Source organism: Dysgonomonas sp. 511 (assembly GCF_010501105.1).
Lineage (GTDB): Bacteria > Bacteroidota > Bacteroidia > Bacteroidales > Dysgonomonadaceae > Dysgonomonas.
This window is the reverse complement of record NZ_QVMQ01000004.1, coordinates 1-115,343: the sequence shown is the minus strand read 5'-3', so window position 1 is coordinate 115,343 and position 115,343 is coordinate 1. Positions and strand designations below refer to the sequence as shown.

The window sequence follows — 115,343 nt, the reverse complement described above, 5'->3', positions numbered from 1 at the left end:
CTGCCATAAAGTATAATCCTGTGGAGACAGTACATCCATTGTTTTTGCTATTTTTTTCCAGCTGTAATAAGCATTGTAGCTTACACTTAGTTTGCCTTCTTTACCCGATTTGGTAGTAACGAGGATAACCCCGTTAGCTCCGCGCGAACCATAGATGGCTGTAGAAGAGGCATCTTTTAATACGTCGATAGACTCGATATCGGTAGGTGCTATATCGCTGATAGACTCGACAGGAAACCCATCGACAATAAGTAGTGGTGCGCTGTTTTGTGTAATAGATCCTCCACCGCGTACGCGTATCATCAGTTCGGCATCGGGCGATCCCTCTGTTGTGGTGATCTGTACCCCGGCCAGTTTACCTGTAATGGCTTCGGCTGCGTTAGATACAGGTACGGCAGATATAGCATCTGCACTTACCGATGAAACCGAGCCGGTGAGGTCTTTTCTCTTAACTGTTCCATAACCGATAACTACTACTTCTTCGAGTTCGGAATGCATATCTTCCAATACAAAGTCGATAGTGTTTCCTGTAATAGCTTTCTCCTGTGATTTCATTCCCACAAAAGAGACAGCTAATGTTTTGTCGTTGTTCGATACAGATAGGGTATATTTCCCGTCTATATCGGTCATTGTTGCTTTTGTCGAACCTTTTACTGATACGGTTACACCGGTAAGCGGTTCGCCTTGTGTGTCGGTTATAGTACCTGTTATGCTGCGTTGTTGTGCATAAGCGTTTTCTGCACATAGCAACAACGAAAAGATACATACCAGAGACAAAATTTGTTTGATTGTCTTTCGCATAGTTTTCAAGATTTATAGTTTAAATTAATAATTTCTTTCGATACAACTGATGTCGTCATTTTTTTCAAAGTATTTGCGAGGTGTTAATAATAAATGTGTTTTTTTTGATGGTTGTTATTGTAATAATTAGTTTCTGCTTCATGGTATCTTAGTGACGACAAATGTATTTTTCATGATAAACTTAGTGTCACTAAATCGAGTGCAATTTATATACGAAACATTTATTATACGGGGGATAAAATATTTTTTAGAGGGGGGTAAATTGACTTTGTGCTATTTTTTAGCCTGTTATTAGAAAACTCACTATCTTTGTATTAAACCAAACTTCTATCATGAAATTGCGTATTTTTTCTTACTTTTCTATCATTATATTATGTAGTGTCTTGTCGTTGCAAGGCCAGCAAAGATATTTCTTCGAGCATTACGGGCCCGAAGACGGGCTGCCCCAACATACTGTGATGAGCATATTGCAAGATAACAAAGGCTTTATCTGGTTTTCTACATGGAACGGGCTTTGCCGCTTCGATGGATACAACTTCTATACCTACCGTATCAGGCAAGGGGATAAATACCATATGCGCAGCAATCGTATCGACTTTATCTGCGAAGACGCATACGGCTATATCTGGACCCTGCCTTACGACCGCGAGCCTCACCGCTTCGACCCGAAAGAGGAGGAGTTTATGGGTATCCGTTCGTTGAAAGGGTACGAAGACCTTACGTTTATTGCAACAAAGATATTGACCACCCCATCGAAAAAAGTCTGGCTGCTTTCCGATAAAATGGGTGCAGTATGTGTTACAGATTCTACATTCAATATAGAGATTTACAACAAAGGGAACAATAAGATAAATAGCAATAAGATAAACCTGGTACACGAAGACACTGCGCAACAATCGTGGATATTGACCGACGACGGGTTATATTGTGTCCGTCCCGACGGGCAGAAGATCGAAAGCTTCTTTATTGAAAAATCGTATGTCAGTTCCGAGCCGGCGCAGGCATTCTATTCGGCAATGGAGTCGGGTAATACAATCTGGTTTGGATCGAATAATGGGCGGATACGCATATACGACAAACAAAGCGGGCGCGTAGATTTGCTGCAACTGGATACAAAGGCAGACATCGGGCATATTCAGGAAATAGATAATGACGAAGTATTGATTGCAACCACTACCAACGGCTTCTTTGTGTACAACAGGCCGACAAAGACCTTAAAGAAATATACAGCATCTACTCTGGAGGATATGGTGTCCGACAGGATATTCTCCACATATATAGATAAGGCTCATAATGTGTGGTTCGAACTTGGCGAAGTGGGGGTGGCAAAGTTCAATCCGCAAACAAAAACAATGAAACATTTTAAGATGAAGATCGAAAGCACCAATATAAACGCTTTCCCTGCCAACTTCTTCATCTTCGAAGACAAAGAAAACCGCCTGTGGGTGCATCCCCGCGGAGGAGGATTTGCCTGTTATGATGCTGTTCAAGACCGGTTGAAACCATTTTTCAATGAACCGTCTTCTCCCGATTGGCGATTTTCTAACCTTATGCACGCCGCGTTTTCCGACAGGCAGGGTAACCTGTGGCTCAGCACACGTTCGCACGGGCTGGATAAAGTAACCTTTAGTAGCGAGGTGTTTAAGACGATGGTAATAGATTCGGATGTGCATTCCACAGTGAACAACGACATCAGAAGCGTGTTTGAAGACAGCCGCAAGAATCTCTGGGTATCGACCAAAGGCGGGAAGATATTTGTCTACGACAGCCAGCTTAACCAGAAGGGCTATATAGACAATAATGGTAATGTCGGCTATGGGAAACCCCTGGAAGGGATAACTTACAATATAACCGAAGACAGCCGCAACAATATATGGATAGCAACCAAAGGCGAGGGTATTTACAAACTGATACCAAAAGGAGACAGCTATCAGGTGGAACATTATTCCCACTCTCAGGAGGATATATATAGCCTGAGCCACAACAGTGTATATTATATACACGAAGACCGCAAGAGGAGGATATGGGTAGGTACTTACGGCGGCGGGCTGAACCTGTTTGACGAGAAGACGAAAAGGTTTATCAATCACAGGAACGAATTGAAAAGCTATCCGATCCAGTTCGGTTCGCAAATCAGGACGATGAATTCCGACAAATTCGGGAATATATGCGTAGGCACCACATTAGGGCTTATTATGTTCAATCCCGACTTTGCATCGGCAAGCGATATCGACTACAAATTCTATACCCGCGAACCCGAAAACAGCAACAGTCTTAGCGATAACGATGTGTACGATATATGTACCACTAAAACAGGAGATACCTATTTCGCAACGTTCGGTGGCGGGCTCAATAAAGTGGCAGAGGTAGACAAAAAAGGTTTCCCCATCAGTTTTGTATCTTATACAGCAAAAGATGGTTTGCCATCCGATGTGATACTTATGTTGGTAGAAGACGATACCGACCTTCGCGGGTTTATTGTCACCATTCTCGATCCATACTATAAGGTGTTGCAGGCTACTAATGGCAAAGAGGGCTACGAAGTAGCGTTAAAGGATATGCCCGACTTTATCCTCAGCGATATTATGATGCCTGAGGTAGATGGGGTGGAGCTGCTGAAAAAGATAAGAAGTACCGATGCTACAAGCCATATACCGTTTATATTGCTTACCGCAAAAACCGATTTGGAAACTAAAGTTGGGGGGCTGGATTATGGTGCCGATGACTATATGACCAAGCCGTTTAGCGTGAAGTACCTGCGGGCACGCATCGAAAACATTATAAGGCAACGCAAAAACCTGTATGAGAAATATACATCGGGCAAGACTAAAATAAATGCTACCCCTTCTTCCGCAAAAGAAGAAAGTGCGGAGTTGCAGATAACGCCTCAGGATGAATTGTTTATCAGGAAAATAAAAGAAGAGATAGAACGCAATATCGACAACAGCGATTATGTGGTCGACGACCTGGCATCGGCAATGGCTATGAGCCGAACAGTATTCTTCAAGAAACTGAAAAGCCTAACGGGGCTTGCTCCTATCGAATTTATACGCGATATAAAGATGAAATATGCTGCAACCCTGATTGCCAGCCAGCAATATACCATCAAAGAAGTATCGTTTATGATCGGTATTTCCGATACCAAGTATTTTACCCAGTGCTTCAAGAATGTATATGGGATGACACCAAGTGAGTATAAGAATCAGACAAAGACGGATTGAATAAAAATATGAGTAGCAAAATCACCTTCGCAGACATAAAAGAATCGAAAGAAGTACAAACATACATACGGCAGGCCGATGCTTCGCTCAAGGCTCTTGGCTTTACCGAACATAGTTTTGCCCACTGTACAAAATGTGCAGAGGTGGCAGGTACATTGTTGAAAGACCTCGGATATGGCGGGCATGATGTAGAACTGGCGAAAATTGCAGCCTACATGCACGATATAGGCAATGTGATAAACCGTGCCGACCATGCCCAAAGCGGAGCTGTAATGGCTTTCCGCATTTTGGATAAGATGGGGATGCCGCCCGAAGATACAGCTACGGTTATCACAGCTATAGGAAATCACGATGAGGCAACCGCTTTTCCGGTGAATGCCATTGCCGCCGCCCTTATCATAGCCGATAAAACGGATGTGCGCCGCAGCAGGGTGCGCGACCGCGAGACGATCTATTCCGATATTCACGACAGGGTGAACTATGCTGTGGAAAAAAGCGGGCTCCACCTTGATGTAGATGCTAAAACAATAACCCTTATACTCACCATCGACACCAATATTTGCGCTGTGATGGATTATTTCGAGATTTTCATCGACCGCATGAAGCTATGCCGTAAGGCTGCCGCCTTTTTTGGGCTGAAATTCGGATTGAATATAAATAATAGCGCTTTGCTGTGATTGTGGGTGCTCCTCCCATTTTTTCTTGTTTCAGATAGAGCTTATTAACCATTCCCTCTTTGTCATCTTGAGTGAAGGGAAGGATCTCTTGTGTACTCTGTTATCTTCATTATTTCTCAACCACAGGCCTCCATTTCCATATAAAAAATATACGGGGTGAAATTGTTTTAGTCAAATTCTCCCCTTTATAAATTAAATAATGCATTTACATTTGCTTGTAGATGGTGGATTTTCTTTTAATCCCCACAAGTATTGTTAATGTTTTATAGCCTTAAAGAACCAATGAATATTTTCACAAGACATAGCTTGCTTACCCTGTCACTGATTCTTGTTTTTCAGATACATTCTTCTGTTATTTTCTCCCAAAAGATAACAGTAGAGAATAAAGCTGCACAGGAAGTAAAAGACTATACATTGGAAATCCCCGTTGCCGGATTGAATTTATCCTTTGGCCATTATACGGCTACTGTAAATGGACAAATAGTTCCGGTGGAAATTATCAAAAAAACAGACGGCAATGACTATGCTGTAATACCGGTCGATAAGATCGGGGCAAAGGGTAAAATAGACGTTTCCTTACAGAAAGGCTTTGCCTCCGCTTATCCCAAACGTACTTATGCCGAATTATCGCATAAGATAGGCGGGCATTTCGAAGGACATAAATATGTAGGAGGTTACTCGTGGGTAAAACCTAACTATATCACCCTTCCGGGTTCGTTTCGCGACCATTCGTACTACATAAAATACGAAGGGCCGGGCTGGGAAAGCGACAAAGTTGCATTCCGCTTCTATCTCGACAACCGCAATGCAATAGATGTATTCGCAAAGAAAACGGCAGGCATAGTGCTTCCGGCTGTAGGCGTCGATGGATTCGACAACTATCACAACATGGCCGACTGGGGTATGGACAACCTGAAAGTAGGCAAAGCCCTTGGTTTGGGTTCTATTGCTGTATGGGATGGCGAAAAAGCTGTTAGGGTGGAAAAGAAAGACAGTGTTACCTGCCTCATCGCTGCCGATGGCAAAGTACGTTCGCAAGTGAAGACTATCTATTACGGATGGGATGCCAATGGCAAAAAAAGTGACCTTACATCACTTATATCTATAGATGCAGGAAGCAGGGCCTCTCATATGGCGCTATCTATCGACGGCGAAATAGACAATATAGCTACAGGCATCATAAAAAGTAAAAATGCAGAACTGATAGTTGGCAAACAGGCAAAGGGTAAATGGTCTTATATTGCCACATTCGGCAAGCAAAGCCTCAATAATGATATGCAGGGATTGGTGGTTTTCTTTCCTGTCGACAAGGTGAAGGAGATAACAGAAGATGCCCTCAACCATGTAGTGGTACTCGATGCCAAAGATGGTTTTGCCGAATATTACTTTATGCCTACCTGGGAACTCGACAACGACCCTGTAGCAACAAAAGAAAAGCTGCTGGAGTGTATAGATGAAGTATTGCTCCGCCTGAATAATCCGTTGGCATACACAATAAAGAAAAAATAATATAAACACCGATAACAATAAAATTCCATGAAACCACTTAATAAGACTACAGTAGAAAAGAAAGATTTACCGGTAAAAATATTGCAATTTGGCGAAGGCAATTTCCTTCGTGCTTTTGTAGACTGGATGATAGATAAAGCCAACGATGCAGGCGTTATGAATCATGGCATAACAGCAGTACAGCCTATCGCCCAAGGCAGGGAAATTGCCGATATATTTAAATCGCAGGATTGCATGTACCATGTTTATCTGGAAGGAATCAAGGATAAACAACCCGTAAAGGAGGTTGCCTTGGTAAAAAGCATCATGGACATACTGAATCCTTATTGCCAATATGCGGAATACGAGAAACTGTTTCTGAGCGAAGAACTGGAAATGATAATTTCCAATACCACCGAAGCAGGAATCCGTTACGAAGAAGGCGACGACCTGACGGCCGAACCACCGAAGTCTTTCCCTGCTAAAATGACTGCATTACTTCATAAAAGGTATAAAAAATACAATGGCGACCCCAACAAAGGCCTTCTCATTATTTGTTGTGAACTCATCGAAGACAATGGCTCTACACTTCACGATTATATACTTAAACATGCCAGGTACAACAATCTTGAAGAAGGCTTTATAGAATGGGTAAATACAGCCTGTCATTTTTACGATACGTTGGTAGACCGTATCGTACCCGGATTCCCGCGCGAAAACATCAACGAAATCAAAGCCGAACTGGGATTCGACGACAATCTGGTAGTCAAAGGCGAATATTTCCACGTATGGGCTATCGGCGGCGACAGCATCATCAAAGAAAAATTCCCGCTCGACAAAGCCGGGTTGAACGTATTGTTTATGGACGATATCCGCCCTTTCCGTGCGAAGAAAGTACGCATACTGAACGGTTCGCATACCGCAATGGTTCCCGTAGCACTGCAATTGGGTTGCGAAACGGTGATGGATGCTTTCAATACGCCTGAAGTAGAACAGTATATCAACCGTATGGTAGCCGAAGAGGTGCTTCCTGTGATAGACGAAGACCCGAAAGAACTCGAAGTCTTTGCCGCCAAGATACTCGAACGCTTCTACAATCCGTATCTTAAACATTATCTGAAAGATATTTCACTCAACTCTATATCCAAATGGGAAACCCGCGATTATCCTACAGTGTACGATAATTATAAGAAGTTGGGCAAAGACGCCCGTTTGTCAATTTTCTCATTTGCCGCCACGATTGTCCTTTACTCAGGACAATCGGAGGCAAAAGGTTTTACACCGAACGACACCCCTGAATTTATAGATTTTATCCAAAACTCTTTCGATAAGAACAATATCAAAGGCTGGGTGTCGGCTATCGTGTCAAACAAAGACATGTGGAAAGAAAACTTTGCCGAAGTGCCTCATTTTGCCGACGAAGTATCGGCAGACGTGGAATTGATACTTGGCAAAGGTATGTTAGGAGCATTAAGAACTGTGCTATCATAGGAATTTTAGGTTAGTTAAGCAGGCCTGTTTACTACGTGGTGCAACCCGTCAGGAAGTTCGCCACGTAGCGGCGGCCGAAGCCTGGAAATCCGATACTCCCTTCTATACCCCGGGGAGAAAGCAGTCTACTAAAAAATACTTGTAACTCGTAACTGCCCGCAGGGCGTAGTAACTTGTAACTAAAAAAGATTCCGTCATGAATAAATATCTAAAAATAGCCCCCGGCGATAACGTAAGTGTTGCTATACAAGACCTTACAAAAGGAGACACGCTAAATGTAGACGGGGCTGATATAACATTGCAAGGCGATATCCCTACCGGGCATAAATTCGCCACCAAGGAAATCAAGGAGAATGAAGATGTCGTAAAGTATGGATATCCGATCGGCCATGCCACCGTAGATATCCATATTGGCGACCATGTGCATACGCACAATGTAAAGACCAACCTGCACGACGATCTGAAATATACCTATGTTCCGGTTCGTCCGAAACTCGATATCGAGAAAAGCGATCTCAAGATAAACGGCTACCTGCGCTACAACGGCGAAATGGGTATCCGCAACGAGCTGTGGATTGTGCCCACTGTTGGCTGTGTAAACGGGCAGGCGCAAGCCATTATCAACCGGGTAAAATCGGAACTCGATGTATCTCATATCGACGATATCCGCGTATATACTCACAACTATGGCTGTTCGCAACTGGGCGACGACCACGTGAATACCCAGAAAGCCCTTGCCGCCCTTGCCAAGCATCCGAATGCCGGCGGGGTATTGGTATTAAGTCTCGGCTGCGAAAACAACCAGCAAAAAGACTTTAAGAAAGTAATGGGCGAATGGGACGACAAACGTGTCCGTTTCCTTATCAGCCAAGAGGTACAGGATGAAATAGAAACCGGTTTCCGGATGATGAAGGAACTGGTAGACAATATGCGCAACGACAGGCGCGAACCGCTTCCGCTGTCGAAACTCAAAGTGGGCTTGAAATGCGGAGGTAGCGATGGCTTTTCGGGTATCACTGCCAATCCATTGGTAGGACAGTTTTCCGACTGGCTGATTGCGCAAGGCGGAACGAGCATACTCACCGAAGTTCCCGAAATGTTCGGAGCCGAAACCATATTGATGAACCGTGCCGAAACCGAAAAGGTGTTCAACGATACCGTATCGCTTATCAACGACTTCAAACACTATTTCCGCAAATTCGACCAGCCGATATACGAAAACCCTTCGCCGGGAAATAAAGCCGGAGGCATCACCACCCTCGAAGACAAATCGCTGGGCTGTACCCAAAAGGGAGGCAATTCGGAAGTAGTAGATGTGCTGGACTACGGGCAGCCTGTAACCAGACATGGGCTGAACCTGCTCAACGCTCCCGGCAACGACCTTGTAGCTGCATCAGCGTTGGCTATGTCGGGTTGCCAGATCGTACTGTTCACCACCGGGCGAGGCACTCCGTTTGGTGCTTTCGTACCAACAATGAAGATATCGACCAATACTAAATTGTACAACTTCAAACAGAACTGGATCGACTTCAATGCCGGCACATTGCTCGAAGGGAAAAGTATGGAGTCAGTATTGCAAGACTTTATAAACTTCACAATAGAGATATGCAACGGCAAACACCTGAAGCACGAAGAAACTGGATTTAAGGAAATCGCTATCTTCAAGACCGGGGTTACTCTGTAAGTATTTGAATAATAGCGCAATGTTGGTTATTTGATAGAGCTGCAAAAACTCAGCTTTTAGCCATTGCTATGCAAAACTAATACCATTAAATATATATTAAATCTAACAACATGAAGAAATTACTATGTGAGAGGAGTATCAATTGGTACTCGTTATTTGCAATCCTTTGCATTGTTTTTCTGGTATCGTGTTCCGACGAAGACGATCCAAAGGGAAATTCCTCTTATACGGAAATTCCGATTGCGGAAATTATCGGTACTTATCAGGTTTCCGAATGCCTGACCTATCCTAATAGTGGACGCCAGGCTGTTGCCGACGAGAGCCAGATAGGCAATATCTGGATGATATTCGAGAAAGCTATTTCTATTGATTGTGGCGAAAAGGTAGCACATTCTTACGCCTACAATACAATGACTACAACCGAAAAAAACATGTATGCTGTAAGCAAAGAAGGAGACAGGCTGGTAGTCACCTATACTTCGGCATCCAAAATACTTACAAAAGTTTATCTGGAACCTACAACGAATGAATGTGAGGATATTGACGACATTGTAAATGAAATACTGATTGAAGAAATAACAGGTACTTACGAAGTTATAGCTTACGAGGTACTTACAGGTGCTAACCAGCCAAAGAGCGAGGGCGAAATAGGCAACCTTTGGGTTATAGGGCAGGAAAGTGTCTCTATCAACTGTGGAGAAGAACAGACACATACTTATGCCAACAATACTTTTACTATAGGAGGAAGCGGCTACGAAGTATCGTTCAACGAAGACAAAAACCTTGTTGTAATATTCCCTTCGGGCAACGACAAGATAAAAGTTACCCTGAAGGAAACTACAGAAAAGACTTGCGATAACGGTGATGATGGGGGCGGAGAAGAAGAAATTACACCTCCAACTGTAGGCAAGGTAGAACTGGATAAACTATATGGTTATGCCGAAGGTACAACCGGAGGAGAAGGTGCAACAACCGCTAATATCCATCACTTCAACGATGGTAAGAAATTCCAGACTTGGCTTCTTGCCCGTGAGAAAGCAAAATCGGCAGTGCCGGCTATTGTTTGGCTGAGTGGTACATTCAAGAAAGATGATGGTAGAGCTGCTAATAGTCCGTGGTTCGATATCAAGCGTACCAAAAATATATCTATCTATGGGACGAATGATTTCGTAATGGAAAATATTGGATTCTTCTTGAATGAGGCTGAAAATATTATTATCCGCAATGTATATATCAAAATGCCTAAAGCAGACAATGGTGCAGATGGTATTTCTATGCAGGAATCGAGCAAAGTATGGGTAGACCATTGTACTTTCGAGTCCATTAATCAAACAAAGGACTACGAAGATGGGTCTTGTGATATAACCCATGCAACCAAGCAGGTTACAGTATCGTGGAACCGCTTCATCAAAACCCAGAAAAGCTGCCTTGTAGGCCATTCTAATGGTGCTACAGCAGATGTGGATATAACAGCAACGTTCCACCACAACTATTTCGAAAAGTCAAGTTCGAGACATCCAAGGGTGCGCTTTGGTAAAGCTCACGTTTACAACAACTTCTTCGATGGAGTTACCACCTATGGGGTAGGTAGTGCATATGGAGCTAAGGTATTGGTAGAATACAACAACTTCGATAATGTACACTTGCCAACCGATATCTGTACATTCCCAGCCAAGAAATCGGGAAGTTCTTGGGTTTCGAACCTGACAGGTAGTGTTGCCGGATATCTGTATGAATATAATAATACATATACCAACAAACCGTCTAATGCTTCCGACCCGTATCCGTTCACAAATGTGGAATACAAGGCATATAATGGAGAGAAACTTGCTACTCCGCTTACATATGATGATTTTAAGCCTACTTATAATTACGTAGTGGATACTGCTGAAGATATCGCAACAATAGTACCTTCTGCTACAGGAGTCGGCAAATTGCCGGGATATGCAAGCGCACCTATTGCAGTGGATAATGGTGGAATTGCCGGCGGTGGCGATGACGGCGGCGACGGTGGCGATGATGGTGGTGGCGACGATGGTGGCGAAACCGGAGTTGCTATCGGTGGCGGCTGGCTAGCCATGAATGTGGGAGATGCTGCCGGAGTGAATACTGCATCATCGGATGGTACCGGAATCACAATGGTTGGAAAAGGTAAATTTGAGAGTAGTGCTCAAACATTCAGCTATGTATATCGGGAAGTTACAGGAAATTTCGAAATGACTGTTCGCCTTGATGATTATACTTCACCGACTGCTAAAAATCAGGGACAAGCAGGAATATTATTTACGCCTGATATTTCCCAATCTGCAAGCAATCTATTGTTCGCGATGAGTAGTAAAGGTGGAGATGGTACTTATGTGCATATGTACCGGTTAACAGCAGGAACTAATGGTAAAGCGACCCAGACAGCGCCAACAGGTTCGGGCAATGTATATCTGAAGATCAGAAGGGAAGGCAATAAGAGTTATGCTTCCTATTCGTTGGACGGAGGAGTTACTTTTGGCACGGAAAAGAATAAAGAGTTTTCGGCAGCCCTGCCAGAGAAGTTGTATATAGGTTTTGCCGTAAATAGTTCTGATAATTCTAAAACCGCTACAGCCAAATTCTCTGATGTAAAACTAAACGGAACAAGCTTGTCTTTTGTCGATTAATTAAGGGTTAGATAGATAGCAGAAAGCAGTAGCGATAAGATTTCGCTGCTGCTTTTTGATGTTAATATTAATTTATAGTATATATTTTTACTGTTTTTTAAAAGTGCCCATTGTTAATATATCTAAGATTATCCTATTGTTGTAACGTTTTTTTACTACATTTGCTTATCGAGTTGGTGAAAAACATATTTAATGTTGTTATGACAGAACATATAAGTTTGCAAATATTCAACCAGTTATATACAGATTATCATCCTCGGTTTGTACGCTTTGCAAATTCATATGTGAGAAACACCTCGGTTGCCGAAGATATTGTTACCGAGGCTTTTATTGTTTTTTGGGAAAATAGGGAAAACTTATATGAGAACTCAAACCTCCCGGCCTATATATTGACAATAGTTCGCAACAGGTGTTTAAATCATTTAAAGGAGACAAAAATTCATCACCAGGCTTTGAGTAATATACAAGAACATGCGGCATGGGAGCTAGATATGCGTATCTCTACCCTCGAGGCTTGTGATCCACAAGCATTATTTTCGGAAGAAGTTCAGAAGATAATAAATGACACGCTCGCTTTACTGCCACAAAAGACATTAGATGTATTTGTTATGAGTAGATACAAGAATATGTCTCATAAAGAAATTGCTCAAGCATTGGATATTTCTACCAAAGGAGTTGAATTTCACATTACAAAAGCATTATCTCTACTTCGTAAGAGCCTGAAAGACTACGTATTTGTCTTTTTGTTATTATTTTTCTTCGAAAACCACTAGGGATACCCCTCCTTTATCTGTTATAACAGTAGATGACAGATAAAATGGATAACAATTTATTATATAAGTTTTTTGAAGGCCTTACTTCTATAGAAGAGGAGAAAGCTATACGAAGTTGGTTGGATAGTTCGCCCGAAAACGAAAAATCTTTCTTTAAAGAGCGTCAGATATATGATGCATTCATATTGAATAGTAAATATACAGATGTGCAATATGAAGAATTTGAAGGAGACGAAAATAAGACACGGAAAAATGTCAGGTTCTACCTGAAAGAATTTGTAAAGATTGCGGCCGTAGTTTTGGTTACCGCCTTGGGGATGACTTACTATCTTTCCCAATCGGACGATACCGATACTCTTCTAGCTATGCAAACCATATCAGTACCTGCCGGTCAACGGATGAATGTAATATTGCCCGATGGTACAGATATCTGGCTGAATGCCAAAACGACTATAAAATACCCGGTGTCGTTCAACTCCAAAGAGCGGCGTGTTTATCTCGACGGGCAAGCATATTTTGATGTAGCAAAGAATGAAGAACTCCCTTTTACAGTGGAAACAAAGCAAGGAGAAGTAACCGCCTTGGGGACAAAATTTGATGTTTTGGCTTATTCCGACAGCGAAGTATTCGAAACTACCCTGATGGACGGAAAAGTACGCGTTGGCCTGGTTGGCAAACCGGAGCAATCATTGATTCTGGAGCCAAATCATAAGTCATATATTGATGCGCATCATCTTGCAAGCGTACAAGTTACAGACTTTAGTTCTTATGAGTGGCGCAATGGACTTATCGGTTTCAAAAACGAAACTTTCGAAAATATTATGAAATCATTCGAGAAAACATATGATATAAAGATTGTGATTCAAAATCCTAAAATCGGAAGATCTTCATTTACGGGCAAATTCAGGGTTGCCGATGGGGTAGATTACGCCCTGCGTGTATTACAGCGCGAACTCAGATTTAAATATAAACGCGATACCGAAAAACATATAATATACATAAAATGAAATAACCTTAGTAAATAACCTTAAAAATCGGAACAGCCTATGAAGTAACAGAAGTCGCAAGAAAACAAAAGCCAACAAGTGCTGCAACACTTGTTGGCTAGGAAAATCAATACAATTTGGATCGTATTAATCAATAACATCGTAAATCTATGGAAAATAATGTTTTTCAAGACCACTTATCCCTGAAAAATAAAAAAATTAAACATTTTTTTAGAATTATGAAAATCACAACTTTCTTCCTATTTATAGGGATACTCTCCGTATTCGCTGGAAATTCGTATTCCCAGAATGCGCGGGTAACTATTAATCAAAAGAATATGCAGCTGGAAAAACTTCTGGCTGAGATAGAAAAACAAACTGACTATCTGTTTATCTACAGCAATCAACTGGAGACAAAACAAATGGTATCAGTGTCTGCTAGTAATAAGTCAGTCAGTCAAGTATTGAGTGATGCACTAAAGAATACCGACATCAACTTTGTTTTAGAAGGTACACACATTATCCTTACAAACAAGAAGGCTGCTTCGGAAAATATGTCTCCACAACAAAACAAAACTATAACCGGAACCGTACACGACAGATCGGGCGAACCCCTGATAGGAGTAAGCGTTGCTGTCAAAGGAACAACAGTAGGTACGATGACCGATATAGATGGAAAATTCTCAATAAACGCATCGCCTCAGAATGTGCTTGTATTCACATACGTGGGATATAATCCACAAGAAAAAGTTGTAGGAACAAACAATTCATTCAGCATCATTCTCGAAGAAAATGAAGTAATACTCGACGATGTTGTTGTTACAGCATTAGGTATCAAACGTTCAGAAAAGGCGTTGAGTTATAACGTGCAAAAAATAACCAGCGAAGACCTGACTACAGTAAAAAGCGCCAACTTTATGAACTCTCTGGCAGGTAAAGTTGCCGGAGCACAAATCAACTCCAGTGCTGCTGGCCCGGGTGCTGCAGTAAAAGTTGTTTTGCGTGGTTCAAAGTCAATAACTCTAAGCAACAATGCCCTCTATGTAATCGACGGTGTGCCTATGAACAACAGAGTAAGCGGTGGCGGCACTAATGACTATTCTCAGCCTGACACCGAAAGTGCAGCCGATATCAACCCGGACGATATAGAAAGTATGTCTGTCCTCACAGGTCCTTCGGCAGCAGCTCTTTATGGTTACGAAGGAGCAAATGGGGTTATATTGATTACTACCAAAAAAGGACGTGCCGATAAAACAACTGTTACTTATAGCAACAATACGACTTTCTCGAGTGCGTTGATGATGCCGGACTTCCAAAATAAATATGGTAGTGCTGGCGATGCTGTAACAAGTTGGGGAGCCGAAACCGAAAAAAGGTTCGATCCTAAAAAGTTCTTTAACACCGGTACCAATGTCGCCAATACAGTTGCATTATCTACGGGTAGCGAAAAGAGCCAAAGTTATCTTTCTTTTTCGGCAAACAATGCCTCAGGTATTCTTCCGAACAATGATTACGACCGTTACAATTTTACTTACCGTAATACGACTTCTTTCCTGAATGATAAATTCTTGTTGGATGCCAGCATAAACTATATTATACAGAAAAGTAAGAATATGGTTTCTCAGGGACATGCTTACAATCCTCTACCTGCACTTTACCTTTTTCCTCGTGGAGAAGATTTCGGCGAAGTGCAGTTGTATGAACGTTACGATGCATCGAGAGAAACCAATGTACAATATTGGCCTTATGGCGACCAGGCGAAATCTATACAAAATCCATATTGGACAATGAACAATATGAATAGAAAAATAAATAGAAAACGCTATATGTTGTCGGCCAGCTTAAAATATAATATTACCGAATGGCTCAACGTGATAGGCCGTGTAAATGTGGACAACTCCAACTATCGTAACACGAACGAATTCGAAGCGGGTACTTTGCCGGCACTGGCTGGTGATAAAGGACGCTATAGATTGAATCTACGCGAGGAAAGACAGGTTTATGGCGACCTTATGGGTACATTGAATAAGTCAGTTGACGATTTTTCTTTCAATGTCAATCTTGGTACATCTCTTAAAGATCGTAGGATGAATAACCATTGGGTGGAAGGTGACCTTGATAAGTTAGCAAACTGGTTTACTACAGAAAATATGGGGCGTAGCTACTTCAAATTGGAGGATGGTGGACTCGATCGCCGTACAACCTCTATATTTGCTAATGCGGAAATTGGTTATAAAAATTTCCTTTACCTGACACTTACAGGACGTAACGACTGGGATTCGGCATTGCAAGGTTCAGAAGATAAGGCACGATCATTTTTCTATCCTTCTGTCGGTCTATCCGGATTGCTTAGCGAGGTTGTTACTCTTCCTAAATGGTTTACCTACCTGAAAGGACGCGTTGCCTTTACATCGGTTGGTAACTCTTATGAACCGTACTTGACTCGGGAGTTTTACACTTACGATTCCCAATCTAATACGTATAAAATGGTAACTACGCGGGCAAATTATAATTTGAAGCCGGAGATTACCGACTCGTATGAGCTTGGTCTTAATCTACGTTTCTTCGGGGGTGCGCTTACTCTTGATGCTACTTATTATGATTCGAATACAAAACACCAAACCTTCACCAGGGAGGACAATTATGTAGAGTATAAGACAGAATATATTCAAGCGGGTAAAGTGCAGAATCGAGGTATAGAATTAGCGCTTGGTTACAATAATAAGTGGGGCGACTTTTCTTGGTCAACCAACTATACCCTCTCTCATAATAAAAATAGGGTAAAGGAATTGTTGGCTGATGAAACCGGAAAACAGACACCGTGGGTTGATATGGCAACCTTGGGTAGACCAGGCTCTCCTCAGGTAAGATTGACAAAAGGTGGTACTATGGGTGATATCTATATGACTTCCGATTTCAAACGCGACAACAATGGTTATATCTATCTCGATAATGCTACCCTTCTTCCGACAATGGTTAACCTAAAGGGAAATGAATATAAGAAAATAGGGTCACTACTGCCTAAAATGAATATGGGATGGCGCAATTCATTTGCTTACAAAGGGGTAAGATTGAATGTAATGCTTAGCGCCCGTTTAGGCGGATTGGTGGTTTCCAACACGCAAGCAGTACTCGACTCTTATGGGGTATCTAAGTACAGCGCCGAGCTTCGCGAAGCAGGAGGTGTAACTATCAACGGACGTAATATCTCGGCTCAAGACTTTTTGGGTATCATAGGCGAAGGTACAGGTAAGGGCGACTATTATGTGTACGATGCCGACAATGTACGCTTGCAAGAAGTAAGCCTTGAGTACACTATCCCTAGACGATGGGTGAGCAATATTGCCGATATAACGTTAGGCCTTATAGGAAGCAATCTGGCGATATTATATTGTAAAGCACCATTCGATCCCGAATTGGTACCGTCAGCATCAAGTACCTTCTATACAGGAGTAGATAATTTTATGACGCCTAGTTTGAGGAATATGGGCTTTAGTGTCAAGTTACAATTCTAAAAAGAAAACAACAATGAAACAATATAGCTTTAAAACGGTATTTGCTGCAATAAGCATATCCATTGCAGTTTTATTTTCATCGTGTATCGACAGCGATATGAACTATCATCCGACTCTTCCGGAAGATAAGGACTTTTCTCCTTCCGAAAGATTAGGAGCACTTATGCCCGCATTTGCATATGCAATGCATTCTCCACAGGAAAATAACAACCAGCACTTCGAACAAATGGTTGCAGGCCAGTATGGAGGATATTTTGCAACTACCAATCCGTGGGAAAATACCAATTTCGGTACTTTCAACCCCACATCCAATTGGGTCGATCTGCCATTTTCTAACATTATGGTTGGCTTTAACTCCAACTTCAATAAAGTAATTAGAGTAACCGAACGTCGTGGTTATATTTACGCATGGGTGAATATAATGCGTGTAGCTTCGATGCTCCGCATGACTGATACTTATGGTCCTATCCCTTATTCGGCGATAGGTAGCGGTGAAGAGTTCTTGCCTTTCGACAATGTGCAGGATGTTTACCACAATATGATAGCAGACTTGGACAATAGTATTGCAGTTATTTCCAGTTATCTGCTTGATAGTTCGGACGAAAGCCCATTGGCTAAGTACGATGAGGTTTACAATGGCGATTTTAGCAAGTGGCTCAAATTTGCCAATTCGCTGAAGCTGCGTATGGCTGTTCGTATAGCAGCAGTGGATACAGAATATGCAAAAAAAGTAATGGCAGAAGCCATAGCTGATGGCCCGATAGAAACCAATGGAGATAATGCATTTATCCCTACTACCGACAATCCATATTACAAGGCCGCCGTTACATGGGGCGACCTGGCAGTAAGTGCAGTATTGACTGCCTATATGAATGGTTACGAAGATCCTCGCCTTCCGGCTTATATGCTTGAAGCTACTTCTACGAATGTCAATTATGGCGGATACAGAGGGGTGCGCATGGGTATTAAGAATGTACTCAAATCAAGGTATGGAAGTCCTGTCTATTTTTCAAAACCAGCTTTTACTGTAAACTCTCCATTATTAGTCTATTGTGCTGCCGAAACAGCCTTCCTGAAGGCCGAAGCTGCACTTAGGGGTTGGATTGCCGGAGGCGATGCTCAGGCAAAAGCATATTATGAAGAAGGTATAAAATTGTCGATGGAACAACATCAGGTAGCCATTGGTTCATATCTGACAAGTACAACCTCTCCGGCACAGTATACTAATGCATTCGTTTCAACACATAAAATTTCCGTAGCCAATCCGATAACTGTATCGTGGGACGATGCAGGAACAAGCCAAAATACCAAATTGGAAAAAATCATTACTCAAAAATGGCTTGCAAACTTCCCGCAAGGAATGGAAGCATGGTGCGACTATCGCCGTACCGGATTCCCTCAGTTTTTCCCACCTGCAGACAATCTTAGTTCGGCAGGGTTTATCGGAACTGTATCAAACGAGCGTATGGTAAGGCGTTTACCGTTCCCTAACAGACAATATACAGGAAACAGTGAAAATGTACTGAAAGCTGTACAAATGCTGGGCGGAGACGACGTAGCCACTACCGACCTTTGGTGGGCAAAAAAACAATAAGTAACACAGTAAAAATAAGAGATTATGAAAATAAGAAATTTAATTATATCGTCTTTATTCTTCTGTGCGGGTATCTTTTTTATAGGATGCGACGACTGGAAAGAAGTAGAATCGTTGAATAATACAGACCTGAATAATACCATCAAGACTGACGAGTATTATGCAGCGCTACGCGAGTGGAAAAACACTCCAAATCTTCCTCAGATTTTCGTTTGGTTCGACAACTGGACAGGAACTTCTCCTACAGGAGAAAACAGTTTGAGAGGATTGCCTGACTCCGTGACCATTGCCTCCAACTGGGGTGGACACCCTAAGTTCGCCCTGAGCCCCGACCGTAAGGCAGATATGGAATATGTACAAAGAGTGAAAGGTACGAAAGTGGTAGTAACTCTTTTCTGTACAAAGATAGGAGAAGATGTTCCGGACGATCCAATTTATGAAGGCATTGGCAACAGTTCGGATGAGGCTGTACTTAGACCGGCAATACGTAAATATGCCGAAGCTATTTACGACCAGGTAGTAGAATCGGGATACGATGGTTTCGACTGGGACTACGAGCCAAATGGCGGTGGTGGAACCGGCAACTACCTGTGGAAAAATAAAGTGCAAAGAACTATGTTTGTCGAAGAGCTGAGCTATTGGTTTGGAGCCGGTGCTACAGAAGAAGGTCGCGACCGTGATGGAAGAAAGCCTGCAAAACCAGGACTGCTTTACATCGTTGATGGTGAAATTGGAGTTGGTGGCCGCATGGATAAAAATTGGGTATCTTATTATATCGATTATTTTGTTCTTCAGGCTTATGGAGGTATGTCTGATTATCGTATGACAGGTGTGCTTACTGATATGAGCGAACATATTGCCGCAGGAAGAATAACCGGAGAAGAAGTTATTCGCAGAACAATTGCAACCGAGAACTTCGAGAGCTATGCCAATACAGGTGGTAGATTCCTGGATATGTCTAAGTATGTATATACACTGAATGGTTATAACCAACAAATCGGTGGATGTGGACTATATCGTTCCGGATTTGACTATATGCCTAAGGGCAAGGGAGACTATGACGGTTCGCCGGAGTATTATTTCTTGCGTCAAGGTATCACTAACCTGTACCGTATCTTCTACGAAAGACAAAATCCTGTGGAGGAACCGGATGAACAACTTTAAAAAATTGTATCGGTAACTTGTAAAAAATATTAATATGAAAAAGATTTATATATTAAGTTTTACCATAGCATTATTGGGTATGTTGTTTACCGGGTGCGATAATGCTGAATATGAGGTAAAGGAAAACAGTGTTTATTTGAGCGATGCCGCTTCATCGGTCAAGTCTGTAACTCTTACTATGGAGTATGGAGTAGATGTAAATGTAAATGTACGTTTGGCCAAAGCCGTTGACCACGATGTAACTGTGGAACTTAAGTTGAATTCGGCTCTGTTAGACGAATATAATAAGGTTAATGACAGTGAATACTATATGGTTCCCGATTTCGACCTGCCAGCAGGAGCATCGGTAACTATTCCTGCCGGAGAGATTAGTAGTGTTTATAAATTCCGTGTCGAAGATTTCGAAACAGAAGGAAAACAATATGCCTTACCTATACAATTGGGCAATGTGAAAGGAAGTGATATTCCGACATCAACTTCCCAAGGACGCTTCATTTATCTGCTGGCAAAACCGCTTATCGTATCAGTGCCGGTAATGAAAGGTGTGAATGGAGGCATAAGAGTTAACGCTGCTCCAACAGAGAATTGGGGATTGAATGTTGACCAATGGTCTATCGAGTGCTGGGCACGTATGTCGGCATATAGTAAAAACAATCAGGCATTGTTCAATACCGGTAGTGGCGATCATGAGATTTATATCCGTTTTGGTGACGCAAATAGACCATACAACTACCTGCAGATAAAAACGCTGGGAGGACAGGTTCAGACTGCCAGTGATCTTGTCGCTGGGCAATGGTATCACTGGGCATTTGTTTACGATGGTACAACGCTGACTGTATTTGTGAATGGTGAAGAAAAAACCAAATTCGATCCACCTGCACCAAAAGGCGGACAAGTACGTTTCGATAAATTGCAAATGATTTCCAGTGGTGCTACCTATTTCCCTGATAAGTGTGCCGTAAGCCAGGTGCGTTTGTGGAAAACAGCAATAACTCAAACGCAGATCAAAAACAATATGTTCTATTCGGTGAATCCGAAAAATCCGAACCTAATTTTGTATCTGCCAATGGATGAAGGTAGCGGAAATACATTTGCCGATATCACCGGAAACGGACACGATGCTGAAGCCGGAGCGGGAATAATTCAAAGCTGGGAGCATAACATTCGCTTCGATAAATAATAGCTTATAATATCTTTATAAGTGAATTTCACAGAAAAAGAGCGGCTATTCCGCCGCTCTTTTTTTACTTTTACTAAAGCTTCTTATCTTTTAATCAAACAACCATGAGACACATTATTGTTTCATCCTTCTTTCTGTTGCTTTTATCCATCCCTGTAAAAGCGCAAATGCCCATAACTGATAAGGGGAAACCTGTCAGCCGGATTATCCTTTCTTCTGATAACCCGGATGCTGAGAAAGCAGCACGGCTGCTTCAGGATTTTGTAAAACGAATAAGTGGAGCAGAACTATCTGTCCTGCAAAACGCAAATGCCCGCAAAAATGATATTGTAATAGGTAATGGAAATCAGAACAAACAAATAAAACTAAACGACTTAACGGAAGATGGCTTCCGGATAACAAATACCGATGGAATACTGCGCATAGCGAGTGGAGGCGGCAAAGGTTCGGTATATGGTGTTGTCACTTTACTCGAAAGATATATGGGAGTTGGCTACTGGGGCGAAAACGAATATTCCCTTACTCCCGCTCACTCAATCGTTTTGCCGGTTATTGATATCTCCGAGAATCCGGCTTTCCGCTACCGCCAAAGCCAGAATTATGCATTAGCTACAGACTCTATATATAAATTGTGGAATAGGTTGGAATCGCCAAACGAAGTTTTTGCAGCCGGTTATTGGGTGCATACTTTCGACAAACTGTTGCCATCAGCCATATATGGCGAAAAACATCCCGAATATTATTCCTATTTCAACGGGCAGCGCCATCCGGGCAAAGCCAGTCAATGGTGTCTCACCAATCCCGATGTGCTGGAGATAGTTTCTGCAAGGATAGATTCTATTTTCCGGGCAAACCCCGGTAAGCATATTATATCCGTCAGCCAAAACGATGGAAACTATACCAATTGCCAATGCGACAACTGCAAGGCAATAGACGAACACGAAGGTGCATTATCCGGCAGCCTTATTCATTTTGTAAACAAACTGGCAGACCGTTTCCCTGATAAGGAAATATCTACATTGGCCTATCTGTACACAATGAAGCCGCCAAAACACGTAAAACCCCGAAAGAACGTAAATATAATGTTGTGCAGCATCGACTGCGACAGGGAAGTATCGCTGACCGAAAATGCTTCGGGGCGCGAATTTGTGGCGGCAATGGAAGGATGGAGCCGTATATCCGACAATATCTTTGTATGGGACTATGGTATCAATTTCGATAACTATCTCGTTCCTTTCCCCAACTTCCATATCTTAGGCGACAATATCCGCCTGTTCAAGAAGAATCATGCGACAATGCATTTTTCTCAAATAGCGAGCAGCCGTGGCGGCGACTTTGCCGAGATGCGGACATGGCTCGCAGCCAAGCTTATGTGGAATCCGCAGGCTGATACCGATTCGCTGACACATGTATTTCTGAATGGTTACTATGGCGATGCCGCACCATACATCTACCAATATACAAAGATGATGGAAGGCGCGCTGATTGGTAGCGGGCAGCGTCTTTGGATTTACGATTCGCCTGTCTCTCACAAAAACGGCATGCTCAAACCCGAACTGATGAGGCGTTATAATACCCTGTTCGACAAGGCCGAAGCTGCTGTTGCCGGCGATAGTACCCGCCTTGCCCGCGTAAGGCGTTCGCGCTTGCCATTGCAATATTCCGAACTTGATATTGCCCGTACCGAAAGCAATATGGATGTGGAAGATGTATTGAAAAAGTTGGAACTGTTCGAACAACGCGTAAAGTTCTTTAATGTACCCACCCTCAACGAAAGGAATAATTCTCCAACCGACTATTGCGAACTTTACCGCAAACGGTATCTGCCATCGAAGGAGAATGACCTGTCCAGAGGTGCAAAGATAACCTACCTGGTGCCGCCTACAGGCAAATATGCGCTGATGGGCGAAACTGCGCTTACCGATGGGCTATATGGTGGCATGACCTTTGCCGAAGGCTGGATCGGCTGGGAGGGCACCGACGGTTCGTTTATCGTAGACCTGGGCGAAAAGAAAGAGTTTACAACGATACGCACAGATTTTCTTCATCAACTGGGGGCATGGATACTTCAGCCGCTCAATGTCACCTATTCTGTTTCCGATGACGGAGAAGCTTTCGAAAAGGTTAAATCTATAGATAATCCCGAAGACCGTGATGTAAAAGTCAAATTTGTAGATTTGTCATATACTAGCGACAGTCCGATGAATGCGCGTTATGTGAAAATAGACATTACGGGCACTAAGATATGCCCGCACTGGCACTATGGGGTAGGGCATCCTTGTTGGTTTTTTATCGACGAGGTAATAATAAAATAGCAGATATTTGTTAATTATAATTAACAAATATAGTAGTAGGGGGTACTTTAAGTGTCTTTATTAAACGACGTATAGTTATAATACTCAAAAAATATTGGTTCCATGAAAAACAAGTCAGTAAAAAGAGTTTTCGGTTGTTTAGCCTTAGGTCTGGGTTTGAGTACTGCCACCATTGCGGCAGACAATCTGCCGGCCTCTCATATTGCATTGGTACAAGACAATACTACGGTAAGGAATGATGATTATATCAGCCGCCGTCCGGAATTGTCGAAGCGGTTGTTTAAATCCCAAGTAGTAGAAAGCGAAATTGTACGTATCAAGAAATTGTTGAAGAATGCCAAACTGGCATGGATGTTCGAAAACTGTTTCCCAAATACGCTCGATACCACTATCTACCATCGCATTACCAACGGAAAAGACGATACAGTAGTCTACACCGGCGATATCCATGCCATGTGGCTGCGCGATTCGGGGGCACAGGTATGGCCTTACGTGCAGTTGGCCAACAAAGACGAAGACCTGCGCAAGATGCTTGCAGGAGTTATCCGCCGCCAGTTCAAATGCATCATTATCGACCCATATGCAAATGCCTTCCTCGACCCTAACGACCCTAATCCCGACCATCAGTGGCAATCGGATCTGACAGACATGAAACTTGAGTTGCACGAGCGCAAATGGGAAATAGACTCACTGTGCTACCCTATACGCCTGGCATACCACTACTGGAAAACCACTGGCGATACCAGCGTATTCGACGAAGAATGGCTGAAAGCAATAGCGAATATCGTAAAGACTTTCAAAGAACAACAACGCAAGGATAGCCTCGGGCCATATAAATTCCAACGCGAAACACCCAAAGCATCCGATACCGTAGTGAACGACGGATGGGGAAACCCTGTGAAACCGGTCGGGCTGATAGCTTCTACATTCCGCCCTTCTGACGATGCTTCTATCTACCAGTTCTTAGTACCGTCCAACTTCTTTGCTGTAACATCGTTGCGAAAAGCAGCAGAAATACTTACTGCGATAAACAACAAGCCGGAGCTGGCGAAAGAATGTTCCGACCTGGCTACAGAAGTAGAAACGGCGTTGAAAAAATATGCTACTGTCAACCATCCTAAGTATGGAACTATCTACGCCTTCGAGGTAGACGGCTACGGAAGCGTCAACCTGATGGACGATGCCAATGTGCCTAGCCTGCTTGCTATGCCTTATCTGGGCGATGTGGACATCAACGACCCTATCTATCAGAATACACGCAAGTTTGTTTGGAGCGAAGACAATCCTTATTTCTTCAAGGGCGCTGCCGGAGAAGGGATAGGAGGCCCTCACGTATCGCACGTAAGCCTGAATATGATATGGCCGATGAGCATTATGATGAAAGCTTTCACCAGCCAGAACGATGAGGAAATAAAAGGTTGTATAAAAATGCTGATGGATACCGATGCCGGCACAGGCTTTATGCACGAATCTTTCTATAAAGATGATGCTACGAAATATACACGCGACTGGTTTGCATGGCAAAATACCCTTTTCGGAGAACTGGTGTTGAAACTGGTAGATGAAGGAAAAGTAGACTTACTGAACAGTATAAAATAAAATCTATAACACTATTAATATTATGAACCTAAAAAAAGCGTCTTGCTTTATTCTCTCCTTAGCCTTGCTCTGCGCATGCACTGATAAGGCAACCCAGGATAACAACTTGCAAAACCTGACGCAATATGTAGACCCGTATATTGGGACGGGCGACCACGGCCATGTCTTTCTCGGAGCCAATGTACCCTTTGGGTTGGTGCAGCTAGGCCCTACAAATATAACCGAAGGATGGGACTGGGTATCAGGCTACCATATTTCCGACTCTACCATCTGGGGATTTACCCATATGCACCTAAATGGAACGGGGATAGGCGACCTTTGCGATATCGCCCTCATGCCTGTAGTGGGTAATGCAACATTGGGCAAAGGGGTTATAAAAGACCCTAATTCGGGAATGTATTCGTTCTTCGACCGCAATACAGAAAAAGTTAAGGCTGGCTATTATGCAGTGCATCTCGACCGCTACAATGTAGATGTGGAACTTACGGCTACCAAGCGTGTTGGTTTCCATAAATATATATTCCCCGAATCTACAGAATCGAAGGTTGTAATCGACCTGAAAAGCAAGATCAACTGGGACGAGCCGGTAGAAACCTACCTCGTTCAAGAAAATGATTCGACTATCTCAGGATACCGCTATTCTAAAGGATGGGCAAACGACCAGCGTGTATTCTTTACGGCTCGTTTCTCGAAACCGATGAAAAAGTTCATTGTTTCCGAAGGGCAGGACGTAAAAGAAGGCATCGAGCTGAAAGCTGTGGGCGTGATTGGCCAGGCTTTGTTCGACACAAAGGATAAAGAAGAACTATATATCAAAGTAGCCTTGTCGCCTGTCAGCATCGAAAATGCAAAGATGAATATGCAGGAAGAACTTCCGGGATGGGATTTCCAGCAGACGATAGCAGATGCCGACAAAGCATGGAACGAGGAGTTGAACAAGATTGTCATAGATGTAGACGACGATGCAGTAAGGCGTACTTTCTATACAGCCCTTTACCATACGATGATAGCGCCTTCCGAGTTTTGCGATGTAGATGGCGATTACCGCGGGGCAGACGGGCAAATGCACACCAATGGAGGATTTAAGAATTATGCAACATTCTCGTTGTGGGATACTTACCGTGCAGCACATCCGTTGATGACTATCATTCATCCCGAAAAGATGAGCGATATCATAAATACCATGCTCACTATATACAAACAGCAGGGGAAACTACCTGTGTGGCATCTGGTAGGATGCGAAACCGATTGTATGGTGGGTAATCCGGGTATATCGGTAGTAGCCGATGCCATCCTGAAAGGATATGGCGGATTCGACAAAAAACTGGCTTACGAGGCCATGAAAAAGTCGGCTATGCTCGACGAACGTGGTATAAAGTACATGAAAGAGTATGGATATATCCCTTACGAAAAAGAAGAAGAAGGCTTGTCGAAGTGTATGGAGTATGCCATTGCCGACTGGGCTATTGCCCAGGTAGCCAAAGAAATGGGGCATAACGACGATTATGAGTATTTCCTCAACCGGAGTAAGGCATATAAGTACTATTTCGACAAAGAAACAGGCTTTATGCGCGGCTTATCGGCTGACGGTAAGTTCAGGCCAAACTTCAACCCATTCGAATCGGTACACCGCGAAAACGATTATACAGAAGGCAACGCATGGCAATATACTTGGCTTGTACCTCACGATATACAAGGGCTTCTCGACCTGTTTGGCAGCAAGGAGGCTTTCGTTACTAAGCTCGATTCGCTATTTGTAGTCGAAGGGCATCTTGGCGATCATGCTTCGCCGGATATCAGCGGGCTGATAGGGCAGTATGCACATGGAAATGAGCCGAGCCACCATGTATTATATATGTATCCGTATATCGGTCAACCGTGGAAAACGGCAGACAAGGTAAGGGAGGTATTGTCTCAGCTTTATCACGACCAGCCGGCCGGAATATCGGGCAACGAAGACGTAGGCCAGATGTCGGCATGGTATATACTTTCTGCCCTTGGCTTCTACCAGGTAGAGCCGGCCGGAGGTAAATATATCTTTGGTAGCCCTATCGTAAACAAAGCTTCTGTGAGGGTGAAAGATGGGAAAACATTTGAGATTGTAGCTAAAAATAATAGTGCCGCCAACAAGTATATCCAGAGTGTGAGCCTGAACGGCAAGCCATACGACAAATATTATATCAGCTTCGCGGATATAGCATCGGGAGGTACGTTAGAGTTTGTGATGGGCGACAAGCCTTCCGACTCGTGGGGTACAACTGTCGATGTGTTGGATGCAACGGAAATAAAAGAGTAGATAGGGTGGAGTAGATTTAATTGGGAAAAAGTAACATGTCTGTGATTTTATTCCTGCAATTTTATCTATATAAGGTGCCTTTTCCAGCCTCTCCAAAGGGAAGCCCCCTAATCCCCCTTGGGGGACTTATGAGCGAAGCCATGACGAGGGAGAGGGAAAGTAACAATAAAAAAGTAACGAAAATGTGTTACAAGTGTTACTTTTTGAGGAGATACAAGATACCAGTAGACGAGTTAACAAGTTGGTTTCCTGTAAAACATAAACTTGTATCTCGTATCTTGTTTACTTGTATCTAAAGAAAAAGTAACAAGGAAAAAAGGCTGAAAAAGGCGTTACATGTGTTACTTTTTTGGAATAAGGTTGAAAGAGAATATAAAAAATTAAAGAGTGCGTATTAGGTGATAGGTAATGAGAGAAAGGGTGACAGAGAGATTTCATATAGATTCTGTAACGATTGTCACCCTTTCGTTTTAAACAAGAAGTAGACCCGAACCGGATAGTGCTCACGATTTGTATAGTTTATTACATTTTAGTTAAAATATAATTTTAGGATGAACAGGATATCATTGATAATCTTAATGTCGCTAGTGTCGCTTGGAATCTTACAGGCACAAAACCGCTACGAGCTGAACGATGGCTGGAAATGTATTCCTTCTGCAAAGGTGAAGGATGCCGGAACGAAAATATCGGCAGCTTCTTATTCTTTGTCTAAGTGGCAAAAAGCGGTTGTGCCGGGCACTGTACTGACCACCCAACTAGAGAACGGAGAAATACCCGATCCTTTCTATGGGATGAATAACAACCGGATACCAGATATATATAATACAGGACGCGAGTATTATACATATTGGTTTGCCAAAGATTTTCAGGAAGCAAAACCGCAGGGCGACGAGCAGGTATGGCTTACATTTCGTGGGATAAATTACAGTTGCGAAATTTACCTCAACGGACAGAAAGTGAATAAGGAAAAGTATGAAGGGATGTTCCTTCGCAAGACATTCAATATAACAGGGCTGCTGGCTAAGGATGGCAAAAACCGCCTGGCTGTTATCGTCTATCCGCCCGATCCTGTAGGTATGCCCAACGGCGGACAGGGCGGCGACGGGCGTATAGCCAAAAACGTGGCGCACCAGTATGTTGCCGGCTGGGACTGGATACAACCTATACGCGACCGCAATACAGGTATTTGGGATAAGGTATATATTGAAAAAACAGGAGTTGTAAATCTTAAGAACCCGCATATAGTAACATTGGTTCCGGGAGAAAGAAAGCCGGATGGAAACCAGTCGGAAGCGGCGGTAAAGATAACAACAGAACTACAGAATGCAGGAAACAGTAAGATTTCGGGAACCGTAAAATACACTCTGAATGGCCATGTTGTTTCGCAACAAGTGTCTGTAGATGCCAATAGCACAGTAGAAGTTACCTTGCCGGATTATACAATAAAGAATCCTAAACTGTGGTGGCCTTCGGGGTATGGCAAGCAGGACATGTATAAGATAAAGCTCGAATTTGTAGAGGATGGTAAACAAACAGCCTCAGACTTCGAAGATATTAAATTCGGTGTGCGCGAAATAGAGACTAAATGGAATCCGTTTACCCGCAGCAAGGAGATATATGTAAACGGGCAGCGTATCTTTATCAAAGGGGGCAACTGGATTATCTCGGATGCCATGCTTCGCTTTACCAACGAGCGCTACGATACAGAAATACGCTATCACAGGGATATGAACCTCAACCTGATACGCATCTGGGGAGGAGCATTGACCGAACGTCCTGAGTTTTATGAAGCCTGCGACAAGTATGGTATGTTGGTGATACAAGACTTCTGGTTTTCGGGCGACTGTAACGGGCGTTGGCTCGACCCTCTGAAAACTGAAGACCAATGGACTCGCCGTAAATATCCGGATAATCATGCGCTTGTGCTTGAGTCGGCTGCCGATATGATAAAGATGATACGCAACTATCCGTCGCTGGCAATGTGGTGCGGTGGCAACGAGATTATGCCGCCTGAGGATATCCTTATTCCTCTCAGAGACTCTATATTGCCTAGGCTGGACGGAACACGCTGGTTTATAGATTATTCCAATTCCGATGAGTGGTCTTACAACTTCCTTGGTGGTAATGGCGACGGTCCTTATACAATTCAGCCAATAGAATCGTTCTGGGAAAACCAGACATGGCCATTCAACTCCGAGGTAGGCTCGGTAGGAGTAGGCGATTACGAATCGTTGGAGCGCTTTATGCCTAAGGCTAATATGATTCCGCCACGATACAACCCGAATGTGAAGTTCAACGAAGAAGTCGATTCTGTATGGACATATCATACCTATACCGGTGTTGGCTACGAAGGACATATCGTACCTTATGGCGAACCGAAAGATATCAAGGATTTTGCTATAAAGGCTCAGCTTGTGAACTATAATCAATACCGTGCATTGATGGAAGGGTTCAGTTCACATATGTGGGAGTGGTACACCGGCACTATCATCTGGAAGACGCAAAACCCGTGGACATCTATGCGTGGACAGATGTACGATTATTACCTCGACCCTAATGCTTGCCTGTTTGGCTTGCGCAAAGGAAGTGAGAAAGTGCATATCATGTGCAATCCTGTGACTAAGCGGACAATGATAGTGAACAACGGATTCGAGCCGATTACCGATATGATGCTGATTGCCAAGTATTACGATATACAGGGTAAAGAGACCTTGTTGAACCAGGAAGTGGCCTATATCGCAGCTTCGGATGCCAAGAAAATTGTGCCGTTGGCTATGCTTGACGACCTGTTGAAAGCTGACGGAGGGTTCCTCTATTTGCAATTGCTCGACAAGAATGGTAAGCAACTGAGCGATAATTTCTACTGGTATCCTAATGCAGAAGGTAAATATACCGGGCTGAATAAGATGGCTAAGGCCAAGATATCATTCACGGCAAAGGCTATCGCTCCGGGAAAGATAGAGGTCACTCTTACCAATCCGGCAGGCAATCCGGTTACTTTCTTCAATAGGGTATCCCTCATCGATTCGAAGACAGGAAAGCGTATCCTACCAGCATTCTACGACGACAATTATGTATCTGTAATGCCAGGTACACCTAAGACGGTAGTCGTAGAGTTCAACCCTGAGAATGGAGTTGTTCCACAGATTGAGGTGAAGGGCTGGAATGTGGATAGCATAGTGCAGAATGTTAAATAAATTGATCCTTTTTTACACATCATAGGATTTTGATTAAGGTTGGAGGCTGTCGGATGTGATATCGGGCAGTCCTCATTTTTTAAGGGCGATCATTGAATTATTGACGTTAGGGTGCAAAACCTACGAATTATTTTATATTTTTGTGGTGATTTTCTACGGCTCTGTAGTTTAATGGATAGAATAAAGGATTCCGGTTCCTTCGATGTGGGTTCGATTCCCGCCAGAGTCACCAAAGTGAAAAAATAGACTTGTAAATCAATTGATTAAAAGCCTATTTTTTCTATACTTAGAAAAGTACGTCAGTTTCCTAATCTTGTTTCTGGCGGCTCCTTCTCCTTTCATCATAAGCAGTCAGCATCCAGTACATGCCGCAAATAGCGAAGACAAACAACGCTGGAACAAAGAATTTGACAGACAACAAAGCATCCATTCCTCCCGAAGAGTAGATATAGAAGCCCAATATGCCTATAATAGCATACATTATCCCGAAGATGGCAAACATATTATTGATAACAGGCTGGGCACTAGATACCTTCTTGGGAGCCAAAGCCTTCTCCGTTTCTATCTGCTGCATGATTCTGAACTTAAGATTTTCGGAAGCTTTCATTTTAGAGCCCGACAGAAGATCTTTCATCATGTCATCATATGGTTGTATATTGTTTTTGTCCATAATTCAAATGTATAAAAAGTTTTGTAATCAAGCACTTTCGCTTTTCATAAATTTAGTTATCTCGTCGGCAAACCTTTTACGCGCCCTGTGAAGCTTTACCTTTACGTTGGCATCGGTCAATCCGGTAATCAGAGCGATATCTTTCACCGAAGTGTCTTCGAGGTAAAACAAGGTTAATAGCACGCCTTCATCTTTTGGCATTTTCTCTAAAGTCTTGTTTACTATCTCTTTCCTTTCGTTCTCCTCTATCTGGGCGGCTGTGTCCAGGTCGGAAAAAGAAGCATCGGCGTCTATTACTTTATAATCGACAAATTCGGTGCTGTGTGTCGAAGAGCGGGTTTCGGTTGCGGCAGTATTGTAAACTATACGGTAAAACCAAGTAGAAAACTTGCTGTCGGATCTGAATGTATGTAGATTATGAAAAGCCTTTACAAAAGCATTCTGTACAATATCTTCTGCATCCTGCTTATTGCCACAAATACGGTAAGCTATTGTCAGAGCCATATCCTGGTATGTGTCTACAAAGTAGCCGAAAGCAGAAGTATCTCCTTTCAGCACTTTGTGTATTTGTAGCTTTTCGTTCATATTAGTCTACTTCGTCGAAATCTTTTTTGTCTTTCACCGCCATAAAGAACGCTACATAAGCCAGTCCCAGGCATAACAGTACACTGGATAAGACAATCAGGTAATTCCAATCCGATTCTGAAAAGAACGATACATCCAGTATTATACCTATAATTAGTCCCAAGGCTACACCGATGCACAAGAACCCATTGCGCAGCGAACGGTATTTGTTCGGAGTCGATTGTTTTGAGTCGGGAGGAATAATACCTTGTCTTACCAGTTCCATGCGTTCAGCTCGTTTGGCTCCGATGTATTTTGCTATCAAAAAAGTTCCTAATATTACAGGTAATCCGAAGATGCAAACGATTGCTAATATCGGGATCAAACCATCCATAAAATCTTCCATAATTCTAGTTTTTATATTGTTATTAATCTGTTTTCATAGAATATGACTACACAAGTCCTATTTAGGTTACAGATTATTCAATATTTTTTTCAAAAATGTTTCTCAGCTCTCAGAATACTGTTTCTAATCATCTAAAAAGTAACATAAGTAACATTTTTAGATACAAGTAGACAAGATACGAGATACAAGTTTATATTTTATCAGCACCCAACTCGTTAACTCGTCTACCGGTATCTTGTATCTCTCCAAAAAGTAACACATGTAACACCTTTTGCATCTTTTCTTATTGTTACTTTTCCTTTCTATAAGTATTTATCCATAATCTTGAGCAATCCGAAAAAAATATATAGATAAAGATATTTGATTTTAATTGAAAAATAAAGCCGGAAGATAAAATTCTTCCGGCTCGTAACTTATAGTGTAGTATAGAGTTGTTAGAACTTATATCCTACAAAGATGAAACCCGAACCTGTTTTTACTTTATCTCCTTGTCGCGAAATATCCAGCATACCGAAGTCGTAATTGAATCCCAGGTTTACTCTCGACTCATGTTCCAGTAAAATACCCAATCCCAGACCGAAGTCGAAACGCCTGAACCCTTTGGTATCGTGGTAAGTTTCGGCTTCGCGGGCAATACCTTTTTCTATGGTAGCCCATTCGTTCAGCGGCATTTCTACATATTCTCCGCCTGCTGTCCATTTTGCCATTGTTTCGCCTCTTTCCAACTTTCCACTGATGCCATAGGCAAAGTAAGGGCCTCCGTGTATAGATAATTGGAAAGGATCCGACAGTTTGATTTTAAATCCAACGTGGATGGGAACTTGCAAAGTCATCATCACCAAACGAGAATCGTCAAACCTTACCAGGCGGTCTTCTATTGCCTTATCGTCGACATAATCGAACTTGGCTCCTTTGTTAAGGAAGTCGAGCGCCGAGTGCAGGTAAACTTTCTTGCTGAGGTGATAATCGAAGGTTAGCCCAAGGTTGAAGCCTATTTTATTCCTTACATTGTCCGCATGCCCTATATACTTGTCTTTCGGGCGGCTCAAAGGGGCTCTTTCGAAATTGTTTACCCTCGAAAAGTTGAAACCTCCTCTCACACCAAACTCAAACTTTCGCTCGTCGTTGATGTAGCGGTAATATTTTTGAGCATTAATAGAACACAGCGTCAATAGAAAAAACAAAGCTGTCAGCCCAAATTTTGTTGTAGTTTTCATAAAATGTTTGTTAAGTACTACCTCGTATTGTCTTCTTAATAAAAGGCAAAGATAGAAAAAAATGTTTATATTTATTTATACCAACTACTTGTTTAACTTAAAAATATCGTTCTGTTAATGACTGACTTACATATCAGTTGCTTCCCTTTTAGCGGTAATGCTTCAATTTTCCATCAAAAACTGCTTGAAAGAACCAAAATCCTTATCCATACCAACGGTTTGTTTTTCACCTTGCATAAAGGCTTGCAACTTGGCAGGGATAGGGATGGATTCGCCGGTTATTTGTTCTACCGTTTCCAGAAATTTGGCTGGGTGTGCTGTTTCCAGAAAGACCCCGGTTTCGCCGGCATTCAGGCTGTCTTTCAAAGCCTGATATCCGCAAGCACCATGTGGGTCGAGCAGATAACCTGTTGTTTGATAAGTGGATAAAACAGTCTTCCTTATCGCATCATCGTTGTACCAGTATGCCGATATATCGGTTCTGATATCCTCAAGCGAATGGTTATATAGGTCGAGGATGCGGACAAAATTGCTTGGGTCGCCCACATCCATTGCATTGGCAATGGTTTGTACAGATGGCTGCGGCTTGTATTCTCCTGTCTTAAGATAGTTGTAGAAGATGCAGTTGCGATTGTTGGCAGCAATAAATCTTTTTACGGGCAGCCCCATCCGTTTGGCTATCAGCCCGGCGGTTATATTCCCAAAGTTCCCGCTAGGTACACAGAATACTACATTATCTGCTTTTCCCTGTTTGGCAAGTTGTGCATAGGCATGGAAATAGTAGAAAGCCTGCGGAAGGAAGCGGGCAACGTTGATGGAGTTGGCCGAAGTAAGGTTTAGCTTCTTATTCAGGTCGGCATCTAAAAATGCAGTTTTTACCAAAGCCTGGCAATCGTCGAATGTGCCGTCTACCTCTATCGCTGTTATGTTTTGCCCCAGGGTGGTAAACTGGCATTCTTGTATAGGGCTAACTTTCCCTTTGGGATACAGCACATATACATGGATGCCCTCGACGCCCAGAAAGCCGTTGGCAACCGCGCTGCCGGTATCTCCCGATGTTGCTACCAGTACTTTCACATCTTTTTGTCCTTGTTTGCCGATAAAGTATCCCAATAGGCGAGCCATGAAGCGCGCACCTACGTCTTTGAAGGCAAGGGTAGGGCCATGAAACAGCTCAAGGCTGTAGATATTATCAGCGACGTGTACTACAGGCGTGTCGAAACTCAGCGTGTCGAAAACGATTTCCTTTAAGGTTTCAGGCTCTATGTCGTCTCCGAAAAACCGGCTGGCTACTTCGTAGGCGATTTCCTGAAAACTCATGTTGCCAATGTTTTCGTAAAATGACTTTGGCAAAAGTTTTATTTCTTCCGGCATGTAAAGCCCTTTGTCGGGAGCAAGCCCTTTGACTACTGCTTCCTGCAAGCTTGCCACAGGAGCCTGTTTATTTGTGCTGTAATAATTCATGTCTTAAATAGATGTTTCTTGTTGCAAAACTACAAAGAAAATAGCATATTGCCAATGTCGTTTTCTCTATATTGTCTTTTTGTTATAGTTTTGCCATATATTTTTCTTTTTCCGAGAATACCGATAGTCCTACGATGGTAAGCAGCCCGTTTGCTAATAGTATTTCGTTTCCTACTGCATAATCATATACTTCTTTCAGTGTTACTTCTATCCCAAAGCAGAGTAAAGGGCTGAGGATGCAGACTATAGGCACAATCTTGTCTTTTGGCTTCACTTTGGTAAACAACCCCAGGAAGAATAACCCCAGCAATGGCCCATAGGTATATGAGGCTATTTTGTATATCGTGTTCAGTATTCCGTCTTGTCCCAGATAGTCGATAAGCAGGATGACCAGCAGGAAGGCTACGCTGATAAGTATATGTATCTTCCTCCTCGTTTTCACAGCTTTCAGGGCTTCTTTCTTCTCAATATCGAGCAGGTCGACACATACAGTTGTAGTGATGGCAGTCAGGGCAGAGTCGGCGCTCGAAAACGCTGCCGCAATAATTCCTATCGAAAAGAATATAAGGACAGGCAATCCTAGGTATTGGCTGGCCAAGACAGGTAGTATCTGGTCTGCTCTCTCCGGCAATGCGATATCGAATTGCGAGGCAAATATCAGCAGTAAAACACCTAACGACAACAACAGAAGGTTGATAGGTATGTATAATGCGCCGAATGTCACAATGTTTTTCTGCGCATCTTTCAGGTTCTTGCAAGTCAGGCTTTTTTGCATCATATCCTGATCGAGCCCATTCATTACGATTGCGATGAGCACCCCATTGAGAAATTGTTTAAAGAAGTTTTGTTTCGAAACCCAGTCGTCGAAAACGAATATCTTCGAGTTGGCATGATGCCCTATCATCTGTATGGCTTCGGGAAGGTCTACATCTATCTTTGCTATTACCTGCCAGATGATGAGTACAAGCCCTGCAACGAGGCAGAAGGTTTGCAGGGTATCGGTCCAGATTATTGTTTTTATTCCGCTGCGGTATGTATATATCCAGATCAGGACGATTATTCCTGCTGCAACTGCAAAAAACGGTATGTTCCATTGGGCAAATACGAGGTTGTGCAGGATGAATACTACAAGGAAGAGCCTTGCTGCCGCACCTATCGTTTTGGATAGGATGAAAAATGAAGCCCCCGTTTTGTACGAGCGCAGCCCGAATCGCCGCTCCAGGTATCCGTAAATGGTGGTCAGGTTGAGCCGGTAGTAGAGCGGGAGAAGCACGAAGGCGATGATAGCATAGCCGACAAAGAAGCCCAGTACCATTTGCATATAGGTCATGTCTTGCCCCCTCACCATGCCGGGTACGGAGACAAACGACACTCCCGATATGCTAGAGCCTATCATGCCGAATGCGACTATATACCACGGCGATTTTTTGTTCCCGAGGAAGAATGCATCATTTCCGCTGTTTTTGCGGCTCACCAGATGAGATATTAATGTAAGCAGGCCAAAGTAGACGGCTAAGATAATTAAGATGGTAGTTCCCATAGTTTTATCGGGTTAGGTTGGTTGTTTATGTATTCATCTTCCAAATGTAACATTTATTAGCAATTTGTTTTAAATAAAATTTACTTTTTTTCTTCTTCGCAATGGTACTTGTGTTTTATAGTGTATAGATAAAGATATATAAATATGATGGAAAAGCAAAAAGGCCTCCGGCTAAGCCGAAGACCTTTTATATGGTTGATAACTGTATAAAACTATTAGATAGCTTTAAGGTAGTTAATCAGTTTTGCTTCTTAGAACAAGAATTTAACACCGATAGTTAGGTCACCGATATTGTTGTAGTGAGTGTTTCCTCCAACTGCGAAACCATTTTTGCTGTCAACGCCTTCAGCATCATAGCTTGTGTTTTCATAGGCAACACCAAATAAGTGGAATTTAGTGTCAACAGAAATCCAGCTGTTGATGAAGTATTCGAAACCTGGAGCGATAGCAAGACCTACGCTTGTAGTGCTGTATGAATCTTTTACATCGCCGAAAGCTACAGGTAGAGATGCTTCTCCGAAGAATTTCAAACCACCAGCGATAGTCCAGTATTTTCTAACAAATGGTTCAATGATGAATTGGTTTTCTTTTGATTCAGTATATGTTACATTTCCATTTGCATCTTCTGACCTACCAGTGTATCTTTTGCTATTAGAGTATCCCAATGATGCTCCTACAGCTAGATCTGAAGAGATGAAAGTGCCAACAGTTGGTTTGATAACAAATGAGTTGTCTTTCTTGTCTGCAAAAGAAGAACTCTTGCTAGTGTAACCTACAGCACCACCTACAAACCATTTTCCTTGAAGATCGTCTTGTGCATTAGCGAAAAGGCAAGTCATGGCCAACGCTGCTACTAGTAAAATTTTTTTCATAATTGAGTAAAATTAAGTGATTAGATAAATTAATTTGTTTTAGTTTGTCTTAATTTTCAAGTGCAAATATATGTCTTTTTTTTATAACGCTCACATTTTTTTTGTTAAAAAATAAATAATTTGCAGGGTGGCTCGCAATAAAAAGCGGAGCTATTCGTTATAAATGCTCCGCTTCTTTGTGCATGTTTCTTACGTATCTGATTGTAACCGAATACGTTAATTTGTCTTAAATTTAAACTCGACTTTCGCTAAATCTTCGTTCGCTTTTTCTATCTTTTTCTTCAGGTTTTCTTTGTAAGCTTTCAGCTTTTCCTGCAGATCTTGGTCGCCGGTCGCTATCATTTGCAGTGCAAGTATGGCAGCGTTGAGCGAGCCGTTGATACCCACAGTGGCTACAGGTATGCCCGGAGGCATCTGTACTATCGCAAGCAGTGCATCTATGCCGTCCAACGATGCGTCGATAGGTACGCCTATCACGGGGATGTGTGTCATGGATGCGATAACGCCCGGCAAATGAGCCGCCATTCCCGCTGCTGCTATAATCACTTTTATACCTCTGTCGGCTGCCGCTTTGGCAAAAGCTTCTACACGTTCGGGAGTACGGTGCGCCGAGAGGGCGTTTATTTCGAATGGTATCTCCATCTCGTCGAAAAACTTCGCGGCCTTCTCCATTACCGGAAGGTCGGAAGTACTTCCCATTATAATACTTACAACTGGTTTCATCTATTTTATATAAAATTAGTTCCTTATTTAGATACAAGATACGAGTAAACAAGTCTTTTTGCAAGAATGAATAAACTTGTATCTCGTATCTTGCCTACTTGTACCTATTATTTGCCTATCAATGCTTTGTACTCTCCGGCAGATAGCAGGCTATCTGTTTCGGCGGCATCGCTCAGGCTTATTTTTATTATCCATCCTTCACCGTATGGGTCTTCGTTTATCAGTTCGGGTTTGTCTTCCAGCGCGGCGTTGAGTTCAAGCACTTCTCCCGAAGCCGGCATAAGCAGGTCGGATACTGTTTTCACGGCTTCCACGTTTCCGAATACGCTGTCTTTTTTTATAGTCTCGCCTTCTGTGGTCACATCTACATAAACTATTTCGCCCAGTTCGCTTTGAGCAAATTCGGTAATACCCACATAAGCAATTTCGCCTTCTACTCTTATCCATTCATGGTCTTTCGAGTACTTAAGATTCTCAGGAAAATTCATAGTCTTAAATTTATAATATTACTAATTTATTGATTTTGTAAAAACACGATCAAACCCCAGTATGCCCCTATCCATACACATATATATGATACGGCTGCTCCCAGCACGAAGCCGGCATACACCTGTGCCGGGGTGTTCTTTTTAGATGCAAGGCGGGCTACACCCAAGCATCCTGCTAAGATAAACAAAATGATGAATAATACATATGGATTTACCCCTTTTACATGATAACATACTGACAAAGTGCTACCCACAAGCGCGCCTATGCCTACCATATGCAGGCTTATCTTCCAAAAATGGCTGATGATGCCCGAAACGACAATGAGTATAAGCGGGGCGGCGAGCAAGGCTGTGAACCATGTATATAGTTTTGCCGAATGAAAATGGTAGACAAGCAGGCCGTAAGACAGAAAAAAGACCAGGAATGGGATTAACCGTTCCTGAGGTTCGGTGGTGCCATAGTTTTTTATCAGCTTCATCTTATTGAGAAAATACAGGCTGCACAGGGGCACCACGCATGTAAGGAAAAACATGGGCGACATGAACAGGAAAAACTGCCCGGCAAAAAGCAGGTTGAAATCGGTATATACAAACAACAGTGCTACTGTATATATCCCCATAAACAGCGGATGCAGGATAATAGAAACTATCCTGGCTAAAAGCGGTTCAGCCTCTTTGGGCGGGGTGTACGACTGTAGTGTTGCAAAACTCTTGTTTTCCTGCGGGTATATATTATTGTTGTCGTTCATCATATTTCTTTTCTTAGGCGCGCCACGGGTAGGTTCATCTGTTCCCTGTATTTGGCCACAGTGCGCCGCGCTATTATATAGCCTTTTTCTTTCAGTATTTCCGACAGGCGGTCGTCTGTCAGTGGTTTGCGTTTATCCTCGTTTTCTATACATTCTTTTAATATGGCTTTTACCTCGCGCGACGATATTTCTTCGCCGCTATCGGTCTGCATCGATTCTGAGAAGAAGTATTTGAGTGGATATATGGCAAAGTTGGTTTGCACATACTTGCTGTTGCTCACGCGCGATATGGTCGAAATGTCGTATCCGGTGCGTTGTGCCACGTCTTTCAGTATCATCGGCTTGAGTTGTGACTCGTCTCCCGAAAGGAAGAAGTCGTACTGCATATCCATTATTGCTTTCATGGTGCGTTGCAGGGTATCTTGCCGTTGTTTGATGGCGTCGATAAACCAGCGTGCCGAGTCTAGCTTTTGTTTTACGAACAGTGCGGCGTTCTTGTTGTCTTGCGACATGCTATCCCTGTTGTCCGAATATCCTTTGAGCAGGTCTGAATATTCGCGACTCACCCGCAGGTCGGGGATGTTGCGGTTGTTGAGACTGAGAAACAATTCGCCGTTGTAACTTTCTATAATGAAGTCGGGGATGATGGTGTTGAGCGTTGCCGACATGCTATCGCCCCAATTGTTGCCGGGTTTGGGATTCAGGGTGGTTATCTCCTGGATAATCTCCTTCATCTCGTCTTCGGTTATATTCAGTTGCCTGATTATCTTGTCGTAATGCCTTTTAGAGAAATCATCGAAATAGTCGGATATTATTTTGGTGGCCAGTTCGGTAGTCCTGTCCTTCTCTTTCCGGTATAGTTGTAGTAAGAGGCATTCTTGCAGGTTGCGCGCGCCTATGCCTGCCGGCTCAAACTCCTGTATTATTTCCAGTATCTCTTCCAGGTGGGCGACGGTGACATCTATATTCTGCTGGAAGATCAGGTCGTCGGATATAGCCGGCAGCGAACGGTCGAGATAACCGCTTTCGTCTATATTCCCTATAATGTATTCTGCCGTTTTCTTGTCTTGTTCGTCCAGTTCGGTTTCGCCAAGCTGTTCCAGCAAATATTCGTTCAGCGACTCGGCTACCGAGAAAGGTATCTCTTCTTGCTTGCTGCCGGGCGATTTATTGTTGTCGCGCAGGCGGTAGTCGGGAATTTCTTCCTCGTTCATATAGTCGCCCAACGCCATTTCTTCCTGCGAAATATCTGCTCCATCTTCGGGAGAGAAATCGTCGTCGTATTCAGATGCGTCATTGGTTGGTTCAAGTCCTTCTTCGAGGGCGGGGTTGTCTTCCAGTTCTTGTTTTATACGCTCCTCCAACTCAATGACGGGTAGCTCGGTCAGTTTGATGACCTGCATTTGCAACGGAGATAGTTTCTGCTGTTGCTTGAGTTGTAATTGCTGCTTGAGAGCCATAGTTGCCGAAATTATTCTGTTAAGACAAAGATAGTAATAGTTCTTAATTAGTGAACAAAATTAGGGTTTGGTTAGTTCTCCGTCCCGGGATTTTTCAGTTAACGGTTGTCAGTATCTTTAGATACAAGTAGACAAGATACGAGACACAAGTTCATGTTTTATCGGCACCCAACTCGTTTACTCGTCCACTGGTATTTTGTATCTCTCTATAAAGTGACACATTCTTATCACTTTACCCTTGTTGCTTTTTCCTCTCTCTCGTTGTGGCTTGCGGCTCTCTCCTTTTGGAGAGAGCGGGGAGAGAGGTGGTAACTTGTTTTTAAAACAGAAAACCCGGCTTTCGAGTCCGGGTCTTTCTATTGTAATATTATATGTGTGTTACTTTTTTATATTCGGCAACTCCAACCCATACCCTTTTTTCTTATCCTCCCGTTTCAATAAGACGGCAGTAAACAGGGCAAGCACACCAAAGCAAGTGAAAATAATAGAAGGGTAGGTATAATCATATACAGGAACCTCATTCCCTTTTTCTGTTATTTTCGTGCCGATTATACCATAGTTGTCCAGTACCCTACCTATAATATAAGGTACGAGGCTTAGCCCGATATTTTGCACCCAGAAGATCAACCCGTATGCAGTGCCAACTTTGTTTTCGTCTATAATCTTAGGTACGGACGGCCACATGGCAGAAGGAACCAAAGAAAAAGCAAAGCCAAGCACAACCATAAGTATGGCGGCAAACACCCAATGATTAAGTATAGGGAGCGAAAACATAAAATGTACGAAAATCAACAATATAGCCCCTATCATCATGATGGTAGCCCCTTTGCCTTTGGCGTCGTATATACCTCCAAACAACGGGGTCAGGAAGATTGCCCCTATCGGGAGTATAGACGGTAATATCCCTGCAAAATTAGGATCTACACCATATTTGTTTATCATAAACGATACGGCATATTTCAGGAAAGGGAAAATCGCGGAATAGAATAGCACGCACAGTAGTGCCAGCAACCAGAACCCTTTACTGGATATAATGCTGCCTATGTCTTTCACCTTGAACGGCTCGCTGTTTTCTTCTTCGGGAACAGTGCCATCCAGCTTTTTATCCATCACACAGAACACCAGATAGGCTATCAGCCCGATACATAGTGCTGCCAGTCCGAACAAGATAGGGCGCGAAGGGCTTCCGAAATAATTGGCGAGAGGCAGTGTCGCACTCATAGCGAGGGTCGTACCCAGCCGTGCCACGCTTACCTGTATCCCCATCGCTAGCGCCATCTCTTTGCCTTTGAACCAGCGGACAATAACTTTGGTAACGGTTATCCCCGCAGATTCGATGCCCAATGCGAATATTGCAAAACCGATACTGGCAAGGAATACTTGTGTGCGAAGCCCGAATATTTCGCCTTCGAAGCTTTTAGATACTGCATAATATTTAAGGAAACATCCGATAATCATTAATATACACGAGCCGATACCTGTAAGGCGGACACCGATCTTGTCTAATATAATACCGCTGATTATCAGCATAAACAAGGCTACATTCAGTAGTCCGTAGGCAAGGTTGAATATTCCGTACTCTTCGGCGCTCCACCCAAATTCTTCGCCGAGCATCTCCATCAGAGGAGCCATTACATCGGTAACAAAGTAGCCACAAAACATGGTAAATGCAACTACGCATAGCACCGTCCAACGGGCAGCAGCAGAGTCGCTTAGTTTCTTTCTTAGTATTTCAGTCATGGTCTTTTGATATTTCTGTTTTATGCAAGTTTGATTTTTTCAGATGCAAATGTATAGAAAAGATTTAAAAAATGTGGCAAAATGTTGAGAAACATAGCTTTCGCCATGAGTGAAGAAATAAAAAAAGAAGCAGCTAAATAGAATCAGGCTTGATGAAAACCACTATCTTTGTCGTTCAAAATGTAGAATATTATGACATTGAAAGATAAACACATAGTGCTTGGTATTACGGGCAGTATTGCCGCATACAAAGCCGCATCGTTAGCCCGTTTGCTGATAAAGGCAGGGGCGGAAGTACAGATTGTGATAACCCCTTCGGGCAAAGAATTTATCACCCCCGTTACATTGTCGGCCCTTACCGGGAAACCTGTAGTCAGCGAATTTTTTACAGCCAACGACGGTACATGGCATAGCCACGTAGACCTCGGGCAATGGGCAGACCTCATGCTGATAGCGCCTGCTACTGCTGCCACATTGGGTAAGATGGCAAATGGCATAGCCGACAATATGCTTATTACTACATACCTGTCGATGAAAGCGCCTGTGATGATTGCGCCCGCTATGGATTTGGATATGTTTGCACACCCGTCTACCACACGCAATATAGAGATGCTCCGTTCGTATGGCAATATCATTATAGAACCTGCCGCCGGCGAACTTGCCAGCCACCTGATAGGCAAAGGGCGCATGGAAGAGCCTGAAAAAATACTGGAAGTAGTGGAGGCTTTTTTTGCTAAAAAAGAAACCCTGGATAAAAAAAAAATCCTGATAACGGCGGGACCTACGTATGAGAAAATAGACCCCGTACGCTTTATCGGCAATTATTCTTCGGGCAAAATGGGATTTGCTTTAGCCGAGGAATGTGCCGGTAGGGGAGCCGAAGTCACGCTCGTTGCCGGGCCTGTAGCCTTGAAGGTGAACCATCCGAATATCAAGCGGATAGATGTGGAATCGGCAGAGCAGATGTACAATGCTTCGGTCGGTGTTTTTGGCGATATGGATGCGGCTATTTTGTGCGCGGCAGTTGCCGACTTTCGCCCTGCTGAGCAATATACGCAAAAGGTGAAAAGGGGAGAAGATGACCTGACCATTGCATTAACTCCCAATAAAGATATTGCTGCATCTCTCGGCAAGATGAAGAAAGGCGGACAGATGCTAGTAGGCTTTGCATTGGAAACGAATGATGAGGAGGCGAATGCTCTACGGAAAATGGAGAAGAAGAATCTCGATTATATAGTCCTTAATTCGCTCAACGATGCGGGGGCTGGTTTCCAACACGATACCAATAAGATATCCATATTGAACAGGAATGGGGAAAGAAAAGACTTTCCATTGAAATCGAAAAAGGAAGTGGCATCAGACATTATAGAAGAAGTATTTTTCAGCCTACTAAGGCCTTTTAAATAAAGCGAATCAGCAGTTGGAGTCCTAGGTGCAAAACGTTCTATTAAATTATACACAAAAGCTATCTTGAGTTAAATATTTAATCTTTAGTTTATTCTACCGCGGTCTCCGGAGTAAACGCGTGAAATTTATCTAAACTCTATTCTGAACTTTGTAGGGGCGAATTATCATTCGCCCGCTGATTTTTTCTATTTCGGGCGAATGATAATTCGCCCCTACGGTAGTCAAAACTGGAATACTATTTTTCATGTGTTTACCCTACCATACCCTTCTGGGGCTTAGGCCAAAAGGAACACAAGAAGCCCGTGATTGTGCGTAGTATATAATAGAACATAATAACTTAACGACTGATTGACATAAATAATGGATAAATACTATAAAGAGTTTGCAGATTTTCTGTCTCTACACTTCCCCTACAAGGTGCAGAAAATATCTGTCAATGCCGGCTTCACCTGTCCCAACCGCGACGGGCTGAAAGGCGTAGGCGGGTGTACCTATTGCAACAACCAGAGTTTCAGTCCCGGTTATGGCAGTACACAATTGACCGTAAGCGAACAGCTGCGCGATGGTATCAGTTTCTTTTCGTATAAATATCCTGAAATGAAGTATCTGGCATACTTCCAGTCATATACCAACACCTACGATAGCGTAGATAAGCTTATAGCCCTGTACGAAGAGGCTTTGGCATATCCCAATGTAGTAGGGCTGATTATCGGCACGCGCCCCGACTGTATGCCCGACGAACTGCTCGACTATTTTTCGGAATTGGCAAAAAAAACATTCTTGGTTATAGAATACGGGTTGGAATCCACCCTCGACTCCACGCTGCAATTTATAAACAGGGGGCACACCTTTGCCGAAAGCGAAGAAGCTATCTGTAAGACAGCCGGAAAAGGAATCTATACAGGCACACATTTTATACTAGGCCTGCCGCACGAGAGCAGGGAGCAAATACTGGCATATACCGGAAAAATAGCGAACCTTCCTTTGACAACGATAAAACTTCACCAGTTGCAACTGATAAAAGGGACGGTGATGGCAAAGCAATATCGCGAACATCCCGAATGGTTTCACCTCTTCGATGTAGACGAATATATAGACCTGTGCATCGACTTTACCGAAAAATTAAATCCCGATTTAGTTATCGAACGCTTTATATCGCAATCGCCGAAACAATTACTGATAGCCCCCGACTGGGGTTTGAAGAACTTTGAGTTTACAGCAAAAATAAAGAAACGCTTTGCCGAAAGAGGAACATATCAGGGGCGGTTGTTTTCAAAATAATCAGATCCAAATAGTTTCCTTTGTGATAAAAGGCACACGATGAATCTCATAGTGTATAACATGCTCTATAAAGCTCTGTAAACTCCATCTTAAAAAATATTTTAGATGTGCAAAAAATGAATTATCTTTGTGTGCATAAAAGCAGAAATTCTCACTTATTTAACCCTCTATGCAAGAGAAAATCATCATCCTCGATTTTGGGTCACAAACCACCCAGCTTATTGGCCGCAGGGTCAGAGAACTCAATACTTACTGTGAAATAGTACCGTACAATAAATTCCCGTTTGGCGATGAGTCGGTAAAAGGTGTTATCCTGTCGGGCAGCCCTTTTTCGGTAAACGATGAAAATTCGTTTAAACCCGATCTTAGCCAGATTCGCGGAAAATATCCTGTATTGGGTATATGCTATGGCGCACAATATCTGGCATATAGTTCAGGTGGAAAAGTGGAAAAAAGCAGTACCCGCGAATACGGCCGTGCGCATCTTTCGAAAATAAAACAAGGCACTCCCCTGTTCGATGGCATTGCCGAAGGTACGCAGGTGTGGATGTCGCATGGCGATTCTATCACATTGTTGCCTGATAATTTCGAAGTAATAGCCAGCACCGATGATGTGGCTACGGCTGCATATAAGATAAATGGAGAAGAAACATGGGCTGTGCAGTTCCATCCCGAAGTATTCCATACAACAGACGGAACTCGCCTGCTAAGCAATTTCCTCAACATCTGCAAGGTTGGCAGGAATTGGAGTCCGGCATCATTTATAGATTCTACAGTAGCCGAACTGAAACAGCAACTAGGCGATGACAAAGTGATACTTGCATTGTCGGGTGGAGTAGACTCGTCCGTAACGGCAGTATTGCTCAACAGGGCGATAGGTAAAAACCTTACCTGTGTGTTTGTCGATCACGGTTTGTTGCGTAAGAATGAATTTGAAAATGTGCTTCGCGACTACGAGCATCTGGGGCTGAACGTTATCGGTGTAGATGCAAAAGCGCGTTTCTATAAAGCATTGGCCGGTGTTACCGATCCGGAACAAAAACGAAAAATAATAGGTAAAGGCTTTATCGACGTATTCGACGAAGAAGCCCATAAACTGAAAGATATAAAATGGCTGGGGCAGGGTACTATCTACCCCGACATTATCGAATCGATGTCGATAACAGGCCATGTTATCAAGTCGCACCACAATGTAGGAGGTTTGCCTGAGAAAATGGATCTCAAACTGGTTGAGCCGCTTCGCCTGCTCTTCAAAGACGAAGTGCGCAGGGTAGGGCTCGAACTTGGTATGAAAGACCATCTCATCAAACGCCATCCGTTCCCGGGGCCGGGTCTGGGTATCCGCCTGTTGGGCGAGATAACACCCGAAAGAATAGAAATACTCCAAAATGCCGATGATGTCTATATCCGTTTGCTTCGTGAGCATGGTCTTTACGATCAGGTTTGGCAGGCAGGGGCTATCCTGTTGCCGGTTCGCTCGGTAGGAGTGATGGGAGATGAGAGAACTTATGAAAACACAATCGCCTTGCGTGCGGTGACATCTACCGATGCCATGACTGCCGATTGGGCGCATTTGCCTTATGAGTTCCTGGCCAAAGTGTCGAACGAGATTATCAATAAAGTAAAAGGCGTGAACCGTGTAGTTTACGACATATCGTCGAAACCGCCTGCAACCATCGAGTGGGAGTAGTAGCCAAAAACTTAAAATAAATAAGACAGTAGCAGGAATGAAATATTCCTGCTATTTTTGTAGTAGAATATTCTAAAAACCAGCCCAATGAAAAAAGCCATCTGTACGTTTGGCAGCTATTACCTTACCGAAGGATTTCCCCGTTTCAGGCAAATGGCGGAAAGTATGGCTATGTTCGACCAGGTATATACTATCTGTGAAAAAGACCTCGATAAAGATTTCTACGAAAGGTGGGGGCGTTACCTGATTCCCTATTCGCGGGGATTCGGCTATTGGTGCTGGAAGCCCTATTTTATACTTCGCATCCTGGAGGAAATGGACGATGGCGATGTGCTGCTTTATTCCGATATCGGCTGCTACCTGAACCCGAAAGGGCATAAGCGGATGCAGGAGTATTACGATATGGTGGAGAATACGCCTACAGGCATCTTAGGTGTGAAAAGTCAGGAGAAGAGTTACAACGGTATGCCCGAAACTCTCTATTATGAATACGAATGGACAAAGGGCGATGTCTTTGCCTATTACGGGGTTTACGACGATAAAGCCTATACACACACACCGCAATTCGAGTCCACAATCATATTCTTTAAGAAAAGCCCGTTGGTGATGCAGTTTGTAAAAGACTGGTATCAGGCTTATCTCGACGATTACAGCCTGGCGACAGATTCGCCTTCGCGCGTGGCCAACCTTCCCGGATTTAAGGAAAACCGCCACGACCAGAGCATTTATTCCATCTTAGGTAAGAAATACGGGATTGCAGAAATATCTACCAATGAGATTTTTCAACGCGACTGGTCGTTGCTCGACAATTATCCGATACAAGCCCGCCGCGACAAGTATTATACCAGCAAGTATCATTATAAACACCGTTTCAGGCTGAGGAAGCTATACAGGAGGTTGTGGGCGATAAAATATTGGTTCAAAGACCGCTTCTGACAGATTAATCAGGATAGCAACATGGCGAGTGCCTTGTTTTCGGCCTCTCTCATCTGTGCTTCTTCGTCGGCAGACTTGTCTTTTATACCGCAGAGGTGAAGTATGCCGTGTATGATCACCCTGTGTAGTTCGTCGTTGTAGCCGACAGATAGTTGCTCTGCATTGCTCTTCACGGTGTCGAGGCTGATAAATATATCCCCGCTGATAATATCGTTTTCGCTATAGTCGAAGGTGATAATGTCGGTATAATAGTCGTGTTGCAGGTACTCCTTATTTACTTCCAGTATTTTTTCGTCCGAGCAGAACAAATAACCGATATCGCCTGCTTTCTTTCCATACGATTCCGCTACTTTCTTTATCCATTCGGTAGTCGCCCGTTTCTTTATCGGAGGCATCTTTACATCCTCTGCATTATACGATATGGCCATATGTTTTCAGATTAATCCCCTTGCTTTAAACTCAAGGTATTTGTTGATAGAATTTATAGTCAGGTTTTCCGGTTTCGACAATATGGTATGAATACCATGCCTGTTCAGTTCCTTTACGATCAGGAATTTGTCGTTCGACAGCTTTTCGGCAATCCCTTTGCGGAACGTCTCATCCAGATTGTTAGGTGTAGTATCCAATACTTCGTTAAACTCGGAGTTGAGGAAGAATGACACTAAAACCAAGTGGTCTTTAGCCAGGCGGCTCAAATATCTCAACTGGCGGCGCATACCATTTACCGTTTCGAAGTTGGTGTAAAGTATAATAAGGCTGCGTTGCGATATCTTCCTCCTTACAGCTATGTACAGTTTTTCGTAATCCGATTCTTTATAATCGGTAGTCTGTGCATAAAGCGTCTCCAGTATGTTGTTTCGTTGACGGCGGTTTTTGTCGGCAGGCAGTATCTCGTCGATATTTTTCGAGAAGGTTATCAGTCCGGCTTTGTCGCCTTTGTTGAGCGCCGTGCTGCATACCATAAGGGTAGAATTGATGGCATAATCGAGCAAGGTCATTTCTTCGAACGGCATTTTCATGGTCCGCCCCTTGTCGATAAGGCAATATACAGGCTGCGATTTTTCCTCCTGATAGGTGTTTACCATCAACTGGTTCATCCGTGCCGTAGCCTTATAGTTGATAGTGCGCGGGTCGTCGCCCATTGTATAATGCTTTATCTGGTCGAACTCGGTAGCATGCCCTATACGCCTGATCTTTTTGATACCATAATCGGTAAGGCGGTGTGATGCCGCCAACAGTTCGTATTTCCGCATTTCGATGAATGACGGATATACGGCTACTTTCTTATGGTTGTCGAATATATACCTCTTGCTTACAAAGCCGAACATTCCTTCGGCATAGATGTTCAGTGCTCCAAACTCATACTCCCCTCTTTCGGTGGGGCGCAGATCGTAGTAAACGGTTTCCGACTTGTCTACACCCAGCGATATGGAATATATCAGATTCCTTTTCTGAAACTGGAAAGGGACTTCCTCTATTATTTTCAACCTCAACCTATAGGGATACCGGTTGGTAAGGGTAATAGATATAGTGTTTATATCTCCGTTCGACATCCTGTCGGGACAGGTACGCGATGCCGTAATTCCCCTGCGCTGGCGGTAAACCGTGATTATATCCAAAAGGATAAATACGCAAAATACGCCAAAAGCTATCTGCATCAGGAAGAAAAACTCTTCGAATATAAACACGGCGAAAAACCCCAACACACATATGGCTAGTGCGATGAAGAAACGGTTTGTAAGGTACAGGCTCTTAAAAAACCGTATTAGCGGGGAACCTCCGTTTTGTCTATCAGTTGGCATATAATTGTATCGGTACTGGTACCGTCCATTTCTTTTTCGGGTGTTAACAATATCCTGTGGCGAAGTACGGGTACAGCTATTTCTTTAATGTCGTCGGGGGTGATAAAGTCGCGCCCTCTAATGGCTGCCAATGCTTTCGAGGCATTCAGTATAGCCAGCGATGCCCTCGGCGAAGCACCCAGTGTAATCCACGGGCTTTGGCGGGTAGACGATACTATCTGTGCAATGTATTGCAGCAGGTGAGGTTCTACCATCACCTTTTCGATGGCCTGGCGCAGGCTGTTTAGTTTCTGAGCCGTCAGTACTTTGTTTATTCCTACCTCGGCAGACAGTTCGCCTTTGTGCTGCCTGTCCAGTATGGCTACTTCTTCTTCTATGTTGGGATAGTCTACCACAATTTTGAATAGGAAACGGTCGAGTTGTGCTTCCGGCAGGCGGTAAGTACCTTCCTGTTCTATCGGGTTTTGCGTAGCCATTACCAGAAACGGGTAATCCATTGTGTATGTAGTACCATCGTTTGTTATCTGCCTTTCTTCCATTACTTCGAACAAGGCGGCCTGTGTCTTGGCCGGCGAACGGTTTATTTCGTCTATCAGTACTATATTGGAGAAGATAGGCCCTTTCTTAAATTCAAACTTTGCCGAACCGGGCAGGAATACGCTTGTTCCCAATACGTCGGACGGCATAAGGTCGGGTGTGAATTGTATGCGGCTGAAAGCGACATCTACGGTTTTTGCCAATAACTTAGCCGATAGTGTTTTTGCCACTCCGGGAACTCCTTCTACAAGTATATGCCCGTTAGCAAGTATGGCTACTATCATTTGTTCTATCAGCTGGTGCTGGCCGACAATGACGCGTCCTATCTCATTCTTTATTTCCTGAACGTTTTGGCTCAATTCGGAAAAGTCTATTCTTGACTGGAACTCTAATTCTGACATATATGTTGTTTTTATTTATTTTTTGCTTCTTTATAAAACTCTTCGAGCAGGCTGTTGTATTTCAGGAAGCTCTCGTTTGGAATATAGGCAAGGGATGCCATATCCTTATATACAAGGAACATTTCCTTTATCTTACCCGCTTCCATACCCGATTTGGCAGCCAGCATGCTGACAAAATGCTCGTCTATATTTTCGGTCGGCATATAATAGTTTTTCCGGATAAAATCGAGTAAGTAAGCCTGCCGTTTTTCTATTATATAATGAAAATCTTTTTTCTTATAATAAAGGTTGCTCAGTACGTCCAAAAACTCCAGCGAGGAATTTACAGGAGGGTTTATAACCGGAATAATGCGTTGCGTACGTTTCGAACGGAATATCATAAACAGCAGCAATCCCGCCAATATTATATACCATGCTATACGTAGCGGAGGATATGCAAGCATCATTTTCAGGTTGGTGCCTTCGCCCACCATTCCCTGTTTTTGGTATTCGTCCCACAATATCTTACTGTTTTGCGGCAGGTAAGACAGGCATCGGAAACCGAAATCGTATTTGTCTTTACGCAACATATTTATATTGGTAAAAGCCGTGGGCACTGTATGGAGGTATATATGTCCTTTTCCGTATTTTATCCGGATGAATACGGCTCCTTTTGTCGAATTGGTAGCCAATACGCGTACAGGATAAGGGCAGTCTTCAAATTTTAATTTGGTGTAACTGTATATATTGGAAAAAGTATAGTCCCTATTGCCATAGTCGGTCAAAGCATAGACAGAATCCGAAGCAAAGAATTCCTTTTTGGTCTTTATGCCCAGTGTATCCAAAAACTGGTGGTCGAATGTTTCTGCCGATATAAATATGTTATTCCCTATGCCTGCATAGTCGAGCAGGTATTCGCGGTCGAGTCCGGTCATCTCAAACGAATCATTTATAAAGACGTAGGAGGTAGTGTCTTTTATATCTGCAAGGCTATTGTACCAGTCTATTATGGCAGCAGACGGCGAGGGACTGGTTGCATAGTCGCCATCAGCTTCTCCGTCATCAGCTATATACGTTTCTTCGGTTTTGGTGTATTCGTAATCCTGCGGATAATATATCTCGTTGTCGATGGTGTTTTTCAGGTTGTTGTATATCGGCAAGCGTGTAGCGCGGATGTTTTTTTTGTTAAAGATGTCTTCCAACAACTGATAGGTGATATATGTGCCGTAGGGGCTGGTCTTGCTATTGTAAAAGTTTGGCGACCAGTCTATCTGCTGATCGGCCTTCGACCGGCAGTACGACAAGCCGATAAGCAGGAGGAATGTTGCTGCTGCCAATGCAATAATCGTCTTATTTCCCATTAGCTATCATCCTGTTAAAGTCGTTCATACGTGTACGTATATCAGCAAAACCCTGTTCTTCTACAGGAAATTCGCCATACCATATATAGTCGAAAATAAGTGTAGTCTCCAGAAATCTGGATCGCAGGTCGTTGTTTTTTATTTCGTATTGGTAGCTGTAGTTGGTCTTGTTGGCATTCCATTTTATTATCTCCCTGTCGGAAAGCACTTTCAGGTTTTTCAGATAAAGGAAACGTATAGCCAGGCGGAAATCTTTATTCTGAATGGCATTCGCTATCAGCGAATCGAAGTCCATTTCGTGTACATTTTCCGTATATATATCTATCTCGGCCGTATCGAGTGTTTTCTTTCCGAATATAGTCCTGTAATCTACACCCAATAGTTTCAATACGATGATGCAAATAACGATAATGATTACCACAACAACCAGCATTCCCGGAATGCCGGAACTGGTGAATGTGCCTACTCCATCGCCAAAGAGGTCGGATATCCACCGCAGTATTTTGTCGAAGAAAGAGATAGAGCCTGTTTTTCTTACTTTTTCTTCGTAATTGAAGCGGCTGTCGTTCCGGTATTTCTCGATTTTCGATTTATCGGGAACCCTGAATGCTACACTTTCGGTCGTTTGCGACGCTTGTACGTGGGCGATGGAATCAGTTTGGGCCGAAAGAGGTATATATATACAGGCTAAGAGCATTACCAGAATGCCCTTAACCAATCTATTTTTCAGTCCGACCGCTTTCAATGTTTTAGCTTAGTAGTTACTTGTGTTTTCTTCGTCCGTACCTATTTGGTCTATATCGGTTTCCATGTCAGTACCGTCAGCTTTGCAGCGATGACCGTAGTACATCACTCCCAAAGCCATGTAAAGGATTGGGGAGAGAAGGATTCCTCCTGTCTGAGCAATTGCAGCAGCGATGTATGTAAATGTGCTGCTTCCGAAAAAGTCGAACCCTATAGCCATACCAAATCCTGCAATAAATGCGGGAATGGAGAATATAATGTATCCTATGGTAAGAAGGATAAGGAATACAAAACCAAAGCCGAATGTTACCCACCAGTTGTCTTTCACCAGGTCGAAGCTACGTTGGAAACTGCTAAAGATGCCTTTTTCTTCGTTCAGGTATACATATGGGAAGAATCCGCAATATACAAAAAGGATAATACCCGGTATCAAACAAAGCATAAGGCCGACACTAAAGGCAATACAGAAAAGGATAGTGGCCAGCAGTATCGGAAGAAAAACTTTCATCACCTTATTCCACACGTCGCCTATTTTTACTTCCCCGTCAGCAGATTTGGAGTACAATGCCATATATGAGATAACATATAACATCAGGGCTAAAGATACAAGCCACGAAATCAGGCTTAACCCGATACGGGCGGGTGTAAATATTTCGGCATAAAATGCTAGAACATCCTCCATGTTGTTCATGTTGGAAGGTACCTGAGGGGTGGCCGGCATCAGAAACTGGATAATCAATACCAAAGGTATGAGTATAAGCAAGCCTTTGATTACTGCGCCGTAGTTTTGTTTTATGAAGGTGAGCGATAAATCGAAATTGTCGCTAAAATCCCTGTTGGTAAACAGTTTAATCTTCTTTGTTGAGTCCATTTGTCTTTTTATTAATAATATGAGGATAGTAGATAAAATACCATATGATAAATGCTGCGGAAAGCCCTATTATTGTCAGGTTGAAATATATAGGCATTTCGGTCAGCCGTGTAAGGTAGCTTTCGATAAATGCGGCTACCAGGAATACGGGAACAAGCCCTACCACAACTTTCAGTGCGTCTTTTGCTGCCTTCTGCAAGGCATAGGTGCGCTTGTATGTGCCGGGAAACAGCAAGCTGTTGCCAAGTATCAGTCCTGCCCCTCCGGCTATGATGATAGCCGAAATCTCCAGCGTGCCATGTAGCCAGATAGACAGCGCCGAAGTAAGCAGCAGCCCTTTGGTGTAGAAGAAGTACTGGAAAACCCCCAGCATGATGCCATTGAGAAAAAGAATATAAACCGTACCTGCCGAAAAGAAAATACCCAGAATGAAGGCATAGAATGCTACCCAGATATTGTTGGTGGCAATGCCGAAAAACATCAACTCTTTATGGTCGTCTTTGTAGATAGCCATAGGGTCGCCCTTTTCTATGTTCTCCAAAGTTTGGTTTACGTAAGCCGGGGACAGGAAGAAGGAGGCGAAGGTAGAGTCTTGCTGCTGCGAAAACACGCCAAGCAGTACCCCCGCAAACATAAAGATGAAGGCATACAGCATATTCTTCCGGTACTTATACATTACAAGAGGCAATTCTTCGCTCCAGAAACGGAAGAAACGCCCTTTGCTGCGCTTCCGGTATTTGTATATCTTGATGAAATACTGTCCGGTAAGCTGGTTCAGATACCTCACTGTTTGCGAACCCGGATAGAAGGTGCGGGCATAAGAAAGGTCGTCGGTCAGTTCGATGAAATTATCAGCAAGCGTCTCCGATGGTATATCGGAAGCTTTGGTCTGGCTGTCTATCTTTTGCCATTTTTCCCTGTTTTCTTTAATAAACGCTGCTTCTCTCATCGAACAAAATAAGTCTATACGTAGAATTTACTCCCGCAAATATAACTCTTAGAATAAAAAGAATGAAAAAATAGCCTGATAATCATTCAAAAAAATTAAATTTGCCAGACTGTTTTCATCAAAAGTTTTTGCTATAACAATGATAATAGAAGTTCAGACTACCCAGAATGTAACCATCGACTACGAAACTGCCGGGTTGGGGCAGCGTATATTGGCATACCTTATCGATTGGGTTGTGATTCTTATCTGGGTCTTTGGGTGGATATGGTTGTTTTCGAAGATAGTGCCTTATAGCATCTGGGATGCCGGAGATTACCTACCCATAATAATCTGGGTGATGTATATCGTCCCGGTGTTGTTTTATGATTTTATATTCGAAACGCTGAATTACGGGCAAAGCCCCGGCAAGATGGTGATGAATATAAGGGTGATAAATCTGGATGGAACCACCCCCTCTACCGGCAGCTATCTGCTGAGGTGGCTGTTTCGCCTTGTCGATTTCTCATTGACAAATGCTGTGGTAGGTGTTATTATGGTGGCAGTGAATAAGAAGAACCAGCGTTTGGGTGACCTTCTGGCAGGCACTACTGTAGTCGACCTGAAGTTGAATTCGCGAAACAGGCGGCTTTCTATCACCGACCTCGATTTTCGCAACGACTATAAGGTGACGTACGCCGATGTGCTGGATAAGTTGTCGGATAAGGATATACAAACCATAATGTCGATAACGGAAGATGCACGTATGCGCGAGAATGAATATTTCAACCAGCGGCTTGCCGAAAGAGTTAAAGATATAACAGGCTACACCTTCGATGGGCCCGACAGGCTTTTCCTGAAAAAAATTGTGAGTGACTATAATTATATGGCTATACAATATTGATACATGGCTTGCCGTTTAATGAAAACCGCATAGCAGAAAGCAAATCGAAATTGAAACAGAGGCTAAATCGCAGCTTATAAAAGTGCTTTTTTACAGGCTATAAATATAAATTTTATACTTTTTTTCAATTTTCATATTATGCGGTTTTGTTTAATTGATTAGCTTTGCATCCTGATATATGCTTTGAGATCTTTTATTAGATGAGGAAAATTCGCATCTTAACATACTTGTTCCTGTGTATATTGTTCTCCATCCCTTTCATTGGTGCACAATATACACGCATTATTTCGTTAGCATATTCTCATTACAACGATTCGTTGCCCCCCGTTCCGGCAGAGATAACGCCCGATTCGCTGGTTTTGCCGCCCGACTCGTTGCTGCTGCAAACCGACTCACTGGCAATTGCCCTCGATTCAGTTCCTACCGACTCAGTTCCCAAGAAAAAAGATATGCTCGACGCAATAGTCGACTATAAGGCAAACGACTCCATAGTACTCACTGCCGGCAATATGGGCTATCTCTATGGCAATGCAGAAGTGACCTATACCAATATAAAACTTACAGGCGAACGCATATCCGTAAACATGGACAGCAGCCTCGTACATGCTACATATGGGCTCGACTCTGTAGGCAAGGAATTTGGGTATCCTATATTCTCCGACCGGGGAACAGATTATGAGTCGAAATCGATGAGGTATAATTTCAAAACCCAAAAAGGACATATTATTGATGTCCGTTCGGCTCAGGGCGAAGGATATGTAATAGGAAAAGAGGCGAAAAAAAACGAAGACAATTCGTTTTTCATGCTTGGCGGTAAATATACCACCTGCGACGACCACGAGCATCCGCACTTCTACCTTGCACTGACCAAAGCCAAAGTGAAACCCAAGAAAAATGTAGTTACAGGGCCGGCATATCTGGTGATAGAAGGACTGCCGTTGCCTATTGGTTTGCCGTTTGGTTTCTTTCCATTTTCGGATAAATATTCGTCGGGGGTTATCATGCCGTCGTATGGAGATGATATGGACCGGGGATTTAACCTGAGGGATGGAGGATATTATTTTGCAATCAACGATAACATAGACCTAGCCCTTACAGGCGAAATATTTACAAAGGGGAGTTGGGGACTGAATGCCCGTTCTACCTATCGCAAACGATACAAATATTCAGGGTCGTTCGATGGAGGGTACCTTGTAACCAAGACGGGCGAAAAAGGTGTAGACTACGCCGTAGCCAAAGACCTGCGCATCAATTGGACACATACGCAAGACCCTAAGGCAAACCAGTTTCGCACACTGTCGGCCAGTGTAAACTTCTCTACAAGTTCTTACGAGCGCAACAATCTGGGGATGTCATATACCCCTCAGGGGACACAAAATATAAAGAGTTCGAGTGTAAACTTCACCCAGCGGATACCAAATTCGCCGTGGAGCCTTTCGGGGTCGGTAAACGTGTCGCAAAGAAGCCAGGACTCTTCCATCTCGCTTACCTTGCCCAACCTTACCTTTACGATGAGCCGTATCGCTCCCTTCAAGCGTAAAGATGCTGCAGGAGACGAACGCTGGTACGAGAAAATACAGTTGAGCTATTCCGGTGAGTTCCGCAACTCGATAAATACAAAGGAAGACCTCCTGCTCAAATCGAATTTCCAGAAAGACTGGAACAATGGCATGCGTCACTCGGTGCCGATCAGTGCAACGTTCAGCGCTTTCAATTATCTGAATATCACCCCTTCGATAAACTATAACGAACGCTGGTACACTAGCAAGATAAGGAAGGAATGGGATCCCGAACGGAATGCTATGGTGGCAGTCGATACCGCATATTCGTTCAACCGGGTCTACGATTTCAGCACGGCGTTGAGTTTCCAGACCAAGATGTACGGCTTCTTTGTCCCTGTATTTTCTAAAAGTACGACTATACGCCATGTCTTCACCCCTAGTATAACCCTTAGCTATGCTCCCGATTTCAGTAGCCCGCGTTGGGGATTTTACGAAACCGAACATTATCTGGATCAATACGGGCAACCTCGTACCGTTAAATATTCGCCTTACGAACAGGGGATGTTTGGTACTGCGCCGGGTAGTGCACAGGGGTTGATCTCATTCGACTTCGACAACAATCTGGAGATGAAGGTGGCCTCCGAAAGCGACTCCACCGGATACAAGAAGATAAGCCTCATCGACAATCTGCGCTTTGGTTTCAGTCACAATATGATGGCAGATTCCATAAAGTGGAGCAACATCAATGCAAGTATGCGCCTGAAGTTCAGCAAATCGTTTACTATAAACCTCAATGCGGTATTCGATACCTATATGTATGAGGCTGACGAACGCAATCCTAACCGGGGAATAAGGGTAGATAAACTTCGTATTTCGCACGGAAAAGGATTCGGACGCCTGATGAGTACAGGTTACTCTATCTCACCGTCTATCAATCAAGATACCTTTAAGAAACTTTTCGGAAAAGGAGAAGATAAAGACAAGTCGGATAAAGATGGGGAGACGTCAGACGGAGATGCCTCGTCCGGCGAAGGAGAAGGTACGGGTAGGCGAAGCGCATTTGAAGATAAAAAGGACGACAACACATACGACGAAGACGGGTACGTGAAAAACCAAATAATGTGGAACCTCGGGCTCAACTTTTCTATGAATCTCGGCTATGGAGACTTCGATGCTGTGAAGAAAGAATACAAATACAGGCTGACGAAGACTTTCGGCTTTAATGGAAGCATTCAGCCTACCAAAAACTGGAGTTTCAACTTTAATAGTTCTTACGACTTCGATGCCAAGAAGATAGCATATATGAGTTGCAACCTTACGCGCAACCTGCATTGCTGGTCTATATCGGCTAGTTTCAATCCTGTGGGGCAATACAAGTCATATTATGTAACGCTGAGAGCCAGCTCGTCGATGCTACAAGACCTGAAACAAGAATGGCGTGGGCGTACTACCAGCTACGACCCTAATTGGGATTGATGATCCATATTACTTACTTCAAAAAGCGGTGCATCCCATCAGAAAATTCCTGTTTGTAATCCTGTTTGATCAGGTCATACCCTTGCTTGTTTGGCCTGAATTCTATTTGGTATAGCTGTCCTCGCTCGTCTATCATATACGATTTTTTATTTATTGTGAGGTTGTAAGGGAGAATGTCTGTATTAGCTTCAACCATGTCCTTACCTGTCTTTCGACCCTTAAGCGGAGAGATAAAATTAGCTATTGGCGGCATCAATTCTTTGCCATTGTGGTAAATTCCCATCTTTCCGTTCAGCCTTACTCTGAAATATGAGTCGGAAGAAATAGGATAATCACAATGTATGTAATCATATTGCGGTGGCACAAGCACTTTGCCCTCTGCCGTTACCAGTCCGTATCTGTTCCCATTGTAGATGTAGTAGACAGAGTCGTTGTTGAACAGGGTATTTATCTTGTCGTATTGCGGTGCTATTACTTCTTCGCCACGGCTGTTTATCAGCCCCCATTTGCTGTTCTGCTTAACCCTTGCATAATCGTTGATGAAAGTGCGTACAAATTCATATTTTGCTTCTACAACCATATTCTTGTTCCTGTCGGCAAATCCCCACTTGTCGTTTATCCGGGTCGGAATAAGGGGCAAGTCTGATATAGGCGCAACGCTTCTGGAAGCTTGATAGTCGTAGCTGGCAAAAAAGCCCAATATCCCCCCAAAACCATAATATTGCTTGTCGATAAATAATGAGTTAAGAGAATCTTTGCCCAATCTTACAATGTCTTTTCTCATTATATGTACAACTAAGAACGGGGCGTAAACTTTGGATAAAGTTCCCTGGAAGTAATTTTTGTCTTTATTGTATTTTCCTTTATAAGTTTTTAGTAACTGAAACCCCTTGTCGGTGAGCCCTGACAAATTCAGGTACTTATCGTCAACAAAGTCGAACTTGAAGATGTCAATAGTATCGTATCTGTGCAGGTTGAATGAGAGGGGAATGTGTTGCGCCGAGTCGACATAAACCCCTTGCAGATCTAATAATGACCCTATTGGCTGATAAGTGTGTTTTTTGAATGATGCACACGATGAAACGAAGATAAGGAGTATAACACCCCAGAATAGTTTTGTCATACAGTTTAAGTTTAACCAACGTGCAATTTACTATTAAATTCTAAGTAACTGTTAGGAAATATCACAAATTCGTTTCCATCTGGAAAGCCAGAACTTTCTTCGTTCATTTTTAGCTTATTTTTGGCTATTTTTTCCTTTCACTCAGCTCAGATAGCCCGCTATCATCGCTTCGCGGAAGAAAAAACTATCTCAAAAACAATCCTAAAAATTGGAACGAGATATTTCCTAACAGTTACTAAGAGTCTGTTTAAATTTTATAGCAAATAATGTGGAAAATACGCTAAAAAGAGCATAAAAAAGTTGCTAAGAACTATACTAAAGAACCTATAAGAAATATTTTCGCTAAAATTTAAACAGGCTCTAAAATACGATTCGGAATCAGATTATTATTTCTTTTTTCTTCCGCTCCTGATGCCAGTATTTTATTTTCCTCACCGACCGTAGAGAAAGCTCGTCGCCTACTATGTAGTAGCTTGTAGTCCAGTTGTTGTGTTCGTCGAAGTTGGCGTAGCGTATTTGATAGCGATTGTCGGAAAAACTGCTTTTGGGCATAATTTTCGAAGGGTCGATATCTACATCGTAACTGCTTTTGTGCCTGCCGATAATAATCACATCGGTCAATCGTCCTTCTGTATCGTATTTGTATTCTGTAATAGATAGTTCGTCGTTGAATGTCTCTTTCTTTGTCACTACCTGCTTTTTGTCGCTATAGGCATATTCGACAATCAGCCCGTCTCTTGTATATTCTGCCAGAAGTCCGTTCTCGTAGAAAAAATCGTATCCTTCGGAGAAAGGCTCTTTCATGCTTAGAAGGGAAACGAAAATATCAAATTTGTAGTATTCTTTCGTATTTTGCTCGTAATGGAAATTGTAAAGCAGAAAACTACCACCCAGCGCTGTAGGCAAGACGCTCACGCTTTTTACCGAAAGCAGGCTGTCGCCCACAATGCTATATTCGAACCTGTCGTCTTGTTTTATTTCTTTGTCCAGATATTTTGTGTGTGCTATGGCATAACCATCTTTGTTATAGGCTGTTACTGTTTTCCATTTGTTGGCAAAAATTTCTTCGGTTTCTGCAAGCCCCTTCGCGTGGAGGCAAAGAGGATATTCTTCTGTGAGGACCGATTGGGCAAAAAGGCTCGCAGAAAAAAATACCTGTAGTATAATTAATAGTTGCCAGGCAGGTATAACGGAGGTTAATTTCGCTACCATATTGAGGACAAAAATAGTAACTAAGTTGCTTATTTTGTACCTTTGCAGGCAAAAAAATAGAATAAAGGTGATTATGAAGTGGTTATATATATGCTTTGCGTGTATTTTTGTTGCATTAAATGGTTGTAACTCAGGAGATAATTCTGAGAATGGCAAGGACGGTGCTCCGAAAAAATACACACGATTTAATGGTAATTATAATAAGACTTTCAACGATTTACCCGATTTGCATAAGGCTGCAGCACAAGAAAATGGCATCGAATTGCTCGAAACCCGCGACGATACCCTGTCGCGTAAAGATAAACTGGTACGTATAGCCGGAGAGTCGGATGTATATAAACTCGATAAACTTACCCATTCCATTCCGTACCTTGTGCCTAAAGCCGTCACCCTGTTGTCCGACATCGGGCTCAATTTCAGGGATTCGCTTATCAGCAAGAAGATGCCTTTGTACAAACCCATCGTAACCAGTGTTACCCGTACCGGCGACGATATGGCGCGCCTGAGAAAAAAGAATATCAATGCCAGCGAAAACTCTGTACATTGCTATGCTACGACTTTCGACATTGCATGGACCCGCTTCTCCAAGGTAGACAATACGGACGAACGCTCGTTAGACGATGGAAAGCTGAAAGCTGTATTGGGACAGGTTTTACACGATCTGCGCGAAAGGGATAGATGCTATATCAAACACGAACGGAAGCAGTCGTGCTTTCACATAACCGTAAGATAAACAAGGTATGAGACGCTATTTTATCTATCTGGCTTATAACGGCGAAAACTATTGCGGCTGGCAAATACAGCCCAATGCTGCCTCGGTGCAAGAAACGATAGAAAAAGCGTTGTCGGTACTCTTGCGCAAGCCAGTGCCTATTGTCGGTGCGGGGCGTACCGATTCGGGCGTGCATGCGCGTATGATGGCGGCGCATTTCGATTTTGAGGACAATAATATTGATTTGGCTCAGCTGGAAAAGAAATTAAATAGTATCTTGCCGAAAGATATCGTTATATATAAGGTAGTTGAAGTCAGGGCAGATGCCCATGCCCGTTTCGATGCCACATCGCGGTTGTACCGGTATTATATAACAGCCGATAAAGATCCTTTTCTCCATCACCTGAAACACAAGGTGTATGGAGAACTTGATATTGATGCAATGAATGCCTGTGCCGATATCCTTTTCGACTATGAAGATTTTACGAGTTTCAGTAAGCTGCATACCGATGTAAAGACGAACAACTGTACCATAATGTTTGCCCAATGGGAAAATCTGATGAATGACTATGTATTTACCATCAAGGCAAACCGCTTCTTGCGCAATATGGTGCGTTCCATCGTAGGTACGATGCTGGAGGTAGGGCGGGGCAAAATTGACGAGTCCGGATTCAGGAAGATAATAGAAGCTAAAGACCGTGGCAAGGCAGGGACTTCCGTTCCGGGACATGCTTTGTTTTTGGAAGAAGTAGAATATAACAACGATATATTTATTTAATATAATGAAGATAAGGAACATTTTAAGCGGAAGAACCCTGCGTGGGTTTATGGAAAGTGAAAAGTCGGGAGGACTTACTCTCATTGTTTGTACTTTTGTATCTATCTTGTTGGCAAATTCGAGCATAGGCGAAGGCTACCGCTCTTTTTGGGAAACGCATGCCGGAAGCCATACCATTGCCGAATGGATCAACGACGGGCTTATGGCAATCTTCTTCCTGCTGGTAGGCCTGGAGCTTATTCAGGAGATATACGAAGGCGAACTATCGAACGCAAAACGGGCTATGCTTCCGCTGTCGGGCGCATTGGGAGGGATGCTTATCCCGGCGGCAATATATATGTCGCTCAATTTTGGGACGGATACGCAAGCAGGCTTTGGTATCCCTATGGCTACCGATATAGCATTTGCACTGGGCATATTGTCGCTGCTTGGTAACCGCGTACCTGTTTCGCTGAAAGTTTTCCTTACCGCTCTGGCTGTTATCGACGACTTGGGCGCAATTATCGTTATTGCTATATTCTACACTACGTCTCTGGCTTGGGTTTACCTGCTGGTTGCTTTAGGTATTTTTGTGCTGTTGCTGCTTTTGAACAAGAAATTCAACGTTACAAATATGATTCCTTATATCATTGGCGGCGTCATCATGTGGTATTGTATGCTCCATTCGGGCGTGCATGCTACCATTGCAGGCGTACTGCTAGCCATAACCATCCCGTTCAAAAAAGGAGACCAGCATTGCCTGTCGAACAGGATGCAACACGCATTGCACTATCCTGTAGCCTTCCTTATATTGCCGGTATTTGCACTAGCTAATACGGCGATGCTGATAGAGGGCAACTGGGATCAGTCTATCACCGAACCTTTTGCTATGGGCATCATACTCGGACTGATAGTAGGCAAGCCGATAGGAATTACTTTGTTTAGCTTCCTGAGTGTAAAAACGGGTTTGTGCGCTTTGCCGAGAGGGGTGAAGTGGAAGGAGTTGCTCGGTGTAGGTATGCTGGGGGGTATAGGGTTTACCATGTCTATATTTATTACCCTGCTGGCATTTAAGGGCAATGTGCATTATATCAACGAGTCGAAGCTGATGATACTTCTTGCATCGCTTACTTCGGGTATTATCGGGTACACATGGCTCAACTTTGTGTTGAAGAAAAGTAAAGAATAGGCACCTTTGCCCGGCTCTCTCCTAAAGGGATGGAGCTGTAAAGAGGACATTGTTTTTCATTTTTCATTCTTCATTTTTCATTCCTTTTCGATATGTGGTTGGCATTAGCATTTGTTTCAGCATTCTTTCTGGGATGCTACGATATAAGTAAGAAAAAATCGGTACACAACAACGCGGTAATCCCTGTATTGTTTCTCAATACACTATTCTGCGCATTGTTGCTGTCGCCGTTGGTACTCATTTCCGCATTGTCGCCTTCTACCCTGGAGGGTACTGTCGGATACGTGCCTTCGGTGTCGTGGTCTGCGCATGGCTACATCTTTATCAAGTCCATCATTGTACTCACCTCGTGGATATTCGGCTATTTTGCCGTAAAGCACCTGCCGTTGACTATCACGGGGCCTATCAATGCCACACGCCCGGTGATAACTCTGGTAGGGGCTTTGTTGATTTTCGGCGAGCGGCTCAATCTGTATCAGTGGATAGGGGTGATAATCACCATTATATCCTTTTTCCTGCTATCCCTTTCGGGGAAGAAAGAAGGGATAAGCTTCCATAAAAACAAGTGGGTGTTTTTTATGATACTGGCAGCCATATCGGGGGCGGCAAGCGGGCTGTACGATAAGTTCCTGATGCAGCAGTTCAGTTCTACCGCCGTGCAGTTCTGGTTCAATACCTACCAATGCCTGTTGATGGCCGTAGTGGTGATAGCCTTATGGTATCCCAAGCGTGGCAAAAATACCCCTTTCGAGTGGAAGTGGAGCATACTATTGGTTTCGTTGTTCCTTACCATTGCCGACTTTGTATATTTCTATGCTTTGACAGACTCCGATGCCATGATTTCCATTGTATCTATGGTACGCCGCAGCAGCGTGCTTGTCTCCTTTGCCGGAGGGGTGCTGTTCTTCCACGAAAAAAACTTAAAAGGCAAGGCTCTCGATCTGGTCTTGATTGTAGTCGCAATGTTTTTCCTATATTTGGGAACTAAATAAAATAACAGAAAGATGAAAAGAATTATAGCGATAATAGTGCTTATATACTCCTTTGTTTCACTATCGGCTCAGGATATCAGCGAGGTTGTAACCACAATGCCCGGCGATATCGTGTTGGGGCTGGATGCCGGAATGAAAGATATTCTGCTCTCGCGTCCGGGCGACACCTTGCAGGTAGAAGTGGAGCGAGAAGTGCCCGGCAGTGTGAAACGTCTGGCAATGACATCCGATTTTATTCACCTCAAGACTTCGGATGCGGGTACTACGCAGATAAAACTGTTGCCGCTAATCAACGATTCGAAGATTATCTGTGTCGTGAAAACCGTATGTGGTGGCGTATGCGACAGCCGTATTGCTTTCTATACCACAAAATGGACGCCGATAGCCGAAGGAAACCTCTTTCGGCCGGTAACCAGAGACGAGTTTGTAAGAGCCGATGCAGACCGCAATAGCCAGGGCTTTAAGAATGCTTATGCAGCATTGGATATGGATCCCATAAAAATGAAGCTATCGCCCGATAAGCTGTCGTTGACTATAGAATATGATATAGAAGGCTACTTGCCCGAAGAAGATTATAAGGAAATCAAACCTTTCCTGAAAGAAGAACCTATCGTGCTGAACTGGGATAAGATATCCTTCAAATAACAAAATACGATGAAACGTTTTACACAACTAGCCCTCTTTTTGTTCTTCATCTTATCGCTATCGGCAAACGATGGCTCTTATTACATCAGTGGCAACCATCTGATTCCCATACAAGAATCGGATATATCAGTACGAAAAGAAATCCTGACTATAAAGAGAATAGGCAATAGGCAGGTAAAAGTGACTGTGTATTATGAATTTTTCAATCCGGCTAATGCCAAAACGATAACAGTAGGATTCGAGGCCCGTTCTCCATATGGGGATGCAGATACAAGACCACTAAATGGACAGCACCCCAATATGTCGGCATTTACCGTAAAGATAAATAATCAGCGGTTGCCGTACAAAGTGGCTATTGTAAGCGATTCGGTATATTATAGCAATGGCAGGTTCAAAACCTTGTCGCAAGAGGAAGTAAGGGAACAAACATATGAAGGTTATGCCGATTTTTTCTATGTCTATCATTTCAATGCCACTTTCAAGAAGGGACTGAATATTGTAGAACACACCTATACCTGCGACCTGTCGGGCAGTGTAATGGAAACCTATTCGTTCGACTATGTGCTTACTGCCGCCATGCGTTGGGCAAATAAGCAGATAGATGATTTTACACTGATAATAGACATGGGCGATTATCAGGATTTCTATGTACAGAATGCTCCATTTGGCAGGAATCCCGATTGGACGATGAAAGGGACAGGCAAAATGATAGAAAATGAAAAAGAGTCAGATCGTGCTGCTACGCGGTTTTATATACGGAAAGGAAGGATAGAATATAAAGCAATGAATTTTAGCCCCAAAGCGGAACTGTTTATGTTTTCTCCCCGCTTTTACCCGGTAAACTACGAATCGTTTGATTATAAAGAAGATACCTTCTTGCCATTCGGCGTCGAATCGGATATTTACCATGAATCGGTGGCCAACAGTATGTCGAAACGTATATTGCGCAACCTCCCGTTTGCCCGCCGTGGCTATAAATTTTCTACCCCGCAGATACAAGCATACTACGAAGCGCAGGAATGGTATATGCCCGATCCGAACTACAGGAGTAGCATGGAGAGCCTGACGGAGGATGAACAGGCGCATGTAAAGAAATATTCAGACTAGAAATCATATTTCTTTTGATACTCTTACCGTATAAACATTTGTTTATCAAAAAATAAATCCTACCTTTGCACCTCGTTTAATAAAACAAATAAATAATTACTATGTATTTAGATTCAGCGAAAAAGCAAGAACTCTTCGCAAAATACGGAAAGTCTAACACTGATACTGGCTCACCAGAAGCGCAGATAGCATTGTTTTCATACCGTATTTCGCATTTAACTGAACACTTGAAGTTAAATAAGAAGGACTATAACACAGAAAGATCGCTAAAACGTCTAGTTGGTAGACGTCGCCGTTTGCTCGATTACCTTATTGCAAACGATATCGAAAGATATCGCGCAATCATCAAGGAATTGGGTATCAGAAAGTAATTTCTTGTGTTGAAAATTTATGGGAGATTGTTTCTTTATTAGGAACAATCTCTTTTTCTTTGTTATTAATTACCAACGGGCAATAATATGGAAAAACTAACCATTGTAAAGGTCGGAGGCAAGATTGTAGAAGAAGAACAATCGCTCAGGCAATTATTAGAAGATTTCTCACAGATAGAAGGTTTCAAACTTTTGGTGCATGGCGGAGGGCGTTCGGCAACCAGGCTCGCAGAGCGTCTGGGCATCGAAAACCGCATGGTAAATGGTCGCCGCATCACCGATAAAGAAACTCTCGAAGTAGTAACTATGGTCTATGGCGGGCTTGTGAATAAAAACATAGTAGCCGGATTGCAGGCATTGAGTGTAAATGCCTTGGGGCTGACAGGTGCCGATATGAATATAATGCGTTCGGAAAAACGTCCGGTCGCCGAAATAGATTACGGATACGTGGGCGATGTAAAAGAAGTGGATATAAGCGTGTTGTCCAACCTAATCTTTCAGGGAGTGGTGCCTATCCTTGCACCGTTGACCCACGATAGAGAGGGGCATATACTAAACACAAATGCCGACACCATTGCCGGAGAAGCAGCAAAGGCATTGGCAAAAGTATTCAATGTGACATTGGTTTTCTGCTTCGAAAAGAAAGGGGTGCTGATGGACGAGAATGATGACGAAAGCGTGATAAAGAAACTGCAAAAGCCCGATTTTGCCCGCTTGGTTGACGAAGGCGTGATACAAGGAGGTATGATACCAAAGCTTGAAAATGCCTTCGAATCGCTCGAAGCAGGAGTGCACGAAGTGGTTATAACCAACGCGCGGAATATAAGCGGGAGCGATGGCACATTGATTACTTTGTAATTTTTAAAGAGAAAGTTTATCTATATAGCACCTCTCTCCCCGCTCTCTCCAAAGGGAAGCCCCCTAATCCCCCTGGGGGGACTTATGTGCGAAGCCACGACAAGGGAGAGAAAAAGTAACAATGGAAAAAGTAATAAAAAGGTGTTACATGTGTTACTTTTTGGGGAGATGCAAGATGCCGGTAGACGAGTTGGTTTCTTATAAAATGTGGACTTGTATCTCGTATCTTGTTTGCTTGTACCTAAAGTTATTATTAACTGAAAAAATATGGAAATAAAAATAGAATCGCTCGACAAAATAGATATTGCCGCCAAAGAGTTTATCCGTGCCATGGGCGACAATACCGTTTTTGCCTTCCGGGGCGAAATGGGAGCCGGAAAAACCACGTTTATAAAAGCTGTCTGTGAGAATCTCGGTGTGTCGGATGTTATCAACAGCCCTACCTTCGCGATAGTAAACGAATACCGTTCGGATAGTGGTGAGCTGATTTACCATTTCGATTTTTACCGAATCAATAAAATAGAAGAAGCCTACGATTTCGGATACGAAGACTACTTCTATAGCGGCAGCCTTTGCTTTATAGAGTGGCCCGAGAAGATAGAAGAATTGCTTCCTGCCGATACTGTAAATGTATATGTGACCGAGCAGGAAGACGGTAGCCGTAAGGTAACTGCCGGCACTGAAAAGTAACAGTAAAAATTAGCAGAAAAAGTGTTACATGTGCATAGTACATGACAAAAATTTGAATTATTGTAATCTCAGCTTTGTAGGGGCGAATTATCATTCGCCCGTCGATTTCCAATTCGTCCCTACAGGCTTTCGAGAGAATATCATTTCTTGTGTTACATGTGTTACTTTTTAAGCAACCGGTAATAATTAATACAAAATGGCAGAAAAAGACATATCGGCTTTATTGGAAAAATATAAGCAGGCTCAGGCATCGGGACGGAATGTATATTTCGATGCAGATGAGTTTATCGACCTTATCGACTATTTCGACCGGGAAGAAGACCTCGATACTGCCCGTATAATTATAAATATGGGCTTGGGCATACATCCCGGAAGCACGCCCCTGCTGATAAAGAAAGGGCGACTGTATGTATATGAAGGCGACTATGCTGCTGCTTTGGCTTTGCTGGATGCCGTTACAGAATATGACTTCGACCTCTACCTGCTTCGTATAGAATGTTATTTGCATCAAGAAGAGTACCGGGTAGCTTATGCCCTATCGGAAGAAATGCTCGAAAAGGAAGACACGGAACCATTGGATAATGTATTTGCCGAACTGGGTTTCCTGCATGTCGAAGCCGACTGCTTCAAAGAGGCTGCCTTATTTTTCGAGGAGAGCCTGAAACTGGTACCCGACAATGTAAATGTACTTACCGACCTGTCGTATGCTTATGAAATGCAGGGCGAAGTACAGCAAGCCATACAGACTACAAACCGCCTGTTAGACATCGAACCTTATTCTTACGAGACATGGGTCAACCTTGGTAAGCTGTATTCTGTGGTTGAGCAATATAGCAACGCAATAGATGCTTTCGACTTTGCGCTGACAGTAAACGATTCGGACGAGACGATATTAAAGCTCAAGGCGCATTGCCTGTCCCTGTCGGGCAGGACGGTAGAGGCTATTGCTGTATTTAGCGACCTTTTGGTAGCCAATCCCGACGATGTTTCAGCCTATTTCCTTTTGACCGAATGCTATCAGGCAATGGAGATGTATGACGAAGCCTTGTCGAGCTTGCGTATATATGAAATGCTCGAAGGTGGTTCGGAAGAATTATACGCAAAAAAGGCGCAACTGCTGATGTTTAAAGGCGACTTAGACAAGGCATTGAATGTTGCAGAAGCCGGATTGGTAGAAATACCCGGTTCGATGGATATACAGATGACCAAAGCCGAGATATTGCTGAAGCAAGGCGAGTATGTGCTAGCCCACGATATGTATAACCGTCTCCATAGGTTCTATCCGCACGATTCTTATCTCTCGGATAAACTTTCGATAATAAGTATAAAGGCCGGGAATTTCGATGATGCTATATATTATACGAAAAGCCTTCTCGAATCGGAGCCGGATAATCTGGCAGTAAAAGAGAGGCTTGCTTTGCTCTATTTCGAGGTGGATGACAAGGAGGCTTTCAGTGCACTTATAGATGGATTCTCGGATAAGGAATTGGCTTCATTGTTCGACATTATCTACGAACCGGAGCATATCGAGAATTTCGACAGGGAAAGTTTAATATCTTATCTGAATAAAGCGCGCGAAACGCGGTCTTTGTTCAAGAATCTGGAGTATTGAGAATAAAAATGCCGGCAAACTTTATAGGTTGTTTACCGGCATCTTGTATGTTATTTGTATGTTGATGGCGTTCTTTGTTATTTTTTCAGTGTAATGATACCGTTATTGCTGATGTTGATAACGCTGTTCATTTCGGGAAAATCGGCTTTGGTAAGGTCTTGCACTACCTTCAAGACTCGTTTCTGGCTGTCTATCTTCACCGGTTGGTATTTTATCTGGTTGGTAGAGATCAGTTCGCCTTTGAGGAACTTGCCCTGCTTGTCGGTAAATATCTTGAATATGGGAGCAAGCCCGTTTACACCACTGATATTTACCCTGTCGTAGGTACAGAAATTACCCATGCTGTATGCTATAAAGCGATCTTTATATACTTCTATAGCGCGTGTTACGTGCGGTCCGTGCCCAAGGAGGATATCGGCTCCGGCGTCGATCATCTTGTGAGCAAAGTCGTGGACGTTGCCCCTGTTTTCGCCGAGGAATGTTTCGGTGTTGCGTGTCACATGCTGGTATTTGCTGCCTTCGGCTCCTCCGTGAAACGATACGATAACGATATCGCACTCTTTGGCCAGGTTTCTCACTATGGTTTGAGCCGCAGGGATGTCTTTGATGCTTACAGTTCCCGTATTAGGTGCAAATGCGCAGAATCCGTATTTTACACCTTTGATGGTGAAGGTAGTAGTAGGGCAGTAGCCTGCTAACCCTGCATAGTGGATACCGTTCTTTTTCAATGTTTCGATTGTAGACTTGCGCCCGGCTTCGCCAAAATCGCCTACATGGTTGTTGGCTATGCTCAGCAGGTTGAACCCGGCATCGGTAAGGCATTTTGCAAAATGGGTAGGCATACCGAAAGTGTAGCATACATTGGAGTTGCCGCATCGTTTTGCTCCTGCATTCGAATCGGTCAGCACACCTTCCAGATTGCCGAAGACGATATCTCCGGTTCTGAGCACCGATTTCACTTCGCTCAGTTGGGGCGAACAGTCTTCTTTGGCAGGTAGGTACTGGCGGTTGGGATAGATGGTTCCCATCATGATATCGCCTACGGCTACAACTTTAACGGTATCTCCGGGTCCGGCAAATACTCCTGTTGCAGCTGCTAACGAAAGGATAAGTGTGAATAGTGTTTTACGCATGACTATGTTTAGTTAGATGATATTGATTATCAATTTTGACTATCTGTGTCAAAAGTAGTAAAAAAATAGCACTTTACTTGAATGACAGGTAAGCCCACACCGGATAATGGTCCGAATACTTGACTTTGTCTATTGTGAACTTGTACGAATCCATGTTGAACGAGTGGAGGATATAGTCTATCCGCACCAGAAAGTAGTTTTCGTGATAAGTAACACCCCAGCCCAGTCCGGTATTGGTATATGCGTCTACCAGGTCGCCTTTGAGCGTGTGGTATGTGTACGATAATGGAGTGTCGTTGAAGTCTCCGCAAACAATGGTTGCATCGCTTTCCTGCTCATCCATGAAGCGGCGGATAATGTTTACCTGGCTTTCTCTCGTAGTATATGCTACGCTCAGCTTTTCCTGAAGCGAGTTTGCCATTTCGTCGAAAGACTCTTTATCCCTTGCTTTCAGGAAGTCTTTGTAAAGCTTTTTGTCTTCCGAGGTCAGGCGGTTCGATTCCAGATGGTTGACTACCAGGCTTACCTTTTTGCCATCCATATCGAGGGTATGTATTACCGAGCCATTGTAAAGGCTTTTGATCGGTAATTTTACCGACTGGGTTATCGGGAACTTCGAATATACGGCAATACCATACATGTATTTGCCCCAGTTGGTCTTATCGAACCGTATGATGGAGTGGTATGGATAGTCTTTCATTATCTCGTTGAACTCCTTTTCGGATATGATGCCATCTCTCCGGTATTCGGGTGTTACAACAAATTCTTGCAGGCAAATGATATCGGCATCGCTGCTTTTCAGGTAGTCGAATATCGGGTTTTGCCGGGCTTTGCTTCCCATCAGCCAGTTGAAGCCCCTGACATTGTAGCTCAGTATCTTGTAATGCTTTTCGGGTATGTCCTTTTCTCCTATTTTGATGGCAAAGGATGCTGAAATAGGCTCTCCGCAAAGAAGAAGCACTACGAACTGAATCAATGCATAACGCCACCGCCATGTAATAAGCCAGAGTAGCAGATAGGCGATGTTGACACACAGGGTAATGGGGAAAATCAATCCCAGATAGGAAAAGATTATTATCTTGGAAGGGACAATAGTCCACGACAATAGGGATAACAGCAAAAGGATGATTGCTATTATATTGGTTGCGAAGATTGTGTACTTTATATATTTGCCAAACCTCAGTTCCGACAATTTATTTTTTACTGGCATCGAAAAGTCGTTTTTTTTCCTCTTTGCTCAAACTGGAATATCCCGATTTCTTGATTTTGTCGAGTATATGGTCTATTTCCTCGTTCACGCTGTTGCGTCGCTGGTTGTAATCGTAGTCGTTCTCTCTCTTATTGTACTTAGCCTTCATTTTAGGCTTAGAGGAAGGTTTGAATATATTAACAATGGAATCTATTGTTTTGTTGAACCATTTTGTAATGTCTCTTCCTTTCAGGTATAGTTTTGCATATACATACCCGAGTATAGCACCGCCTATATGTGCGATATGCCCTCCGGTATTGGCAGCTTCCATTCCCATTCCCGAACCGGGATTATTGCCGATGCCGATGAAATCTATAACGAAAAGAAAAAGGGCGATATATACGATCTTTATCCTTCCCACGAGCAGCAAGCCTATTTCATAGTTCGGCCTGTAGAATGCAATGCCGAATATGATAGCCATAACGGATGCTGATGCACCGATCATAGGGACGCTGTTCATCTTGATAAGAGCCGGGATGGTATTGAATGCCACGATGTAAATAGCTGCTCCTGCCAAGCCGCCCAGTATGTATAGTGCCAGCAGGTTCTTGGAATTGAAACTGGTAAGGAATATCTTGCCAAACCAGTAAAGGATAAGCATATTGAACAGTATATGCAGGAAGTTCTGGTGTACAAACATATATGTCAGAACTGTCCAGATACGCGAAAGCAGGACATCGAGCCTTGCCGGCACAGCCAGATAACCGACCAGCGTGTTTACCGGGTCGACTTCGAACAGCCATCCGATGTTCAGCAGCGATAACAGCAGGAATACGCCCGCATTGATAAGTATCAGCCTTATCAGGATGTCTTTCCTGTTCAGTATAGGTTTGATGTGGTCAGAATATATGCTCATTGGTTGTAAATCCTTTTTTGCGCCAGTATAAAATGAGAATCAATCCGGCAAATAACCCACCGAGATGTGCAAAGTGGGCAACATTGTCGCCAGCCCTGTCGGCAACGCCTAATACTAATTCCAATACGCCGTAGCCTATTACAAACCATTTGGCTTTGATAGGTATGGGTGGGAAGATAAGCATTAGTTCTGCATTTGGGAAGATAATCCCGAAAGCTACCAGTATGCCAAATATAGCGCCCGATGCGCCCACCATTGGTATATTGATCAACAGGTTGAGTGCCCCCATCGTTTCGTCAATATAGTTCCTCTGGCTTCTTATTAAATCTAGTCCTTCGGTTTTTAATTGATATAGCATTTCGGGCAATTGTTCGGCAGGTATATTGGCTTCCAGATGTGAAACTCTTAAATACATCACCAATAATTGCAAAAGCGATGCTCCCACACCTGCTATCATGTAATACAACAGGAACTTCTTCGGCCCCCATATGCTCTCTAGTATGCGCCCGAACATAAATACGGCAAACATATTGAAGAATATATGCTCGATACTGCCATGCATAAACATGCAGGTGATTATTTGGTGAGGCCTGAAATAATCGGAAGTGAAATAATGCAGCGCCAGGTAATCATCCATCGGATTGTTTAGCGGGCCTTTGCTAAACAACGAACTGGCAATGAACATCAGCACATTGATGATTAAGATATTTTTCGTAACCACGGGGATATTTCCCATGAAACCCGTATTGTTTTGGATCATCTGTTTTCCTATTTATTCTTTAAAGCTTCAAAATTAATGCTTTTCTTCCTTACTGAGACAACATTGGGCGACTTTTACATATTTTCTGATTTGCACGTAGTTTTTCTCTAATTTTTACATTATTATTAAATAAAACCGTTATATTTGAGGTTCAGAAGGTTTTATTAGAGATAGGATGCAATGTTATATAACGTTTAATTAATCATTAAAAAGTATTATGAATAAGACAGAACTTATTAATGCAATTGCTGAAAAATCAGGCTTGAGCAAGGTGGATTCAAAAAAGGCTTTGGAAGCGTTTATCGAATCGGTAGCAGAAGAAGTAAAAGGCGGAGGTAAAGTCGCATTGGTTGGCTTTGGAACATTCTCTGTTACAGAAAAGGCAGCAAGAAAAGGTATCAATCCTAGAACCAAAGCAGTTATTGATATCCCTGCTAAGAAAGTTGTTAAATTTAAAGCGGGAGCTGAACTGTCGGCACTGTAGGCTTGCAATTGTAAAAGATGAAATTAAGGGTGGCAAATTCGGTTTGACTGCCCTTTTTACTTGGATAAACGCCTGTAGCGGGCAAAGTTGAAATTATTTTTCATAAAAGTCTGAATAATTTTGTTTTTTCACAAAAAACTTATACTTTTGTACCGCTTTTATGGCAATAGAGATTGTCTCATGGTGTAATGGTAGCACTGCAGATTTTGGTTCTGCCTGTCTAGGTTCGAATCCTAGTGAGACAACAAAGATTCCTGTAAATCGTTGATTTGCAGGAATCTTTGTTTTTATGGTACGGCAATTGCTACGGAGCGGGCTCTGGATTTTCATAAATCTGCTCATGGATCAATAAAAAAACTCTGCAAGCTGATATTTGCAGAGATTTCTTGTTTTATAGCACGCACCACCACGCTATCTACTTTCCGTTGGCTCGCTCGCAATGTAGAGCCCAGACTTTGCAGTCATACCAGCGTATTGCTTTTGCGATAACGAAGATGCTTGAGTATCCAGAGTGAGATGGAGTGTATATTTCCTCCCTTTTTCGAAGGTGAAAGACTTCTCGAGCTCATACGTCCTTATCTGGTCGGCTGCGCCTCCCACGATGTCGTAGAGCACCTCAATCTTGATAGGTGGCACATTTATATCCTGGTCTTGCCCTTGCGGAAGCACCATCAAATCGCCAACATCGCCATATTCGTCGCCTTGCGTTTCGAAAGGGTATTTCTGATATACAACATAGCTTGTTGCGCCCGATTGCCCATACCACGTCCAGTCCGATGTTTTCGTTTCTTCGTTGGGAATCCCGGTAAGGATACCTTTGCTGTATATGCCGGTCAGCTTTATCTCCCGGATGCGGAACGAGACACCCGCCTCGCCACTTCGTGCCCGAAAATAGACGCCGGCAAGCGCATGCTCGAAGTATAGCCGGATAGGGTTTCCGTTTTTGTCGAGGTTAGAGGCTACCATAAAGTCTTCCTGCTCCTGATAGTTCTTGCTTACGGTATATTCGAATGAGGCCTCGTTGCTGCTATTTTCTATATAGAGCAGATCGAGCCCCGACAGTGTTGCCGGAGAGTAGGCAAAGAAGCTTACCGTGCCATAGCCCGGCCAGTATTTTACGGGCGAATACACCCAGTTGTCGCCGTCTCTTTCTACCAACTGCTTGTCCATAAAGGAGGCGTAGACTCCGTTGCCTTTGTTCCAAATGGCCGATATGCGGAAGTACTGCATGTCGGCGGCAGTGGTTTTTGCTGCACGCATATCCGAAGCAGAACAATCGAAAGCTATGGCGCTACCCTCGTTCGGATTGCCTGTGCCATCGTCGTTGCCGGAGCATCCGGCAAAGAATAAAACACTAAGGAGGAACCATACCGGTCCCCAACTATTTATACTGCATCGGCTGATTGTTTGCATCGTGACGTTTTATAGATAACTGTTGTTTGAAGAAGTGTAAACGGAAGGGGCAGGTGCCCCTTCCGAAATATGAGAGTTAGTGTGCACAAAGGTGCAGACTAAGGTTGGGGCTTTTTGCCTAAAGATGTGCTGCTACCGGCAGCATATACTGCTTTTATCTCTCCTTGCCCGTTTCCACCAGCAACATTAAGTCTATCTTTTACATCATTCCATGTACATCCTGGCCATACAGTCAACTTCTCTATTATGCCGTGTCGTGCATCAACTAGAGTGAAATTCTTACTGTCACGTATGTCCAACTCTTTTAATAGAATACAGTTGTACTTACCATCAACGAATTTTACTTTCTGCAACAACGTATTTCCTGCTGCATTTACATTTGCTATATTAATATATAGGGGGGAACCGGTACTACCTGTCGCAGTAAACGTTAAATCTGTAAGCTTGCTGTTGTTTGACACATCCAAAGTACCAGCAATCTTACAATCATTGAAATTCAATGTTTTGAACAGGTTGTTTGACAGGTTCAGACTCTCAATCGTGAAGCTAGAACCACTAGCAGGCACTGTTAATGTAGTTAACCTATTGTTCGACAAATCTAACTTTTTTATATTTACACCTGTAGGTATCTCAAATGTAGTAAGCTCATTTCCAGACAGGTTTATCTCTGTATCTGGTGTTAATTTGGCTAGACCACTACTACTAATCGTTACACCTTTTGAAAGTCCACAATTTGACATGTTTAATGTTCCTGTAACATTGATACCTGTCAATTCTATTTCTTCTGCAGTAGAGGAGCAATACTGTGTAAGCTGTGTATTTGATACATTCAAATTTTTAACAGTAGGTGCACCTCCTTTTATTAGCGTTAAAGCTGTGTTTGAAAGGTTTACATCGCCGAGTTTAATGGTGTAGTATAAATAAAATTCGCTAAGTTTTGCATTTTTAGAAGCATCTATATCCTGAGAGGCGTTTGCGTTTTCAATCCATAGCTTCTCTAAGTTTTCAAAGTATTCAAGACCATCAAACTGTAGAGTTGTACCTGTTGTTTTAATATATTTTACCTTCGCAAGGTCGGCTTTAGTAACTTTACCTGTTGGAAGCGTGTATTCGTCCCCACTTGCTCCAGCCTTATCCGTATAGAGCGTAACATTGCCATTACCTTTGAAGTTCTGAATAAAACTAGAGTAATCATCCAATTCCGGGTGAATATCTACATTGGTGGTCCAGTCGCTTACACCTACTTGGAAGTCGATTTCTCCTTCTATATCTTCACCAAAGCCTAGGTAGAAGTTGTATTGACGCCCCATTTCGAATGCGATACCGGTAGCAGCATCACTACCTTTTACAGCGAAGAATTTTGTTCTGTTTGCATAAACAATGTCGCCATCATAAGCTTTATATGATACAGCTATTGCAAATTTATCGGTAGCGGGACCAGTGTAGTCGTCTGTTAATGTAGCAAGTTCGGTTTGTTGTGGCAATACTAACATTGCACCGGTTTTACCTAATACCGACTTGTAGTCGTCGCTAGCTAATTTTATAGGCGACTCACTCATGTCTGCTGTATAATCTCCTTTACTTCCGGTTGCTGTCCATAGAACAAGTGGAGTAGTAACTGTATAGTCCAATGCTCCTGTCTCTTTTATTCCTGCATTTGTCAAGTCCAACGTTCCTGATTTAGACAAGTTGATTAACTCAATTTTGTCAATAGTATAAGTTACTTTTGTTTGAGTAGTTTTGGCAAAGAACATAATGCGCGAAAGTGCATGGTGAAAGTTCAGTTTAACAGGTCCCGTAGTTTTATCCTGACCTGTAACTCTGGCTACCAGGAAGTCTTCTTGCGCATTGTTAAGAGCAATGTCGGGAACAGTGTAAGCAATCGTTTTTTTACTTGATGCGTCGTAATCAGTAAGCCCCTCTCCAGATGTTACGTTCTTGGACGACGATGGACTGTAGGCATAGAAGTCTACTGTACGATCAGCCGGCCAAAAGCGTTTTGGAGCATAATCCCAGTTGTCGCCTTCGCCTCGTGTAATACCAAATGCATTAAATAGGTAACCGTCAAAGGCAGGAGTTCCCCCTTGGGTCATTTTTATACCTGTAACGGTAAAGCTCAGGATGTTTGTTTCGTCTGTGATGGCAGCTTTCGCGCCTTTGTTGGTCAGTGTGCGGAACTCGATGGCTCCGTCTGCCCCGGTGTACGTAGCACCCAAGTCTTCATCGTTGGAACAAGAGGCCAACATAAGAGCAATTGTTGCTGCAAATAAAAATAACTTTTTCATTTTGGTAATTTGTTTTAATAAATTTGACTAGTTTGTTTTTATAAATAAATATCCACATTATTCCAATCTCCGACTCCGATTTCGAAGCCTCCACCGTCTCCGCTACCTTCTCCTGGATCCGGTATTTCGGGAATATCTGTGTCTATGTCGTTGTCTATCAATATGTCGTATCCATCGCGCGCCAGTTTTGCGGGGCGGTCGGTCATCGATTCGTTTATCTGACCCGATACGTCCCAGTAGGCTGTAAAGTATTTGCTGCCTTTGGCCAGTATCTCTATCGTAAACCTGTTTTGGTAGGGATATACCGGTCCGAATGTATAAAAGTCGCCTTCGATGTAGCCTCTGCCATTTTCGTCGGTGCCCACAGTCGAGTTTTCGAACAATACGGTCGAACGCTCGGTGGTCAGCTCGCCGGTATAGAAAAAGTATGTGGCTGCCATGCCCGATATGGCTCCGCGTGCGCTACCGATAAACTTTTCGCCCTTTATGCCGTTGACACGGTAAGTAAACCGGCGGAGTATATTTTTGGGGTAAAAGTTGAGCACCAGTACCGAGTCTTGGCAAAATACGACGTCGAAATTTTTGAGCCACGAATGCACATAGAAGTCGCCGCGCGGATCCATCACTGTGCGTTCGCCTTCCACGGGTGTAGCCAGTTCGTTATATGTGGCACGCGAGGCTTCGGCGCAATATGCCTCGAATAATTTGGGCGTGGTTTCGTTGCGGAAGTATATGTCTGCGTAATAATCGTAGCAGTATGGCCTGTAGGCTGCGCTTTCTACCAGCGTGATGTATTTTACTCCGCCAATGGGTATCTGGTCTATGCCGTAGTCGGAAACACCGTCGCTCATCGAGAATATATTCATACGCATAGGACGCGCCTCGTTTTCGGGGTTTTCCCAGTTTACAACCACCTTGATGGTGACATTGCCTTCGATGCACGGCCCGTCTTCGCACAAGTCTTTGTTTTTGCACGATACTGCGATGAGCAGGAGCAGGAGCAGGTAGTATATCTTTTTCATCGTTGTTGCTCCTCCGTTTTTTTATTTTGGTTTACATTGCCTATCAGCCATACCAGCGAAATGCCGGCTTTGGTGGGCCCCCAATATTTGCGGTCGTGTGTGCTTCGTTTGGGGAAGGTACATCCCGCACAGTCGCTCACGTTGTATTTGTGGTATTTGCCACCGAAGTATCCGGCACCAATTCCAAATTCGAGATTGAACCGTTTGGATATACGCATGGAGTATCCGAGGGTCAGGCCTGCCGAGTAGCTCCAATTGCTGAGTTGCCCCATGTCGCTCTTCTTTTTGGTAAACAACCTTACGTCGTAAGTGCCTCCATATCCGTATGCTCCCAGGTACCATCCTGTCAGCGGTCTTTTTGCTTTGTTGCCAAACCAGTGGCGCAATTCTACGCCGGCCATCTGTATACGGTGGTAATAGTAGGTATTGGCATTGGTGTTCCACCACGACCAGTTGCCTTCTATTCCTACCGACCAACGGTAATCGCGGCCGAAAGGGATTTCGATGGCCAGGTTGGGCAATAGCGCGGCATCGTAGATCAGGTTGTTTCTGATTGCCATGACGAACGGCCTTTTGGTTTTTGGCAATGCCGGATCGAAACAAACCGTATCGACACGGACTATTTCTATTGTATCTTTTTTAAAGTGCAGTTCGTTCCTCTTCGAATATATCGTAGTGGTGGCACTTCCCCGTAGATAGGGCAGTATATGTTCTAATAAATACGCATAGGTCTTTCCGTCATTTAGTCTTTTTATCCTGATTTTTTGACTTTCCCGGCTCAGCTTGCTTTCTAGTATTTTGAGCAACTGTTTGCGGGCGGGCACATTATCATCTTTTTCTATCAGTTCTTTCATTCCGTCCCAGTTTTCGGCTAGGGGGAATGTTATAAATTGGCTGTCTTTTATATGTGGAAATTTTTGTCTTATGTAGTTTTTGAGTGAAATTGCTCGTTCTTTAGCTAGATGTTCGTTGTTATCAAAACCGCCCTCGGGCGAAGCGGCACTGGTGATGACAATGAAATCATCTTCTTCTAGTATTACGTTGGCAAACATTTGGTTTATAATCTCCAACGTATGGGCATTGTTCATATATCCTGGATCGATCTCCGTTCGGTTTACGCGATAATATATGCGTACAACCTTTGGCGGGGAGGTATCGGATGGTATGGAAATTTCGGTAAACTCACTGTTTGTTATTGTTGTTGTTGATGTATTTACCGCTCCGATAACATAAATAATTCCAAGCCAAAAGAGAATTATTACCCAAGATAGCCTTAGGTTTGCAAACCGTACAAGGTTTGTTTCTTGTTTGTGATAATTTAATCGCAATATTGTGCTCCGGTTTAAAAAGTGAAAATTGGACACAAAGTTATGAAAAAATAAAGTAATAAGAAAGGATTTTTCGACAAAAACAGGAGTTGTTGTTTTTCCACAAGCTGAATACATGAAAATATCGGCTTATTTCAACAAATCAAACTCCTGATTTACTGCTATTTGATTGAAAAATAGTTTGTTTTGTTAAAAATTCATATCCATTTACAATTCAATAGCTATATTTTCTTATTCTGACTTTAAAAAAGGCAGGCTGGTTTTATTATTAACACAGATAAATACAGCTAGATTGAACAAAATAATCTAACTTTAAGCCGTCAATTAATTAACCTACATCATGAAATATTGTTTATCAGGACTAATTGTCCTACTCTCATTATTAACGAGTGCCGTAGCGCAAAATTCAACACCTTATTGGCGCAACATGCACGTGCTTTCTGTAAATAAGCAGGCTCCGCGATCTTCTTTTATGACCTACGGGAATAAGGAAAATGCCCTAAGTGAAGAATATGAACATAGCAGCTACTACAAGTCGCTCAACGGAACGTGGGACTTCTATTATACCGAAGACCAAAGGCAATTGCCCGGCAATATTACCGAGCCGGCGAATAACGTAAAATGGCATACTATAAAAGTGCCCGGCAACTGGGAAATTCAGGGGTTTGGTACAGCTATATATGTAAACCAGCCATACGAATGGCAACCGAGAAATCCCCAGCCCCCACTCTTGCCCGACGCAACACCCGTGGGCGTGTACCGGCGGACAATAGAGATACCCGCCGATTGGGGCGGACGCGATATTTACCTGCATATGGCAGCGGCAAAGTCGGGTGTATATGTTTACCTGAATGGCAAAGAAGTAGGGTATAGCGAAGACTCGAAAGACCCGGCCGAATTTTTGTTAAACCCATATTTGCAAAATGGGGAAAACACATTAACAGTAAAAATGTATCGCTGGAGCACGGGCTCGTACCTCGAATGCCAGGACTTTTTCAGGATGAGCGGTTTCGAGCGCGATGTATTCCTGTGGTCGCAAGCAAAGACAGCTATTCAAGACTTCCGGGTTATATCTACGCTCAGCGATAGCTATAAGGATGGAATTTTCAAGCTAAGTATTGATGTGAAAAATACCAAAAATACCTCTTCTTTGGCTAAGGTAAGCTATCAATTGTTAGATGGTGAGTCGAGGCCGGTGTTATCGGGAGCAAAAGACATAAATATCGGAGCAAACAACATCAATACGGTTGATTTTGCCGGCGACCTTGCTTCTGTCAAAACATGGACATCCGAGCATCCTAACTTATACAGGCTGTTAATGATGATAGAGCAAGATGGGAAAACAACAGAATATGTGCCGTACCATGTAGGTTTCCGCCGCATAGAAATCAAAGAGAGCGACCATGTGATAAACGGAAAAAAACAGGTCTTGTTGTACGTCAACGGGCAGCCAATCAAAATTAAAGGGGTAAATATACACGAAACCAGCCCGTACACAGGGCATTATGTGACTCCCGAACAGATGCGCCGCAACTTCGAGTTGATGAAACAAAACAACATAAACAGTGTAAGGCTGAGCCATTATCCGCAAGACCGCCGTTTCTACGAAATGTGTGATATCTATGGCTTGTATGTTTACGACGAAGCCAATATCGAATCGCACGGAATGCGCTACGACCTTAGGAAAGGGGGCTCGCTGGGTAACAATCCCGATTGGCTCGAAAACCATATCGACCGCACACGCAATATGTACGAACGGAATAAGAACTATCCGAGTATTGCTTTCTGGTCGCTCGGCAATGAGGCCGGAAACGGTTACAACTTTTACCAGACCTACTTATGGCTGAAAAAGAAAGAGCAAGAACTGATGAACCGCCCTGTAAACTACGAACGCGCCCTATGGGAATGGAATACCGATATGTATGTGCCTCAGTATCCATCAACTGCATGGTTCGAAGAAATAGGCCGTTCGGGAGCCGACCGCCCTGTTGTTCCATCCGAGTATGCGCATGCGATGGGCAACTCTACCGGCGACCTTTATGGACAATGGAACGCAATCTATAAATACCCACATCTGCAAGGGGGCTATATCTGGGAATGGATAGACCACGCTTTGCTGGCGAAAAGCAAAGACGGAAAAGAATTTTGGGCCTATGGCGGCGACTTTGGCAAGGATGCCCCGTCGGATGGCAACTTCGTTGCCGATGGACTGATAGGAGCCGACCAGATTCCACACCCGGCAATGAACGAAGTTAAATATACGCATCAGAATATAGGCTTCAAGGCTGTTGACCTGAGCAAAGGACAAATAGAGATTACAAACCGTTTCTACTTTACCGACCTTTCGGGCTATCATATAAAATACCAGATACGCAAGAATGAAAAATTGCTGAAAGAAGATGTACTAAAACTGTCTCTTGCACCTCAGCAAACGCAGGTAGTAACAATTCCTGTATCGGCATTGAAGCCGGAGCCGGGTGCAGAATACTTTATCAATTTTGAAGTAACTACTAAACACCCCGAACAGCTGATCCCTGTAGGGCACACTATCGCATACGACCAGTTCCAATTGCCGGTAAGTGCAGAAAAAGAACTGTTCAAACAAGCAAATCAAAGCCCAATCACGGTATCAGACGAGAATGGTATAATAAATATATCTTCCAAAGATATTCAGTTCGCATTCGATACCCGCAAAGGAGTGGCAACTTCATACAAAGTGAAAGGAACCGAATATTTCGACAATGGCTTTGGCATACAGCCTAACTTCTGGCGTGCACCAAACGATAACGACTATGGAAATGGTGCGCCTAAACGCTTACAGATATGGAAACAGTCGAGCAAAGACTTCAAGATTGCCGACTATAAAGTAAGGGAAGACAAAGGAGAAGCCATCTTGACGGTCGATTACCTGTTGGCTGCCGGCAACCATTACATTACCGAATACAGGATATTATCTTCGGGAATAATGAATGTATCGGCAAGATTTACGCCATTAAACAAAGAATCGGGAAAAACAGAAAAGTCGGAAGCCGAGTTGGCAGCAACCTTTACCCCTAAGGCAAAGGCAGATGCAGACCGGAGAAAAATACTGGAAGTTCCCCGTATAGGAATACGCTTCCGCCTGCCTGCCGCAATGGATAATATCCAGTATTTCGGGCGTGGGCCGGAAGAGAATTATATCGACCGCCACAAAGGTACGTTGGTTGGATTGTATAAGGCAAAAGCTTGGGATATGTATTATCCGTATGTACGTCCTCAGGAAAATGGGCATCATACCGAAACAAGATGGATGTCGGCAACTTCTCAAAATGGAAAAGGATTGCTCGTTATCGGCGAAGACCTGGTAGCATTCAATGCATTAAGAAATTCGGTAGAAGACTTCGACGCTCAGGAATCGGACGCTCCATATCAATGGACTAATTTCTCGGAAGAAGAGATTGCCAACCGTAACGAGGCGACAGCCAAAGATGTATTGCGCAAGCAGACTCACGCTATAGATATAGCACCCCGCAATTATGTAGAGATATGCCTCGACTGGCGTCAACAGGGTGTGGGAGGTTTCGATAGCTGGGGCGCACGCCCTACACTAGAGGCTACCATATACTCCGATCAGGAATATAAATGGGCGTTTACGATAGTTCCTGTATCAGATAGTAAAGATGCCTTGAAGAAAGCCGGTTACAGGTATTTCTGATACCAATAGGCTATTGGTCGGATAAGAAGAACAAAAATTCCTTATAATGTTTACAGCATTCCCGTTTTCGGATGGGAATGCTGTAATTTTATTATTCGGCTTTGATTACCTTTATGGTAACGTAAGTTCGATATAATAGAGCTTAGATATCAGTTAATTATGGATTTTCCTTGTGAACTTTGTGTAAGGCTTTGTTTTCTTTGTGGTTAAACCTTATTTTTTCAAGAAGATTTTTGTCAAATACCTGCGAACCGGTTCATCGTAAAGTTTCATGCAGGCATAGGCTAATAGGATACTTCCCACCACTAAGGCTATAGCTCCGGGCAAAGATTCGGTAAACGTAAGGTTTTCGTTTTTTACCCACGCATAATATATATAGATAAAAGGATAGTGCACCATATATAGCGGGTACGATATGTCGCCCAGGAATTTACATATGCCGACTGTGTATTTGTCGGTAGTCTTGCCCGAAGCGCCCAGAAATACAATCAGCGGAAAAAATGCGATACAGCAGAGCGTGTCGTACAAACCGTTCATCCACAGATGCCCGGCGCCACCTATGCGGGGAACAGCCAGCAAGGCGACTACAGATAGGCTGCACAACCAGAAAGCACCTTTGATTCTGGCAGGCTTGAAGACGCGGGATAAGAGTAGCCCTGCCGAAAAGGAGAAAAGCAGCCGGAGGAAACCACCTGTAAATTCCGTCCCCGCCAACTGAAATCCGGCACAGATATCCCCGTAAGGCCCGAATATGGCAAATGTAGCCAGTCCGCATCCTGCAACGGCAACCAATACTGTAAGCGCTACGGTAGGAAGCCTGCGGATGAACAAGGCATATAAGATATTGCCTATATATTCGAAAAACAATGACCATGTAGGCCCATTCAGCGGATACATTTCGCCCAATCCTCTCACTTCCAAGCCCGGAGTAGACGGTATCAGCATGGCATTGGCCAATGTGGCTACCAGCAGTACGCCTATCGCTACTTGCGTAGTATCTCCCCAAGCCTCGCATCCTTGCAGGTAAAATGTGGCTCCTCCTATAATGGCTCCCATTACAACCATAGGTTGCAGGCGTATGATCCGGCGTTTAATGAAGTCTTTCGTTTTCATCGTTTTCCAACGGTCGTCGTAGGCATATCCTACCACAAAGCCCGATAGCATAAAGAAAAAATCCACAGCCAGGTAGCCGTGGTTTATAGTCTGATCTAAATGGCTTGTTGCAAACGCCTCGAACAAATGGAAGCAAACTACGGTGATGGCAGCTATTCCGCGCAATCCGTCGAGAATGTTATAATGGGGTTTTGTATCTGCAAATGCGGCAGAAGAAGTCTGTTTTTCCGACATGAAAAGTAGGTATTGGTTTTTCTGGTATTTTTCTCGTGCAAAAATATGGATTACCTAGCAGATAGTATAAGTAAAATCAAATAAAAGTGATGAAAATTTGTTAATACCCTTCAGCTTGATTTCTTATAGGTTCTTTAGTATAGTTCTTAGCAACTTTTTTATGCTCTTTTTAGCGTATTTTCCATATTTTGCTCTCGGTTTAGCCCGCTAAACCAGCGAGCAAAACACGTAAAATACATCTGAAAATAGCTATAAAAAAGACTTGCTATAAAATTTAAACAGACTCTTATTGTTTTCGTTAACATATTTTGATTGATGTATAATCATGCAGATTGCACTTCCGAAACTGGCTTTTAATCACCATTTATTAATGTTTTCTATACAATAACACCTCAATACTTATTGTATTATATACAAAATATAAACATCTGTGATATAATTAATTAACTAAAAATAAAACTGGAATATACCCGGCGTATGTTTTGTCTTTCATATATTTGTATCAAATACAATAAGCGACACCTTGCATTACCATGAAAACAAAATTCATCCATACCTATGTATCAGTAGATTGCGTTGTTTTCGGTTTCGACGACGAGCAGCTTAACATCCTTCTGGTAAGGCGCGACGAGCAGAATGCTAATGACCTGAAACTGCCCGGAAGCCTGATATACGACGAAGAGGATGTTGACGATGCCGCCAACCGTGTGCTTTTCCAGTTGACAGGGATAAAGAAAATGTCGCTTCGCCAGTTTCGCTGCTTCGCCTCTCCCGACAGGGCAAGCAAGACTGAAGATAAGAAATGGCTCGACAAAGAATACCAGCCTAATATCAACAGGCTTATCACAGTTGCCTACCTGTCGCTTTGCAAGATAGACCGCAAACTGAACAATATATCTAAATATAAAGAAACCGAATGGTGTCCGATGAATGAAGTTCCCAGAATGCCATTCGACCATAATAGAATAGTAAAAGATTCGCTGATAGAAGTGCGCCGATGGATAGAATATGATCCGTCTATCGTATTCGAACTATTGCCTAACAAATTCACCATCAGCCAGCTTCATCGTTTGTACGAAGCCATTTACAATAAAACGATAGATATACGAAATTTCCACAAAAAAGTGGCGGCTATGCCTTATGTGGTGGCACTCGACGAGAAGCAAGCAAATGTGTCGCACCGTGCCGCCCGCTATTACAAGTTCGACAGGAAAGCAAACAACAAGTTGAAAACCAACATCTAATAATAAACAATTATATTATAATTCTTAATTCTTAATTCTTAATTCTTAATTTTTAATTTATATATGTATTTATTAGGATACGACATAGGCAGTTCATCGGTAAAAGCCTGCTTGGTGAACGCAGAAACAGGCAAGATAGTAGCTTCCGATTTCTTCCCGAAAGAAGAGATGGCTATAAAAGCCATTAAGTCGGGATGGGCAGAGCAAGACCCTGCCGACTGGTGGGCAAACCTCAAGTTGGCACACCAGTCGGTGATGCAGAAAGCCGGAGCCAAAGGTGAAGACATTCGGGCAATAGGCATCACATGGCAAATGCACGGGTTGGTGTTGGTCGATAAGGACAAGAATGTCTTGCGCGACTCTATCATCTGGTGCGACAGCCGTGCCGTGCCTTATGGCGAGAAAGCCTTTAAAGCTATCGGCGAAGAAAAGTGCCTGAGCCATTTACTCAATTCGCCGGGCAATTTCACCGCATCGAAACTGGCATGGGTGAAAGAAAACGAGCCGCATATCTATGAAAAAATAGACAAACTGATGCTTCCGGGCGACTATATAGGTATGAAACTGACAGGCGACATAGTGGTAACTATAGAAGGTATGTCGGAAGGGATATTCTGGGATTTCAAGACTAATACCCTGTCGGAAGATGTCCTTAATTATTATGGCATTCCCAAAAGTTTCTTCCCTGAGATAAAGCCGATATTCGGTGTGCAGGGTTACGTTTCGTCCGGGGCAGCCAAAGAACTGGGGCTGAAACAGGGTACACCCGTTTCGTACCGTGCCGGCGACCAGCCCAACAATGCCCTGTCGCTCAATGTATTCGAGCCGGGCGAAATGGCTTCTACAGCAGGCACTTCGGGCGTTGTGTATGGGGTACTCGACCAATTGAATTACGACAAGCTGTCGCGGGTGAATACCTTTGCCCATGTAAATTATACGCCGGAGCAATTGAGGCTGGGAGTACTGCTTTGTATCAACGGAACAGGCATCCTCAATTCGTGGCTGAAGCGCAACCTGGCGTTAGAAGGTTTGTCTTACAACGACATGAACAATCTGGCGTCCCAGTCGCCTATCGGGGCGAAAGGGGTAAGCATTATCCCATTCGGCAACGGGGCCGAGCGCGTGCTTGAGAATAGAGATATGAACTGTTCGATACACGGCATCAATTTCAATATACACGACAAGAAAGATATACTCCGTGCCGCTCAGGAGGGCATTGTTTTCTCTTACGAATATGGAATGGAAATAATGCGGCAAATGGGAATGAACATCCGTACAGTGAAGGCAGGATATGCCAATATGTTCCTCAGCCCGTTGTTTGCGCAGACACTAGCCAGCGTAAGCGATGTTACCATCGAGCTTTACAATACCGACGGCGCGGCAGGTGCGGCCAAGGGGGCTGGTATTGGCATAGGGTTGTATGCCACGCCGCAGGAGGCATTTGCATCATTGGAAAAACTGGGAGTAGTAGAACCGGAAACAGGAAAAAGAGATCAGTACAGGGAGGCATACGACAAATGGCTCAAGCTGGTAAATTGATATTTATGAGAATCAGCAGTTAGAATCTAGCTGCAAAACGTTCTGTTTTATACTGCGCGCAATCACAGATTGCTTGCGTTCCTTTTGGCCAAAGCCCCAAGGGTATGGTAGGGTAAACACATGAAAAATAATATTCCATTTTGACTACTGTAGGGGCGAATTATCATTCGCCCGCTGATTTTTTCTATTTCGGGCGAATGATAATTGACTCCGTCGATTTTCAATTCGCCCCTACAAAGCTCGGAATAGAGTTTAGATAAATTTCACGCGTTTACTCCGGAGGGCGCGGCAGTATGAGCTAAAGAGAAAAAGTTTAACTCAAGATTGAGTTTATGCAGTATAAAAAAGAACATATAATTCAACTACTGATTGGCAGTAATTATAAACATTAAATAAAAACTAAATTATGGAAATTTTAAAAGGAACAAAAGAGTTTTTTCCGGGTATTGGAAAAATCAAATTTGAAGGAAAAGAAAGTAAAAACCCAATGGCTTTCCGTTTCTACGACGAAAACCGTGTGGTAATGGGCAAGACCATGAAAGACTGGATGCGTTTTTCTATGGCATACTGGCATACATTGTGCGCCGATGGAGGCGACCCGTTTGGAGGGGCAACAATCCGTCATCCGTGGAATATCGGTAACGATGCTATCAGCCAGGCTAAATACAAGATGGACGCAGCTTTCGAGTTTATGACCAAAATGAATATTCCGTTCTACTGTTTCCACGATGTAGACCTTGTAAGTTCGGGCAACAACTGGGGCGAATACGAAAAAAATCTGCAAGCTATAGTAGACTATGCAAAAGAAAAGCAGGCAGCTTCGGGCATCAAGCTTCTTTGGGGCACAGCGAATGTGTTTGGCCATGAGCGTTATATGAACGGTGCTTCTACCAATCCCGATTTCGATGTTGTGGCTTGTGCAGGTACTCAGGTGAAAAACGCTATTGATGCTACTATCGCACTTGGTGGTTCCAACTATGTGTTCTGGGGAGGGCGCGAAGGTTATATGAGCCTGTTGAACACAGACATGAAACGCGAGAAAGATCATCTGGGCCGTTTCCTTGCTATGGCTCGCGACTATGCACGCAAACAAGGCTTTACTGGTACATTCCTCATAGAGCCTAAACCAATGGAACCAACGAAGCACCAATACGATTTCGATACCGAAACTGTTATCGGCTTCCTTCGCAACTATGGCCTGGATAAAGACTTTAAAGTAAATATTGAAGTAAACCATGCTACTTTGGCTGGACATACATTCGAACACGAATTGCAAGCTGCTGTAGACGCGGGTATGCTGGGTAGTATCGATGCCAACCGTGGAGATTATCAAAACGGATGGGATACCGACCAGTTCCCTCTCGATATTTACGACTTTGCCCACGCATGGCTTGTAATGCTTCCAGCAGGTGGATTGGGGCACGGAGGTGTGAACTTCGATGCTAAGATTCGCCGCAACTCTACGGATATGGACGATTTGTTCATCGCTCATATTTCCGGTATGGATGTATTTGCACGCGGACTGTTGGTGGCTGCTGATATCCTCGAAAATTCTGACTATAAGAAATTGCGTCAGGCTCGTTATGCTTCGTTCGATGGTGGCGACGGAAAAGCTTTCGAAGACGGCAAACTGACTCTTGAAGACTTGCGTACAATTGCCCACAAAGTAGGCGAACCTAAACAAATAAGCGGAAAACAAGAGCTTTACGAGGCTATTGTTAATATGTATATTTAAAAATAGTTACGAGTTACGGGTTACAAAAGTTACAAGCTCTCTGATTTAGAGTCTTGTTTACTTGTAACTCGTAACTCGTAACTTGTAACTAAATCAAGACCAATGAAAAACGAATTTAACAAGGCATATATTTTTGGAATAACGCTCGTCGCGACCATAGGAGGCTTGCTCTTTGGTTACGATACGGCGGTGATATCGGGAGCCGAAAAATCTATACAGGCATATCTTATCGAGCCTTTGGGATTGGGTGCATTTGCTCATGGCGCTACAGTTTCCAGTGCATTGATAGGCTGTATAATAGGAGGGCTTCTTTCCGGTTTCCTTTCTTCCCGTTTGGGACGTAAGAAATCGCTGTTGCTGGCAGCATTGCTATTTTTCTTGTCGGCTTTAGGCTCAGGATTCCCCGAAACCCTCTTCTTTACACAAGGTGAGCCTAGTATGGCTTTACTATGGACATTCAATTTCTACCGCGTATTAGGAGGGATAGGTGTTGGCCTTGCATCGGCAGTTTGCCCGATGTATATAGGCGAGATAGCCCCTGCTGAGATAAGGGGCAGGCTGGTATCTTTCAACCAGTTTGCTATCATCTTCGGTATGCTTGTCGTTTATTTTGTCAACTGGGGTATCGCCAGCGGACAGACTATAGAATGGATAAACGAAACAGGATGGCGCTATATGTTTGCGTCAGAGGCTATTCCTGCCGCCCTGTTTGGTTTGCTGTTGTTGCTCGTTCCCGAAACTCCTCGCTACCTTGCGCTTACACATCAGGATGACAAGGCTTTGGCTGTACTTGAGAAGATCAACGGGTCGAAGGAGAAAGCCAGTTCGATACTCGACGACATAAAAGGTACAGTATCGGGAAGCGTAAAAGCCAAGCTTTTCTCTTATGGTAAGGCCGTGATTATTATAGGGATACTTTTGTCTGTGTTTCAGCAATTTGTCGGCATCAATGTTGCCCTGTATTATGCTCCGCGTATATTCGAGAGTATGGGTGCGGCCAAAGATGCTTCTATGTTGCAGACCATTATCATGGGATTGGTGAATGTGGTATTTACTGTTGTTGCCATCCTTACTGTCGATAAATGGGGGCGCAAACCGCTGCTTATCACAGGATCTATCGGTATGGCTATCGGTATGTTTGCTATATCGGGGCTGGCATTCAACAACATTATCGGCATCAGCACTCTTGTGTTTATCATTATCTACACAGCATCGTTTATGATGTCGTGGGGACCAATTTGCTGGGTACTGATAGCTGAGATATTCCCGAATAAGATACGGGGGCAAGCTGTAGCTATTGCCGTTGCTGCACAATGGTTCTCCAACTATCTGATATCTTCTACCTACCCGCCGATGATGGAATTTAGCGGCGGTATGACCTATGGCTTCTATGGGCTGATGGCTGTGCTTTCGGCTCTGTTTGTATGGAAGATGGTTCCCGAAACCAAAGGGCGTACGCTGGAGGATATGGAAAAGCTGTGGAAGAAATAACCTACATAATCAATCTGAAGTAATATAGTTAGCAAGGCCAGATTTCCCAGTCTGGCCTTGCTAATATATTATAGGTTCTTATTAAGATTCAATAACCTGACCTCTACCATTTTGCCTGTCGTCGAATTGTCCTTTGCCATTATCTTCACTGCTAGGCTCTGTTTGTTCAGCTCGCTTTCGGGGATTTCTATGATGGTATATTGAGGTGCGGCTTCTCCGCCGTTCAGCATCATCGAAGATACTGGCACATCATTGACCAATATGTCGAAGCTACGCGATTTATCCCTGTCGAAGTATTTCAGGTACAATGATTTCGCCCTTTTGTCCGGGTTCTTCATCCGGTAGCTGAACCAGCCTTTAGCCTCGCGCCAATGGATATCTTCGAAGAAGCCAGCATTGGATTTTTCCATCTGCACGAAATGGTCAGACTCAGGCTGTTGCTCACCACATACCACCTTGTCTATGGTGATAGCATCGAGTGCCATTCGTTCTTTCTCATCTTTGGCTATTTTCTCCTGTAGCTTCTGCACCTCGTTGGCTGTAGCTTGCGGCCAATAGATGATATATCGCGACTCATGCAGGCGGAAGAATGGGATCAGTTCCATCGTCTTCGGATATTTCTCAGAATAGAGGTTGCTCAATGTGAAAGTTAAAGGCTTACCCTCTACCGGGCTTATCCGCGATGCAATCTTGTCCGGCTCGCTAACAATGATAGGCATATCTTTCAGCGCAAGTTGCCGGCCATGTGCAACATGACCACCCCGGCTGTCGTCGGCAAATAGTCCTTGCAGGTCTTCCGAACCCGATTTGGCAGCCAGTGCTATAGGTCCATAGAAGATGGAGTAGTAATTCGACTTATCAGGCATCTGCTCAGCGAATATCTCCATAGGCATTTCCACAGATACTCTATCTCCCTTCTTCCAAGTCCGGTTTATGGAGAGGTAGCCTGTAGCATCGAGGGCGGCACTGTATTCTTTGTTGTTCACCCTTACGCTGAATTTTCCGCCTTTTATCCACGACGGGTAGCGCAACTTGAGGGTGAAGGCAGTCGCTTTCTTAGGGTTTATAGTCAGTAGGGTACTGGCTTTATCCGGGAAAGAGTTCTCCTGTACAACTTCAACATCCTTGTCCCTCCAGTTTAGCATCGAAGGAATGAATAGGTTTACATACAGTTCGCTGCCAGTATGGGCATAGATCATCTCGCCATATTTCGCATGGTTCTCTATTCCCGATCCTACACAACACCACATGCTGGTGTGCGGCTGCGAATATACGCGGTAATGTCCCGGACGCATCTGGGTGAAATAGACCAGCCCTCCGCCATTGGGGTTCTGGCTGGATAGTATATGATTGTACAATGCTCTTTCGTAGTAGTCCATGTATTTCTTATCCAGCGATGTCTGGTAAAGCATCTTGCTAAGCCTGAGCATATTATATGTATTACAAGTTTCAGGGCCTTCGTTGCTGGTTATCATACCCGAAAAATCGTTTGCCGGATGGAAGTGTTCGTGTACACTATTTCCCCCAATGCAGATGGAACGATGCTCCACCACGGTTTCCCAAAAGAAACGGGCAGCCTCCGACCACGACTCGTTACCCTCTATGTCGGCGATACGCTTGAAGCCCAACACCTTTGGTATCTGTGTGTTTGCATGCATCCCGGTGAGCTTGTCCTCGTGGTTGAGCAAGGGGTTTAGTATCGACTGATGCGAAAACTGGCGCGCTAGTTTCAGGTACTTTTCGTCGCCGGTAATGGCGGCTACATCGGCAAAGGTTTCGTTCAGCCCGCCATGTTCGCTACGGAGCATATCCTGAATCTGGTCTTCCGACAGGGCAGAGACAAGCTTTATCGCCCAGTCTGTCATTTTTACGAGCATCTCTTTTGCTGTCCGGTTGCCTGCTACGAGGTAGGCATCGCGCAATCCGGCATATGTCTTGTGTATATTGTATAGAGGAACCCACCTGTTATTAAGCCCGAAGCCCGAAGCCTGGATGTTCCCTGCGGCTATTTCGTCCCAAATAGTCTTTCCTCCGGGCACGCCGCCTATGTAGCCATTTCCATTAGCATCCTGGCAGCGTTTAAGTTCGCCGACCATATAGTCCAGCCGTTCTTTAATAGCGGCATCGCCTGTAGATGCATGCATCAACGAAAGTGCCGATAGGTAGTGTCCTCCTATGTGTCCGTCAAGGCCTGTATTTTCCCAATTGGTATAGCTGTCGGCCTTCTTGGGAAGTCCTGCTTCTCTGACAAATGGAGCGAGAAGCCTGTCTGCATTGAGTTCCAAGAGGTACTTTTTGTCCAGTTCTTCTGCATGCTTGAAAGGGCTGTTTAATAAACGGACGTCTTGCAGGTCGAAATAGCTGACCTTTGCCCCTTGCTGGGCAAATGCTGACAGGATACAAAATAGGGATGCAATGAGTAATGCCGGTTTTTTCATGAAATGCTAAGTTCTTTTTCCTTGTTTAACAACATATTTAGATTTACAATAAGTGTCTTCTTTACACTTGCAAGATATAAAAATAAGTATTCGAGCAAACACTTATAAAACATGTTGTAAAACATAGTTGTTGCATGACCGTCGGCTTATCGGCTAAAAACAAAAAAGCGGGAAACTTTGCTGATTCCCCGCTACGAAAGCATAATGCTATTATATGTTCATTTTTTATACTGCTACTGCATAAAAGCAATCTTCGGTTAAATATTTTCTCTTTAGCACATACTGGCGCGCCCTCCTGGAGTAAACGCGTGAAATTTATCTAAACTCTATTCCGAGCTTTGTAGGGGCGAATTATCATTCGCCCGCTGATTTTTTCTATTTCGGGCGAATGATAATTCGCCCCTACAGTAGTCAAAATGGAATATTATTTTTCATGTGTTTACCCTACCACGTACTTGGGGCTTAGTCCAAAAGGAACGCAAGCAATCTGTGATTGCGCGCAGAATAAAAAAGGACGTTTTTACTATAAAATTCCAACTCCTGATTCGCATTATTAACCAAACACAAACTTGCCTATAAAATCGTCGCCACTCCATTCATCTTTACATTTCACATTTATCCCAAGCCGTTGAAGTATCCGCATCATGTCCTTGCTCAATGTTTCTATATATATCAGGCTGATTTCCTTTAGTTCGAGAAGCTTCGGGAAGCTGTTGCTATTTTCCAGCTTTATACTTTCGTAGCCCAGAACCTTGTCGCCTTCCATTCTGAACACGTTTACCAACGTATTCTCTTTGATTTCCTTGCAGGGAGAGCCTTTGTCTGTAATAATGGCTATTGTCCTTTTATTATCCATGTCGTTTATTTTAGTTGACGCTTTTGAAACAAATAATATTTCACCAAGTTTGTTTATTTAATGTTCTTTGTGTTTCAAGCGTTCATTTCTTAAACAAATTAAATTAAATCATAAAAATTCTTTTAATCGGAAAACCGGCTGCCGGTGCAGGGAACAAGGTTGGACGAATGAAATTTGTAATGAAGGAATCCCAATCAAATTCTTTTTACTTTATCTATAAAGGAAAAGATTATGGCAAAATTTACAACAAAACTGGCAGAACGCATCCTGGAGATGATAGAACACGATATGTACACCGTAGCCGAAATATGCCGCGCAACAGGCATCAACCGCAAAACCTTTTACGAATGGAAGAATACAAAACCCGAATTTTGTGCAGCGGTGGAAGATGCCGTTGAACGGCGCGACGAAGCACTGGTAATGCTGGCGCGTATGTCGCTGAAGAAGAAACTCGAAGGCTATACCCTCACCGAAGAAAGGCTGTACTACGAACCATCGAAAGGCAACCCTCAGGAAATGGTGCTCAAAAAGAAAGTGGTAAAGAAAAAAGAAGTAATGCCCGATCACCACACCATAAAGCTGGCTTTGGAGAGGGAAAACAAAAAAGCGAAAACTTCTGAAGCCAACGAAGACCTGTACGCCAAGCCGACAGAGATAGGAGTGGTAGACGAAGAAACTAAGATGGAACTGGAAGACTTTGTCAGCAGGCGGGCAAATATGTATCGGATTGTGGTAAGCAACAAAAAAGCTCTCGACCCCTCCAATGGAAGTAAAGTAGGACTAAGCCACGAAATGAGGGAGGAAAGTAACAATGGAAAAGAATGAAAAAAGGTGTTACATATGTTACTTTTTGCACAAAATATTGATAGATATTCCTGTTAAAATCCGGATAAAAAAATATCAAAAAGAAATAAATGTAAGGTGTATATCTTTGTTTTTCCCGATGATTTTATACCTTTGCTCATCACGCAATAATATTATATACTATTTCGTTATTAAAAATAGCTTTGGCGGAAGCTATTGTAAGTTTGTCGTTGTTGACATTTGTAATGCCTCTCTTCACAAACAGGCATACTTCAACTAACAGTTGATAAACACTTCAGTACTTTGGTAATAATGTAGAGTTGGTCTGATTGACTGGTTTAAGAATGGATACCGTTTGTATGGTAGAAAAGCCCGGGTTGGGAGAATAAAATAAACCAGACCTTCACCAAAGCTATACTATTATATAGATTTGCGGCATATTGCCGCAGGTCACCGCGTTTAAAGGATTGCTGCGGGTTGCAGTGTATTTTAACAATTTAAAACTAAAAAATGGGAAAAGTACAAGTGAAAGAAGCCAATGGTAAACTTGGTATTCTATCGGTAGGAGTTGGTGCAGTAGCCACCACATTCATGGCAGGAACATTGATGACCCGCAAAGGGCAAGGAGTTCCTGTAGGTTCAATCACTCAATTGGCAACCATGCGATTGGGTAAAAGGGAAGAAAACCGTTTCCCTAAAATCAAAGATGCTGTGCCTTTGGCAGACCTTAAAGACATCGTATTCGGTGGATGGGACATCTTTGAAGACAATGCGTATGAAGCTGCGGTTCACGCCGACGTATTGACAAAAGAAGACCTCGACAAAGTGAAAGACGAAATGATGGCCATCAAACCGATGAAAGCCGTATTCGACCAAGACTTTGTAAAACGCCTTCACGGAACTTGGGTGAAATCTGCCCCTACTAAATGGGACTTGGCAGAACAAGTAAAACAAGACATCGAGAACTTCAAGAAAGAAAACGGTTGCGACCGTATCGTTGTTATCTGGTGTGGTAGTACCGAAGTATTTACTCCACTGAGCGACGTACACAAAACGCTTGCCGCTTTCGAAAAAGGACTGAAAGAAAACCATAAAGACATAGCTCCTTCTAATATCTATGCCTATGCTTGTGTGTCGATGGGAATACCTTACATCAACGGTGCCCCTAACCTTACGGTAGACATACCTGCAATGTGGGAACTGGCTGAGAAAACCCAGACTCCTATCTGCGGTAAAGACTTCAAGACAGGGCAAACAATGTTGAAGACTGTATTGTCGCCAATGTTGAAAACCCGTATGTTGGGTCTTAGCGGATGGTTCTCTACCAACATCCTTGGTAACCGCGACGGCGAAGTGCTCGACGATCCGGGTTCATTCAAGACAAAAGAAGAGTCTAAACTGTCTGTTATCGACAATATCCTTCAACCTGAGCTTTATCCAGAGCTTTACGGAAACGTTTACCACAAGGTACGTATCAACTATTATCCTCCTCGCAAGGACGATAAAGAAGGCTGGGATAACATCGACCTGTTCGGATGGTTGGGCTATAAAATGCAGTTGAAAGTAGACTTCCTTTGCAAGGACTCTATCTTGGCTGCTCCTCTTTGCCTCGACCTAGTATTGTTTACCGACCTTGCGCAACGTGCAGGAATGAGCGGAATACAAGAATGGTTGTCGTTCTACTTCAAGAGCCCGATGCACGAGCCTAGCAAGGTTGCAGAGCACGACTTGTTTATCCAATATGTGAAGCTGAAAAACACGCTTCGCCAAATGATTGGAGAAGAGACAGTTGATTTTATCGACTAAGCCGTCTTTGACATATAGTGTGAATAACTCAGGGGCACATCGCTCCTGAGTTTTCTGTCCTTATTCGTGATGATAAGGCTCATTGTTGAGTATCGTCATCGCCCTGTATAGCTGCTCTACGAAGATCAGGCGTACCATCTGGTGCGAAAAGGTCATTCGCGAAAGCGTCAGTTTCTCACTGGCTTTGGCATATACATCGTCCGAAAAGCCATAAGGGCCGCCAACGGCAAACACCAGCCGGCGGGAAACCGTATGAGTCTTCTTCTCGATATAAGAGGCAAACTGCATGGAGGTATATTCCTTGCCTTTGTCGTCGAGCAAAACGAGGTAATCGCCCGCTTGCAGGCTTTTCAGTATAAGCTCGCCTTCCTTTTCTTTTTGCTGCCCTACTGTTAAACTTTTAGTATTTTTCAAGTCCTGAATTATCTGTATTTCGAAAGGGATATAATGCTCAAGACGTTTTTTATATTCGTCGATAGCATTTATAAAGTAACCCGCATCGGTCTTTCCTATAACCAGCAATGTAATTTTCATATCTCTTAGAGCCTGTTTAAATTTTATAGCAGAACTTTTTTATAGCTTTTTTAGATGGATTTTTAATGTTTTGCTCGCTGGTTTAGCGGGCTAAACCGAGAAGGAAATACTAAAAAGGCGCTAAAAGAGCATAAAAAGGCTGCTAAGATTATTTGCTAGAGCCTATAAGAAAAATTTCGCTAAAATTTAAACAGGCTCTTATATTTATTACAAAAGTAAATCTTTATAACTTTATAGCAAATACCGGAACATGACCAAAGAAGAGAAAGAAAAGCTGAGGCTTGGGATTTATGATATAGTAAAAACAATTCCGCGCGGACGTGCCACCAGCTATGGCGCTATAGCCAAAGCGGCAGGTTATTCGAACATGTCGCGCCTTGTTGGCAAAATGATGGGCGAATGTTCCGAAAAAAACATTCCTGCATACCGGGTAGTCAACAGTCAGGGCGTACTTTCGGGAAGGGAAGCATTCGGAGATAATGAGAGGATGCAACGGTTATTAGAGGACGAAGGCATTGTGGTGAAGAATAACAGGATCAGTAATTGGAAGGATATATTTTGGAATCCTTTGGAAGAAATTATATTAGACTAAGCAAATAACAAAATAATATACAGGATATGAGAAAAATACCAGATTCGGAACTGATAATCAATAGCGATGGCAGCGTCTTCCACCTCCATATTAAGCCGGAGCAACTGGCCGACAAGATAATAATGATGGGCGACCCCGGCAGGGTAAACCTTACGGCCTCGTTTTTCGACAGCATAGAATGCGATATCCAAAGCCGCGAGTTCCACACCATCACAGGGACATATAAGGGTAAACGCATCACAGCCCTCTCGCATGGTATAGGCGCCGACAATATCGACATCGTAATTACCGAACTGGATGCACTTGCCAATGTAGATTTCGGAACAAGGGAGGTAAAGAAAGACTTTCGCCAGCTTACGATGGTACGTGTCGGCACATCGGGAGGCTTGCAACCCCATTGTCCGATTGGTTCGTATGTAGTAGCTGCAAAATCTATTGGGTTCGATGGTGTACTCAACTATTATGAAGGCAGAAATAATATTTGCCTTTTGGATTTCGAGGAGGCTTTCAAAAAGCATGTAGGGTGGAATCCGCAACACTGTTCCCCTTATGTAGTAAAGGCAGACGAACAGCTTGTAGCACAAATCGGGCACGATATGATAAAAGGAGCGACTATTTCTGCCATCGGCTTTTATGGTCCGCAAGGAAGGCATGTGCGCCTATCGTTGGCTAATCCCGACCTCAACAGCAGGATAGAATCGTTCAGGTTTGAAGAAGATACCATCACCAACTACGAGATGGAAAGCGCCCCGCTTGCCGGAATGGGTCGACTGATGGGACACCGTGCAATGACCGTCTGCACTATAATTGCCAACCGTCTGGCGGGTGAATCGAATGCTAATTACAAAGGCTCGATTGAAGACCTTATTGTAAAAGTATTAGACCGTATCTGATGAAAAAGCGAACGAAAAAAAGGATCAAAAGAATTATGGCTATTGTTCTTATAGGACTAATATCCGTTGTTGCAATAGTCGTTTTTGCCAACTGGAAAATACCGCATGATACGGAAAAGTATATTTACAATAACGTTGACAGCGTGCCACCTCAGAAGGCAGCTCTGGTATTAGGGGCTGCACGTTATATCGGCAGCAGGCAAAACCCGTATTTCTCCTATCGCATACAAGCCGCAAGTGAATTGTATCGGGTGGGTAAAGTCAAAGCCTTCGTGGTTAGCGGCGACAACAGCCGGAAAGACTACAACGAAGCCGAAGATATGCGCCAGGCTCTTATAGAAGCGGGTGTTCCCGACAGCGTTATCCATCTCGATTATGCAGGATTCCGCACACTAGACTCTGTAGTCCGTATGAATAAGATATTCGGACAGGATGCCTTTATTATCGTCTCGCAAGAGTTTCACAACGAACGGGCTGTATTCCTCGCCCAATATTACGGGCTGGATGCTTATGGATACAATGCCAGGGATCTAAACCTGAACCGCTCGTCGTACCGCACTAAGATAAGAGAAGTATTTGCCCGCGTAAAAGTGTTCATTGATATAATCATAGGGAAAGGCCCTAAATTTTTAGGAGAACAGATTGAGATATAGAATGAAAATAGCCCTGACAGGGTAATCCCGCAGGGCTATTATTATTTCCTAACAGTTACTTGATCTTAATCTTTCTTAGCTTTCATTGCCGCACTGCCAAAGTAGAAGATTATGGCAGCGTACATAAATACAGATAGTATTTGCGACAGGTCGCTGCCTGCCCAGCCTGTAATCTCGAAATCGAAGTTGAGGTATCTGAGTACAGCGCTTACCACACCCATCAAAGCACCGCCGGCAATAAAGCCCGAAGCGATGAGCGTGCCGCGGTCTACCCGAGCCGTATTCAGGTCTTTATCCTTGCTGCGGCTGCCAACATACCAGTTGATAGCACCGCCGACAACCAAAGGGATATTCAGGTGGAACGGAATAAACATACCCAGCGCAAACGCCAGAGCCGGAACTTTCATAAAATTGAGGAGCAAGGCTATCAACGCACCTATTCCGTAAAGTATCCAAGGCGCGCCTGTACCCGACATCAGCGGGTCGATAACGGCAGCCATAGCATTGGCCTGAGGAGCGACTAGAGCGTTAGGGTCGCCCGGAGTGAAGCCGTAGGTGTCGTTCAGTATTATCATTACCCCGCCTACCGTAGCGGCAGAGATAAGTGTACCAAGGAATTTCCACGATTGCTGTTTAGCAGGAGTAGTACCAAGCCAGTAGCCTATCTTGAGGTCGGTAATGAAACCGCCCGCCATCGACAAGGCTGTACAAACCACACCCCCGATGATGAGCGCCGAAACCATACCCATCGTTCCTTTAAGGCCTACGGCTACGAGGATAACGGAAGCTAGGATAAGTGTCATCAAGGTCATACCCGATACCGGGTTCGTACCCACTATTGCTATTGCATTGGCGGCTACGGTAGTAAACAGGAATGCGATAATAGCAACCAGCAAGATAGCGATGATGGCGAAAAACAGGTTGTGGATTACTCCCAGCCAGAAGAAGATGAATGTGGCCAGTAAGGCAAGGATAACACCGATAGATATTATCTTCATGGAGATATCGCGTTGTGTGCGTTTCACATCTTCCGAAACGCCTTTCTTGTTGCCTTTCAGTTCTTTGGATGCCAGGCCGACAGCGCCTTTTATGATGCCCCACGATTTTACGATGCCGATGATACCTGCCATAGCTATACCGCCGATACCTATATGACGCGCCATTGTAGAAAATATAACCTCAGGGCTTGCAGCGGCAATTCCTCCCAGGGCAAGGTCGCCGCCTTCAAGATATGGGGCAGCATTGATTGCCTGTAATACACTGTCGCCAAGCAATGGCATCAGGGGAACAAGGACAAACCATACCAATGCCGAACCGGCACAGATTATGGCGGCGTATTTCAGGCCGACGATATATCCTAAGCCAAGTACGGCAGCACCTACGTTTATGCTGAACAGCATTTTAGCTTTATTGGCAACAGTCTCGCCGAAAGGCAGCACGCGCGAAGTAAAGACTTCCGACCATGCACCGAATGTAGCGATAATAAAATCGTATAGTCCGCCGATGATACCGGCAAAGATCAATGGCTTGGCCTGGTCGCCTCCTTTTTCGCCCGACACTAATACCTGCGTGGTAGCAGTAGCCTCAGGGAAAGGATATTTGCCATGCATATCGGAAACAAAGTACTTGCGGAAAGGGATAAGGAATAGGATACCTAATATACCTCCCAGCAACGAGCTGAGGAAGACTTGGAAAAACTCTACCGAGATATCCGGGTATTTGGCTTGTAGTATGTACAGCGCCGGCAATGTAAATATTGCCCCTGCAACTATCACTCCGCTACTTGCCCCTATCGACTGGATAATGACATTCTCGCCCAGCGCATTCTTCCGCTTGGCAGCGGTAGATAAGCCCACAGCGATGATGGCAATAGGTATGGCGGCCTCGAACACTTGCCCTACTTTCAGTCCAAGATAGGCTGCGGCAGCACTGAATATGACAGCCATTACCAGCCCCCAGATTATCGACCAGGGAGTTACTTCCTTATACTGTCTGTCGGGCGACATGATTGGAGAATATTCTTCTCCGGGCTTAAGTTCGCGAAAAGCATTTTCGGGCAATCCGCTTACTTTTTCTTCGTTTTCTGTTTTCACGTGTTAGTTCTTTTATCGGTTTTGTATAGATAATTATTAATAAAAAGTAGTACAAATCTACATTATTTATTGTAAACAAAAAAGCTGCCTTATAGCAGCTTCCATATTTTCAGTCGTTATGATAAGGTATATTCTTATGCTCACACAACTCTATTATCTTGCTTTTTGCGGTTTTGAGGTCGCTGAAACGCAGGTCGGACAAGTCCATATCCCGCTGCTTCTGCTCGCCATTGGTGAGGAAGACAAAATAGCTTGTTCCTATATTCACCTTGCTTACATTTACCCACTCTACCGATATCTTTTTCTTGCCCGGCAGGTTCGATTCTATTTTATTGGTATCTATCTCCAATACCGGAGCAGGCTTCCATGCAGTATTTTTCAGTACAAGAAAAAGAGCGAGTACAAAAAGGATCAAAGCCCCGAAAAACAGGATGTTGTAGCTTTTGGCTATCAATTGCAATACAGCAACATAGCATCCAAACAGGGCGAAGTAGGAAGCTAAAACCGCCATTGTAGCCCGTTGGCTATTCGATGCGCCATAATTAAGTTGTAAATTTTCCATTGTTATATTTCTATTTTGATATTATTCTTTACATATATCCTTTATTACCAATCCGGCAAGCGCGAAGCCGAAGATAGCTGTAATATGTGCCAATGTGCCATTGATGCTAGCCTTTACACTTGGATTTTCCTGACGGGCTACCTCCGAGTTTTTCGACTCATCGTTTTCGTACAAGAGCCCTTTGTTTTCAAGCAGTTCGTCGCTATATACGCACTGGAATTTCCTTGCTGGCTTTTCACCCTGCTTCATTTTCCTGCGCAATGCTGCCGCCAAAGGGCAACCCTGCACTTTCCAGAACTCGGCGACTTTTATCCTTGTAGGGTCTATCTTCAATGCTGCCCCCATAGAGGAAAACAGTCTGGCTTTTGTACGTGTGGCAGTCCTTATCAGGTGAACCTTATGTTTCAGGCTGTCGATGGCATCTATTACATAGTTGTACGAACCTATATCGAAAGACCCGGAAGTTTCTTCACTATAGACTCCTGCAATGGCAGTAATTTCGGCATCGGGGTTGATCTCAAGCAGGCGTTCTTTCAGTACATCTACTTTCAGACGCCCGATAGTCTTTGTCGTAGCCATCAACTGGCGGTTGATATTTGTTTCGGCTACCTTGTCGGAATCTACGATAGTCAGGCGTTTTATCCCGGTGCGGACGAGGCTCTCGGCACACCAGCTGCCTACCCCTCCTACGCCGAATATAATGACGCGGGTGTCGGACAACTTGTCCATCATTGTGCTACCTATTAACAGTTCGGTACGTTTAAATGTTCCATTTTCCCAGTAAGACATTGCTTTTTCTATATTTTTCAGCGTGTAAACTTACAATAAATATCTCTGATTTTTATCTTAATAAAATAATCATGTATCTTTGCGGACATAGAATTTTTAAGCTCATAATCATATTATAACAACTACTATGAACATATTGTTACTTGGAAGCGGTGGACGCGAGAATGCTCTGGCATGGAAGATAAAGCAAAGCAATAAGGTCGGTAACCTATTCATTGCCCCCGGAAATGCAGGCACACACCTGATAGGACAGAATGTAGAATTGTCGATAACAGATTTCCCCGCTATCAAACAATTTGTGTTGGACAACAATGTGGACATGGTGGTAGTAGGGCCGGAAGAACCATTGGTAAAAGGTGTCTACGACTTCTTTGTGAACGATGAAGAAGTAAAACATATACCCGTTGTTGGACCATCGAAAAAGGGGGCAGAACTGGAGGGGAGCAAAGACTTTGCCAAACAGTTTATGATACGCCACAATATCCCTACCGCGCGATACAAAAGCTTTACCCTCGACCAACTGGATGAAGCATATGCGTTTCTCGGAGAATTGGAAGCTCCATACGTGCTGAAAGCAGATGGATTGGCAGCAGGCAAAGGGGTATTGATTATACAAGACCTGGAAGAAGCTAAAGCCGAACTGAAAGAAATGCTTAGCGGTATGTTTGGCGATGCAAGCCGTACTGTCGTTATCGAAGAATTTCTTTCGGGTATCGAATGCTCGGTTTTTGTACTGACCGATGGCGATTCATACAAAATACTACCTGTAGCCAAAGATTACAAGCGTATAGGCGAAGGCGATACCGGGTTGAATACCGGAGGCATGGGAGCCGTTTCGCCGGTTTCGTTTGCCGATGATATCTTTATGAAGAAAGTAGAAGACAGGATTGTAAAGCCAACCATCGAAGGGCTGAAGAAAGATAATATCATTTACAAGGGCTTTATCTTCCTCGGGCTGATTGAGGTAAAAGGCGAACCGATGGTGATAGAATACAATGTGCGCATGGGCGACCCCGAAACCGAGGCCGTAATGCTCAGGATAAAATCCGATCTCGTTTCTTTGCTCGAAGGGGTGGCTAATGGCGATTTAGGTAACAAAGAACTGCTAATAGATGATAGATATGCAGTAACCGTAATGCTGGTATCGGGCGGATATCCGGGCGACTATGAGAAAAACAAGGAGATAACCGGGCTCGACACCGTAGATGGCAGCATACTTTTTCATGCCGGCACGAAGCTCTCCGATGGCAAAGTGCTTACGAATGGCGGACGTGTAATAGCTGTCAGTTCGTATGGCAACACAAAAGAAGAAGCCTTAGCAGCATCTTTCGAGAATGCAGAAAAGATATCATTCGACAAGAAATATTACAGAAAAGATATAGGTTTCGACCTGAAATAATATGGCAATACCCAAATCATATAAAAATAATGTGGTAGAAGGAAAAGGCATACTTATCTTTTCCATTGTCTTTACCTTGTTGATACGGGTATTGTATTATTTCAATGTAGAGCAGCTATTCATTCCGGTAACAGGGGTAGACGGCTACTTATGGGATTACATCGCACCGTGGGTCAAGTCTCCGCTGATCGCCATACTTGGCAGTTGTTTGCTCACAGCCGGGCTGGCCTTTCTGGCTGCACATATAAATACCAAATATGTACTGATAAGGCGGCGGACGCTGCTTCCGGCTGCTATAATGATTTTGGTATCGAACACCAATTCCGCTTTTATATTGATCTCGCCGGAACATATTTGCGGATTGATGTTCTTTTATGTCATAGCCATACTTTTTGCATCATACAACACGCCCGATAAGCAGATTTACGCTTTTCGCAGCAGTTTTATTTTAGCTTTGGGGAGCCTGTTTACACCTTCCATGTTCATTTATATCCCATTGCTGTGGATATATCTGGGTATAATGAGGAGTTTCAACTTCAGGGCCTTTCTGGCATCGATACTAAGTATCGTGGTCATTTATGTCCCGGTATTTTCACTCTTTTATTTCTTTGGAAGTGTCGACGATTTTACCCGGCCTTTCATCTTGCTCCAATCAGTGCCTTTCGGAGAACTGCCTTTCCTTAACTTTACTACTTTCGATTGGGTAGTATTCGTGTTTTCTACAGCTTTGCTGGTAATTATCCTCATAGATAATTACATCCATAGGCACAAAGACAAAATCAAGATCAGGATGTATCTCTTGCTTCTCGACTTTATTATCATATCAGCTGCTACCTTGTTTATATTTGTCAATATGAATGTATTGCTGAATTTGTATATCATCCTGACTGCCGGAGCATTATTGCTCGCACATTACTTTGCCTTGGCCGAACAAAAAGCTACGGTATTGCTATTCTATGCATCTCTGATCTTACTGGTTGCAGTGTCCTTTTTACCTTTTTTATCAATGTAAATAAAACATTTGCAGCAATAGATACGTTTTTATTTTATCTTTAAGAAGGAAAAACTACAGGCAAAACTCTACAGAATTATAATATCACTGTTCGGTTTGCCGCCTTTTGTTCAACCTAAATCAAAAAAGGAGATAAGAATATGAAAAAGATAATTTTTCTTATAGCAATAACAGCCCTCTTAATTAGCTGCAAAAGTGGCAGTGGCCTGTCTAAAGCCGAAGAGATAGCACAGACTACGGCGAAAATAGAATCTATGGACTATAGCTTTCTGCCACAAACGGCACTGCCGATGGGCGGCAGGTCTGTCAGCCTTAGTTACCCCTATTCGCTAAAAGTCAGCAAGGATACCATAAGCAGCTATCTTCCATATTTCGGCAGGGCATATACTGCTCCTTATCCGTCCGACGAGGGAGGCATTAAATTTACCAGTACCAATTTCGAATACGATTTGATAGATAATGGCGACGGAAACTGGGATGCTACGATAGAAACCAAAGACGAAAACAAGAAAAAATACAGGCTTACATTGAAAATGAGCGATAGCGGATATGCAACCCTCACAGTGCTGGATAATGACAGGCAATCCATTTCTTTTTACGGAAAGATAGAGTAATGATACAATATTTCACCTTCTTAAACCGTTTTTTTAAGGATAAAAGTAATATATTTGAAAAATTATTGCTTATTTCGCACTTCTTAAAGAGGTACCGAATTTGATTTTTTTATAAGTATTTATGCAAGTATCCTTCACTGCAGAACAAATTGCAACTGTATTAAACGGCACGATAGAAGGCGATCCTTCTGTTGCTGTATATAACTTTTCTAAAATAGAAGAAGGCAAACCGGGAACACTTACATTTCTGGCTAATCCTAAATATACAAACTATATCTACTCCACCGAGGCTAGTATTGTGTTGGTTAATAACGATTTTGTGGCCGAACAACCAGTAAAAGCTACGCTTATCCGTTGTGCCAGTGCTTATTCGGCATTAGCAATACTGTTGGATATGGTAGAAAAATCGAAGCCGAAGAAAACGGGAGTAGAACCGATGTCTTATATATCGCCTTCGGCAAAGGTAGAAGCCGACGTGTATGTAGGGGCATTTGCCTACATCGGCGATAATGCCACAATAGGCAAAGGTGCCAAGATATATCCGCAGGTATATATCGGCGACGGTGTTACTGTTGGGGAAAACACAATATTATATCCCGGAGTAAAAGTATATCAGGATTGCAAAATAGGAAACAACTGTATTATGCATGCCGGAGTAGTAATAGGAAGTGACGGTTTTGGTTTTGCCCCTGAAAACGGGGTATACAAAAAAATCCCGCAAATGGGAATTGTCGTTGTAGAAGACGATGTAGAGATAGGGGCTAACACCACTATCGACCGTGCTGTAATGGATGCTACGATAATACACAAAGGAGTAAAACTAGACAACCTTATTCAAATAGCCCACAATGTAGAAGTGGGCGAAAATACTGTGATGGCTGCACAAGTAGGCATTTCCGGCTCTACCAAAGTAGGCAAGAATTGCATGTTTGGCGGACAGGTAGGACTCGGCGGACATATTACCATCGGCGATGGAGCTAATATCGGCGCGCAAGCGGGTATAATAAGCAATATAAAACCGGGAGCCCAGCTGTTGGGAGCTCCGGCCATACCAGTAAAAGATTTCTTCAGGTCGAGTATCATATTCCCTAAACTACCTGAAATGTACCGGCAGATAGCTCAACTGCAAAAAGAAATAGAACAATTGAAAACTAACCCAAACGAATAAAAAACTAGCCTTAATATATAATGAGTAAGCAACATACGCTAAAAGAGAGTTTTACCCTAACAGGAAAAGGTTTACATACTGGATTACCTATTACAATTACATTCAACCCTGCCCCCGACAATTTTGGCTATAAAGTAAAAAGAGTTGATCTTGACGATCAGCCTGTTATTGATATGATTGCCGAAAATGTAGGTAATACACAACGAGGAACAGTTTTAATTAAGGGAGACGTATCAGTAAGTACAGTCGAACACGCGATGGCTGCTTTATATGCCTTGCGTATAGATAATTGCCTGATAGAAGTAAATGCTCCTGAATTTCCGATACTTGACGGAAGCTCTATCCAGTACGTAGATGCAATACGTAGAGTAGGGCTGGAAGAGCAGACAGAAGAACGCGATTACTTCGTAGTACGCCGCAAAATGGAAGTAGTAGATGAAGAAACCGGGTCGAAGCTAACACTGCTCCCCGACGACCGTTTCTGTATCAACTCGTTTATAGAATTTGAATCTAAATACATACCAAATCAATCGGCATCGTTAGACAACCTGGAAGACTTTGATAAAGAAATAGCCAGTTGCCGTACATTTGTCTTTGTGCGCGAAATACAACAATTGCGCGACGCGGGGCTAATTAAAGGAGGAGACCTGGATAATGCCATCGTAATATACGAGCGTCAAATATCACAGCCCGAACTGAATAGTTTAGCCGATCTTCTGGGGGTACCACACAAGGATGCAACAGAATTGGGGTATCTCAACAATAAACAAATACAATACCCGAACGAACCGGCGCGTCATAAGTTGCTCGACATCATTGGCGATATGGCTCTCATCGGGAAACCCATAAAAGGACGCATTATTGCTACCCGCCCGGGACATAAAATAAACAATAAGCTTGCCCGGTTGGTGCGTAAGCAAATCAAGCAAAACGAGGTGCAACCTCCCATTTATGACCCGAATAAAGAGCCGGTATTCGATATCAACAAAATAAAAGAGCTGTTGCCGCACAGGTATCCCTTTTTGATGGTAGACAAGGTTATCGAAATAGCCGAAAAACATATCGTGGGAATTAAAAACCTGAGTGTGAACGAACTGTTTTTTCAGGGACACTTTCCTCAAGAACCTGTTATGCCCGGTGTATTGCAAATAGAGGCGATGGCTCAGGTAGGAGGATTATTGGTGCTTTCGCAAGTAGACGAACCTGAAAGGTACTCTACCTATTTCCTGAAAATAGATAATGTGAAATTCCGCAGTAAGGTTGTTCCCGGCGATACCCTGATATTCAGGCTCGACCTGACTTCCGAAATAAGGAGGGGTATAGCCAATATGAAAGGATTTGCCTTCGTTGGCGAGAAACTTGTATCCGAAGCCGAATTTACAGCTCAAATAGCTAAGAACAAATAATACATATAGCCATGTCTAATATTTCAAATCTTGCTTATATACATCCGAAAGCTAAGCTCGGAGAAAATGTAACAGTAGAACCCTTTGCTTTCATCGACGAAAACGTGGAAATCGGGGACGGTACACTGATAATGTCGGGTGCGAATATACGAAATGGCGCGCGTGTCGGTAAAAACTGCCGCATATTCCCGGGGGCTGTTGTTGCAGGAGTGCCGCAAGACCTCAAGTTTAAAGGAGAAGATACCTTGGCCATCGTTGGCGACGGCACAACGGTAAGGGAATGTGTGACTATAAACAGGGGTACAGCATCGAGAGGACACACCACCGTAGGTAGCAACTGCCTGTTGATGGCGTATAGCCATGTAGCCCACGATTGTGTAGTAAAAGACTATGTTATATTGGGAAATGCTACCCAGTTGGCAGGAGAAGTAGAAGTAGACCATCATGCCATATTGAGCGGAGGAACATTGGTTCACCAATTTACCCGTATCGGGGCTCATGTAATGATACAAGGTGGCACACGCTTGGGAAAAGACATCCCTCCATTTATCATAGCAGGACGCGAACCGGTATGCTATTCGGGAGTGAACCTTATAGGTTTGCGAAGAAATGGGTATGCAAATGAAAAAATAAACGAAATACAGGAAATATATCGCATGATTTATCAGGCTGGTTTCAACTTTACCGACGCTGTTGCAAAAATAGAGCAGGGCTTTGAAGAAACTCCGGAGATGCGCCTTATTGTAGACTTTATAAAAGGTTCGCCGCGCGGGATTGTCAGAGGCTATATGGGATAACGGGGCATTCCAGTATATTTATTCTATCCTTTTTTCCTTAACTGATTATTTACTGCCGGTAAAGCCAAATGCTATTGCTTGCTCAATATTATAGATGAAAAAGTATATTCAAAAAACACTCTTCCGCATCCTTAGTCTCGAAAACTATTTGCAACTGTTGCAAAGGTCGTTTTTTGTTATGTACAAACTAGGTGCCCTAAAGAAAAACAAGGAATATGAATATCACTATTTCGCCAAAAAGCTTATCAAAAGAGGAGACGTTATTGTAGATATTGGCGCCAACCTGGGATACTATTCCATTCTATTCTCGTCGTGGACAGGGAGATCGGGCAAGGTCTATTCGGTAGAGCCAATAGAACTGTACAACAAGGTATTCAACAAGAAGGCAAAAGAGAGAAAGAATATAATACTTTATCCTTACGCCTTAGGCAAAGAAGAAAAAGACATAAAGTTGGTTAGCTCCCCCAGGGTAGGATACTTAAGAACCGGGCTTCCTCATGTCTACGATTCGGACAGGGACGGGGATATTAATGCCCAAGAGTTTACATTCGACGCTCAAATGAAGATACCATCGCGCTTGTTTGCATCTCTCGATAGGCTCGACTATATAAAATGCGACATTGAAGGCTTTGAACATGTCGTTTTGTCGGATATGGAAAGTATTATAAATACTCACAAGCCCATAGTGCAGGTAGAAGTATGGAAAGAGAACGAAGAGCCTATATTAAATATGTTCCAAAGGCTCTGTTATAAGCCATATAAACTGAATGATGGCATACTGTCATCCCAAGAAAATCATTTAAGCCTACTGGGAGATTATATATTTATCCATGAGGATAATAGCATAAAAACCAAGTTGAAAGATATGGGGCTGCTAAAGTAAATATCCTGCCGGTATTCTCCTTTGGTTTTCAATATTCGCTATCTTTTGATTGACTTGTAGCCAAAAAGTCGTACCTTTGCACCCTCAAAACATTTATATGCAAAATATTAGGAATATTGCGATTATTGCGCACGTCGATCATGGTAAGACAACACTTGTGGACAAAATGCTTCTTGCCGGACAACTTTTCAGAGAAAACCAATCATCAGGCGAACTCATATTAGACAATAACGACTTGGAACGCGAGCGGGGAATAACAATCCTGTCGAAAAACGTATCCATCAATTACAAAGGAACAAAGATCAATATAATAGATACCCCCGGCCATGCCGACTTCGGTGGCGAGGTAGAACGGGTATTGAATATGGCAGATGGTTGCCTGCTTCTTGTCGATGCATTCGAAGGGCCAATGCCGCAAACACGTTTCGTATTGCAAAAGGCTATACAAATGGGATTGAAGCCTATCGTGGTTATCAACAAAGTAGACAAGCCCAATTGCCGCCCCGACGAAGTGCACGAGATGGTCTTCGACCTTATGTTCAGCCTCGATGCCACAGAAGAACAACTTGACTTCCCTACCATATATGGCTCGGCCAAACAAGGCTGGATGTCGGAAGACTGGAACAAGCCGACAGAAGACATCACTCCTTTGCTCGATGCTATTGTGGAATATATTCCCTCTCCCGAAATATTGGAAGGAACGCCACAGATGCTTATCACTTCGCTCGACTACTCTAAATATGTAGGGCGTATCGCTATAGGCCGCATACATAGGGGAGAGCTGAAAGAGAATATGGAAGTCTCGCTATGTAAGCGGGACGGGAGTATTATAAAGACCAAAATAAAAGAAATCAATACATTCGAAGGTCTTGGACGGGCAAAAGTATCGAGTGCCAGTTGCGGGGATATATGCGCGCTGATCGGCATCGAAGGGTTCGAAATCGGAGATTCTATTGCCGATATCGAAAATCCCGAACCGCTACCGACTATCGACATTGACGAGCCTACGATGTCGATGCTCTTTACCATCAACGATTCGCCATTCTTTGGCAAAGATGGTAAATACGTTACATCGCGCCATATTCACGACCGCCTGATGAGGGAACTCGACCGTAATCTGGCTTTGCGTGTAGAAAACACCGAAAATGCCGATTCCTGGATCGTTTACGGGCGGGGTATATTACACCTGTCTATACTGATAGAAACCATGCGCCGCGAAGGTTACGAACTACAGGTGGGGCAGCCTAAGGTTATAATTAAGGAAGTAAACGGAGAGAAGCACGAGCCGGTAGAGCAACTTACCATAAACTTGCCGGAAGAATATTCGAGCAAGATAATAGACCTTGTTACCCGTCGCCGAGGAGAACTTACGATGATGGGCAGCAAGAAAGATCGTGTGTATCTGGAATTTACTATCCCTTCGCGCGGTATAATCGGGCTTAACAATGCAGCCCTTACCCTATCGGCAGGAGAAGCCGTTATTGCACACCGTTTCCTCGAATTTCAGCCGTGGAAAGGCGATATAGACAAGCGTGCCAATGGCTCGATAATAGCCAGCGAATCGGGCAACGCCTTTGCCTATGCGCTGGATAAGTTGCAAGACAGGGGACGTTTCTTCGTAGAACCACAAACCGACATATACATGGGGCAGATAGTGGGCGAACACAGCAAAGAAGGCGACCTTGTGGTAAACCTCACCAAATCGAAAAAGTTGACCAATGTGCGTGCATCGGGTAGCGACGACAAGGTGAAACTGGCTCCAGCCATCATTTTTAGTCTCGAAGACGCCCTTGAGTATATAAAAGAAGATGAATATGTGGAGGTGACCCCGCACTCTATCCGTCTCCGTAAAATATATCTGGACGAAAACGATCGGAAAAGGATGGCGAAAAAAGCTTGATAAAGCTGTTTTCTGACAATATAATCCCTTAAAAGTAAAGAGCTTCTAAGGGATTTTCGTTTTAATAACATATCACATTTGCTTTTTTTATGTAAAAAAGTTAACATTGTATCAAAAATATAGAAAACCTAAAACTAATAGCGATGAAATATCAGATATATATAGCTATTGCAATCATTGTGACATCTCTTTCGTCTTGCCAGGCTACATACTACTATTCTACACTGAACTCCACCAACGAATATATAGAGAAAGTAGACAATGGCGACTTCCTGCTCGAAACCGACAGCCTTTGGATTGCCCATAGTTTCAGGGGCGAAGGTGCACCGATGCAGATCACTATCTTCAACAAGCTGAACGAACCCCTGTATGTAGACTGGGAACGGTCGGCTATGATTATAGGTGGAATGGCATATTCCTATACAGGAAAAACAATCCCATTCGAGGGCAGCATCGAAACGCATGGCACGACCGACGGAACCTTTACATATTCATCAAGTATCATCGGCGGAGTGCTGAATATTCCGGGAAAGCCTACATTCATCCCGCCGCAATCTATGGTGTCGGAAATACCCTTGAGCTTGTTGCCCGACTATAAAACCCTCGAAACCAAATCGTACAAGTCGACTACTGTCGGGCTGAATACGAATAGCAGCACCAACGTGAAGCGGATGGAGTTTACTCCGGGCGATACGCCTATGAGGTTCCAAAGCTACCTTACTCTCTATTATAAACCCGAGATGCCGATGGCTTATACTCAGGATTTTTATATGACCAACCTGCTCAAAACATCTTTAAAGCCTAAAGACTTTGTGACAGATATGGGAGAAAGAGGCGATGTATTCTATATGATAAAACCTGCCAACTACAACGCGCTATATACTGTACTAGGAGTAACTGCCCTTGCCGGCCTGATTGTAGTAGGCGTTGCCTATGGCGACGAATATCGCGACTATCAGGACGAATGGGAAGAAAATTGGGATTATTAAAATCCCGGTCAATTGCCTCCCAATAGTTTTACAGCATCTACGTACTGGGCAATACCTATTGCCACCTGTTTGGCCTCGCGCATAGCCAGCACTACGGTTTGCGGGGTATGTACTACATCGCCGCCGGCAAACACCCCTTTGCGGGTAGTCATGCCATAAGGGTAATCTTTTGTGATAACATAGCCGTTATCGTCAACATCTATTCCCAGCGAAGTAGATACAATGCGGTTTGCTGGTTTAGAACCTATGGCTATCAATACGCGGTTTATAGGCATTATCTTTTCTCCTTCGGGAGTTTCCACGCGTATGGCCTTCAGCGTGTTATTTTCCCCGATACATTCTACCGTACGGCTTTTCCAAAGGAACTCAACCCCTTCTTCAACGGCTTCGTGATATTCGGTTTTCAATGCGGGCAGGGTGTCTTCTGTACCCCGGTAAATCACTTTTACCGAGCTGGCTCCCATACGCAGGGCTGTGCGCGCAGCATCCATCGCCACATTGCCTGCACCTATAACGGCAATCTCTTCTCCATCTACCAAAGGCACTGCCGCCCGGCTTATGTCGCCACTGTTGTAGAGGTTTACCATTCGTAGGAAATAAGAAGACTGTAGTACTTTGTACAGGTTTATCCCCGGCAGGTCTAAAGTCTTGGGTACAGACGTTCCCGAACCGATGAATACTGCATCAAACTCGTGGCTGAGCATCTCATCCACAGTCATTTTCTCACCTACTATAAATTCGTTCATAAAAGTGACGCCAAGTGCTTCTATCTTCTTTATTTCGCGGCGTACAATATCTTTCGGCAGGCGATACTCGGGAATACCATACATCAATACTCCTCCGGGTTCTTTCTGCCCTTCGAAAACCACGACGTTAAAACCTTCGCGAGCCAAGTCGCCGGCAACGGTCAGACCCGCAGGCCCAGATCCAACGATGGCTACCTTGCCTCTGGTTTTAGGTTTCAATCGTTCTTTAATAAGCAGCATATCGCTGTCGAAATCGGCTATAAACCGTTCCAGTTTGCCAACCTTTATGGGGTTATTCTTCTTGTTGAGTATGCAATTTCCCTCACATTGCTTCTCGTGTGGGCAAACGCGTCCACATATAGCGGGCAGGTTGCTCTTCTCGTTTATTATCTGCATTGCAGCTCCAATATTACCCATCGAAAGCTGATTGATAAATCCGGGAATATTGTGCTCTATGGGGCATCCCTGCACACATAGAGGGTTCTTGCAATTGAGGCAGCGTTTAGCCTCATCTATTGCTTCTTTTGTAGTATAACTTATGTTCGTCTCGGAAAAATTTTCTTTCTTCATAGTTTCTAAAATGCTATTTTGATCTATCGACTTCGCAAAAGTATGCATTATTTTGCAAACCATACATAGCAAATTGAGATATTTTATATTTATCCTATGTTAATAAGCATTTTCCTGAGCTTGCAACATTACAGGTATCATATAATTAATGCGAATCAGCACCCAACTCGTTAACTTGTCTACTGGTATCTTGTATCTTTCCAAAAAGTAACACATGTAACACCTTTTTATCACTTTTTCATTGTTACTTTTTCTTTAGATACAAGTAAACAAGATACGAGACACAAGTTTATATTTTATCAGCACCCAACTCGTTAACTCGTCTACTGGTATCTTGTATCTTTCCAAAAAGTAACACATGTAACACCTTTTTATTACTTTCCCATTGTTACCTTTTCCCTCTCTTGTCGCGGCTTGCAGCCCTCTCTCCCTTTGGAGAGAGCGGGGAGAGAGGTGGCAAAAAGTAACACATATACACAAAACATGACAAAAAAATGATATTCTCTCGAAAGCCTGTAGGGGCGTAATATCTTACGCCCGACACAACCGACGAGGGTGTGTCAAAAGTAAATTGACCTACCCTTTTTGTTTCATGCAGCCAGTTTATATTTCTCTTGGTTTTTATCAGCAATAGGATTCATAATATATAT

At 43.4% G+C, this 115,343-nt stretch carries 90 protein-coding genes and 1 tRNA gene (1 of these 91 running past the window's edge); 53 read left to right on the top strand and 38 right to left on the bottom strand.

Annotated elements, in window-relative coordinates; translation table 11 throughout:
- Positions 1-801: the 5' end (the start) of a TonB-dependent receptor gene (locus D0T57_RS03170; RefSeq protein ID WP_163270809.1), read on the bottom strand. Its footprint begins 2,394 nt before the window's first position; 801 of the gene's 3,195 nt are visible here — the first part of the coding sequence; its start codon is at positions 799-801; the stop codon falls past the left edge of the window.
- Between the two features lie 332 nt (positions 802-1,133).
- On the opposite strand from D0T57_RS03170, the gene D0T57_RS03165 reads away from it, so the two are divergent.
- The 17 genes from D0T57_RS03165 to D0T57_RS03085 all read left to right on the top strand — a co-directional run bounded on the left by D0T57_RS03165 (position 1,134) and on the right by D0T57_RS03085 (position 30,864).
- Positions 1,134-4,022 (top strand): two-component regulator propeller domain-containing protein, encoded by a 2,889-nt coding sequence (locus D0T57_RS03165; protein WP_163270807.1) that lies wholly within the window; start codon positions 1,134-1,136, stop codon positions 4,020-4,022.
- Positions 4,023-4,030: 8 nt separating this feature from the next.
- Positions 4,031-4,699 (top strand): HD domain-containing protein, encoded by a 669-nt coding sequence (locus D0T57_RS03160; RefSeq protein ID WP_163270805.1) that lies wholly within the window; start codon positions 4,031-4,033, stop codon positions 4,697-4,699.
- A 282-nt stretch (positions 4,700-4,981) separates the two neighbouring features.
- Positions 4,982-6,208: a DUF4861 family protein gene (locus D0T57_RS03155; protein ID WP_163270803.1), complete on the top strand. Its 1,227-nt coding sequence runs from the start codon at positions 4,982-4,984 to the stop codon at positions 6,206-6,208.
- A 27-nt stretch (positions 6,209-6,235) separates the two neighbouring features.
- Positions 6,236-7,678, top strand: coding sequence for a tagaturonate reductase (locus tag D0T57_RS03150; RefSeq protein WP_163270801.1), 1,443 nt, complete (start codon positions 6,236-6,238; stop codon positions 7,676-7,678).
- Between the two features lie 196 nt (positions 7,679-7,874).
- Complete coding sequence (locus D0T57_RS03145; RefSeq protein WP_163270799.1) at positions 7,875-9,362, top strand: UxaA family hydrolase; 1,488 nt, start codon at positions 7,875-7,877, stop codon at positions 9,360-9,362.
- A 110-nt stretch (positions 9,363-9,472) separates the two neighbouring features.
- The gene (locus D0T57_RS03140) at positions 9,473-12,013 is read left to right on the top strand and encodes a polysaccharide lyase family 1 protein (RefSeq protein ID WP_163270797.1); all 2,541 of its coding nucleotides are present in this window, start codon (positions 9,473-9,475) and stop codon (positions 12,011-12,013) included.
- Positions 12,014-12,213: 200 nt separating this feature from the next.
- On the top strand, positions 12,214-12,786 hold the full coding sequence (locus D0T57_RS03135; protein WP_163270795.1) for an RNA polymerase sigma-70 factor: 573 nt from the start codon (positions 12,214-12,216) through the stop codon (positions 12,784-12,786).
- A gap of 44 nt (positions 12,787-12,830) precedes the next feature.
- Positions 12,831-13,793 carry a FecR family protein gene (locus D0T57_RS03130; protein ID WP_163270793.1) on the top strand — a complete coding sequence of 321 codons (963 nt, stop codon included), beginning with the start codon at positions 12,831-12,833 and terminating at the stop codon, positions 13,791-13,793.
- Between the two features lie 218 nt (positions 13,794-14,011).
- On the top strand, positions 14,012-17,287 hold the full coding sequence (locus D0T57_RS03125; protein WP_163270791.1) for a SusC/RagA family TonB-linked outer membrane protein: 3,276 nt from the start codon (positions 14,012-14,014) through the stop codon (positions 17,285-17,287).
- Between the two features lie 13 nt (positions 17,288-17,300).
- Complete coding sequence (locus D0T57_RS03120) at positions 17,301-18,881, top strand: SusD/RagB family nutrient-binding outer membrane lipoprotein (protein WP_163270789.1); 1,581 nt, start codon at positions 17,301-17,303, stop codon at positions 18,879-18,881.
- Positions 18,882-18,905: 24 nt separating this feature from the next.
- Positions 18,906-20,045, top strand: coding sequence for a glycoside hydrolase family 18 (locus tag D0T57_RS03115; protein WP_163270787.1), 1,140 nt, complete (start codon positions 18,906-18,908; stop codon positions 20,043-20,045).
- A 34-nt stretch (positions 20,046-20,079) separates the two neighbouring features.
- Entirely contained in the window at positions 20,080-21,225 is a 1,146-nt protein-coding gene (locus D0T57_RS03110) for a DUF1735 and LamG domain-containing protein (protein WP_185154614.1), read from the top strand.
- Between the two features lie 104 nt (positions 21,226-21,329).
- Positions 21,330-23,540 (top strand): DUF4838 domain-containing protein, encoded by a 2,211-nt coding sequence (locus D0T57_RS03105; protein WP_163270785.1) that lies wholly within the window; start codon positions 21,330-21,332, stop codon positions 23,538-23,540.
- Positions 23,541-23,642: 102 nt separating this feature from the next.
- Entirely contained in the window at positions 23,643-25,139 is a 1,497-nt protein-coding gene (locus D0T57_RS03100) for a glycoside hydrolase family 125 protein (RefSeq protein WP_163270783.1), read from the top strand.
- Positions 25,140-25,161: 22 nt separating this feature from the next.
- Positions 25,162-27,435, top strand: a complete 2,274-nt coding sequence (locus D0T57_RS03095) for a GH92 family glycosyl hydrolase (protein WP_163270781.1) — start codon at positions 25,162-25,164, stop codon at positions 27,433-27,435.
- 551 nt (positions 27,436-27,986) lie between these two features.
- Positions 27,987-30,632: a glycoside hydrolase family 2 TIM barrel-domain containing protein gene (locus D0T57_RS03090; RefSeq protein WP_163270780.1), complete on the top strand. Its 2,646-nt coding sequence runs from the start codon at positions 27,987-27,989 to the stop codon at positions 30,630-30,632.
- A 157-nt stretch (positions 30,633-30,789) separates the two neighbouring features.
- Positions 30,790-30,864 (top strand) — tRNA-Arg (locus D0T57_RS03085).
- A 75-nt stretch (positions 30,865-30,939) separates the two neighbouring features.
- Here D0T57_RS03085 and D0T57_RS03080 read toward each other — a convergent pair.
- From D0T57_RS03080 to D0T57_RS03025, 12 genes are all read right to left on the bottom strand, one after another.
- On the bottom strand, positions 30,940-31,302 hold the full coding sequence (locus tag D0T57_RS03080) for a hypothetical protein (RefSeq protein ID WP_163270778.1): 363 nt from the start codon (positions 31,300-31,302) through the stop codon (positions 30,940-30,942).
- A gap of 27 nt (positions 31,303-31,329) precedes the next feature.
- On the bottom strand, positions 31,330-31,887 hold the full coding sequence (locus D0T57_RS03075) for an RNA polymerase sigma factor (RefSeq protein WP_163270776.1): 558 nt from the start codon (positions 31,885-31,887) through the stop codon (positions 31,330-31,332).
- Position 31,888: 1 nt separating this feature from the next.
- Entirely contained in the window at positions 31,889-32,272 is a 384-nt protein-coding gene (locus D0T57_RS03070; protein ID WP_163270774.1) for a DUF6249 domain-containing protein, read from the bottom strand.
- A gap of 434 nt (positions 32,273-32,706) precedes the next feature.
- Positions 32,707-33,489 carry a porin family protein gene (locus D0T57_RS03065; RefSeq protein WP_163270772.1) on the bottom strand — a complete coding sequence of 261 codons (783 nt, stop codon included), beginning with the start codon at positions 33,487-33,489 and terminating at the stop codon, positions 32,707-32,709.
- Between the two features lie 162 nt (positions 33,490-33,651).
- Positions 33,652-34,953 (bottom strand): threonine synthase, encoded by a 1,302-nt coding sequence (thrC, locus tag D0T57_RS03060; protein ID WP_163270770.1) that lies wholly within the window; start codon positions 34,951-34,953, stop codon positions 33,652-33,654.
- Positions 34,954-35,035: 82 nt separating this feature from the next.
- Positions 35,036-36,493 carry a sodium:solute symporter gene (locus tag D0T57_RS03055; RefSeq protein ID WP_163270768.1) on the bottom strand — a complete coding sequence of 486 codons (1,458 nt, stop codon included), beginning with the start codon at positions 36,491-36,493 and terminating at the stop codon, positions 35,036-35,038.
- Positions 36,494-36,744: 251 nt separating this feature from the next.
- Positions 36,745-37,365 carry an outer membrane beta-barrel protein gene (locus D0T57_RS03050; protein WP_163270766.1) on the bottom strand — a complete coding sequence of 207 codons (621 nt, stop codon included), beginning with the start codon at positions 37,363-37,365 and terminating at the stop codon, positions 36,745-36,747.
- A 216-nt stretch (positions 37,366-37,581) separates the two neighbouring features.
- Positions 37,582-38,088: a 5-(carboxyamino)imidazole ribonucleotide mutase gene (gene purE, locus D0T57_RS03045; RefSeq protein ID WP_163270764.1), complete on the bottom strand. Its 507-nt coding sequence runs from the start codon at positions 38,086-38,088 to the stop codon at positions 37,582-37,584.
- A 107-nt stretch (positions 38,089-38,195) separates the two neighbouring features.
- Entirely contained in the window at positions 38,196-38,576 is a 381-nt protein-coding gene (gene gcvH, locus D0T57_RS03040) for a glycine cleavage system protein GcvH (protein ID WP_163270762.1), read from the bottom strand.
- 26 nt (positions 38,577-38,602) lie between these two features.
- Positions 38,603-39,328 carry a hypothetical protein gene (locus D0T57_RS03035; protein ID WP_163270760.1) on the bottom strand — a complete coding sequence of 242 codons (726 nt, stop codon included), beginning with the start codon at positions 39,326-39,328 and terminating at the stop codon, positions 38,603-38,605.
- Positions 39,325-40,785 (bottom strand): RNA polymerase factor sigma-54, encoded by a 1,461-nt coding sequence (rpoN, locus tag D0T57_RS03030; protein WP_163270758.1) that lies wholly within the window; start codon positions 40,783-40,785, stop codon positions 39,325-39,327. Before rpoN ends, D0T57_RS03035 begins: the two co-directional genes overlap by 4 nt.
- A gap of 378 nt (positions 40,786-41,163) precedes the next feature.
- Positions 41,164-42,525: an MFS transporter gene (locus D0T57_RS03025; protein WP_163270757.1), complete on the bottom strand. Its 1,362-nt coding sequence runs from the start codon at positions 42,523-42,525 to the stop codon at positions 41,164-41,166.
- A gap of 192 nt (positions 42,526-42,717) precedes the next feature.
- Here D0T57_RS03025 and coaBC point away from each other — a divergent pair, with 192 nt between their 5' ends.
- From coaBC to D0T57_RS03005, 4 genes are all read left to right on the top strand, one after another.
- Complete coding sequence (gene coaBC, locus D0T57_RS03020; RefSeq protein ID WP_163270755.1) at positions 42,718-43,932, top strand: bifunctional phosphopantothenoylcysteine decarboxylase/phosphopantothenate--cysteine ligase CoaBC; 1,215 nt, start codon at positions 42,718-42,720, stop codon at positions 43,930-43,932.
- Between the two features lie 360 nt (positions 43,933-44,292).
- Positions 44,293-45,213, top strand: coding sequence for a TIGR01212 family radical SAM protein (locus tag D0T57_RS03015; RefSeq protein ID WP_163270753.1), 921 nt, complete (start codon positions 44,293-44,295; stop codon positions 45,211-45,213).
- Positions 45,214-45,382: 169 nt separating this feature from the next.
- Positions 45,383-46,903: a glutamine-hydrolyzing GMP synthase gene (guaA, locus tag D0T57_RS03010; protein WP_163270751.1), complete on the top strand. Its 1,521-nt coding sequence runs from the start codon at positions 45,383-45,385 to the stop codon at positions 46,901-46,903.
- Positions 46,904-46,990: 87 nt separating this feature from the next.
- Positions 46,991-47,839 carry a hypothetical protein gene (locus tag D0T57_RS03005; RefSeq protein ID WP_163270749.1) on the top strand — a complete coding sequence of 283 codons (849 nt, stop codon included), beginning with the start codon at positions 46,991-46,993 and terminating at the stop codon, positions 47,837-47,839.
- Between the two features lie 8 nt (positions 47,840-47,847).
- On the opposite strand, the gene ybeY is transcribed toward D0T57_RS03005, so the two are convergent.
- From ybeY to D0T57_RS02970, 7 genes are read right to left on the bottom strand one after another with little or no spacing between them, the layout of a single operon-like run.
- Positions 47,848-48,267: an rRNA maturation RNase YbeY gene (ybeY, locus tag D0T57_RS03000; protein WP_163270747.1), complete on the bottom strand. Its 420-nt coding sequence runs from the start codon at positions 48,265-48,267 to the stop codon at positions 47,848-47,850.
- A gap of 6 nt (positions 48,268-48,273) precedes the next feature.
- The gene (locus D0T57_RS02995; RefSeq protein ID WP_163270745.1) at positions 48,274-49,641 is read right to left on the bottom strand and encodes a DUF58 domain-containing protein; all 1,368 of its coding nucleotides are present in this window, start codon (positions 49,639-49,641) and stop codon (positions 48,274-48,276) included.
- On the bottom strand, positions 49,605-50,579 hold the full coding sequence (locus tag D0T57_RS02990) for a MoxR family ATPase (RefSeq protein WP_163270743.1): 975 nt from the start codon (positions 50,577-50,579) through the stop codon (positions 49,605-49,607). Before D0T57_RS02990 ends, D0T57_RS02995 begins: the two co-directional genes overlap by 37 nt.
- 11 nt (positions 50,580-50,590) lie before the next feature.
- Positions 50,591-51,919, bottom strand: a complete 1,329-nt coding sequence (locus D0T57_RS02985; RefSeq protein WP_163270741.1) for a DUF4350 domain-containing protein — start codon at positions 51,917-51,919, stop codon at positions 50,591-50,593.
- Positions 51,909-52,664 (bottom strand): hypothetical protein, encoded by a 756-nt coding sequence (locus D0T57_RS02980; RefSeq protein WP_255490471.1) that lies wholly within the window; start codon positions 52,662-52,664, stop codon positions 51,909-51,911. The genes D0T57_RS02985 and D0T57_RS02980 overlap by 11 nt, the downstream gene beginning before the upstream one ends.
- Positions 52,665-52,673: 9 nt before the next feature.
- The gene (locus D0T57_RS02975; protein WP_163270739.1) at positions 52,674-53,534 is read right to left on the bottom strand and encodes a hypothetical protein; all 861 of its coding nucleotides are present in this window, start codon (positions 53,532-53,534) and stop codon (positions 52,674-52,676) included.
- Entirely contained in the window at positions 53,512-54,483 is a 972-nt protein-coding gene (locus tag D0T57_RS02970; protein WP_163270737.1) for a stage II sporulation protein M, read from the bottom strand. The genes D0T57_RS02975 and D0T57_RS02970 overlap by 23 nt, the downstream gene beginning before the upstream one ends.
- 139 nt (positions 54,484-54,622) lie before the next feature.
- Here D0T57_RS02970 and D0T57_RS02965 point away from each other — a divergent pair, with 139 nt between their 5' ends.
- Positions 54,623-55,363, top strand: a complete 741-nt coding sequence (locus D0T57_RS02965) for an RDD family protein (RefSeq protein WP_163270735.1) — start codon at positions 54,623-54,625, stop codon at positions 55,361-55,363.
- A gap of 200 nt (positions 55,364-55,563) precedes the next feature.
- The gene (locus D0T57_RS02960; protein WP_163270733.1) at positions 55,564-58,341 is read left to right on the top strand and encodes a putative LPS assembly protein LptD; all 2,778 of its coding nucleotides are present in this window, start codon (positions 55,564-55,566) and stop codon (positions 58,339-58,341) included.
- Between the two features lie 13 nt (positions 58,342-58,354).
- On the opposite strand, the gene D0T57_RS02955 is transcribed toward D0T57_RS02960, so the two are convergent.
- Positions 58,355-59,464: a WG repeat-containing protein gene (locus tag D0T57_RS02955; protein ID WP_163270731.1), complete on the bottom strand. Its 1,110-nt coding sequence runs from the start codon at positions 59,462-59,464 to the stop codon at positions 58,355-58,357.
- Between the two features lie 378 nt (positions 59,465-59,842).
- Positions 59,843-60,676 carry a hypothetical protein gene (locus D0T57_RS02950; protein WP_163270729.1) on the bottom strand — a complete coding sequence of 278 codons (834 nt, stop codon included), beginning with the start codon at positions 60,674-60,676 and terminating at the stop codon, positions 59,843-59,845.
- Between the two features lie 73 nt (positions 60,677-60,749).
- On the opposite strand from D0T57_RS02950, the gene D0T57_RS02945 reads away from it, so the two are divergent.
- The 10 genes from D0T57_RS02945 (at position 60,750) to D0T57_RS02900 (ending at position 69,609) form a co-directional block, all read left to right on the top strand.
- Positions 60,750-61,409 carry a DUF5715 family protein gene (locus tag D0T57_RS02945; protein WP_221412278.1) on the top strand — a complete coding sequence of 220 codons (660 nt, stop codon included), beginning with the start codon at positions 60,750-60,752 and terminating at the stop codon, positions 61,407-61,409.
- A gap of 7 nt (positions 61,410-61,416) precedes the next feature.
- Positions 61,417-62,166 carry a tRNA pseudouridine(38-40) synthase TruA gene (gene truA / locus D0T57_RS02940; protein WP_163270727.1) on the top strand — a complete coding sequence of 250 codons (750 nt, stop codon included), beginning with the start codon at positions 61,417-61,419 and terminating at the stop codon, positions 62,164-62,166.
- Between the two features lie 4 nt (positions 62,167-62,170).
- Positions 62,171-63,334, top strand: coding sequence for a Na+/H+ antiporter NhaA (gene nhaA / locus D0T57_RS02935; RefSeq protein ID WP_163270725.1), 1,164 nt, complete (start codon positions 62,171-62,173; stop codon positions 63,332-63,334).
- Between the two features lie 92 nt (positions 63,335-63,426).
- Positions 63,427-64,326, top strand: coding sequence for a DMT family transporter (locus tag D0T57_RS02930; protein ID WP_163270723.1), 900 nt, complete (start codon positions 63,427-63,429; stop codon positions 64,324-64,326).
- A 12-nt stretch (positions 64,327-64,338) separates the two neighbouring features.
- Positions 64,339-64,971, top strand: coding sequence for a DUF3256 family protein (locus tag D0T57_RS02925; protein ID WP_163270721.1), 633 nt, complete (start codon positions 64,339-64,341; stop codon positions 64,969-64,971).
- Positions 64,972-64,980: 9 nt separating this feature from the next.
- Positions 64,981-66,078, top strand: coding sequence for a YARHG domain-containing protein (locus D0T57_RS02920; RefSeq protein WP_163270719.1), 1,098 nt, complete (start codon positions 64,981-64,983; stop codon positions 66,076-66,078).
- Between the two features lie 101 nt (positions 66,079-66,179).
- Entirely contained in the window at positions 66,180-66,449 is a 270-nt protein-coding gene (gene rpsO, locus D0T57_RS02915; protein WP_163270717.1) for a 30S ribosomal protein S15, read from the top strand.
- 87 nt (positions 66,450-66,536) lie between these two features.
- Positions 66,537-67,307: an acetylglutamate kinase gene (argB, locus tag D0T57_RS02910; RefSeq protein WP_163270715.1), complete on the top strand. Its 771-nt coding sequence runs from the start codon at positions 66,537-66,539 to the stop codon at positions 67,305-67,307.
- A 267-nt stretch (positions 67,308-67,574) separates the two neighbouring features.
- Positions 67,575-67,997 (top strand): tRNA (adenosine(37)-N6)-threonylcarbamoyltransferase complex ATPase subunit type 1 TsaE, encoded by a 423-nt coding sequence (gene tsaE, locus D0T57_RS02905; RefSeq protein ID WP_163270713.1) that lies wholly within the window; start codon positions 67,575-67,577, stop codon positions 67,995-67,997.
- Positions 67,998-68,193: 196 nt separating this feature from the next.
- Positions 68,194-69,609 (top strand): tetratricopeptide repeat protein, encoded by a 1,416-nt coding sequence (locus D0T57_RS02900; RefSeq protein ID WP_163270711.1) that lies wholly within the window; start codon positions 68,194-68,196, stop codon positions 69,607-69,609.
- A 77-nt stretch (positions 69,610-69,686) separates the two neighbouring features.
- Here D0T57_RS02900 and D0T57_RS02895 read toward each other — a convergent pair whose 3' ends face one another.
- From D0T57_RS02895 to D0T57_RS02880, 4 genes are all read right to left on the bottom strand, one after another.
- Complete coding sequence (locus D0T57_RS02895) at positions 69,687-70,742, bottom strand: CapA family protein (RefSeq protein WP_163270709.1); 1,056 nt, start codon at positions 70,740-70,742, stop codon at positions 69,687-69,689.
- Between the two features lie 73 nt (positions 70,743-70,815).
- On the bottom strand, positions 70,816-71,952 hold the full coding sequence (locus tag D0T57_RS02890; protein ID WP_163270707.1) for an endonuclease/exonuclease/phosphatase family protein: 1,137 nt from the start codon (positions 71,950-71,952) through the stop codon (positions 70,816-70,818).
- Positions 71,936-72,847: a rhomboid family intramembrane serine protease gene (locus D0T57_RS02885; protein WP_163270705.1), complete on the bottom strand. Its 912-nt coding sequence runs from the start codon at positions 72,845-72,847 to the stop codon at positions 71,936-71,938. The genes D0T57_RS02890 and D0T57_RS02885 overlap by 17 nt, the downstream gene beginning before the upstream one ends.
- On the bottom strand, positions 72,831-73,574 hold the full coding sequence (locus D0T57_RS02880) for a rhomboid family intramembrane serine protease (RefSeq protein ID WP_368666896.1): 744 nt from the start codon (positions 73,572-73,574) through the stop codon (positions 72,831-72,833). Before D0T57_RS02880 ends, D0T57_RS02885 begins: the two co-directional genes overlap by 17 nt.
- A 250-nt stretch (positions 73,575-73,824) precedes the next feature.
- Here D0T57_RS02880 and D0T57_RS02875 point away from each other — a divergent pair, with 250 nt between their 5' ends.
- Positions 73,825-74,091 carry an HU family DNA-binding protein gene (locus D0T57_RS02875; protein ID WP_163270701.1) on the top strand — a complete coding sequence of 89 codons (267 nt, stop codon included), beginning with the start codon at positions 73,825-73,827 and terminating at the stop codon, positions 74,089-74,091.
- 411 nt (positions 74,092-74,502) lie between these two features.
- On the opposite strand, the gene D0T57_RS02870 is transcribed toward D0T57_RS02875, so the two are convergent.
- From D0T57_RS02870 to D0T57_RS02855, 4 genes are all read right to left on the bottom strand, one after another.
- A complete protein-coding gene (locus D0T57_RS02870; RefSeq protein ID WP_163270699.1) occupies positions 74,503-75,504 on the bottom strand; it encodes a fimbrillin family protein in 1,002 nt (333 codons plus the stop codon).
- Between the two features lie 98 nt (positions 75,505-75,602).
- Positions 75,603-77,789, bottom strand: a complete 2,187-nt coding sequence (locus tag D0T57_RS02865; protein WP_163270697.1) for a fimbrillin family protein — start codon at positions 77,787-77,789, stop codon at positions 75,603-75,605.
- 38 nt (positions 77,790-77,827) lie between these two features.
- On the bottom strand, positions 77,828-78,811 hold the full coding sequence (locus D0T57_RS02860; RefSeq protein ID WP_163270695.1) for a DUF5119 domain-containing protein: 984 nt from the start codon (positions 78,809-78,811) through the stop codon (positions 77,828-77,830).
- Positions 78,808-79,899, bottom strand: a complete 1,092-nt coding sequence (locus D0T57_RS02855) for a DUF3575 domain-containing protein (protein WP_163270693.1) — start codon at positions 79,897-79,899, stop codon at positions 78,808-78,810. Before D0T57_RS02855 ends, D0T57_RS02860 begins: the two co-directional genes overlap by 4 nt.
- 667 nt (positions 79,900-80,566) lie before the next feature.
- On the opposite strand from D0T57_RS02855, the gene D0T57_RS02850 reads away from it, so the two are divergent.
- Entirely contained in the window at positions 80,567-83,833 is a 3,267-nt protein-coding gene (locus D0T57_RS02850; protein WP_255490473.1) for a glycoside hydrolase family 2 TIM barrel-domain containing protein, read from the top strand.
- Positions 83,834-84,046: 213 nt separating this feature from the next.
- On the opposite strand, the gene D0T57_RS02845 is transcribed toward D0T57_RS02850, so the two are convergent.
- A complete protein-coding gene (locus D0T57_RS02845; protein WP_163270689.1) occupies positions 84,047-85,180 on the bottom strand; it encodes an acyltransferase in 1,134 nt (377 codons plus the stop codon).
- A gap of 533 nt (positions 85,181-85,713) precedes the next feature.
- On the opposite strand from D0T57_RS02845, the gene D0T57_RS02840 reads away from it, so the two are divergent.
- The 4 genes from D0T57_RS02840 (at position 85,714) to xylE (ending at position 91,189) form a co-directional block, all read left to right on the top strand.
- The gene (locus D0T57_RS02840; RefSeq protein ID WP_163270687.1) at positions 85,714-86,424 is read left to right on the top strand and encodes an NUDIX domain-containing protein; all 711 of its coding nucleotides are present in this window, start codon (positions 85,714-85,716) and stop codon (positions 86,422-86,424) included.
- Between the two features lie 63 nt (positions 86,425-86,487).
- Positions 86,488-87,963: a xylulokinase gene (locus D0T57_RS02835; protein WP_163270685.1), complete on the top strand. Its 1,476-nt coding sequence runs from the start codon at positions 86,488-86,490 to the stop codon at positions 87,961-87,963.
- 406 nt (positions 87,964-88,369) lie between these two features.
- Positions 88,370-89,698: a xylose isomerase gene (gene xylA / locus D0T57_RS02830; RefSeq protein WP_163270683.1), complete on the top strand. Its 1,329-nt coding sequence runs from the start codon at positions 88,370-88,372 to the stop codon at positions 89,696-89,698.
- A 102-nt stretch (positions 89,699-89,800) separates the two neighbouring features.
- Positions 89,801-91,189 carry a D-xylose transporter XylE gene (xylE, locus tag D0T57_RS02825; RefSeq protein ID WP_163270681.1) on the top strand — a complete coding sequence of 463 codons (1,389 nt, stop codon included), beginning with the start codon at positions 89,801-89,803 and terminating at the stop codon, positions 91,187-91,189.
- A 68-nt stretch (positions 91,190-91,257) separates the two neighbouring features.
- Here the strand turns inward: xylE and D0T57_RS02820 are convergent, their stop codons facing one another.
- Together D0T57_RS02820 and D0T57_RS02815 are read right to left on the bottom strand one after the other, a co-directional pair.
- Positions 91,258-93,627, bottom strand: a complete 2,370-nt coding sequence (locus D0T57_RS02820) for a glycoside hydrolase family 127 protein (protein ID WP_163270679.1) — start codon at positions 93,625-93,627, stop codon at positions 91,258-91,260.
- 553 nt (positions 93,628-94,180) lie between these two features.
- Positions 94,181-94,483: a hypothetical protein gene (locus D0T57_RS02815; RefSeq protein WP_163270677.1), complete on the bottom strand. Its 303-nt coding sequence runs from the start codon at positions 94,481-94,483 to the stop codon at positions 94,181-94,183.
- Positions 94,484-94,714: 231 nt separating this feature from the next.
- Here D0T57_RS02815 and D0T57_RS02810 point away from each other — a divergent pair, with 231 nt between their 5' ends.
- Positions 94,715-95,308 carry a phBC6A51 family helix-turn-helix protein gene (locus D0T57_RS02810; protein ID WP_163270675.1) on the top strand — a complete coding sequence of 198 codons (594 nt, stop codon included), beginning with the start codon at positions 94,715-94,717 and terminating at the stop codon, positions 95,306-95,308.
- Between the two features lie 489 nt (positions 95,309-95,797).
- On the top strand, positions 95,798-97,093 hold the full coding sequence (locus D0T57_RS02805; protein ID WP_163270673.1) for an inositol-3-phosphate synthase: 1,296 nt from the start codon (positions 95,798-95,800) through the stop codon (positions 97,091-97,093).
- A 60-nt stretch (positions 97,094-97,153) separates the two neighbouring features.
- Here the strand turns inward: D0T57_RS02805 and rlmH are convergent, their stop codons facing one another.
- Positions 97,154-97,627: a 23S rRNA (pseudouridine(1915)-N(3))-methyltransferase RlmH gene (gene rlmH / locus D0T57_RS02800; RefSeq protein WP_163270671.1), complete on the bottom strand. Its 474-nt coding sequence runs from the start codon at positions 97,625-97,627 to the stop codon at positions 97,154-97,156.
- Positions 97,628-97,877: 250 nt separating this feature from the next.
- Here rlmH and D0T57_RS02795 point away from each other — a divergent pair, with 250 nt between their 5' ends.
- From D0T57_RS02795 to D0T57_RS02785, 3 genes are read left to right on the top strand one after another with little or no spacing between them, the layout of a single operon-like run.
- On the top strand, positions 97,878-98,219 hold the full coding sequence (locus D0T57_RS02795; protein ID WP_163270669.1) for an MGMT family protein: 342 nt from the start codon (positions 97,878-97,880) through the stop codon (positions 98,217-98,219).
- Positions 98,220-98,245: 26 nt separating this feature from the next.
- On the top strand, positions 98,246-99,112 hold the full coding sequence (locus tag D0T57_RS02790; RefSeq protein ID WP_163270667.1) for a nucleoside phosphorylase: 867 nt from the start codon (positions 98,246-98,248) through the stop codon (positions 99,110-99,112).
- A gap of 35 nt (positions 99,113-99,147) precedes the next feature.
- Positions 99,148-99,765: a vancomycin high temperature exclusion protein gene (locus D0T57_RS02785; RefSeq protein ID WP_255490468.1), complete on the top strand. Its 618-nt coding sequence runs from the start codon at positions 99,148-99,150 to the stop codon at positions 99,763-99,765.
- Positions 99,766-99,830: 65 nt separating this feature from the next.
- Here the strand turns inward: D0T57_RS02785 and D0T57_RS02780 are convergent, their stop codons facing one another.
- The 3 genes from D0T57_RS02780 to D0T57_RS02770 form a co-directional block, all read right to left on the bottom strand.
- Positions 99,831-101,858, bottom strand: a complete 2,028-nt coding sequence (locus tag D0T57_RS02780) for an OPT family oligopeptide transporter (RefSeq protein ID WP_163270663.1) — start codon at positions 101,856-101,858, stop codon at positions 99,831-99,833.
- A 109-nt stretch (positions 101,859-101,967) separates the two neighbouring features.
- Positions 101,968-102,420 (bottom strand): hypothetical protein, encoded by a 453-nt coding sequence (locus D0T57_RS02775; protein ID WP_163270661.1) that lies wholly within the window; start codon positions 102,418-102,420, stop codon positions 101,968-101,970.
- Positions 102,421-102,441: 21 nt separating this feature from the next.
- Complete coding sequence (locus D0T57_RS02770; RefSeq protein WP_163270659.1) at positions 102,442-103,209, bottom strand: ThiF family adenylyltransferase; 768 nt, start codon at positions 103,207-103,209, stop codon at positions 102,442-102,444.
- A 127-nt stretch (positions 103,210-103,336) separates the two neighbouring features.
- Here D0T57_RS02770 and purD point away from each other — a divergent pair, with 127 nt between their 5' ends.
- The 9 genes from purD to D0T57_RS02725 all read left to right on the top strand — a co-directional run bounded on the left by purD (position 103,337) and on the right by D0T57_RS02725 (position 113,377).
- On the top strand, positions 103,337-104,608 hold the full coding sequence (purD, locus tag D0T57_RS02765) for a phosphoribosylamine--glycine ligase (protein ID WP_163270657.1): 1,272 nt from the start codon (positions 103,337-103,339) through the stop codon (positions 104,606-104,608).
- A gap of 1 nt (position 104,609) precedes the next feature.
- Positions 104,610-105,620 (top strand): hypothetical protein, encoded by a 1,011-nt coding sequence (locus D0T57_RS02760; RefSeq protein WP_163270655.1) that lies wholly within the window; start codon positions 104,610-104,612, stop codon positions 105,618-105,620.
- Positions 105,621-105,760: 140 nt separating this feature from the next.
- Entirely contained in the window at positions 105,761-106,234 is a 474-nt protein-coding gene (locus D0T57_RS02755) for a DUF4251 domain-containing protein (RefSeq protein WP_163270653.1), read from the top strand.
- Between the two features lie 121 nt (positions 106,235-106,355).
- On the top strand, positions 106,356-107,402 hold the full coding sequence (gene lpxD / locus D0T57_RS02750) for a UDP-3-O-(3-hydroxymyristoyl)glucosamine N-acyltransferase (protein WP_163270651.1): 1,047 nt from the start codon (positions 106,356-106,358) through the stop codon (positions 107,400-107,402).
- 20 nt (positions 107,403-107,422) lie between these two features.
- The gene (locus D0T57_RS02745; RefSeq protein ID WP_163270649.1) at positions 107,423-108,808 is read left to right on the top strand and encodes a bifunctional UDP-3-O-[3-hydroxymyristoyl] N-acetylglucosamine deacetylase/3-hydroxyacyl-ACP dehydratase; all 1,386 of its coding nucleotides are present in this window, start codon (positions 107,423-107,425) and stop codon (positions 108,806-108,808) included.
- An 11-nt stretch (positions 108,809-108,819) separates the two neighbouring features.
- Positions 108,820-109,605 (top strand): acyl-ACP--UDP-N-acetylglucosamine O-acyltransferase, encoded by a 786-nt coding sequence (gene lpxA, locus D0T57_RS02740; protein WP_163270647.1) that lies wholly within the window; start codon positions 108,820-108,822, stop codon positions 109,603-109,605.
- Between the two features lie 94 nt (positions 109,606-109,699).
- Positions 109,700-110,488: an FkbM family methyltransferase gene (locus tag D0T57_RS02735; RefSeq protein WP_163270645.1), complete on the top strand. Its 789-nt coding sequence runs from the start codon at positions 109,700-109,702 to the stop codon at positions 110,486-110,488.
- A gap of 97 nt (positions 110,489-110,585) precedes the next feature.
- Positions 110,586-112,388 (top strand): translational GTPase TypA, encoded by a 1,803-nt coding sequence (gene typA, locus D0T57_RS02730; protein WP_163270643.1) that lies wholly within the window; start codon positions 110,586-110,588, stop codon positions 112,386-112,388.
- 143 nt (positions 112,389-112,531) lie between these two features.
- Positions 112,532-113,377 (top strand): hypothetical protein, encoded by an 846-nt coding sequence (locus D0T57_RS02725; RefSeq protein ID WP_163270641.1) that lies wholly within the window; start codon positions 112,532-112,534, stop codon positions 113,375-113,377.
- 8 nt (positions 113,378-113,385) lie between these two features.
- On the opposite strand, the gene D0T57_RS02720 is transcribed toward D0T57_RS02725, so the two are convergent.
- Entirely contained in the window at positions 113,386-114,693 is a 1,308-nt protein-coding gene (locus D0T57_RS02720; protein WP_163270640.1) for an NAD(P)-dependent oxidoreductase, read from the bottom strand.
- Positions 114,694-115,343: the final 650 nt, after the last annotated feature.

Excerpts from the sequence above, each read along its gene's own strand:
- D0T57_RS03165 (WP_163270807.1), top strand. The coding sequence starts at position 1,134 with ATGAAATTGCGTATTTTTTCTTACTTTTCTATCATTATATTATGTAGT.
- D0T57_RS03160 (WP_163270805.1), top strand. The coding sequence starts at position 4,031 with ATGAGTAGCAAAATCACCTTCGCAGACATAAAAGAATCGAAAGAAGTA.
- D0T57_RS03155 (WP_163270803.1), top strand. The coding sequence starts at position 4,982 with ATGAATATTTTCACAAGACATAGCTTGCTTACCCTGTCACTGATTCTT.
- D0T57_RS03150 (WP_163270801.1), top strand. The coding sequence starts at position 6,236 with ATGAAACCACTTAATAAGACTACAGTAGAAAAGAAAGATTTACCGGTA.
- D0T57_RS03145 (WP_163270799.1), top strand. The coding sequence starts at position 7,875 with ATGAATAAATATCTAAAAATAGCCCCCGGCGATAACGTAAGTGTTGCT.
- D0T57_RS03140 (WP_163270797.1), top strand. The coding sequence starts at position 9,473 with ATGAAGAAATTACTATGTGAGAGGAGTATCAATTGGTACTCGTTATTT.
- D0T57_RS03135 (WP_163270795.1), top strand. The coding sequence starts at position 12,214 with ATGACAGAACATATAAGTTTGCAAATATTCAACCAGTTATATACAGAT.
- D0T57_RS03130 (WP_163270793.1), top strand. The coding sequence starts at position 12,831 with ATGGATAACAATTTATTATATAAGTTTTTTGAAGGCCTTACTTCTATA.
- D0T57_RS03125 (WP_163270791.1), top strand. The coding sequence starts at position 14,012 with ATGAAAATCACAACTTTCTTCCTATTTATAGGGATACTCTCCGTATTC.
- D0T57_RS03120 (WP_163270789.1), top strand. The coding sequence starts at position 17,301 with ATGAAACAATATAGCTTTAAAACGGTATTTGCTGCAATAAGCATATCC.
- D0T57_RS03115 (WP_163270787.1), top strand. The coding sequence starts at position 18,906 with ATGAAAATAAGAAATTTAATTATATCGTCTTTATTCTTCTGTGCGGGT.
- D0T57_RS03110 (WP_185154614.1), top strand. The coding sequence starts at position 20,080 with ATGAAAAAGATTTATATATTAAGTTTTACCATAGCATTATTGGGTATG.
- D0T57_RS03105 (WP_163270785.1), top strand. The coding sequence starts at position 21,330 with ATGAGACACATTATTGTTTCATCCTTCTTTCTGTTGCTTTTATCCATC.
- D0T57_RS03100 (WP_163270783.1), top strand. The coding sequence starts at position 23,643 with ATGAAAAACAAGTCAGTAAAAAGAGTTTTCGGTTGTTTAGCCTTAGGT.
- D0T57_RS03095 (WP_163270781.1), top strand. The coding sequence starts at position 25,162 with ATGAACCTAAAAAAAGCGTCTTGCTTTATTCTCTCCTTAGCCTTGCTC.
- D0T57_RS03090 (WP_163270780.1), top strand. The coding sequence starts at position 27,987 with ATGAACAGGATATCATTGATAATCTTAATGTCGCTAGTGTCGCTTGGA.
- D0T57_RS03080 (WP_163270778.1), bottom strand. The coding sequence starts at position 31,302 with ATGGACAAAAACAATATACAACCATATGATGACATGATGAAAGATCTT.
- D0T57_RS03075 (WP_163270776.1), bottom strand. The coding sequence starts at position 31,887 with ATGAACGAAAAGCTACAAATACACAAAGTGCTGAAAGGAGATACTTCT.
- D0T57_RS03070 (WP_163270774.1), bottom strand. The coding sequence starts at position 32,272 with ATGGAAGATTTTATGGATGGTTTGATCCCGATATTAGCAATCGTTTGC.
- D0T57_RS03065 (WP_163270772.1), bottom strand. The coding sequence starts at position 33,489 with ATGAAAACTACAACAAAATTTGGGCTGACAGCTTTGTTTTTTCTATTG.
- thrC (WP_163270770.1), bottom strand. The coding sequence starts at position 34,953 with ATGAATTATTACAGCACAAATAAACAGGCTCCTGTGGCAAGCTTGCAG.
- D0T57_RS03055 (WP_163270768.1), bottom strand. The coding sequence starts at position 36,493 with ATGGGAACTACCATCTTAATTATCTTAGCCGTCTACTTTGGCCTGCTT.
- D0T57_RS03050 (WP_163270766.1), bottom strand. The coding sequence starts at position 37,365 with ATGAAAAAAATTTTACTAGTAGCAGCGTTGGCCATGACTTGCCTTTTC.
- purE (WP_163270764.1), bottom strand. The coding sequence starts at position 38,088 with ATGAAACCAGTTGTAAGTATTATAATGGGAAGTACTTCCGACCTTCCG.
- gcvH (WP_163270762.1), bottom strand. The coding sequence starts at position 38,576 with ATGAATTTTCCTGAGAATCTTAAGTACTCGAAAGACCATGAATGGATA.
- D0T57_RS03035 (WP_163270760.1), bottom strand. The coding sequence starts at position 39,328 with ATGATGAACGACAACAATAATATATACCCGCAGGAAAACAAGAGTTTT.
- rpoN (WP_163270758.1), bottom strand. The coding sequence starts at position 40,785 with ATGGCTCTCAAGCAGCAATTACAACTCAAGCAACAGCAGAAACTATCT.
- D0T57_RS03025 (WP_163270757.1), bottom strand. The coding sequence starts at position 42,525 with ATGACTGAAATACTAAGAAAGAAACTAAGCGACTCTGCTGCTGCCCGT.
- coaBC (WP_163270755.1), top strand. The coding sequence starts at position 42,718 with ATGACATTGAAAGATAAACACATAGTGCTTGGTATTACGGGCAGTATT.
- D0T57_RS03015 (WP_163270753.1), top strand. The coding sequence starts at position 44,293 with ATGGATAAATACTATAAAGAGTTTGCAGATTTTCTGTCTCTACACTTC.
- guaA (WP_163270751.1), top strand. The coding sequence starts at position 45,383 with ATGCAAGAGAAAATCATCATCCTCGATTTTGGGTCACAAACCACCCAG.
- D0T57_RS03005 (WP_163270749.1), top strand. The coding sequence starts at position 46,991 with ATGAAAAAAGCCATCTGTACGTTTGGCAGCTATTACCTTACCGAAGGA.
- ybeY (WP_163270747.1), bottom strand. The coding sequence starts at position 48,267 with ATGGCCATATCGTATAATGCAGAGGATGTAAAGATGCCTCCGATAAAG.
- D0T57_RS02995 (WP_163270745.1), bottom strand. The coding sequence starts at position 49,641 with ATGCCAACTGATAGACAAAACGGAGGTTCCCCGCTAATACGGTTTTTT.
- D0T57_RS02990 (WP_163270743.1), bottom strand. The coding sequence starts at position 50,579 with ATGTCAGAATTAGAGTTCCAGTCAAGAATAGACTTTTCCGAATTGAGC.
- D0T57_RS02985 (WP_163270741.1), bottom strand. The coding sequence starts at position 51,919 with ATGGGAAATAAGACGATTATTGCATTGGCAGCAGCAACATTCCTCCTG.
- D0T57_RS02975 (WP_163270739.1), bottom strand. The coding sequence starts at position 53,534 with ATGGACTCAACAAAGAAGATTAAACTGTTTACCAACAGGGATTTTAGC.
- D0T57_RS02970 (WP_163270737.1), bottom strand. The coding sequence starts at position 54,483 with ATGAGAGAAGCAGCGTTTATTAAAGAAAACAGGGAAAAATGGCAAAAG.
- D0T57_RS02965 (WP_163270735.1), top strand. The coding sequence starts at position 54,623 with ATGATAATAGAAGTTCAGACTACCCAGAATGTAACCATCGACTACGAA.
- D0T57_RS02960 (WP_163270733.1), top strand. The coding sequence starts at position 55,564 with ATGAGGAAAATTCGCATCTTAACATACTTGTTCCTGTGTATATTGTTC.
- D0T57_RS02955 (WP_163270731.1), bottom strand. The coding sequence starts at position 59,464 with ATGACAAAACTATTCTGGGGTGTTATACTCCTTATCTTCGTTTCATCG.
- D0T57_RS02950 (WP_163270729.1), bottom strand. The coding sequence starts at position 60,676 with ATGGTAGCGAAATTAACCTCCGTTATACCTGCCTGGCAACTATTAATT.
- D0T57_RS02945 (WP_221412278.1), top strand. The coding sequence starts at position 60,750 with ATGAAGTGGTTATATATATGCTTTGCGTGTATTTTTGTTGCATTAAAT.
- truA (WP_163270727.1), top strand. The coding sequence starts at position 61,417 with ATGAGACGCTATTTTATCTATCTGGCTTATAACGGCGAAAACTATTGC.
- nhaA (WP_163270725.1), top strand. The coding sequence starts at position 62,171 with ATGAAGATAAGGAACATTTTAAGCGGAAGAACCCTGCGTGGGTTTATG.
- D0T57_RS02930 (WP_163270723.1), top strand. The coding sequence starts at position 63,427 with ATGTGGTTGGCATTAGCATTTGTTTCAGCATTCTTTCTGGGATGCTAC.
- D0T57_RS02925 (WP_163270721.1), top strand. The coding sequence starts at position 64,339 with ATGAAAAGAATTATAGCGATAATAGTGCTTATATACTCCTTTGTTTCA.
- D0T57_RS02920 (WP_163270719.1), top strand. The coding sequence starts at position 64,981 with ATGAAACGTTTTACACAACTAGCCCTCTTTTTGTTCTTCATCTTATCG.
- rpsO (WP_163270717.1), top strand. The coding sequence starts at position 66,180 with ATGTATTTAGATTCAGCGAAAAAGCAAGAACTCTTCGCAAAATACGGA.
- argB (WP_163270715.1), top strand. The coding sequence starts at position 66,537 with ATGGAAAAACTAACCATTGTAAAGGTCGGAGGCAAGATTGTAGAAGAA.
- tsaE (WP_163270713.1), top strand. The coding sequence starts at position 67,575 with ATGGAAATAAAAATAGAATCGCTCGACAAAATAGATATTGCCGCCAAA.
- D0T57_RS02900 (WP_163270711.1), top strand. The coding sequence starts at position 68,194 with ATGGCAGAAAAAGACATATCGGCTTTATTGGAAAAATATAAGCAGGCT.
- D0T57_RS02895 (WP_163270709.1), bottom strand. The coding sequence starts at position 70,742 with ATGCGTAAAACACTATTCACACTTATCCTTTCGTTAGCAGCTGCAACA.
- D0T57_RS02890 (WP_163270707.1), bottom strand. The coding sequence starts at position 71,952 with ATGCCAGTAAAAAATAAATTGTCGGAACTGAGGTTTGGCAAATATATA.
- D0T57_RS02885 (WP_163270705.1), bottom strand. The coding sequence starts at position 72,847 with ATGAGCATATATTCTGACCACATCAAACCTATACTGAACAGGAAAGAC.
- D0T57_RS02875 (WP_163270701.1), top strand. The coding sequence starts at position 73,825 with ATGAATAAGACAGAACTTATTAATGCAATTGCTGAAAAATCAGGCTTG.
- D0T57_RS02870 (WP_163270699.1), bottom strand. The coding sequence starts at position 75,504 with ATGCAAACAATCAGCCGATGCAGTATAAATAGTTGGGGACCGGTATGG.
- D0T57_RS02865 (WP_163270697.1), bottom strand. The coding sequence starts at position 77,789 with ATGAAAAAGTTATTTTTATTTGCAGCAACAATTGCTCTTATGTTGGCC.
- D0T57_RS02860 (WP_163270695.1), bottom strand. The coding sequence starts at position 78,811 with ATGAAAAAGATATACTACCTGCTCCTGCTCCTGCTCATCGCAGTATCG.
- D0T57_RS02855 (WP_163270693.1), bottom strand. The coding sequence starts at position 79,899 with ATGAACAATGCCCATACGTTGGAGATTATAAACCAAATGTTTGCCAAC.
- D0T57_RS02850 (WP_255490473.1), top strand. The coding sequence starts at position 80,567 with ATGCACGTGCTTTCTGTAAATAAGCAGGCTCCGCGATCTTCTTTTATG.
- D0T57_RS02845 (WP_163270689.1), bottom strand. The coding sequence starts at position 85,180 with ATGTCGGAAAAACAGACTTCTTCTGCCGCATTTGCAGATACAAAACCC.
- D0T57_RS02840 (WP_163270687.1), top strand. The coding sequence starts at position 85,714 with ATGAAAACAAAATTCATCCATACCTATGTATCAGTAGATTGCGTTGTT.
- D0T57_RS02835 (WP_163270685.1), top strand. The coding sequence starts at position 86,488 with ATGTATTTATTAGGATACGACATAGGCAGTTCATCGGTAAAAGCCTGC.
- xylA (WP_163270683.1), top strand. The coding sequence starts at position 88,370 with ATGGAAATTTTAAAAGGAACAAAAGAGTTTTTTCCGGGTATTGGAAAA.
- xylE (WP_163270681.1), top strand. The coding sequence starts at position 89,801 with ATGAAAAACGAATTTAACAAGGCATATATTTTTGGAATAACGCTCGTC.
- D0T57_RS02820 (WP_163270679.1), bottom strand. The coding sequence starts at position 93,627 with ATGAAAAAACCGGCATTACTCATTGCATCCCTATTTTGTATCCTGTCA.
- D0T57_RS02815 (WP_163270677.1), bottom strand. The coding sequence starts at position 94,483 with ATGGATAATAAAAGGACAATAGCCATTATTACAGACAAAGGCTCTCCC.
- D0T57_RS02810 (WP_163270675.1), top strand. The coding sequence starts at position 94,715 with ATGGCAAAATTTACAACAAAACTGGCAGAACGCATCCTGGAGATGATA.
- D0T57_RS02805 (WP_163270673.1), top strand. The coding sequence starts at position 95,798 with ATGGGAAAAGTACAAGTGAAAGAAGCCAATGGTAAACTTGGTATTCTA.
- rlmH (WP_163270671.1), bottom strand. The coding sequence starts at position 97,627 with ATGAAAATTACATTGCTGGTTATAGGAAAGACCGATGCGGGTTACTTT.
- D0T57_RS02795 (WP_163270669.1), top strand. The coding sequence starts at position 97,878 with ATGACCAAAGAAGAGAAAGAAAAGCTGAGGCTTGGGATTTATGATATA.
- D0T57_RS02790 (WP_163270667.1), top strand. The coding sequence starts at position 98,246 with ATGAGAAAAATACCAGATTCGGAACTGATAATCAATAGCGATGGCAGC.
- D0T57_RS02785 (WP_255490468.1), top strand. The coding sequence starts at position 99,148 with ATGGCTATTGTTCTTATAGGACTAATATCCGTTGTTGCAATAGTCGTT.
- D0T57_RS02775 (WP_163270661.1), bottom strand. The coding sequence starts at position 102,420 with ATGGAAAATTTACAACTTAATTATGGCGCATCGAATAGCCAACGGGCT.
- D0T57_RS02770 (WP_163270659.1), bottom strand. The coding sequence starts at position 103,209 with ATGTCTTACTGGGAAAATGGAACATTTAAACGTACCGAACTGTTAATA.
- purD (WP_163270657.1), top strand. The coding sequence starts at position 103,337 with ATGAACATATTGTTACTTGGAAGCGGTGGACGCGAGAATGCTCTGGCA.
- D0T57_RS02760 (WP_163270655.1), top strand. The coding sequence starts at position 104,610 with ATGGCAATACCCAAATCATATAAAAATAATGTGGTAGAAGGAAAAGGC.
- D0T57_RS02755 (WP_163270653.1), top strand. The coding sequence starts at position 105,761 with ATGAAAAAGATAATTTTTCTTATAGCAATAACAGCCCTCTTAATTAGC.
- lpxD (WP_163270651.1), top strand. The coding sequence starts at position 106,356 with ATGCAAGTATCCTTCACTGCAGAACAAATTGCAACTGTATTAAACGGC.
- D0T57_RS02745 (WP_163270649.1), top strand. The coding sequence starts at position 107,423 with ATGAGTAAGCAACATACGCTAAAAGAGAGTTTTACCCTAACAGGAAAA.
- lpxA (WP_163270647.1), top strand. The coding sequence starts at position 108,820 with ATGTCTAATATTTCAAATCTTGCTTATATACATCCGAAAGCTAAGCTC.
- D0T57_RS02735 (WP_163270645.1), top strand. The coding sequence starts at position 109,700 with ATGAAAAAGTATATTCAAAAAACACTCTTCCGCATCCTTAGTCTCGAA.
- typA (WP_163270643.1), top strand. The coding sequence starts at position 110,586 with ATGCAAAATATTAGGAATATTGCGATTATTGCGCACGTCGATCATGGT.
- D0T57_RS02725 (WP_163270641.1), top strand. The coding sequence starts at position 112,532 with ATGAAATATCAGATATATATAGCTATTGCAATCATTGTGACATCTCTT.
- D0T57_RS02720 (WP_163270640.1), bottom strand. The coding sequence starts at position 114,693 with ATGAAGAAAGAAAATTTTTCCGAGACGAACATAAGTTATACTACAAAA.